This is a genomic window from Francisella sp. XLW-1 (genome assembly GCF_008711455.1).
GTDB classification, from domain to species: Bacteria; Pseudomonadota; Gammaproteobacteria; order Francisellales; family Francisellaceae; genus Francisella; species Francisella salimarina.
In genome coordinates, this window is the sequence record NZ_VXKP01000002.1 from 57,672 (window position 1) to 173,014 (window position 115,343).

The following is a 115,343-nucleotide window of genomic DNA, read 5'->3' on the forward strand; positions in this document are numbered from 1 at the left end:
GCCTTATTTTTTGAGTTTGAGAACAAGGGTGGCCATAGGCGGGATTTTTATGGCAATCTTTTGGTCAAAGCCATGCTGTGCTTCTGGAACTGATAGTATTTCATCTGAAATAACTTGGCCTGAACCTCCAAACTCAAGGCTGTCAGAATTAAAAGTCTCAATATATGATCCTGCATCAGGAACACCTATGTTGTAGTCGTAATAAGTTACAGGAGTAAAGTTACAAACAAATATTAGCTTTTCTTGGTTATCTTTACTAGCTCGGACAAAAGATAAGATACTCTGTTCAGAGTTGTTGGCATCTATCCATTGGAAGCCTTGGTGATCGTAATCACACTCCCACAATGCAGTCTCAGCTTTATAGAAGTCATTTAATTTTTTGAAGAAATGTAGTGTTTCTTTATGTGTGTGATATTCATCAACAACCTGCCACTGTAATTGCTCATATTCTCGCCATTCAACAAACTGTCCAAATTCACTTCCCATAAAAATAAGTTTCTTACCAGGGTGACCAATCATATATGACATATATAGTCGTAGGCCAGCATATTTATTCCATAAGTCTCCCCACATTTTGTTTATGAGAGATTTTTTGCCGTGAACTACCTCATCATGTGAAATAGATAAGATAAATTTCTCTGAATAGTGGTATACCATAGAGAAAGTAATTAAGTTGTGATGATATTTGCGATAGACAGGGTCTAATGAAATATAGCGTAGTGTATCGTTCATCCAACCCATGTTCCATTTAAAATCAAATCCTAAACCACCTTGTTCAACAGGTGTGGAGATATTTGGCCAAGATGATGATTCTTCAGCAATTGTGATCACTCCTTTGCAGGTATGCTTTAGGACGCCATTGAGTTCTCTTAAGAAAGCAATACCTTCCAAATTCTCATGTCCACCATGAATGTTGGGTATCCACTGTCCATCTTCTCTATCATAGTTAAGATATAAGATATTTGATACTGCATCTACACGAAGTCCGTCTATATGAAACTCATTGATCCAATACATTGCATTTGAAATCAAGAAACATTTTACTTCATTTCTACCCAGATCAAAATTATTTGTTCCCCAACCCTCGTTAACAGCTTTGGTAGGCTCTTGGTATTCATAACATGCACTACCATCAAAGCTGATTAATCCATGTTGATCTTTGCAGAAGTGTCCTGGTACCCAATCTAAAATTACACCTATATCATGTGTATGAAGTTTATCAACTAGGTGCTTCAAACCGACTAAATCGCCATGACGACTATTCACTGAGTAAAAACCTGTTGGTTGATAACCCCACGAAGCATCTAGTGGATGTTCATGTAACGGCATAAACTCTACATGTGTGTATCCCATATCTTTGATATACTCAGGCAGTATCTGGGCTATCTCTTCATAACTCATAAATTCGCCATCTTTGGTTTTCCAAGAAGCAAGATGTAGTTCATATATATTCATTGGACTATTGTAATAGTCAGCAGTAGCACGTTTTTTTAGCCATTTATCATCATGCCATTTATATTCCATCTGAGTATTTATTATGGATGCTGTATTCGGTCTTAATTCTGAGAAAAAAGCATAAGGGTCACTTTTATAAACGTAATGATTAGTATCTTTATTTGTTACAACAAGTTTATATTTTTGTCCATTTTTGGCACCAGCTATGAATACACTCCATAATCCTGAATTACTAATGAGTTTCATTTGATTTTTGCTTTGAATCTCCCAGTGACTAAAGTCACCTATGACACAAATACTTTTTGCATTTGGAGCCCAGGTTGTAAATCTAATACCATCAATACCACCTTCGCAGGCTGCATGAGCACCCATAAATTCATATGCATATATGTGCTTGCCTTCATGGAAGTAATGTATATCTTGCTCGCCAATAGTGGAATGTTTATTTTGTTTTGAATTTACGTTTTTCATAAAAGCTCCTAGTCAAAAGTATAGAATCAGTGTGTTTTTCAGCGTAGACGCTAATAAGTACTAAAAATCTCTATAATTACAATCTTAATCGTTTATATAAGCTTAGTAAACTGAATAATTAATTTAAAAAATAGTTTTACCAGCAATACAGATATTGGTTATTTTAAATTCATAGAGATAGTGATAAGATGAAATATATGGGCTTTCACCTATGCTCTATTAAGGTGACTAGGTAGTTCGCCAAATTAGTGTGTTTATTCTGTTAACATAATACTAGGGTAGAAAAATGGCAATTCAAAGAGTATTAACCAAACCTTTTGAAAATCAAAAACCAGGAACATCAGGTCTGCGTAACAAAGTCACTGCTTTTCAGCAAGCAGGATATTTAGAGAATTTTGTACAATCTATATTTAATTCTTTGAATGATATAGGAGGTAAGACTCTAGTTGTTGGTGGCGATGGTAGGTACTATAATGATGTAGCTGTACAAATTATTGTTAGAATGGCTGCAGCTAATGGGTTTGGTAAAATTATAGTTGGTCAAAATGGTATCTTTTCTACGCCAGCTGTTAGTTGTGTTATTAGAAAGTATCAAGCTTTTGGCGGTATTGTTTTATCGGCTAGTCATAATCCAGGTGGTCCAAAAGGAGACTTTGGTATCAAATATAATGTTTCTAATGGTGGTCCAGCACCTGAGAAAATTACAGATAGAATTTTTTCAGAAACTAAAAAGATTGACCAATACTTGATAAGTGATGCACCTAAAGATAGTGTTAATTTAAACAAGATAGGCACATACAAAATTGAAAATACAACCGTTGAGGTTATTAACTCAGTAACTGATTATGCTGAATTAATGCAACAAATATTTGATTTCGATAAAATTCGTGAACTATTTGCAAATGGTTTTAAGGTGCGTTTTGACTCTATGAGTGCAGTATCTGGTCCTTATGCAAAGTATATTTTTGAAACTCTTTTGCAAGCTCCAGCTGGTACAGTTGTCAATGCTGAACCACTTGAGGATTTTGGAGGTTTTCATCCGGATCCAAATCCTGTAAATGCTGAAGACTTAGTTAAGCATATGCGTAGTGGTAAGTATGATTTCGGTGCAGCTTCAGATGGTGATGCTGATAGAAATATGATTGTAGGCAAACAAATAGATGTATCACCTTCAGATAGTCTAGCAATTATGGCTGCAAATGCGCATCTTATACCAGCGTATTCAAAAGGAATTAAAGGTGTTGCTAGATCAATGCCTACATCAACTGCAGTTGACAGGGTGGCAGAGTCATTAGGTCTCCCTTGTTTTGAGACTCCAACAGGATGGAAATTCTTTGGGAATTTATTAGATGCTCAGAAAATTACACTATGTGGTGAAGAGAGTTATGGAACAGGTTCAGATCACATTCGTGAGAAAGATGGAGTTTGGGCAGTATTGTTCTGGTTGAATTTAGTTGCTGCAACAGGCAAACATGTTGATCAGTTGGTTGAGGAACATTGGCAAAAATTTGGTCGTAACTTCTATTCAAGACATGATTATGAAGCTATAGAAACTGTGATTGCTAACTCTATCATGAGTTCTTTAAGAGATAAATTATCTAGTCTTACAGGGACTCAATTAAATGGTGAGAAAGTGGCTAAAGCAGATGATTTTAGCTATACGGATCCTATAGATGGTTCAGTTTCTAACCATCAGGGAATAAGAATTATTTTTGAAGATGGTTCTCGAATTGTGTTTAGGTTATCAGGTACAGGAACACAGGGGGCTACTTTACGTGTATATTTAGAAAAGTATGAATCTAACTCTTCAAAATTTGATACACCAACACAACAGGCTTTAGCTACTTTGATAAATGTTGCTGGAGATTTAACCAATATTAAATCTTTAACAGGCATGGTTAAGCCAACAGTAGTTACTTGATTTAATTGCTATTATAAACACAAGGAGTTAATTGTTATGAATAATCCTAATTCATCGCATCAGTTGTATAAAAAGGCTATGGCATTAGTGCTAGCAGGCGGGCGTGGTTCTCGTTTATATAATCTAACAGACACTAGAGCGAAGCCGGCTGTTTATTTTGGTGGTAAGTTTAGAATTGTAGATTTTGCCTTATCAAACTGCTTAAATTCTGGTATCAGAAGAATAGGTGTAGTTACACAATATAAGTCACACTCTTTACTTCGTCATATCCAACGTGGTTGGGGCTTCTTACGTGGTGAGCTAAATGAGTTTATAGATTTGCTACCAGCACAGCAAAGGGTTGATGAAGAGAGTTGGTATCGCGGTACTGCTGATGCTGTGTACCAAAATATTGATATTTTACGTTCTTATGGACCTGAGTATGTCATAGTTCTAGCTGGCGATCATATATATAAGATGGACTACTCAGTAATGCTAAGAGATCATGCCCAAAGCGGTTATAAGTGTACTGTAGGGTGTGTTGAAATTGCTGAAGAAGAAGCATTTGCATTTGGTATTATGGGTATTGATGAAGATCGTAAAATTACAAGCTTCGTCGAAAAGCCTAAAGATAATGCACCAACAATTCCTGGCACATCTGACAGATGTTATGCAAGTATGGGTATATATATATTCAATTCTGATTATTTGTATGATTTACTTGAGGAAGATATTGCAAATAAAGAATCAAGCCATGACTTTGGTAAAGATATAATTCCAAGAGTGGTTAGTGAAAAACAAGCTTTAGCACACCCATTTAGTATGTCATGTGTTCCTAGAGGAGAGGGTGTTGAACCATATTGGAGAGATGTTGGTACTATAGATGCATTCTGGGAAGCTAACCTTGATTTAGCAGCTAATATGCCTGAGTTGAATATCTACGATAAAGACTGGCCTGTGTGGACAGCTCAAGAGCAGCTTCCTCCGGCTAAGTTTGTGCCAGATAGAAAGGGTAATCATGGTGTGATTACAAATACTCTTGCTTCAGGTGGTTGTATAGTGCTTGGTTCGCAAATCTCTAAATCATTGATGTTCTCGAAAGTTAGAGTCTCAGCAGGTTGTGAGATTGATCAGTGCGTGATAATGCCTGAGGTAGTAGTAGGTGAAAATTGCCGTCTGAAAAAAGTTGTGATTGATAAAGGTTGTGATATCCCAGCTGGTATGGTGATTGGAGAAAATCCTAAAGAGGATGCTAAAAACTTTTTTAGAACCGACAAGGGTGTGGTACTAGTAACTAAAAAGATGATAGATGAACTAAAAGAAAAGTAAGAGAAGTTTATGCGCGTTTTACATGTATGTAGTGAATTGTATCCAATTCTAAAAACAGGGGGTCTTGCAGATGTTACAGCTGCTTTGCCACCTGCATTAGCTAGTTTTGGGGTTGATAGTAGGGTTTTGGTTCCAGGGTTTCCGGCATTTATGAATGCTATTAAGGATAAGCAGCTTTTGATTAATATCCCTTCTCGTTTTGGTGCAGAAGAGATAAACATATTTTTAGCTAAGATTCCTAATACTAAAATCGACATATATGTAATAGATGCTCCTAGTTTATTTGCTCGTCCGGGTAATCCATACGCAGATAGTAGTAATCAAGCTTATGCAGATAATTATCTTAGATTTGCTTTATTAGGTTGGGTAGCAGCAAGAATTTCTGAAGGCTTGGATACTAAGTGGAAGCCAGAAGTTGTTCATAGTCATGATTGGCATGCTGGATTAGTACCAGCTTATATTAAAGCAAGTGAACTAGCATCTGGCAAAAAAGCTGTAAAAACGGTATTTACTGTGCATAACCTTGCTTATCAAGGTCTTTTCCCAATGAGTGTTTTTGCGGAATTAGATTTACCAGGTATATTCTTGAGTATGAATGGTTTAGAGTTCTATGGTCAAGTATCTTTTATGAAGGCAGGTCTATATTTCGCTGATAAGATCACCACTGTAAGTCCTACATATGCTAAAGAGATTCAGTCTTATGAGCAGGGATGTGGATTAGAAGGGCTACTCGCAGATCGTCATAATGATCTATATGGAGTACTTAATGGTGTGGATCCTCAAGTATGGAATCCTAAAAAAGATACTCTTATAGAGGCTAACTACTCGATTACTACAGCTAATGTTGGTAAAGCAAAATGTAAGGCAGCTCTACAAAAAATGACTGGACTTGCGAAAAAAGAGGGTGCAGTAGTTTTTGGAATTGTAACACGCTTAACTGAGCAAAAGGGCCTAAATCTTTTAATTGAAGCAATAGGTGAAATCACTAGTAGAGGTGGTCAAGTTGTTTTATTGGGAAGTGGTGATAAAGCTTTAGAAGAAGCATTTTTAGCTGCGGCTAAGAAATCTCCTAAATCAATCGCTGTACAAATCGGCTATGATGAAAACCAAGCGCATCGTATAATTGCTGGTTCTGATGTGATAATGGTACCATCACGTTTTGAGCCTTGTGGATTGACACAACTATATGGTCTGACTTATGGAACTTTGCCTCTAGTACACAAAGTTGGTGGTCTAGCAGATACTGTTACAGATTCTTCATTGGAAAATTTGGCAGATGGTATGGCTACGGGGTTTGTTTTTGATGAGTTCAGTGTGGAGTCGCTCACTTTAGCAATTCGCCGAGCATTCGCATTATATAATCGTAAAGCAGACTGGAAGAAGGTAAGAAAAACTGCAATGCAACAAAAAGTAGATTGGAATGCAGCTGCTGATAAAATACATCAAATTTATTCTCAATTAGTTTAATAGACTTTCAAAAAAGTTCAAAAAATCAATATTTTTTTACCAAAAAAAATACTTAAATGGTATTATGATTTTTAATGTAATTACTTTTTATCAATAAATTATTATCAAAGGTTTCTAAAAAAAATGGACAACAAAAATCAAGTCAAGCTTTTTTTACAAGATGCTTTAGGATGTGATATAGCTAAAGCAAGTGATCAAGATCTATATTATGCACTATTATCTTATGTTAAAGAGCAAACAGAAAAACTACCAACGCCTGATTTTAAAAAGAAAATATATTATATATCTAGTGAATTTTTGATCGGTAGAATGCTAGCAAATAATCTTATAAATTTTGGAATTTATAATGATGTTAAAGAGCTATTTGAGGCTAATGGTAAAGATATAGCTTTGATCGAAGAGTGCGAGCCAGAACCATCTCTAGGTAATGGTGGTTTAGGTAGATTAGCAGCGTGCTTTTTAGATTCAATAGCATCATTAGCTATTCCTGCAACAGGTGTTAGTTTGAACTATCATTATGGTTTGTTTAAGCAAAAATTCAAAAAGAATCTACAAAAAGAAACACCTAATCCATGGGTAGAGGATAAAGGCTGGCTTAATAAGAGAAAGGCTGCCTATAAGATTGATTTCAATGGTTTTAGTATACAATCTCAGATGTATGATATTGAGATGGTTGGTTATCAAAATAATTTTGTTAATAAACTATGCTTGTTTGATGCTGAGAGCGTTGACTCTAGCATCGTTAAAAAAGGTATATCTTTTGATAAAACAGCTATCGAAAAGAATGTTACGCTTTTCTTATATCCAGATGATAGCGATGAAGCAGGACATTTATTAAGAATTTTCCAACAGTATTTCATGGTAAGTAATGCGGTGCATTTAGTTTTTGCTGATATGGATGCTAAAGGCTACTCAATTGAGAAGCTTCATGAACATGCAACTATTCAAATTAATGATACTCATCCAACTTTAGTGATTCCTGAGCTTGTACGTCAGCTTATGACTAGAGGGCTATCTATAGATGCAGCTATTGAGATAGTTAAGAAAACAGTAGCGTATACTAACCATACTATCTTGGCTGAAGCGCTAGAGAAATGGCCTCTAAGATATCTTAAAAAAGTACTAACTCAAGAGTTAATCGATATTATTAGATATTTAGATGCTAAAGTTAAGCTAGAGCATATCGATGAGAAATTATCTATCATTGATGATCAAAGTATTGTACATATGGCTCATATGAGTATTCATTATAGTTTTAGTGTGAATGGTGTGGCAGCTCTTCATACAGAGATTCTTAAAAATGATGAATTGAAGCACTTTAACGATATTTATCCGAAGAAATTTAATAATAAAACTAATGGTATAACATTCAGAAGATGGTTATTACAATCTAACCCTGAGTTAACAAAATACTTAGAAAGTGTTATTGGTGATAGTTTTAAAACTAAAGCTACTGATTTAGAAAAACTTCTGAAGTTTGATAATGATGATACTTTAAAAGCTCTTGAAGATATCAAAATGGTTAAAAAAGCACAATTTATTAAATTTGCAAAAGAGCATTATGGTGTGGAGCTTATCAGAGATGGAATATTTGATGTACAAATCAAGCGTATCCATGAATATAAGCGTCAACAAATGAATGCTTTGTATATAATCCATAGATATTTACAGATTAAATCAGGTAAGCTTAAGCCTGCAAGAGCTGTTAACTTTATTTTCGGTGGTAAGGCAGCTCCAGCTTATATTATAGCTAAGGATATTATTCATCTAATCTTATGCTTACAAGAGCTTATCAATAATGATTCTGATGTGAATAAGTACATGAGAGTATTGTTTGTAGAGAACTATAATGTAAGTGTTGCTGAGAAGTTAATTCCAGCTGCTGATATCTCTGAGCAAATATCTCTAGCATCAAAAGAAGCTAGTGGTACAGGTAACATGAAGTTTATGCTAAATGGTGCTATCACATTAGGAACTATGGATGGTGCTAACGTTGAGATTGCTGAGCTAGTTGGACAGGATAATATCTATACTTTTGGTAAGGATAGTGACACTATCATAGATCTATACAAGACTAGTGGTTATATTTCCAAAGATTATTACAAGCAGCCTGCGATCAAGTCGATCGTAGATTTTATAGTTTCTAAAAAACTTGTTAAGCTTGGTAAGAAATCTAACTTAAAAGAGTTGTATAACGAGTTACTTAATAAAGACTGGTTTATGACTTTGATAGATCTTGTAGAGTATGCACAAGTCAAAGATCAAATGATCAAAGATTATGAAAACCGTAAAGAATGGATGTCTATGGCTTTAGTAAATATTGCAAAAGCTGGGTTCTTCAGTTCAGATAGAACAATTGCTGACTATAACAGAGATATCTGGAAGATTTAGTATAAAATGTGATTTCGCTACTTGCTTTGCAAGTTATAGCGACATACTTTTTTCATGGCAGAAAAAGTATGCAAAACTGCCTAGCACTCTGCTCTCGCTATGTTGTAAACTAATGACAGTTACAAAACTCACTTAAGTTCAGACAGTTGTAACTGTTAGAACATTAATTTACAACAGCTTGCCGCAAGGTGCATTACTATGATGTATAGAGAGTATATGAAAAAATCTGGATTATTATTAGCTATCTCAAGTTTACCAAGTCAGTTTGGTATTGGTGATTTAGGTAAAAGTGCTTATGAATTTGTTGATATTTTAAAACAAGCAAATACTAAAATTTGGCAGGTGCTGCCACTTACACCACTAGGTTTTGGCAACTCTCCATATCAGTCAAGCTCTTCTTTTGCAGGTGATGAAATCTATATTAGCTTAGAAAAACTAGCAGATTATGGTTTGCTTGAGGGATCCTCTCTTAGAAGTCTAAATGTAAGCTCTGACAAAGTTGAATATGAACTTGTTCGTAATTTCAAAGATAAGTATCTCGAAGAAGCATTTAGCAATTTTCAAAGCTCAAAAGATAAGTTTGAACAAGAATATAATAATTTTATAGCTCAAAACTCATGGGTTAAAAATTATGCTATTTTTAAAGCTTTTAGAAAGGCTAATAATAACCAAGCTTGGAATTTTTGGCCGCAAGAATATAAAAACTGGATCAAAGATAAAGCTATAGAGCTTGATCAATTTCAAAACGAGATAGATTATCAAATATTTTTGCAGTTTATTTTTTATAAGCAGTGGTTTGAACTAAGAGAATATGCTAATCAAAACAATATTGAAATTATGGGCGATTTACCTATTTATTTAGGTTTTGACTCTGCCGATGTATGGGAGCATCAAGATATATTTCTATTAGATGAAAATCAAAATCCTAGTTTCGTTGCAGGTGTTCCACCTGACTTTTTCTCAGAAACTGGTCAGTTGTGGGGCAACCCACTTTATGATTGGGATAAGCTCAAAGAAACAAATTTTGATTTTTGGATAGATCGATTAAATGGTAACTTCAAACTATTTGATATCGTTAGGATTGATCATTTTAGAGCTTTTGATACATATTGGAAGATACCAGCAGGTGAAAATACTGCTATAAATGGTGAGTGGATCGAGGCTCCTGGTTATGATTTCTTTGATACAGTTTATAAGCGTATTCCAGATGCTAATATTATTGCAGAAGATTTAGGAGATTTGCGCCCTGAAGTGCTTGAGTTGAGAGATCACTACAAGCTAAAAGGTATGAAAGTATTTCCATTTCATTTTGATCTGAAAACAGGTAGCTTTATTGAAGATGCAAATATCGTTGCTTACTCTGGAACACATGATAATAATACGCTAAAAAGTTGGTATTTTGATGAGCTAAATAGATATCAAAGAAAGCTTTTAAAGCGTTATTTTAAAGCTAATGATAGAAATATTTTTAGAAAGATTATTAAATATTTACTAAATTGTGATGCTGAATATGTAATCCTGCCAGTACAAGATATTTTAGAATTAGGTAGTGAGGCTAGACTAAATACTCCAGGTACGGTAGGCGAGCCAAATTGGCAGTGGAAATTGGTTGATTTTGATGGTTTACATTAATTTATATTGATTAAGTATCTATTGGGATGTATTTATAAATAGGGAGGTAGTAAATGGAAAGGTTATTTTCATATGGCACATTGCAAATGGAACATGTTCAGGAAGAAACATTTGGTCGTAAGCTGAATGGCCAAAAAGATGCGTTAATTGGCTATACTCTTTCTAAAGTAAAAATCAAAAATGAATCGGTAATAAAAGTTAGCGGTACAGATGTTCATCCAATTTTAAAGTTCACGGGAAATGCTTCAGATATTGTTGAAGGTACTGTTTATGAGGTCACACTATCAGAACTGAACTAAGCAGACGAGTATGAAGTTGAAGAATATATGCGTGTTGCTGGTAGCTTTAAATCAGGCAATATTGCATGGATATATGCTTGTGCAGCTACTGAATTAATTAGATAATAACGCGATGCTAACAAGTTAATTCAATCTGCGCAGTTAAGCTACTCAGATGTGGTTTGGAATTTTTTAAATGTTCTAGGCTATTTTGTGTTATGTAATTGATTGGAGTGCTATACCTATAATACATGCAAGAAAGATATTGAGAAAACTGATATAAGTATTGAATATCCTTAGAGTACATATTAGAAGGAAGGCTCTGTCAAGCAAGAGATTAATCGATTAGACCTGTATATTAAAAACTTAAGATAGTTACTTAATTATATAAAATTGATACTTTTATATAATATTTATTGATATCTAAATATGATAAAATCTTTTACAAAATTATAATTATGTAAAAGATTTTAATTAGTATGCTTACATTTCAAGAAATTATTTTAAAACTACATCATTACTGGGCATCTAAAGGTTGTGCTATTATTCAGCCACTAGATATGGAAGTCGGCGCTGGAACATTCCATCCAGCAACAACTCTAAGAGCGATAGGTCCAGAGCCATGGACAGCTGCGTATGTACAGCCATCAAGAAGACCTACAGATGGTCGCTATGGTGAGAACCCTAACCGTACGCAACATTACTACCAATACCAAGTTGTGATGAAGCCATCGCCTGATGATATCCAAGAATTATATCTTGGTTCACTTAGAGAGCTAGGTATAGATCCATTAGAGAATGATATTCGCTTTGTTGAAGATAACTGGGAATCGCCAACTCTAGGTGCTTGGGGACTTGGTTGGGAAGTATGGTCAAACGGTATGGAGATTACGCAGTTCACATATTTTCAACAAGTAGGTGGACTGGAGTGTAAGCCTGTAATGGGTGAGATTACTTATGGTCTTGAGCGATTAGCTATGTATATCCAAAATGTTGATAGTATGTATGATATCTTATGGGCTAATACGCAAAATGGTCCTTTATATTATCGTGATGTATTTATGCAAAATGAAATCGAAATGTCGACTTATAACTTTGAAGAGGCTAATGTTGAAGAGCTTTTTAAACAGTTTGATTTATTAGAAAAAGAAGGTTATAGACTAGTAGGGAAAAATCTGCCAATACCAGCTTATGAGTTTGTATTGAAAGCTTCACATACTTTTAACTTATTAGATGCGCGTCATGCAATATCTGTTACAGAAAGACAAGGCTATATTCTAAGAGTTAGAAAATTAGCTCTAGAAGTAGCTAAAGAATATTATAGCGCAAGAGAAAAATTAGGTTTTCCAGCTTTTAAGAAAGACAATTGATTAAATGCTTTCGCTAACTTACGATGTAAGTTTTAGCGACATACTTTTTGCAATAGCAGAAAAAGTATGCAAAACTGCTTAGCACATGTTCGCGCTTTAATGTAAGTCATTGGTGCCTACAAAACTCGCAAGCTCAGACAGTTGTAGTCACTGGATCAATGACTTTGACATAAGCTTGCCACAAAGTGCTTTAATGTGGTGAAAATTAAAATGAAAAGTATAAATCAAATATTAAAATTTCTAGATATTCAAACCTTATCTCAAAATAATTTTGAAATTGAATCGCTATCTTTAGATAGTCGTAAATGTGACGCAAAATCAGCATTTATAGCTCTCAAAGGTCTATCAAATGATGGTAATAAATATATTGATAGTGTTTTAGCTAAGGGTACAAAACTTATTTTGAGTGATAAACTACCCCGTCAATCTTCGATTGCCACCTCTTCAATAGCTGAAGGGGAATTACCTAATATTTTTTATGTTGAAAATTTAAAAGAGAAGCTATCGAATCTTGCTAAATGGTTTTATGATTATAAAAAACCTCAAAATATAGTTGGCATAACAGGCACAAATGGTAAAACATCTATTTCTAGTTATATTGCACAATTGCAAAAATTAATTGGTCAAAAATCATTATTACTAGGTACAAATGGCAATGGGATTTATCCAGATCTACAAGAGAGTACCCATACGACATTAGATATATTATCTTTATATCAAACTATTTTATATTATAAGAATTATCAAAATCTTGTTATGGAAGTATCTTCTCATTCATTGGATCAAAAGCGTACCGAAGGTTTAGATTTTGATATTGCAGTATTTAGTAATCTTAGTCATGATCATCTTGATTATCATAAGACTATGGATAATTATTTTGAAGCTAAAGCAAAATTGTTTCAGTTTAAAAGCCTTAAAAAAGCTGTAATAAATGTAGATGATGAATATGGTCTGAAACTTTGGGAAAATACCAATAAATCGTCATTCCGTCAGGCTCCGACCACGGAATCCATAGATACTAACTTAAAGTATAGTATTAAGATTATAACAGTCAGCCTAAAGTCAAAAAAAGCAGATATTTATATAGAATCTAATAGTATAGAGAATATGCAAACAAGCTTTGATTTATATATTTCTCAAAAGTACATGGGTACTTATCAAACATCTTTAGTTGGCGAATTTAATCTAATGAATTTAGGTTTGAGCTTAGCAGCATTAGATGATAGCTCTACTAGAGAACAACTTCTAGAAAATATTTCTAAATTAAAACCTGTAAAAGGGCGTATGGAAGTAATTGCACTAGTAAATGGTGCAAAGATTATAATTGATTATGCGCATACTCCAGATGCTTTAGAAAAAGCTCTACAAACTCTAGTAAACTACCGTCCAAATAATCTATGGTGTATCTTTGGCTGTGGTGGCAATAGAGATACTACCAAAAGACCTATAATGGCTCAGATAGCAGAAGAGTACGCTAATAAAATAGTCGTTACAGAAGATAATAACCGTTTTGAAAATATTGAAAGTATTTTTGATGATATCAAAAAAGGTTTTAGTCATCCTGAAAGGCATACTTTTATTGATAGTAGAGAAAAAGCTATCAAATATACTATTGAAAACTCGAAAGCTAACGACGTTATTCTATTAGCTGGCAAAGGACATGAGTGCTATCTTGATAAAAATGGTATTAAAGAGTATTTTGATGAGCGAGAGATTATCGCTAAGTATAATTTTTAAGAAAAGATAAAATGACAAATTTAGAAAAGAAAATAAGTTTTATCCAAGAGATAGACAAGCTAAAAGGCGTATATCGTAGAGCATTTAAAATGTGATAATAATCGTAGAGAGAATACAGCAGAACATAGTTGGCATGTAACTCTTATGGGCGTTATATTAGAAGAATATGCAAGTGAAGAGCTTGATATGCTAAAAGTGCTTAAGATGCTATTGATCCATGATATTGTTGAGATATATGCGGGTGATACTTATGCTTTTGATAATCATGCAGTACTTGAGGACCAGAGCGCCAAAGAACTAGAAGCTTTAGAGAAAATATTTTCATTGTTACCAGAAGATGAGGCTAATGATTATAAAGCTTTATGGCTTGAGTTTGAAAATAGTCAAACAGCGGAAGCTAAATACTCAAAAGCTATAGAAAGAGCAGTTCCAGTTTTACAAAATATGCAGAATAATGGTGGTAGTTGGGTAGCTTATGGCAAAGTGCCTAAAGAAAAAGTTATCAGTAGAAACTTAGGATTAAAAGACATTGCTCCGGAGTTATGGCAATATGTAAAAGGACAGATTGATTTAGCTGTAGAGAAAGGGTGGCTTGTTTAAGCAAATATTTGTAGTGACAGATCAATGATCTACCACTATGATAGTTTATTTAAAGCTATTTCCCCTTCAAACTTCGCAGTGATCGGAAGAGGAATTTGATATGAGTCTTATGGAGAAAAAATGATCAAATCACTAAAACAATTAGCAACACAAGCAGGCTTAGAATACATCGGTGAAGATGTATCAATTCAAACAGTTAGCATTAATTCTAATGAGGTAAATCAAGATGCTTTATTTGTCGCGATTGTAGCTAATCGTGATGGCCATGAGTTTATTCCAAGTGCTATTAGTAATGGTGCAAAAGCTTTGTTAGTATCAAAGAAACAAGATATAAATATTCCACAAGTAGTTTGTGGTAATACTATTAAGGGATTACGAGCATTGGCAAAAGAGTATCGTAAGTCTCTGAAAATGCCTATTATCTCCTTAACAGGTAGTTGTGGTAAAACAACGGTTAAAGAAATGATTGTAACTCTACTTGGTGGTAAAAAAGTACATTTTACACAAGGTAATTTCAACAACTATCTTGGTGTGCCTATGACAGTTTTAGAAGCTCCACAAGATGTCGATTTTGCTGTGATTGAAACTGGTACAAGCGTTGCGGGTGAGATAAAAGCTGCTGCTGAAATTATCCAGCCTAATGTTGCGATGATTACAAATGTTGGTGCTAGTCACTTAGAGAATCTTAAAACTCTAGATGGTGTAATGATAGAGAAAGGAGAGCTTCTTAAAGCTCTACCCAAAGACGGCGTTTGTATTGTGAATCTTGATGATGAAAGAATACCAGCTTATGCAGATAAATTAGACTGTAACAAAATTACTTGCTCAATGAGTAATCAAGGTGCAGATATCATCATTTTAGATTATCAGGTTACACCAGAGTTATATGATGTTAGGATTAGAATCTTTGACAAACAATATAACTATCAGTTGCCGAATATTGGTAAGCATAATTTGTCTAATAGTATGCTTGCGATAGCTAGTGTGGTTGCTGCAGGACTAGAGCCAAACGGCTTTTTACAAAATACGCAAAATATCAAAAACTATAAAGGTAGATTCTCAACCGAAAAACTAAATGATAAGTTAACTCTTGTAGACGATACATATAATGCTAGTGCTGGTGCTGTCCAAGCTGCTATAGCAGATTTAGCTGAATTTGATGGTAAAAAAGTTATAGCAATTACTTCAATGAGAGAATTAGGTGATGAGGGCGAGAATTATCATCGTAAAATGGGACAATGGCTCAATAAGGCTGGCTTAGATAATATATTTTTATTTGGCGAAAAAAATTTAATAAAGTTTACTTTAGAAGAGTATAAAGGTTCAAATGTTAAATATTATGATGATAAACAACAGTTAAATAATGATCTATTAAAAGTACTTGATGGGTATAAATCTCAAAATACTAAACTTACTGTTAAAGGAGCTAGAAGCTTTAAGATGGAAGAAGTTGTCAAATTTGTTAAGGAAAATTCATAGAGCTTGATTTGAGGTGGTTTATTTAAGCTCTATCTTTAATGATGTTAAGAACTCTTCTTAGTGGTTCTGCAGCTCCCCATAGTAGCTGATCTCCTACAGTGAAGCAATGAAATATATCATCAGCTAATAGGGATGACCTAATACGACCTATAGCAATATCAAGAGTTCCTGAAGTCGCCTGAGGTGTTAGATGCTTGAGAGTATCTTCTTTGTTGTTATCTACTACTTTAACCCACTCATTACCTTGAGATATTATTTGCTTAATTTCATCAATTGTTAATTTTTGTCTAAGTTTGATTGTCAAAGCTTGAGAGTGTGATCTTAGGCTAGGAACTCTAACACATACGCCATCAACAGGGATTGCTTTTTTAGTATCTAAAATTTTGTTTAGTTCTGTGGCTGCTTTGTACTCTTCTTTTGTTTGTCCACTTGGCATACCAACATCTATCCAAGGCAATAGATTATAAGCCAAAGTTTGTACAGTTTTTTGTTGAGGGATTTTTGAAGAATCTTTAGATAGTTCTCTTAGAGTTTTTTCTCTTGTTAGGATATCTGCATTTATATCATCAGCTTTACTCAAAAGGTCAGCTTGTTGGAGAAGTTCTTGCATTGCTGCAGCACCAGAGCCTGATATCGCTTGGTAGGTACTAGAGTTAACCCATTCAACAAGATCTTCCTTGAGTAGTCCAGCGATTGCTAGAGACATTAAACTAACAGTGCAATTACTACCAATAAAGTCTTTTTTACCACTATCAATAGCGTTGATTATTTGCCCATGATTTAACGGATCTAGTACTAGGGTACTTTCATTCTCTAGACGTAGTGTAGATGCAGCATCTATCCAAAAACCTTGCCAACCATATTCTCTTAACTTAGAGTGAATTTCTTTGGTATATTCACCACCTTGACAGCTTAGAAGTATATCCATTTTAGCTAATTCTTCGATATTGTAAGCATCTTGCAGTATGCCATATTTCTCCATAAAACCTGAAGGCTGTTGTCCTGCTTGAGATGTTGAAAAAAACGTTGGTGATATATCATCAAAATCATTCGATTCAACCATGCGAGACATCAAAACTGAGCCAACCATACCACGCCAACCAATAAAACCAACTTTAAGCATAAAACCCCTATAATTATTAGTGATAAAATTTATTGGTTAAGTATAATACAAAAGTAATCGATTTGATATTTGTTAAGAGTAAGAGTATAGAATATGATAGTACATAAGTTTGGAGGCAGTAGTTTAGCTACATCAGAGAAGATAAAAAATGTTTCGAATATAATTAGTTGTATCAATGAGGCTGTGGTAGTTTCTGCATCAGCAAAAACTACTAGTAATTTACAAAAAGCTATAGATCAAGCAATTGAGTCTCAAGATTATAGCGAAACACTTAATTCTATTTTTGAGCATCATAGTTCTATACTTCATGATTTAGTTCCCGCTGAGAATACCCTAAGAGAAACGATTCTTAAAGATTTAAGAGATATTAAGCATATTCTCAGTACTATAGTAATTACAGGGTTCTGCGCTGATAGTTTGAGATTCTTTATTTTGGGCTTTGGGGAAATATGGTCAGCTAAAATTCTTACGTTATATTTGCAATCAAGAGATAGGAATGCGTATTTTATAGATGCTTCAGAATGTTTGATTGTCAATGATAGTAATTATCCTGTTACAGTTAATTGGCAACAAAGCCTGGAGTCAATCGAGGCTATAAAATCTGAAAATCCTGCTGATGTATATGTTATCACAGGTTTTATTGCTCAAAATAAGCTTGGTAAGAGAACAATATTAGGCTTAAACTGTAGTGACTATTCAGCAGCTATTTTTGCAAAGCTATTACAAGCTGATAAGCTATATATTTGGACAGATGTGGCTGGTGTATACAGTGCTAATCCACAAGTAGTTCCAGAGGCAAAACCTCTAACTCAATTAACATATAAAGAGGCTCTTGAGCTTGCATATTTTGGTGCATCTGTTGTACATCCTTTAACTATAGCTCCAATGGCTCTAGAGAGAACACCTATTTATATAAAAAGTAGTTATTCACCAGATGAGGTTGGTACTAAGATTAGTGCTGACAAGGATGAAGACCAAGGTCTTATTAAAGGCCTAACAAGTGTCTCAGATGTGGCGATAGTGCGAGTGCAAGGTGCTGGTATGATAGGTGTTTCTGGTATATCGTTCAAAGTTTTTGGAGCACTAGAGAAAGCTGGTGTATCTGTAATGATGATATCTCAAGCGAGCTCTGAATATTCTATATGTTTTGCTATAGATAGTGTCAATGCTGATAGGGCAACTGAAACTTTAAAACATGAGTTTGCTAATGAGATAAAGAATAATCTTATTGAAGAGATTGCTGTTCATAAGCATCATGCTTTGATTACAGCAGTTGGTGAAGGTATGAAGTCTAAGACCGGATCGTTAGCAAAGTTGGTAAACTCACTTAAGTTAGCAAATATTAATATACATGCTATTGCTCAAGGATCCTCAGAGAGAAGTGTTACATTTGCAGTAAAAGCTGAAGATGAAGCTAGAGGTGTTCAAGCTATGCATCGTCACTATAATTCTGTAAGTGATGATATTGCAATTGCTGTAATTGGTGCTGGTAATATTGGTAAGGCTTTTATTAAGCAAATTAAACAAACTTATGAAAAATGGTATTCAAGAGGTATTAACTTAGTATTGGTAGGAGCTACTAATTCAAAGCAAATGCGTGTCTCTTATGAAAATTTATTATTTGAAAATATAGATAATTTGCTTAATGAGGCTACAGAAAAAGTTAGTTTAGAGAGTTTGGCTGAATTTATGTCTCATGCTTCGGCTACCAAAAAAATTGTGATTGATGCTACAGCAAGTGAAGATGTTTCGAAAAGTTATGCTAATTTTTTAAACAATGGAATCAGTGTGATTACTCCTAATAAGTATGCAAATTCAGGAAACTATGAATTCTATCAAGAGCTTAGAAAAGTCGCTAAACAGAATGGCACTAGTTTCTTATATGAAACAAATGTTTGTGCTGGCCTTCCTCTCATAGTTACATTGCAAAATATGGTTCAAAGTGGTGATCATGTTAGATCTATAAATGGTATTTTCTCAGGAACTTTAAGTTATTTGTTTACTCAGTTAAATAATGGCGTGATTTTCTCAGATGCAGTGAAGATGGCCTATGATGCTGGGTATACAGAGCCAGATCCTAGACAAGATTTATCAGGTATGGATGTCGCAAGAAAGACAGTGATCTTAGCTAGAGAAATAGGTCTGAATATAGGTCTGAATGACTTGGTTATCGAAAATTTAGTACCTGAAGAATTACGTGAATGTAGTGTAGAGGAGTTTTTTGCTAAACTTCCAGCATTTAACAATCAAATAATGCATCGGATTGCAGACAAAAAGAAAAATCTTACTGGAGTACATTATGTTGGATCTATCGTTAATGGTGTTGCAAACGTAGGTATCCAAGCTTACGATGAATCTAGTCCTTTTGCAAATGTGAAAGGTACTGATAATATCGTGATGATAAATACAGATAGATATACTCAACCTATGGTTATCCAAGGCGCTGGTGCTGGTGTTGAGGTAACAGCAGCGGGTGTATATGCCGATGTTATAACTGTGATAAGAGAAAAGTAGTCATGAAATTAGCTAATATTAAATCAGCTAAGGCATTTGCTCCAGCAACTAGTGCAAATTTTGCAGTTGGTTATGATTTGCTGGGTTTTGCTATCGATGGGGTAGGTGATACTGTCGAACTTATCAAAAGAGATGATGCCGAGTTGGTTATCAAACAAATTAGTGGAGCTACTGGCGCAGATAGACTACCTTTTGACAGTGATAAGAATGTTGCTACAGCTGTAATTAAAAAGTTTTTGGCTGATAAAGACATTGAAATGGGTTTTGATGTTTATATACAAAAAGGCATTACTCTAGGTTCTGGTATGGGTGGTTCAGCAGCTTCTTCTGTTGCTGCTCTAGTCGCAATGAATGCTTTTTTTGAAACACCGTATAACTATGATGATTTAATTGACTATGCTATCTATGGCGAGAGTTTGATATCAGGATCATTTCATGGTGACAATGCAGTGCCATGTATGTTTGGTGGGCTGGTATTATTACAAAGTTCAAAACCGTGTAAAAAAATAGATTTACCAATAGTTGATTGCAACGTGGTTATAATTTGCCCTGATCTTTCAATCGAGACAAAAAAAGCACGTGAACTTTTGGAAGAGCCTTATGATTTAACTACAATTGTTGAGCATAGTGCATGCTTAGCAGCTACGATAAGTGCTTTATATACACAAGATATTGAACTGTTGAGTCAAAGCTTAAAAGATATATTGATTGAACCAAGAAGATCTAAATTAATCACAGGATTTTATGATGTCCAGAAAGCCACTTATGATGCAGGTGCGATAGCTTGTGGGATATCAGGATCTGGGCCAACAATGTTTGCACTTGTAAAAAAACAAGATGATGCAAGTGTTGTTGCTAAAACAATGCAAGATAAGTTTAAAGAATTTAACCTTAAGTCAGATAGTTGGATAAGTACTATGAGCGGTAAAGGTGCATACATATTAGAGAAAAAATAATAAAGGTAAGACATGAATTTTATTAGTACAAGAGATAAAAATATCAAAGTTTCATTAAGTGAGGCAATGCAGTCTGGATTAGCTCCAGATGGAGGGTTATTTGTACCTGAGAGATTTCCAAAGGTTGATTGGCAGAGTTTTACCAAAGATATCAGCTATGCTGAATTTGCTGCAAATACTTTGAGAGAGTTCTTTAAAGGAGATCAGCTTGCAGCTTCTTTAGATAAGATTTGTAATAATGCTTTTACTTTTGATGTGCCAGTTAAGCGCTTGGATAAAACAACATCTGTTTTAGAGCTTTTTCATGGACCAACTTTATCTTTTAAGGATTTTGGTGCGAGATTTTTAGCAAATTGTCTAAGCTCTATCGACAGTGAGAAGCCATTTACAATTTTAGTAGCAACTTCTGGCGATACAGGTTCTGCAGTAGCTGCAGCTTTTCACGGTAAGGGTAATATTCGTGTTATAGTGATGTTCCCTAAGGGTAAAATCTCTAAAAGACAAGAAAAACAAATAACTTGCTGGGGCGATAATATCCAAGCTGTTGAAGTTGAAGGAGTTTTTGATGATTGTCAAAGTTTAGTTAAAGAAGCTTTTAAGACACCTTGGTGGACAGAAAGAACAAAACTAAATACATCTAATAGTATTAATATTGGTAGATTATTACCACAATCTACTTACTATGCTTACACATCGTGGCAGCATTATTTACAGACTGGAGAGAAAGCAAACTACATAGTTCCATCTGGTAATATTGGTAATATCACAGCAGCATTTTGGGCTAAACAAATGGGCTTCCCAATCGGTGAGATATCTATGAGTCTAAATGCAAATGATACAGTTATAGATTACTTGAATACTGGAGAATTTAACCCAAGAGCAAGTGTTGAGACACTGGCTAATGCAATGGATGTTGGTAATCCTAGTAATTTTGAAAGACTTTTATATCTGTTAGGCGGTTATGAGAATTTCAAAGCAAATGTTAAAGCTATATGTGTTTCTGATTTTGAAATCATAGAAGAAATTAAGCAAGTGTATCGTCAGTATAATGAAGTAGTCTGTCCACATACTGCAACAGGCTTTGTAGCTAAAAATCAGCTAGATGCAAATAAAGGTTATATAATTGTAGCAACAGCTCACCCTGCTAAGTTTGAAAGTGTAATTGAGCCAGTATTAGACATACAAGTCCCAGCTACTCCGGCGTTACAGAAGCTACTAGATAAAGAGCAATATAAAGTAGTAATAAATAAATCTATGGATGAGCTTTGTGAGGTTTACACAAAAGCTTTTGAATAAAAGTAACTTTTTTAATTCGGCACGGAAGTTAAATTAGTATCCATTTAATGTAGTAACTTGAATGATTTCACCATTATTTGAGATTTTTATATAGTTACCATCTTTGAACCAGTCGCCAAGTACATATCTAGTATAGTTATCCGCTATATGTATAGCCATTTTGTGCGTATGACCATGAATGATAATATCACAGTTGTTACGATATTTTTCGATACCTTTGGTCGTTACATCAACATTCGGATTTTTACGATTTTTTACATAGCTTGCTTTTCGCACATTTCTTGCTGTATATTCTCTTATGAATAAAGGTAATCTTCTAAAAATAAATCTTAGAATAGGATTATATGCAATCCATTTTCTATAAGTTTGGTAACTCTTATCGTCTGTACAAAATAGATCTCCATGCGAGAAGAGTATTTTTTGATTAGATATATCTATATAATACGGATCTTTAATAAGAGTCACGCCACTTTGTTTAGCAAATTTTCTACCAATCAAGAAATCACGATTTCCATACATGAAAAATATTTCTAAACCTTGATCTGAAGCTTCTTTTAGCCAATTTGTGATTTTATGATAAAAGTCATCTCTGTGATTATCACCGATCCAATAATCAAAAAAGTCACCAAGAATAAATAGCTGGTTTTGTGTAGATGTAATACTATCTAGAAACTTTTTAAAAAGATCGGCCATCTCAGCATGATTAGCATTCAGATGAAGATCCGAAATTAGATAAATATCTTTGTTATGAGCCATATTTTTGACGGTATTGTTTAAATTTTTCGATTATTGTTTCATCAAGATTTTCTTTGACATACTCAAAAATACTTTCAAAGTTAGTTACTGCTAGAACAGGAATATTGAAATCTTGAGATATTTTCTTAGTCGCTGAAATATCGCTATCTTTAGCTTTTTCTTGTCGATCTATCGATAGTACAACACCAGATATTTCAGCATTAATAGTTTTTAGCTTGTTGTATGATTCATAAAATGCTGTGCCAGCAGTCATCACATCATCTATGAGCAATACTTTTTTATTAGTCATATTAGCACCAACAAATACTCCACCTTCGCCATGATCTTTCGCTTCTTTACGATCAAAAGCGTAAGGCATATCTATGTTGTATTTCAGCGCTAATACAGTAGAAATAGCTGCAACTAGAGGGATTCCTTTATATGCTGGACCAAAAAGGATATCGTACTTCACATCGCTTTTGATAATCAATTGAGCGTAATAATCAGCAAGTGTGGCAAGTTGATCACCTGTGTTAAATAATCCAGCATTGAAGAAGTATGGACTAATACGTCCTGATTTAAGGGTGAATTCACCAAATTTAAGTACCTGATTCTTAAGGGCAAACTCTATAAACATAAATTATGTCCTAACATATTCAAACTTGTTATAAATTATAGATAATAACTTTGGGAATACCAAGTAATTATAGTTTAAGATAAAAGATCTATTAATATATTTAAACTTAATAAGCTGATATAATTTAACTACTTTACTAGTTAGTTTCAAAAAAAATTAATGTCAAAACATATTCATATTTTAGGTATCTGCGGTACTTTTATGGGCTCTTTAGCGGTATTAGCTAAACAAAAGGGGTATAAAGTAACAGGTTCGGACCTTAATGTATATCCACCAATGAGTACTTATCTTGAATCTCAAGGTATAGAGATACTACAAGGATTTGATTGTGATCAACTAGATACAAATCCTGATGAAATTATTATTGGTAATATTATGAAAAGAGGTATGCCAATAGTAGAAAAAATTCTCGCAGAAAAGCTAAATTATTTTTCAGGGCCACAATGGCTATATCAGAATATTCTTAAGTATAAAAAAGTTATTGCAATAGCTGGTACACATGGTAAAACTACAACTACTACAATGACTATCAAAATACTAGAGCAGGCTGGCTTAAATCCTAGTTTTTTGGTTGGAGGGGTTAGTAGTGATTTTGGAGTTTCATCGCGTTATACAGACTCAGAATATTTTGTTATCGAGGCTGATGAATATGATACGGCTTTTTTTGATAAACGCTCAAAATTGATTCATTATGATCCAAGTATTTTTGTGATTAATAATATTGAGTTTGATCATGCTGATATTTTCAAAGATATTGATGCAATATTTTGGCAATTCCATCAATTACTCAGAAAAATGCCATCAACAGCAAAGATTATTTGTAATGACAAAGATGAGAATATTCAAAAGATAATATCAATGGGATGTTGGTCAGAAGTAGTTAGAGTAAATTCTGATAATGGAATCAAAATAGCTAAACATGTAGCAGATTATTCAAGATTTGAATTATGTGATTTCAATGATAATAATGTCGAAATATCTTGGGACTTAATTGGTCAGCATAATGCTCTTAATGCTATGAGTGCCTATGCTGTAGCAAAACAACTAAACATATCCGATGAAGTGATAAAAAATGCTTTAGAAAGCTTTAGAGGAGTTAAAAGACGGTTGGAAGTATTATCTCATCAGAATGATGTTACTTTGTATGATGATTTTGCCCATCACCCAACTTCTATTAAGCTAACTTTAGAAGCTGTGCGTAATAAAGATAAAGAAGCTTATTTAATAGCTCTTATAGATCCTCGCTCAAACACAATGCGTCAAGGTGATAATAAAGATAATTTGCCGATGTCAATTATAGAAGCTGATAGAGTGTTGTTGTATAATCATAGTTTACTAAAATGGGATGCGAAAGAAGTTCTTAAAAATAGTAGTAATGTTGATTTTATAGTTAGTGTTGATGATTTTGTTAATCGTATAAGTGAATTAACTAAGTACCAAGACAGGAATATCCAGCTTGTGATGATGAGTAATGGCTCGTTTGATGGATTAAGAGAGAAGTTAGTTAAGTTTTTGGAGACTAAATGAGCTGTTTAATTTATGGTATTCATGCTGTTGATAGTTTAGTAGAAGCTAATCAAGCAAAAGAAATATTGGTATTTAAGAAGTCAAATGCTAGTCAAAAGATTGAAAGTATTATCTCTAAAGCTGAGTCAAAAGGCTTGAAAGTTACTTTTATTGATAGTTTTAAGCAACTTCCTAGACGAATCAGAAAAGATGCAAATCATCAAAATATCTTTGCCATAGAGATAAATGATTTTAAAACATATTCTGAGAATGATATTGAAAATCTAATTCCTCAGCATAAAAATGCTTTTATTTTAATATTAGATAATGTCCAAGATCCTCATAATTTTGGTGCGTGTATACGTAGTGCACATTCGGCAGGTATTGATTTTATAATTATTCCCAAAGATAATAGTGCACCAGTCAATGCAACGGTCAAAAAAGTTGCTTGCGGTGCTGCAGAGCATACAAAGATTGTAGTTGTTACTAACCTTGCTAGAGCAATCGAAAAACTCAAACAATTAGGAGTGTGGATTATTGGTTTAGCAGGCGAGGCAGATGATAGCTTATATTCGATGAACTTGGCAGATTCTGTAGCAATAGTTGCAGGTGCAGAAGGTAGTGGTATGCGTCAGCGTACAAAGGCTAGTTGTGATTTTCTTGCTAAATTACCAATGTTAGGAGAAGTTTCTAGCTTAAATGTTTCTGTTGCTACAGGTGTGGCATTATATGAAGCAGTAAGGCAAAGAAGCCTGTGATAACAGTACAAAGGAGTATTTATTTCAGGTAGATTTGTTATCTTTTAGAGCTAGTGCTGAGTAGTTAATTTATAAACTAAAGGTATTTAAATGCAATTTGCTTTTTTAAATAGTAATAAGTATGCAGCGATAAACGCTCTTAAAGCTACAATAGCTGTTGCGATTGCTTATACACTTGGTCTTCTGTTAGGAAATTTTTTTAATATAGAGCAAATGTATCTTTGGATGACAATTACAGTAGTAGTTGTGATGTCTACTCAGCCTAACTTAGGAGGAGCTCTAGATAAGGCTTTAATGAGATTTTTGGGGACAGTTGCTGGAGCGTTAGTGGCTTTAGTTATTATAGCTTTAGTCCAAAATCATATTTTACAAGTAGTGTTAATTCTACCATTTATATTTTTAGCTGTTTACTTTGCAGGAGCTTCTAAATATAGCTATGCTGGTACATTAGCAGGAATTACTCTTATAATTATTATTCTAAATAAACAGCCGGGTGTTCAAGTAGCTATCTATAGAGCTATTGAAATATCTTTGGGTATAGCGATCTCATTATTTGTAAATAGGTTTATATTTCCAATTAGAGCAGAAACAAGGCTTAAAGAAAGCTATATTAAAACAATTTCAGAGATTCATGATTTTTTTGATATTCTGTTTATTGAGCGTAATCATTCTCACAAAAAGCTTAGAGTTAGTATATTTCATGAATTTGCAAAACACCTTACTCTTATTAAAGAGCTGAAGTATGAAAAATCTGCAAAAAAAGTGCATGAGTTTGAAAAGATGAGTTTATATATTCGTAGACTATACAGATATATGATCGTTATGTATGAATACATAGAGTTTTCTTTTGATCCTCAAACAATTGCAGATCTTGATAAGGAGCCAGCTTTTATAGAATTTAAGAGTTATATTATGAAATCATTAACTGATGTGTCAGAAGATATTAAGAAACGTAAGCGCATAAGTTATAAGGAGTTATTGCGTTTTGAAAGACATATTTTACCTTTATTAAAAGATGTTAAAGTTCTGAACGATAAGGATGAGAGTTTTATATTCTATATAAAGATGTTCCTTAATGCGTTGAAAAAGCTTTCTTTAGAATATAACTATATTTTGCAAATCTCTAAACATTGATAAAATAAGCTTGTTACGGTAGTATATACGCTTAAATTTTCTTATTAAAAAATCTTTTATTTGTACTTGTTACGAGGTTATAGAAGTTATGAACTTACACTCTAAAAATATTTTAATTCCCATACTTATCACGACAATTATTATAGATATTATGGGAGCAGGACTTGTTTTTCCAATTATGCCTTCGCTATTCTTTGGCCAATCTTGTGTCACATTTGGTGATCCAGGTGGTAATTTTCAAAATTGGTATTACTCTATAGCTTTGGCTTGTTGGCCACTAGGACTGATGATTGGTTGCCCAATAATAGGTGAGCTATCTGATAAGTATGGGCGTAAGATAATATTAGTTGTGGCTTTATCAACAACTTGTGTTTCTTATCTTTTATCAGCGTATGCGATATATTCACATGATTACTTATTATTTGTAGCTAGTAGATTTGTTTGTGGCTTAGCTGGTGGAGCTTTTGAAATCGCTCAAGCTGCGGTTATTGATGTATCCACGGAGGAAGATAGATCACGAAATCTGGGTTACATAACTATGGCGGCATCTTTAGGCTTTGTTGTTGGTCCAGTAATTACTAGTTTTGTATCAGTGATGGAAGTAAGCCATACAATACCATTTGTATTTGCTGCTGTCTTAGCATTAGTAAATATCACATTTATAGTTATTATCATGAAGAGAGATCTACCAAAAAATCCAGGTTTGGTTATTCAACTGGGTACGATCTATAAAACTATATCTTTTCTACTATCAGATAAACGTGTGAGATTAGTTGGAGTTGTATATCTTCTTATTCAGTGTGCCTGGGGCTTTTATGCGCAGGGAGTAGCTCTATTCTTAAATCTAACATATGGTTATAATGTTTCTATGATAGGAGCATTTTATGCAGTGATGGGGTTAGCTACAGCATTAGCGAGTATTTTGATACAGCCAAAAATTTTTGCAAAAGTATCAAATCAAGTAGCTTTTGTGAGAGCTGCCGTTATTTGTGGTATCGGATTCATTCTGGTATCAATTATCTTTAATGAAATTGCACAATGGATGTTGACAATAGTTTTATCGGCTTCTCAACTTATATGTTATACAGCTCTTCTCTCAATGATTTCAGGGTCAGTATCTGATAAAGAGCAAGGTAAAGCTATGGGGGCAGCTGGTGCAGGTTTTGGTCTTGCATGGTTTTTAAATGATATTATGATGGGACACTTATCCTCAATATCGCCAAGCTCACCTATTACATTTGCTGGCTTTATGTATTTTATTGCTGCTATTATCTTTGTCTTTTCTATCAAAATCTTGCGTGAAAGGGTACAATAATCAGCATTAATTAAATTTGATTATTTTTCTTAAATGCAGCTAATCTCTCTTAAAAATGTAAGTTTAAACTTCGGCACTCAAATAGTCCTTGATAAGGTTAATTTAGAAGTTATAAAAGGACAAAGAATCTGTTTAATTGGACGAAATGGTACAGGCAAATCATCACTACTTAAAATTATTGAAGGTAATGTTATTCCAGATGGTGGTGAGATAATAGTTCATAATAATGCTATTGTTGCTAGTATGATACAAGAAGTTCCTAGTGATATCAGAGGAAGTGTTTCAGAAGTCATATTACAAGGTTTAGGAGAGCTCGGTGAGCATCTGATAGCATATCAGCAGACTTTAGTGTTAGATCCTGAATCTACTAAACTTGAAAATTTACATAGCTATATTGATGAAAAACATGGATGGTCATACTTAAATGATGTTGAAGTTTTGGCTTCTAAACTTAATCTTGATTCAGCTGCCTCTTTTAAAGATCTATCTGGGGGGATGAAAAGAAGAGTTATTCTAGCAAGAGCTTTGATAAAAAAACCAGACTTACTTTTATTAGATGAGCCAACAAACCATTTGGATATTGACTCAATCAGCTGGCTTGAAGAATTCTTAGCAAGCTTTACTGGTGCGATACTTTTTATTACGCATGACAGGAAGTTTCTAAATAATGTTGCTAAAAGTATTATAGAACTTGATAGGGGACATTTATATTCATTTGATGGTAACTATACGAGGTTTCTTGAAAAGAAAGAGCAGATTCTAGATGCACAAGAAAAAGCAAATAGCGAGTTTGATAAAAAGTTAGCTCAAGAAGAGGCTTGGATTCGTCAAGGTATCAAAGCAAGACGTACCAGAAATGAAGGGCGTGTTAGAGCACTAGAACAAATGCGTCGTGATAGACAGCAGCGTAGAGAAAGTATTGGAAAAGCTGATATCAAAGTTGCTCAAGCTAATAAATCTTCCAAGAAGGTTATTCAAGCAGACAATATTGGCTTTGAGTATGAAGGTGACTTTTTATTTAAAGATTTCTCCACTGAAATTCAAAAGGGTGATAAGATTGCAATTATTGGTCAAAATGGTTGTGGTAAAACAACCCTCTTAAATTTGCTGCTCGGATTGGATAAACCTACGCAAGGTACAGTAACTTTAGCTGATAATATTAAAATTGCATATTTTGATCAGTTAAGGGATCAGCTAGATGAGTCTTTGAGTATAATTGACAACGTTAAAGAAGGTTCTGATTTTATTAATATAGATGGTAAGGAAACTCACGTAATTACATATTTACAAAAGTTTTTGTTCACTCCAGAGAGATTACACTCTCCCATTACACACTTATCAGGCGGCGAAAAAAATAGATTATTGTTAGCTAAGATTTTATCAAAGCCTAGTAATGTTATTATACTTGATGAGCCAACCAATGATTTAGATATTGAAACTCTAGAAATTCTTGAAGAAATGCTTATAAGCTATCAAGGAACTGTAATTATTGTCAGTCATGATAGAGAGTTTATAAATAATGTTGCAACTAGTACTATAGTTTTTGAGAATGGTAATTTGCAAGAATATATTGGTGGCTATGATAGTTGGGTAGCACAACGAAAGCAACTTGTGCAGCCAGTCAAAGAGACAAACAAAGCTCCACAGTCAAAAAATAAATTAACTTATGAGCAAAAAAAACAGTTACGTAATTTACCAAGTCAAATAGAAAAACTAGAAGCGAATATTGCTTTGATTCAACAGGAAATGGGAGAGTTGGATTTTTATCAAAAGTCACAAACACAGCAAAATGAAATTCAGCAAAAACTTGATACTTTAAATACTGATCTTGAAGGAAAGTATCTTTTATGGGAAGAGCTTTTAGAGCTAGAGTAGCTTTTATAGTCTTAATTTACTCATATTTTGATTTCTAATTTTAACTTAATGATACTCGATATGCTATCATATATATTATAGCTAATTTTAGAACAAATACTTCATGAGGACTTATAAGCGCGATATTCATGACGCTGCAGAAGAAAAAAAAGTTTTAACATTGACCGCTTTGGCAGAGTTTGCTGAAAGGTATGGTTATTATGTGGTTCAATCATTATTAATATTTTTTCTTATTGAAAAATTTAATATCTCTCAAGAGGTTTCTGCCTCATTAGTAGGAACAACATTGGCTATGATTTATATTTCAGCTATTGTTGGTGGCTATATTGCAGAAAGTTTGTTGGGGTATTATAGGTCGGGGTTACTCGGCTCCTTTCTTATGTTAGTAGGATTCTTTCTTTTAGCATCAACAGTAAGTCAGGCTGCACTATATCTAGGATTAAGTCTGGTATGTATAAGTAGTGGCTTAATAAAATCTAATATGGCGGCATTTATTGGAAGATTTTATGATCGTTCATCTTACGATCATACCAGAAGGGATTTTGGTTTTAATGTATTTTATATGGGGATTAATCTAGGTGGTTTTTTAGGATTAGTCTTAGCGATGTCTCTTAAAGATCATTTTGGTTATGATGCAGCATTCTACAGTAGTTTAGTGGTAAGTCTTGGAATGCTTATTTTATTATCAGTAGGCTATAAAATAATAGATAAACATTTACTAGATGTCACAATTAATTTGACAGTTATTTTAAAAGTTACTGTAATTTTATTTGTATATATAACTTTGTTATTTTTTATATTTCAGTTTCCTGAGGTTGCAAACTTTTCTGTATTGGGATCCTTATTCGTTTCTCTAATTATCTTATTTATATCTGTTCGTAAGAGTAGTTTTACCAAGGTCTTTGTGGCAATGATATTCTTCGGATTGTCTATTATTTACTGGGCTTTATATTTCCAGATGTTTATAAGTTTACTACTATTTACCGAGTATACGGTTAAACAATACTTATTGAATTCTAGTCAGATATTAAGTGTGGTTTCGGTAACAATTTTGTTATTTGCGGTTGTTATGGGTAAACTCTGGATATATCTTGGTCGTAGAAACCTTATGACTAATGATATAGATAAGTTTAATATGGCATTTGTGATAATGATTTTAAGTTTTCTTATAATAGAAATTTTTATCTATGCTACTCCAGGAGTAGATAAAGTATCTCCATTTGCATTTATTATTGGCTATTTTTTCATAGGAATATCTGAGTTATGTATTTCTGCGATAGGTTTATCATTGGTGACTAAAATTGCACCTAAAGGCTTTGTTGCTTTATATATGGGGATATGGCTCATTACATTAGGCATTGGAGGTAAGTTAGGTGGGCTCTTATCTAGCTATTTCTATGTTCCAGAGAATAATGTAGTTCTTGCTAAAGCAAATATTTCAGATGCATTAGATACTTTTGTTGTAATTGCTGTATTAACTTCTTTGTTTATTGTTTTGGTTAGAAAGTATGTTAATAGGAACGCCACATAGCATGGTTTAAGAAGAAATGGTTTAAGTTTATTTAGTTTCCCAAGTATTTCTAAGAGTAACAGTTCTGTTAAATACTAAATTTTCATGACTACAATCTTTTGAGTCAGATATGAAGTAGCCAATTCTGTTAAATTGAAAGTGTTGCTCAGGTTTTATATTTTCTAGAGATTTTTCTACTTTAGCATTTTTAATAATCTTTAGAGAATCAGGGTTTAGTACATCTTCAACATTATCGAAGCTTGCAGGGTTCTCGTGATTAAATAGTCTGTCATATACTCTGACTTCAGCATCAATACAATTGTTTGCATCAACCCAGTGAACAATACCATTTGGTTTTACACCATCATCAGGTTTTTTACCGCCTAAAGTTTCAGGTAAATAAGAACATACTAGTTCTGTAACTTTACCTTCATCATTAGTTATAACTTCCTTACATTCAATTACATAAGCATTTAGAAGTCGTACCCTACCGTTTGGACTAAGTTTTTTCATACCTTTTTCTAGTTCAAAAACAAAGTCTTCTCTTTCGATATAAATATCAGAAGATATAGTTATATCTCGACGACCAAACTCAGGGTCTTGTGGATGGTTTGGTACATTTAACTCATGAAGAGGCATGCCTTGAATACTCACTTTTATAGGATCTAAAACTGCATTTTTTCTTAGAGCATTTTTGTTAAGGTCATTTCTAATAGATTCTTCTAAAACAGATATATCTATTATTGAATCTTGCTTAGATATCCCTATCATGTCACAAAAATTACGGATAGATTCTGGAGTATAACCTCTGCGTCTAAAACCTTTGATTGTTGGCATACGTGGATCATCCCAATCATTGACAAGATTGCTATCCACAAGATATTTTAGTTTTCTCTTACTTGTTATAGTGTAGTTTAAGTTTAGCCTTGAAAATTCTATTTGCTGAGGCCTTTGTTGAAATTCAGTTTCTTCGATAACCCAGTCATAAAAAGGTCTTTGATCTTGAAACTCTAAAGTACACAGAGAGTGAGTAATACCTTCTATGGCATCTTCCAGTGGGTGAGCAAACGCATACATTGGATATATACACCATTTATTTCCAGTTTTTGGATGGTGTGAGAATTTTATTCTATATAGAGCAGGGTCTCTAAGATTGATATTACCAGAAGCCATATCTATCTTAGCACGCAGTGTTTTACTTCCTTCAGCAAACTCACCTTTTTTCATTGCTTCAAAAAGCTTGAGATTCTCATCTACACTACGTTCTCTATATGGACTATTTTTACCAGCTTCTTTTAGTGTGCCTCGATATTCACGTACTTCTTCTGCTGATAGGTCGCAGATATATGCTTTACCTTTTTTTATGAGTAGCACAGCTAATTCATACATTCTATCGAAGTATTCTGAAGCGAAACGAGGCTCATTTTGCCATCTAAAACCCAACCATTCGACATCTTCTCTTATCGCATTGATATATTCGATATCTTCTTTATCAGGATTAGTATCATCAAATCTTAGGTTACATTTACCTTCAAACTCCTCAGCTACACCGAAGTTCAAGCATATAGATTTTGCATGTCCAATATGTAGATAACCATTTGGCTCAGGAGGAAAGCGTGTTAGAACACTAGAGACTCTCTTTGTTCCAATATCTTTTTTGATTATATTTTTGATAAAATTAGTTTTATTTGCTTTAGTTTCATTATTCATTTTGTCAAAGAAATTATCTACTTAGTAAATTTAAGTAATAGTTTACTTTATTACAAAAACAATAACATATTTTTTTGAAAAAAAAGTATATACTGGATATAATTTGCAGTTAAAATCTAAATGCTTCGCAACATAGGAACTTTCATTATGGATCCTTCAACCATAGACGATAATAAATACTTATATACAATCAAGGAAGTACACAGAAATTTATCACTAGATGAACTAGCTCAACATGCCAAAGAGAATAGTGGTTTTGTTGGCTGCGAAGGCAAAACTCTAGTCGTTGACAGTGGAGATGTTAAGGGCAGACTTCCTGATGATAAGTATATCGTTGAGACCAAGTATGCTAAAAAGAATATATGGTGGAACGAGAATGGATCTGATAATAAAAGATTAAAAAGAAAAAGCTGGAAGTTAATAAAACAGAAGTTTCACGAGGATGTTTCAACGAAAGACATTTTTGTTGTAGAAGGTTATTACAACCATGATGAAAAAAATACAATTGCTGTTCGTTTGATAACAACTCAAGCATCTGCAGCATATTTCTTTAAGTTAATATCAATAGCTCCTAATCAGCAACAATTAGATGAGTTTGAGCCTCAATGGGTAATTATGCACTCTCCAGAGACAGAGATTAGTGATTATGTTGAGATAGGTTTAAACTCACCTAAAATTATCGCTACAAATCTGAAACAACGTGAAAGCATACTTGTTGGGACGTTGTATTTGGCAGAGATTAACAAAGTGTTGTTATCTGTTATGAGTTATTATTTGTCCTTGAATAATATTGGTGTTTTTTATTGTGCAGTTGGTGTTGATGACGAAGCTAATAGCTCTATGTTTTTTGGATTATCAGGGAGTGGTAAGACAACTTTGGCACTAGATAATAATAAAAAACTAGTAGCTAATGAAGCTATAGCATGGACTGAAATGCGAGGAATATATAGTTTAGAGTCTGGCTTAACTATCAAATCAGCAAGTTTTAAGAAAAATGATGGACGTATAAAGAAAGCTCTTCAAGGTAACTTATTAATTGAAAATCCTAATTTTGATGACAGTCAAAATATTATTTTTGGAGAGAAATCAAAGTCACAAAGTAACACATACGTAACTTTCCCGAGAGAAAATTTTGAAAATATAGTAAATACAAATAATCCAAGTAAAATAATTTTTCTTGTAAAAGATGCTAAAGGAGTTCTGCCTCGAGTAGCTAAACTAAGTAAAGGTCAGGCAATTTATTATTTCTTGTCAGGTTATACATGTACTTCTACAGGCATTGAAGCTGGAGTTACTGAACCTAAGCCCGAATTTTCTTGTTGTTATGCGCAACCATTTTTATTACTTAAGCCAACTCGTTATGCCAATATCCTACGTCAACGTTTGAAGCATAGTGATGCTAAAATATATATGATTAATGTTGGTTGGATTGATGGTGATTATAAAACAGGTAGACGAGTGCCTGTCGAAGAAACAAAAACGATTGTAAACTATCTTTTGACGGAGCCAGAAAATGTCAGTTTTAAGTTTGAACGACAAAAATATTTTAACTTTAAAGCTTTGACTTCTATTTATGATAATGATGAAATTATGCATTTAAAAAATATATGGGAAGATCAATCTTCATACAAGAAACAATATAAATCTCTAATTAAGAGTTTTATCAAAAACTATGAGCAGTTTGAAGATGATGATTTCGCTCTTAAATACAAGAAATTTGAACCAAGTATATAGATACTAATTTTCTCTCTATAAAAAACATAATATATCGATTATAATAGCGCCAATACACTGAAATTTTTTATTATATGTTAATTTATCTTTTTAATTGGTTAAGTCATTACTATAAAGGTCTAGAAGTTTTTAGCAGTTATGTATCTGTAAGAATTATAATGATTTCCATAACTTCATTGTTTATAACGCTTTTTCTCGGTAGGCCAATGATTAGATGGTTGCAGAAAATGCAAATTGGCCAAGTTGTAAGAGATGATGGACCACAAAGTCATTTTTCTAAGAGAAATACACCAACTATGGGTGGAGTTTTAATTCTTTCTTCTGTTATTATATCGGCTTTACTTTGGGGGAATTTGTCTAGCATATATCTATGGATTTTAATTTTAGTAGTTATCTTCTTTGGAGCTATTGGTTTTTTTGATGACTACTTAAAACTAGTTCTTAAGCATCCAAAGGGACTAAGGGCTAAGCACAAATTTGCTTTACAATCTGTTTTCTCAGTTATATTGGCTATAGTTTTGTTTTATCTTTTGTCTAAAAGTGGACAAATGAGTCTTTCAATACCTTTTTCTAAGAACCTATATATTCCTATGGGGATCTTTCTGTTTGTGGTATTGACCTTTTTCATTATTAATGGAAGTAGTAATGCTGTAAATTTAACTGATGGATTAGATGGTTTAGCGATAGTTCCTGTAGTTCTTGTTGCTGCAGGATTAGGTATTTATGCTTATATTGAAACAAATAGTATATTAGCTAACTATTTACTTTTCCCGTACATCGACAATAAAGGACTTGTTGAGGTGGCAGTTTTTTGTGCGGCTTTATGTGGGTCGGGCTTAGCATTTTTATGGTTTAATTCGCACCCAGCAGAGGTCTTCATGGGTGATGTAGGCTCATTGACGTTAGGCGCTGTTTTGGGTGTGATTGCTGTGATGATTCGCCAAGAATTGATATTTTTTATTATGGGTTTGTTATTCGTTATAGAAGCATTATCTGTGATGCTGCAAGTAGGCTCATACAAGCTTAGAAATGGTAAAAGAATTTTTAAAATGGCACCTATCCACCACCATTTTGAACTAATGGGCTGGCCTGAGACAAAAGTTGTAATACGTTTTTGGATATTCTCTTTGATACTTTTCTTAATCGGTTTGATAGCTATTAAGGTTAGGTAATGTTCAATTTCTATTTTGATGATAAAAAAATATCTAAACTACTTATGGTTGGTTATGGCTCTACAGGTAGGTCTGTTTGCGATTTTTTAGCTAACTTTATTGATCTTTCAGTTGATATCTCACAGAACGATAATGATTTTATAAATTGTGATTTAGAACAATATGATTTAATAACTGTAAGTCCAGGTATTCCACTTAATAAGTCGCCGTATAGAGTTTTATCTAAATTTAAACAAAAAATAGTTAGTGATATTGATCTGTTTTATCAATCAATTAGAAACACTAAGGCAAAAATGATAGCTGTTACAGGATCGAATGGGAAAAGTACTATCGTCACAATGCTTGATTTTGTTTTAAGAGACTTAGGCTATAAAAGTATCCTTGTTGGTAATATTGGTACGCCACCCCTCAATAAGATTGGTGAGAGATTTGATTACTGTGTGGTTGAGGTTTCGAGTTTTCAAATAGATTTGTTTAATAGTGTAGAGTTTGATTTAGGGTGTGTGATTAATGTATCACCTGATCACTTAGATAGATATAATAACTATGAAGAATATAAACAGTCGAAGCTAAATTTAGCAAAATTTAGTAATGATTTTTTTGTTTATGATGTGCATAACAATGGTCTTAAGTATGCCGGTGAATATCAGATAGTAAGAGGCTCTATCTATAAAAATGCGACTAAGTTGTTAGATATAGATGAGACAAATCTTTTCGGAGAACATAATTTGGAGAATATTATAGTTGTTCTCAATATTTTTGATAGATTTGGTATAGATGCATTTAAGGTAGTAAATTCAGTTAAAAAGTTTAAGGGGCTTAAGCATCGTTGCGAAGTTGTCAAAAAAACAAACGGTATTACTTATATTAACGACTCAAAAGGTACAAATGTTGGAGCTACTATAGCTGCACTAAATAGTATTACTAATTCTAAGAATATTATATTGTTATTAGGCGGTGTTGCTAAAGGTGGTGATTTTAACCTAATGAAAAAATCTTTAGACAAGTATGTTAAATACATTTGTGTATATGGTCAAGATAAGAAGTATATTGAGAGTTATATTAAAGACCTATATCAGTATCAGATTTGTAATGATATGAAAGATGCATTTGACTCAGCTAATCAAAAAGCTCAGGATGGTGATACTATTCTTCTATCACCAGCGTGTGCAAGCTTTGATGAGTTTAGTGGATATGCGGAGCGTGGTGATGTATTCGAAAGATTAGTTGCTAAGCTAAAATAAAAAAATGGGAAAATGTAGTGCTATATAGATTAAAGCTTTTATTAAGTGGTCAAAATACAAAAAAAGAGCGTGTTAGAGCAAAGCTAGAAATAGATATTTCAATAGTTTTTGTAATGTTAGGATTGCTAATTTTTGGTTGGGTAATGGTTACATCTGCTTCTATGGTTGTTGCGTTAGATGATTACAATAATCCATATTTTTATTCTATTAGACAAGGATTTTTTGCAGTTATTGCAATATTTCTTTTCTTATTGGCACTGTTGGTACCTACTAAGAATTATGAGAAAAACTATAATGCTTTTTTCTTTATAATGCTTATAGTATTGGTAGCTGTTTTGGTTCCAGGTGTAGGTAAAAGTGTAAATGGGGCTAGACGTTGGATACCTCTTATTATTATCAATATCCAAGTTGCTGAGTTAGCTAAGCTTTTAGCAATTATTTTTTTCTCTGGGTATATAGCTGAAAATTTACCTAAAATGACTAATTTTAAAGAAGGTATTCTTACGCCTATTACATTACTAGGATGTATTGCAGTTTTGCTGCTTATGCAGCCTGATTTTGGATCAACTGTAGTTATTTCAATATGTGTTATGGGAATGTTGTTTGTGTCTGGTAATAAGGTGCGTTGGTATGGTCTACTTATAGGAGCGATGCTTATCATGGCGACTATGCTTGTGATTATATCGCCATATCGAATGCATAGGATTACAGGATTTCTTCATCCGTGGGAAAACGCGAATGGTTCAGGTTATCAGCTTGTGCAGGCTCTTATAGGCTTTGGTCGAGGCGGTTGGTTTGGTGACGGATTAGGTAATGGAGTTCAAAAGCAATTTTTCTTACCTGAAGCACATACGGATTTTATAACATCTGTGATAGCTGAAGAGATAGGTGTTATAGGGTTGATGATTTTACTCATGGTATATTTATTTATAGTATTTAGGGCTATGAATATTGCAAAAATGGCTTTTGAGCTAAAAAGATATTATCAAGCATTTCTATCTTATGGGATAAGTTTTTGGATTGGTTTTCAGGTTTTTGTTAATATTGGTGTTAATACCGGCTTGTTACCAACAAAGGGTCTTACTTTACCGCTTATAAGCTACGGTGGTAGTAGTTTACTTATTATGTGCTTCACACTTGGTATTCTAGTAAGGGTTGACTTTGAAAACAAACTCTTGGCGGATACTATCAATCCAAAATATATATATAAGAAAGTAAGAAAATAGTTGTAACAACTAATAATATTCTCTTTTGAAGAGAAATGTTTTAAATTTCGCTAAATTGTTCTGGCTTATCCTCTTTGTTTTCAAATAAGAATTTTTGCATTTCGTCTTTGAGAAATTCCTTAGCTTTTGAATCCATTAAGTTTAAACGATATTCGTTGATCAAAATTGTTTGATGAGCTAACCAAGCCTGCCATGCTTTATTTGAAATCTCAGCATGTATTTTTTTACCAAGTTCACCAGGTAGTGGTTGAAATGGGATGGCATCTAGTTCTTCATTATATTTTTTGCATAAAATTTTTGTCATTATTCACTCCTTTGAATATTTAAATACATCTTTTAGGTTTTGGAAGTCCTGCTAGTTTTGCAGCTTGTACAGCAGGCGATACAGGAAATAGTATCTGTAAGTACAAACTATTGCCTATTTTTTCTCCATATTTTTCTTTTAGGGCCTTTACAAGTTCTCTTATAGCCGGAGACTTCTTATTTTGTTGATAAAAGTCGCGTAAGAAGTTGATGACTAGCATATGCTCATCTGTTAATGATATGTTTTCATCATTAGCCATTTTAGCGCAAAAATTGACATCCCAACTGTCAAAGTCTAATAAAAAGCCTTGCTTGTCTATGTTGTAGTTATCCACAAATATGGTAAAATTTCATACTAAGTTTTTATTATCTGACAATTATAGCAAACAAGAGTAATTGTTTTAATCCATAAAAAGGCATATTTGATGAAAGTTACATTATATACTACAAAATATTGTCCATATTCTTTGAGAGCAAGAATAGCTCTAGCAGAAAAGAAAATGGCAATGGATATTGTTGAGGCAGGAGATTTGGAACCAAAGGTTGTGAAAAAAGTTTCTCCAAATGGTATTTTTCCTGTTTTGATGGAAAAAGACTATAGTATAAATAATAGAAAAGCATTATTGATATACATAGATGAGAGATTTCCGGCTCCAAGTCTACTGCCAAGTGTTGTTAATGATCGTATTAAGATACGCCTTTCTTTAGACAAAATTGACAATGAGTGGTATCCAGTACTTGATGAAATCAGAAAAAATAAAGAAAATAAAGCTAAGTTGAAAGCAATTTTTAAAGATCTTAAAGAGAGTTTATTAGCTATGGAAAAAGCTTTTTCGGATTCTGACTATTTCATATCCTCAGGTTTTACACTTGCTGACTGTTACATAGCTGCTTTAATTATTTGTTTAGAAGCAGAGGGTTTTGTAATTGATGAAGAGTATGGGTCAATTTTTAATTATAAGAAGCGTGTTTTTGCAAGAGATTCTGTCAAAAAAGCCAATTTAAAAGGTGGGGCTGGAGAGTCTTTGCTAAAGACTCTAAGAGCTCATCGATAGGATATAATAATTATGTGGTATCAAGGTTTTATAGATTTTGTATTTTTTGCTTTGAGTACAATCTTGGTTGTAATAGCTATTACTTTTGTTGTAGGTAGCTTTTTTTCTTTACTTGCCAAGGCAAAGCAAGAGGTTGCAAAGTTAGCCAAAGGCAAGCTTGAGATAAATAAAATAGGCGATGAGTATAGATCTACTAAAGAGCAGATTTTAGGAACTATTCTTGATAAAAAAGAATATAAAAAGTTTGTTAAAGAGCAGAAGAAAATTGATAAGCAAGAAAAGCCAGAACAAAGAAAGTTTGTTATCAGTTTTAAGGGAGATGTTCACGCATCTCAGGTTGAAAATTTACGCAACGAAGTAACAGCAATTTTGGCAGTTGCGAAACCTGAAGATGAGGTTGTGGTAAGAATTGACAGCCCTGGTGGTGTTGTTAATGGCTATGGTTTTGCTGCGGCTCAGTTGGAGCGTATTAGACAAGCAGGAATAACTTTGACAGTTTGTATTGATCAAGTTGCTGCTAGTGGTGGCTATATGATGTCAGCTGTTGCTAATAAGATTATTGCTGCACCTTTTGCAATAGTGGGCTCAATTGGTGTTGTTGGGACAGTTCCTAATGTCAGAGAGTTACTTGAGAAAAATGGTATTAATGTTGAAATGCACACGTCAGGTGAGTTCAAACGTACGCTTACAACTGTTGGTGAAAATACAGAGGAAGGGCGTAAGAAATTTAAACAAGATTTGGAAAATATTCACGAACTATTTAAAAAGCATATCTTGGCATATCGTCCGAGTTTGAATATACAAGAAGTAGCTACTGGAGAGTATTGGTTTGGTAAAGATGCTTTAGGTTTAGGGCTAGTTGATGAGATTAGAACTTATGATGATTATTTGATTGAGTTATTAAACAATCATTATTCTGTTTTTGAAGTCAGTTATGTTAGGAAAAAGGATAAAGGACTAATAAAATCTAAGCTTGCTATGATTAAAAAAACTATTACAAGTTTTTTGTATGCACGTAAAATAATATAGGACGAAAGTGTTATCTTTAGATATTCATCAACAACTTCTTGATAGTTTTTTTGAACAAAAAACTAAGAAAATGTTTCATCATGCTTTTATTTTTAGAGTTAAAGATGCTGTGTTACTAGATGGTTTTGTAAGTTCCTTGTGCCAGCTATTGGTGGGTCAGAAGGTTGTAGACTATAAAGAATCTCCTTATATAAGTATAGCTGCTATAGAGAATGATGAAATTAAAGTTTCAGAAATAAAAAAGATAACCAAAAACTGTGAGTTAACTGCGCATAATAATTTATGTAAAATAATTATAATCGAAGAACTTGACTTCTTAAATGAGTCTGCAGCTAATGCTTTATTAAAAACATTAGAAGAGCCTTCAATAGACACATTCTTTTTGATGTTTACCAAAAATTATACTGATATTTTGCCTACAGTTAAAAGTAGATCTTTAGTTTATGACATTAAATTTAGCCAAAAAGATAAATATAACTATTTAAAGTATACATTTGATATGTCTCAAGAAGCAGTTGAGAAATCATTATTGATGGCTCGTGATGATGTGAATATTGTAGCTAAAATCAAGCTTGAACAACATTTTTGGACTCTTAGAAATAATCTAATGAAGGTTTTGGTTAAGCAAACAAACCTTAATGTGTTTTTGAAAGAGGTTAATCCACATTTTAGAGATGTTTTATATTGGTTAACGAGTGTAATAATTGATGCTTATAATTATAATCTCGATGAGCAAGCTAGTATTGCTAATTACGATAAATTGGCAGTTATAAAATACCTCTCAGCTAAGTTTACAGATGATTACATATATAAGCTTTATTATAAATCATTGGAAGCAAAAGGTTATTTTGCAAACTTCAAGAATGTTGATAAAGAATTGGTTATAGAAAATTTAATATTAGAAATTATAAAATAGGTGAAATAAAATGGATGTTAAACAACAACAAAAATTAAAAGCTCAAGCACACTCATTAAAGCCCGTTGTCCTAATGGGGGAAAAGGGGCTTACTGAGAATGTAATGTTAGAAATAGATTTGGCTCTAGCATCACATGAGTTAATTAAAGTAAAGGCAGGACGTTTACCGAAAGAAGAAAAGCAAGAAATTGCAGCGGAGATTGTTAAAGCTACAAAATCTGAGATTGTGCAAATTATAGGGAATATCCTGGTGTTATATAGACATAATCCTAATAAGGGTAAAAAGTAATAGTAGCTATTCCTAATAGGCTTCACTTAATTCAATAACTTATTTTTAGTACTATAAATATTTTAAAAAATTCTATAAAATTTAATTTATAAGTCTTTTCTGGATCTATTTGATAATGAAAAAAAAGATTAGTTTGATTTTTATAGTAATTCTGGGTCTAGCTTTGTACTCGTGTTCAACGATGTCCAGTGACGAGTTCGTTTATTTAGGTCATCCGAAGTCTTTAAGTGAATATCACATATACTATGATAAAACTCAAAATTTATATATGTTTGTTGATACTAAAGGCTGTTTCTACAAATCTGAAGAGTCTGGAACATGCTTTGCATTAGATGAAGATGAAACAAAATATTTCCTTGATAATGTGCTACCTAAGATGATAACCGCTGAGAATAAGATCTTAAAGTATAAGCAAAAGCTTTTAAAGTATATGAAGGAAACAAATAAAAAATCTATTAAAAAAGCTGTGAAGATAAACTATGAAGTTAGGCCTGTGAAGCAGATAGATATTGATAACCATAAGGAATATCATTTAGTTAATCAACAGTATAACCTTGAAGCTAATTTAGTAGTTATAGAAAATGATGATGACATCTTGGTCTTATATTCTGTTAGAATTCCAGAAGCTATGAAAAGACAAAAAACACCTAATAAACCATTCTTGCTTGATCCTGAGTATCTGAAAAAAATCATGAACAAGGATTTTATAGCACGAGCAGAAAAATATCATTTAAATAAAAAAGCAGCAAAAAAAGCTAAGCAAGAAGAATTCAATAACTTTTTAAACAATGATATAGATATATAGAAATGATAAATATTGCATTATATGAACCTGAAATTCCACCCAACACTGGCAATATAATTAGATTATGTGCAAATGTAGGTGCTAAATTACACCTGATTGAGCCATTAGGATTTAAGTTAGAAGATAAGCAACTTAGAAGAGCTGGTCTTGACTATCATGAATTTGCAGATCTTAAGATTTATAAAAATTTTGATGAGTTTTATCAGAAAAATAAAGAAAATAAGATTTGGGCGTGTACAACAAAAGCGAAGCAGTACTATCATCAAGTAGATTTTGATAGTGATGATATTTTACTTTTTGGTCCAGAAACAAGAGGTTTGCCAGCCGAAGTTTTAAGAATGCTTGAACAAACTCAGCTCAAGATTCCAATGCATGAAAACAGTCGTAGTTTGAACTTATCAAATTCTGTGGCAGTAATTTTGTATGGAGCATTGAGTAATATAGGCTTCGATAAATTAGGCCTTTTGTAGTGAAAATCTATAGCTAATAATATTAGATAAATATTAGTGTTTATTTGAGCTATTTGGTTAAAGTTTGTGAAATTTATTGATTAATAAGTTTCTTTTTAAATGGCGAAAGACCAAAAGATATAAATGAAACAATTACTATAGCAATTCCAATCATTAAGAAAAGGCTGGTATAGGTATTTAGAGATAGAGTGAGGGTTTCTGAAGATACTTGTTGCTTACTTATCGCAGTTAATTGAGCAACTAATCCACCCAAAATCGAAGCAAATGCCAAGAATACCCACCAAACTCCAATCATAAAGCCATTAACTTTAGCTGGAGCAAGTCTACTAAACATTGATAGTCCAATCGCGGATATTAGCAATTCTCCTAGTGCTTGAAGTGCATAACTACCAAATAGCCAGTATGATGAGATTACACCACTATGAGCTGTAAATTTAGAAATATAAAGTAGTATGAAAGATAGACCTATTACAAGTAACCCAGTAGAGAATTTACTATATACATTTAAGCTAAACTTCGTGTTATTAGAGTGTACATAGTACATCGCTAAGGTTGGACTTAAAACAAATATCCAGAAAGGATTAAGTGCTTGGAATGTCTCCGGAGCTATTATAAATCCTAAAATTGAATGATCTGTATTTTTGATAGTAAATAAGTTTATAGATGATGCCATCTGTATATATGATATCTTATATACTATAGCCTCACACATTAGTATCAGCGCAAGCATCATCTTATAGAAGTATCCATCCTTTTTGTATAAAAATGCTAGATATATAGATAAGTAGACAAGCAATAAAGCTCAAAATGACTATTAATTTTGCTAAGAATAGATACGCAAGTAGAGCTTTGACTATATATATCATAGCAATTATTCCTATTATTACCCAAAATAAATAACTTAATTTAAGCTTTTTGGCACCTGCGTGAGTAGAGATATGCTTCATCGTGAAACCAAAGCCTACAAAAGTAGCTATAGCAAAAATTAAAGCTATAGAGATAACTACAAAACTCGCAGAGTAACCATAATGTTTTGCAATCGTTGGAATTGCTAAGCTACCAAGTAGTGAGCCTAAATTTATAGCCATATAAAAAAGAGTGAAAGCATTGCTGATTTGTCCGGAGTCACTTTTTTCATAACATTTTGATAGCAGGCTTGTAGGGTTTGACTTAAATAAACCTGTACCAACACATATAAAAGAAAGCCCCCATAGTGTTGACTCCTTATCCCCAATCGTTAGAAGTACATAACCACTTAACAAGACAATAAGTCCCAGAACAATGGTTCTTTTCGCCCCGAGAATTGCATCCCCAATATAGCCGCCTAATACTATAAAAGCATATACTAGTGCTGCAAATGCAGCATAGGTCGCAATAGCCGAACTTTCACTTAATTGAATGCTACCACGTTGTAAATAAACAACTAAAATGGCAACTAAAGCCTGATAGCCAAATCGCTCCCATATCTCTAACATAAAGATAGTATAAAAAGCCTTAGGCTGTTCAAAGATTTTTAACATAAGTTGGTTTCCAATTATTTCTAATTAATTTGATAGTAGAGATTGAGGTTAGGGTTAATGAGCATGAAGTGATATTTATCTCTACATTCTTTCAGGAATAGAGATTCCCAACAAATCTGCTGCTGTAGTCATGGCTTTTATTGTTGCCATACATAATGCTATTCTTGATTTTTTTAATTGCTCATCTTCAATATTCATTATAGGGCAGTTTACGTAAAACTTATTAAAGCTATTGGCTAGAGAATATGCATATTCACAAATATGATGAGGTTGGGAGTTTTCATAAGCACGAGATATTGCAATAGGGAATTGTATTAATTGTAGTTGCAGTTTTTCTTCATGTTCATTAGCTGCTTTTGCTATTCTATATTCTTTAGCTAAAGTATTAATGTTGTAGCTCTCGCCGAAGATCTTTCTCAAAATAGCTTTTGCTCTAACGGTTGTATATAGTAAGTATGGACCTGTTTTGCCTTCATATTGGGCGAATTTTTCTAAATCAAAAATATAGTCATTAGAGTAGTTGTTAACCAAATCACCAAACTTAATGGTTGCCATAGCTACTTGATTAATAATATTTTCATCCTTCTCCTCAGGCATTCTTTTGCGAGCATACTCTTTTGCTTGAGATATTAGATCTGAAAGGTGCATTACGCCACCTTCACGTGTTTTAAATGGACGACCATCCTTACCATTTACTGTACCAAATGCAACGTGTTTAAGTTTACATTCTTCATTAACGACTTTTGTTCTCTTAGCAACACTAAATACTTGCTTAAAGTGAAGGGACTGTCTTTTATCTACCACATAAATTATTTCATCGGGATTTAAATCTTTAGCACGCTGCCACAGTGTTGCAAGGTCTGTTGTGCCGTACATCACACCACCATCTTTTTTGATAACTATAAGAGGAGGAACTCCTTCCTTATTGGTGTCAATGACCCATGCACCTTCATCTTCATATATGAAATTATTCGTTTTAAAATAGTCAATCATTTCATCTACGAACTTGTTCGCATCACTTTCACCAAGCCATAAGTCAAAATGGACATCTAAACTATCAAAATCTTTTTTAATAGCTTCTATAGATATTTTCACGAAATGCTGCCATAGAGCTACGTAGCCTTTACGGCCTTGTTGAAGTTCAAAAGTTGCTTGTCTTGCTTTATCCATTTCAGTTATATCTGATTTGCATCTTCTTGATGCTCTAGGATATATTTCCGCAAGTTCATGAACTGTTACAGGAGAGCTTTTTGGATACTCACCGCTATAGTTCTCATCAAAATATACAAGCTCTGGGGATTCTAATTTTATTTCTTCTATTAGCATGCCCATCTGTGTGCCCCAGTCACCAAGGTGAACATCTGATATTACATTATCATTATAGAATCTGTGTATTCTTTGTAGCGCGTCCCCTAAAAGTGCTGATCTAATATGTCCAACGTGCATTGGCTTGGCTACGTTTGGACCTCCAAAGTCTAAAACTACTTTTTTTGATTGGGCATTAGTTTGTACGCCAAATTTAGGTGAGTTGAGAAATTTGTCAGTTGTACTAGCCAGAAATTTATCTGATAATGATATGTTTATAAATCCAGGCTTAGCTACTTCAAGTTTAGAGAAAATATCTTCTCTATCAATTTGCTCTATTATTTCTTGGGCTATTATTAGAGGAGCTTTCTTAGCAAATTTAGCTAGTGGCATAGCGCCATTGCATTGAAAGTGGCCCACGCCTTCACGAGTGGATGTTACAACTTTAGCAAAAGTTTGAGAGTACCCTAGCTTTTCAAATGCTTGAGCGAATATGTCTGATAAATAGTTTTCTATATTCATTGAAATAGTCCAGTTCTTTGTTTTAGAAGTTACCGTCTTTAAAATTAAAAATGGAAAAATTAAGTAAATGTAGATATAATATCACGGTTATTTTTAAAAACTCAATAAAAATTAAGGCTTTTAAAGGTCAAATATGCTAAAGGGGATTCACAGGTATTTACTAGTATGTTTAGGTACTGTAGCGTTTACAGTGCAAGCGCATGCTGCGCGAATTATTAGTAAAAATCCTATCAAAGAAGATTGGAAGTGTGAAATTGTAGATGGTCAATGGAGCTGCAAAAGAGCAGAAAAGCCGAAGAACGTTTTTGATAAAGAAATTAGTGTAGCAGAAAAAGAGAAAGCTTTAGCTGATGATTTAGCGTGGGTTAAAAAACCAGAAACTTTTGTAGGAGGTTATTATAGTAATGACCCTCAGTTTACTCAAGCACTATGTGCTTCAAAGAAGACTGATCTTAGTTATGAAAATTCAGAATTTGACAATGATGGTACATTAATTGCTTCTGGTAATGTTCAAGTTCTTCAGTGTGATCAAGAATTATATGGGAATAATGCCATAGTAAATCTGACGAGTGATAATAGTGCAATTAGGTCAATGGTCATGACAGGTGATGTTATTGCTAAGCAACCATCTACTGGGATCGTAATTAGGACTAAAGAGCTAGACTCTGATATGACTAATGGTACTTATAGTACTGGTGAAGCTTACTTTAGAATGGCACGTGAGACACCTGATACTAGAATATATAATAAAGAGAACTTTACTGGTTATTTGCGCGGTTATGCGAAAACTCTTAAGAAAGAGGAAGATGGTAATATAATGCTTTCAGATGGTTATATTACTTCTGGTGGGCCATATGATAATGCTTGGAAAATAACTGGTAGTGATATTGATATTGATACTAATACTGAGATGGCGTATGTTAAAAACGGCTTTTTCAAAATAGATGATGTGCCGGTGATGTATATACCATATTTCTCACATCCGATAAATGATAAACGTAAATCTGGATTCTTATTTCCAGGGTTTGTTCAAAATGAAAACTCTGGTATTGGGATTTCAGTACCTTATTATTTTAATCTTGCACCAAACTATGATTTCCTTCTTAATAACGTTATTTGGTCAGGAAGAGGTATTATGGAGAATGGTACTTTCCGTTACATGACTAAATACTTTGAAGGACAGTTTGAGGGATCGCTAGTTCCTTGGGACTTCAAAGAAGGAAGAATGAGGGGAGCTTTTGATCTAACTACTTCAGGTAAGTACTCCTTGGGCGATGCAGGGGCTCTATCTACAAATCTAATATATGAGTATGTGAGTGATGAGAATTATTACGATGACTTCTCGTCGGGAAATGTTGATTTAGTGACAAAAACATTACTAACTAGGCAGTTCAATCTTAATTATGGCTATAAGCAATATATAACATCTGGTATTACAGTTTTAGATTATGGGGTTGTTAACCCGGCTATTGATCTTGCAAATATACCTTATGCTAAACTTCCAGAGGTGAAGTTTAACGTAACTTCTGATGGTTACACTCCTGATTATGTAACTCTTAGTGCTGATACTCTTAATACATATTACTATAAATCACCTTGGGCAATAAATCCTGCTAAAGGTCCCGAGAAAGGGACTAATGTGAGTGGTTTTAGATCTTATGAAGCTCCAAAGATCAAGGGTAACTTTAACAATGGTTGGGGGTATTTTAATCCATCCTTAGAACTGCCTATTCGTTATTACCAGCTTGATAGAAAATCATCTGATACAATTAAGTTTGATAATAGTACGGTCACAAGTGTCTTACCTATCTTCAATATAGATGCAGCTGCTTATTTTGACAGGGATTATACAACTGAAAGTGGTTCTTATACGCAGACAATTAAGCCGAGGTTATTTTATACATATATCCCTTATCAAGATCAAACTGATATTCCAATATTTGATACAAGTATGCAGAATCAACAATATATGCAGATGTTCCAAGTAAATAGGTTTACAGGCTACGATAGAATCAATAATGCTAATCAGTTAACTTATGCATTAGAAACTTATACAACGAGCCAAGATGATGGAAGTACTTTAGCTTCTGCTAAAATTGGCCAGATGGCATATTTTGAGGATAGAAAAGTTAATTTGTGCCAAGGTGATGCTAAATGTCCATATCCAGGTATGGAAGATCAATTTGGAAAAGATATGTTCTCACCTGTAATGTCATCGTTTGAGTTTCAAGTAATGAAGAATATTTACTTGTCAGCACAAATTAACTATAGGTTACAAACATCGAAGTTTGACTATCAGGTCTACCAATTATCATATAAAGATGAGAATGAAAATATTTTCAATATCTCTTATAACAGTATTGAAAACAACTGGAATTCTATCACACAAGAGCAAATTAATAATGGAATAACGCCACAGCCTCAGGAGACAATAACGTTATCAACAATATTAAATATTACAGATCATTGGGGTGTTACAGCGTTGTGGAACTATAATTTTAAACAGAAGAAGATATCGAATGTATTTGCAGGCTTTCAATACAATGCTAAATCTTGGGCTCTTAGAGCCATGTGGCAAGCAACAGCTTACACTAATGAGAATCCTAACAATCCTAATGCTTTGGCGGACCTTACGAGCACTTATATGCTGGAGTTTGAGCTTAAAGGTCTTGGTGGAATTGGTCAAGCGAATGATTTATCTTCACGCTTGCAACAGATAAACGGTTATAAAATTGGCGAATGGGGAGAAGGCATATAATGAAGAGGTTATTGGCTTCAATTATTATAATGCTGTTAATTATTTCCACAGGGGTATCTGATATTTCGTCTAGTTTGTTTCAGAATTCATTTAATTCTAGTATAAGTGCACCAGCAGATTCACCAGAAATGTCTGAAGATAAAAGACATTTGGTTAATAAGACAGTAGCGATAGTTAATAGTAAGCCTATTACTTCTTTTGAACTGGATCGAGAGGTGGCAAAGCTTGAAGCTATGAACCCAAATGCAAATTTTAATTCTGATTCATTACAAATTAGAAGAGAAGCTTTGCAAGAATTAATAGCTCAAAGCGTTTTGTTACAATTGGCTGAGCGAAATAATATTGTGGTTTCTAATCAGCAGCTTGACTCCGCAATAAAAGATATAGCTGCAAAAAATGGCGTTTCTGTTGACTCTCTTAAATTAAATATTGAAGCATCAGGCATGTCTTTTGATAGCTATAAGAAAAGAATCAGAGAGCAGCTTATGGTGAGCCAATTACAACAACAAGCCATTTCACAACAAGTATATGTTTCTCCGGAGGAAATCCAAAAATATATTAAAAAGCATCAAGAGCAATTCGATAAAGAAATGGCTCCTGTTAAGCTTTATACTTTAAAAAATCTGATTGTGGCTCTACCAGATTCAAAAAAAGCACGTCAAAAGAAAATAGATTTATTTAAGAAATTAGCAATTGCTGTTAATAAAGGCTATATTGACTTTTCTGAAGTTGTTAAGCAATTTTCTCAAGCCCCTAATGCTACTTATGGTGGTATTGTTAGCCAACAGGTAAAATTTGATTCAATACCTAGTATGTATAAAGAGTATGTAAAAGATTTGAAAGAACATCAAGTATCTGAGCCTTTTATAATAAACCATACTCTACAAATGATATATGTAGACAATATTGATGATAAAGCTCCGATGCTCAGTAAAAAAGTTGCTAAGTATTATGTTTATGCTATTGAAATAAAGCTAGATGGTGGCATGACAGAAGAGGGAGCTAAAAGCTCCTTAGATCGAGCTAGGCTTGCTATAGAGAGTGGTCAAAGTTTTACAAAGGTTGCTTTAAAGTATAATCAAGATTATGATCATGCGAATGGTAGGTTTAGATGGGTTTCAAGGTTAGATAGTCCACCTGCTATACCACCAGCAGCGTTTTCAAAATTAGAATCAATGAAAAAAGGAGAGGTTTCTGAACCTTTTCAGGCAGATTCTAAGACTTGGATGATTATCAAATATACTAAAGTAAAAGAACATGATGCGGCAGAGGAGCTTAAAGAACAGAAAGCACTGGAAGCAATATTCTCTGAGAAAGCCCAAGAAGTATATAAGACATGGTTAACCTCTATGAAGGATGATGCTTATATTGAAATATTAGAAAGTGATTTAAAGACACCAGAACTTTATTAAAATGCAATATAAAACAAAAGCTAAAAAATCATTAGGTCAAAATTTTCTGCAAGATGAAAATATAATAAGAAAGATAGTTCAATTAGCGAATATTAAAAAAAATGATATGGTGCTTGAAATAGGCCCTGGTTTAGGAGCATTGACTCGCTATATACTCACATACTCTAACCATGTAAGTGTAGTTGAGTTTGATGCTAGTGTCATTGATACTTTGTTACAAAACTGTCAAAAATATGGCGAGCCAAAAATTTTTAATGAAGACTTTTTGAAATTTAACTTAGATACCCTTAGAGTCGAACATCAGCAAAAAATAAAACTTCTTGGTAATTTGCCCTATAATATCTCATCACCAATATTGTTCAAAGTGATTGAGCAAAGCGACAAGATTATCGATGCTCATTTTATGCTTCAGAAAGAAGTTGTCGAGAGAATTATATCTCAACCAAATTCCAAGTCTTATGGGAGGCTATCAGTGGTTTTACAGTATCATTTTGATTGCAATATGATAATGAAAATTCCTCCTGAAGTGTTTTATCCTAAGCCTAAAGTTGATTCGGCTATTTTACGTCTTAAACCAAAAACTAATAAACTGATTATTAATGATTATCACTTTTTTGAAAGTATTGTTAAACAAAGCTTTGCGCAACGCAGAAAAACTCTGCATAATAATCTTAAAGGTATATTAAAAGAACTTAATGTAGATCCTAGTACTTTGCCCGTAAATACAAAGTTAAGAGCGGAAAATTTAAGTGTGGAGGATTTTGTTAGTTTAGCAAACTTTTTGAAATAAGGTGTAAGATAAATGGCTACATATGTTATTGGTGACGTACAAGGCTGTTACGATGAGTTGCAATTGTTGTTGCAAGATATAAAGTTTAATAAAAATAAAGATAAACTTATTTTTGCAGGAGATATTTTAAATAAAGGACCTAAGTCTCTTGATACAGTTGATTTCATAATGTCTTTAGGAGAGTCAGCGCAAGTTGTATTAGGTAATCATGAGATATTATTTCTGGCTATTAGCTATAACTACTTGCCGTCAAGTAGTAAAAATACTTTCGATGATATTATTAAAGCTAATAACTTAAAAGAAATTCAAGAGTGGTTATGTAATCAAAGCCTTCTAATCAAAGTAAACGATACTTTTGTTGTTCATGCGGGAATTCCACATATTTGGTCGCCTAAAAAAGCTCTTAAAAGAGCCAATGAAGTAGAGTTTGTATTAAGAAACATAACGACTAGAAGGCTTTTATTAGCTAATCTGTTTAATAATGAAATGGAAAAGTGGAATAAAGAGTTAGAGGGTATAGATAGATGGTTGTGTATACTTAATTACTTTACTAGAATGAGAACAATAGATAAAAATGGAAGATTAAATCTTAAGTTCAGCTCAACAATTGATCAAATCCCACAAAGTTTTAAACCATGGTTTAAGATCAAACATAAGAAATTTGAAAATAAGTATAAGATAGTTTTTGGTCATTGGGCAGCTATCAGAGGAGAAACAAAAGATAAAGGTGCTATAGCTTTGGATACAGGTTGTGTTTTTGGTGGTCGACTAAGTTGTTATTGTATAGAAACGCATAAGCACTATAGTGTTAAAGCTTTGAAAAGCTATAAGGATGTTTAATATGGATATTTTACTCATTAACGGTCCAAACCTTAATCTATTAGGTAAGAGACAACCTCATATTTATGGTAATAAGACTATTGATGATATTAATAATGAGTTACTTAAAATAGCACAAAATAATAATGTAACTATTGATTTTTTCCAGAGTAATCATGAGGGAGAGATCGTTGATAAAATTCAACAATCAGCGTCTAAAATAATAATTATAAACGCAGCTGCATATACTCATACAAGCATTGCAATACGCGATGCTTTTTTGGCTATAGATAAGCCTTTTATTGAAATACATTTGTCGAATATATATAATAGAGAAGAGTTTAGGACTAAGTCGCTTCTATCAGATATTGCTCATGGATGCATATTTGGGTTTGGGCCAAACGGATATACATTAGCGCTAATAGAAGCAATTAACTATATTAATATGAAAGGAGAGTAGAAACATGGATTTATTAAAAGCGATAGATAGAGTAGCAGAGATTCTTAACTCGAGTGATATCAAAGAAATTAGAGTTAAAGATGGTGGCTCAAGCATCTTTATGACAAAAAATAATACTACTGCTACGGTTGTATCATCAGCTCCTGCTGTAAGTAGTGTTGCTTCAGCAGCACCAGTAGCAGCTAGTGCTCCAACTACTGCAACTTCAGCTCCTAAGCAAGTAGAAGCAGAAGAAATTAACGGTGAAGAAGTTAAATCTCCAATGGTTGGTACTTTTTATAGTGCGTCTTCTCCTGATGCGGCACCTTATGTTAAAGAAGGTCAAGAAGTTAAAAAAGGCGATGTTCTTTGTATAATTGAAGCAATGAAAATTATGAACAAGATTGAAGCTGAGAAAGCTGGTAAAATTGTTAAAATTATCGCTAAAGATGGTGATCCTGTACAATTCGATCAACCTTTATTTATTATTGAATAATAAACAATCAGTAATTTAAGTAAAGACTTCATAAATCTAGTATAAACTTTTAAAGGTAATACAAAATGATTAAAAAAGTATTAATTGCCAATAGAGGTGAGATAGCTCTTAGAATATTAAGAGCATGTAGAGAGTTGGGGGTTAAAACAGTAGCTGTTTATTCAACTGCTGATGCTAATCTGATGCATGTTAAGTTGGCTGATGAAGCAGTTTGTATAGGTCCAGCTGCACCTAACCTTAGCTATCTTAATATTCAAGCAATCATCACAGCTGCAGAAATAACTAATGCCGATGCTATTCATCCAGGATATGGTTTCTTATCAGAAAATGCAAAGTTTGCAAAAGCTGTTGAAGAGAGTGGTTTTATCTTTATAGGGCCACGTGCAGAAAGTATCGAAGTGATGGGTGACAAAGTTGAAGCTATTAAGTGGATGAAAAAAGCTGGTGTTCCTTGTGTTCCTGGATCTGGTGGCCCACTTGGTAGTGATGAAAAGAAAAATTTAGAGATTGCTGAGCAAATTGGTTATCCAGTTATTATCAAAGCAGCTGGCGGCGGCGGTGGCCGTGGTATGAGTATTGTTAGAAAGAAAGAAGATTTAATTAGTTCTATCTCTCTAACAAAAAGTGAGGCTAGAATTGCTTTTAATAATGATATGGTATACATGGAGAAGTTCTTAGAAAACCCTCGTCATATTGAAATTCAGGTATTTGGTGATGGTAGAGGAGAAGCTGTGTATCTATTTGAGAGGGACTGCTCTACTCAAAGAAGACATCAAAAAGTCATAGAAGAAGCTCCTGCAATTGGTTTGACTGATGAGCAAAGAAAGCGTATTGGTGAACAATGTGTTAATGCTTGTAAAATACTTAAATATCGTGGAGCGGGTACTTTTGAGTTCTTATATGAGAATGGAGAGTTCTATTTCATTGAAATGAATACAAGGATTCAGGTAGAGCATCCAGTTACAGAATCAATTACTTCTACAGATCTTATTAAAGAGCAAATTAAAGTTGCAGGTGGAAGTAACTTAAGCTGGAAGCAAGAAGATATCGCTATAGTTGGACATGCTATTGAATGTAGGATTAATGCTGAAGATCCTGAGAAAATGATTCCTTCTCCAGGTACTATAGATATGTATCATGCTCCTGCTGGTCCAAGAGTTCGTGTTGACTCACATATATACTCTGGCTATACAGTGCCACCAAATTATGATTCGATGATTGCAAAAGTAATTGTTCGTGGACATGATAGAGAGACTGCACTACAAAAAATGCGTGCTGCACTTGAGGAAATGGTAATTAATGGTATCAAAACCAATATACCTCTACATCAAGAAATCCTTAATCATGACGAATTTATTAAGGGTGGAACTAATATTCATTTCTTGGAAAAAATGTTAGAAAAGAAAAAACAACCTAAGTAAATCTATTCTTTCACCTATATCTTCATTTAAATTTTAAATTTTTTCTTATATACTTTTATCAATATTTAAAATAATATCATATTTGTAAATTATGCATAGTTTTCAAACTTTTCTAAAGTCTACAAGAGAAGCAAAAGAGCTTCAAAGAGAGACAATTGCAGATGCTATAAACTTATCAGTACAAACAATTGAGATAATAGAAGAAGCTGATAATGATTCATTATTACAAAATTCTAGTAGTGTACTTAAAAATCAAGTGAGAAGATACTGTGAATATTTAGAAATTTCTGAAAAGAAGATAGTATCGATACTTAATAAAATAGATGTGTTGCACTATAAAAAGTCACGTTATGGTAAGTTAAAACTGTTTGATTATATAAATAGATTTGCAATTCTTATACTAGCTGTAGTAATAATAGTTTTAGTGATTAAACACTTAAAAGAAGATGTATATGTATCAGTATCAGAAGAGAGTCCTAAATCAGCTATAATCTATACACCAATCAATTATGATTTAAATGAACCTGATCAACAACAGCAGACCGTAGAGCATAAGCCTGTCGCTGATATATCTGCTACTCAAAATGTCTCAAGTAGTAATAATGGAGTGGATAGTGGCTCTTCAGAAGTAACAAAGGCTGGGAATGATTCTCCTGATGCTACTATTAATCAAAGAACTATGAAGGCACATCCACCTGCAACTGCTAATATGAATAATATTGTTATTGATGACAGTATTGATGATACTACTAAATAATATTCAACTATAGTTTCTTTATAATGAATGTTTTAAATAATGTATTACTTAGAGTGGAGAACTACTCAGTTTCTTATATTCTATTCATAGATTTTATTTTATGCTTCGTACTTAGTGTAATTATTTCAGTTCTTGGTAGTATCTTAGTAATTAGGTATAAAAATACAATTAGATTTACATTTGTTAAATCATTTAAGTTAACTTTATATCTAATAATATGGGCTTATTTTATTAAGACTTGTGTCGATTTACCCGTAATAGTCCATCTGCCAAATTATAAAGAAGTTATAATTCTGTATTCTGACAAAATTTTTGATTTTTGCGTCTACTTGGCAATTATTATTAGTTTATTCAAATTCTTGTATAATAGTAAAAGTATAGCTATTGAAAAGAAAAAAGCACAAAATAAAGATGCGTATAGTGATTTTAGAGATATTAATGCCATATATAAAGCTTTTGAATTAGGAGCAGTGGCTATCTCTGTTATATTGGTTTTAGCGGCATTTAATGTTCCTTTAACAGCTTTGGGAGCCTTTAGTGGAGTTGCTTTTGCCGGACTGACTTTTTCTCAAAGTACTTTGATAACGAATTTTTTTGGTGGTTTATTTGTTGTATTTAATCGTAAGTATTCTGAGGGGGATGTGATTTCATCTGATATTAATTCATCGATAAAGTTTAGTGGAACTATTAAAAAAATTGGCACTCTTACAACACAGGTTGATAATTATGAAACAGCGCCAATGCATATTCCAAATTCAGTGTTTTTGAATACTTGTATAACAACAACTTCGCGTCGTACTCACAGACGTATAGTACAATTTATAACTATTGATTATAGATATATCGATAAAATACCAGTTGTTAAAGAAAAAATTCTTGCGGTGCTTAAATCTCATCCTAATATTGATCAGAATAAAACAGTATCAGTATCATTAGCTTCGAGTGGAAGTAATATCTCTGGTAAATTAGAAGGGAGTTTTGGAGCTAATGGCGTGAATTTGCAGGTCTATGCAATGGTGAGTAAAGTATTTTTTGTTGACTTCATAACAGTTCAGGATGAGATATTTTTGAGTATTGCAAAAGAGCTGAATAATTTAAATGTTGAATTTGCAATTAATCCAATTACTTTGAATAAGTCGCAGTACCAACCTTAAGTATTAATTAGCAATCGTTTTAGTTTAAAATAGTCAAATTTTGTATCTTATCAATATTTTCTAAACTCATAATGAGTCTATCAAAACCTAATGCTACTCCTGAGCATTCTGGTATATTTTCTATACAGTTTAGAAGTTTGTGATCTATATCTAAAGTGATTTTATCTTGTTGCTTTCTTATCTTTAAATCATTATTAAATCGTTTCAGTTGTTCATCTTTATCAATAAGTTCATAGTATCCATTTGCTAGCTCAATACCATTATTGAATACTTCAAACCTAGCAGCTACTAATTGATTGTTTGGATTATATACTTTTCTAGCTAGTGCGGATTGATGAATTGTATAATCATAAATAAAATAAATAGTATCTTTTTGGTTAAGGTTTCTTTCAATTTTATAACTAAAAAGTATATCTAAACAATCTGCAATGGTTGGATTTGATAGTCCTTGAATATCTCCAACTGTTTCTTTGACCATATCCTGTAAATGCTCTAGAGAAATATCGTGGGGATTAATATTATAATATTTTTCAAATGCTTCATGATAACTTAAATATACAAAGTTTAAACTTGGTTTAAGCTCTAAGAATAAATTTTGCATTTCTTGCATTAGCTGTAGATAATCTATACCTGTTCGATACCATTCTATCATTGTAAATTCATGCTTATGGAGTTGTCCACAAGGCTCATCACGAAATGCTTTACAAATTTGGTATATACTACCACTACCTGCAGCCAATAGTCTTTTCATCGCATACTCTGGAGAACTTTGGAGGTATCTTTTACCAGAAACTGTCTCAATACTAAAAACATCTATAAAAGGGTCCGTTACACCAAACTCATATGCTAAGGGTGTATCCACTTCGAGTACTTCTAGGTTTTTGAAATAAGTACGAATTTTTTCTAAATATTTCGCACGTTTTTTAATATTCTCTAGGCTCATTGTATAACTCTTATTTTGCTAATATTTACTAGATCAAATTCATGAAGATTGTTATTGCCATCTAAAATTTTTAGCATTAGATTATCAGTAATACCTTTGGCAATACCTTGGAAATTCTTATTTGAATAGTTAAATGTGATCTTTTTGTTTAGCGTGTAATCATACTTTGAAAAAGTTTCTAGAGTATCTAAGTAAGATTTCTCAAAATTATTAATAACATATCTTACTAAATCGACTATAACTTTGGATGAGTCTATCTCATGATTATTAATTATGGATAGTGATGTCCACTGCCTATCAATATCTTCGTTAATATCTGTCATATTTATGTTTATACCGATACCAATAACAATATCAAAACTATCTTTTTTAATATTTTTAGTTTCAATAAGTATTCCTGCTAATTTATGATCTTCAAAATATATATCATTTGGTAATTTTATTTTTAGTTTTTCTTGTTGATCAACTGGAATATATTTCTTGATAGTTTCTAAAACTCCCAGTGCTATTTTAAGACTTATAAAAGAGTCTTTTACGATGCTAAAGTTACAGCGAAATGCCAATGTTGAGTAAATGTTATCACTGTTATCAGAGATCCATTTATCACCACGACGTCCACGTCCTTTTGTTTGTTGATCTGCATAGCAAAAATGATATTTATGTGATAAATCTCTTTCTAGTAAATAGTCATTAGTTGAGCCTATTGTAGAGAAATGTTCAACACATATATCATCAATAACTGTATTGAGAGCTGTCTTAATATATTTATGATTTTTCATTTTTTGATAAGTTTAATATTGAGAGATAAGTTTGTCTGTCCGAGAAACTCTTCTTTTTGGAGCTCATAACAGGCTCTTATAGTATCGCCAATAGCTATATGTTTAGTTATTTTATTGTCTGAAGCATTAAACCATATTGCTTTGATTGAAGGAATGTTTTTATAGCGTAAAACTAGTTGAGCATGGTTTTTATCTTTACCAACTAAACGTAGATTTTCTATAGTGAAGCTATTGTAAAATAGAGGTTTTTCAAATTCTCTACCAAATGGTTCAAGAGATTCTATCTTTTCTAGAGTTTGTAGTCTGAAATCATTTTCGTCAAGCTCAAAATCATACTCTAAAATAGGCTCTAAAGATATATTATTGTTTTTAAAGAGATTGATAATTTCACTTTCAAATAAATCATAAAAAGTATCGAAATCAGATTTATTAATTGTTAAGCCAGCAGCTCCTTTATGACCACCATACTTTATCATCAAAGTAGGTGATTTAAGTGCTATAGTATCAAGGATGGTTTTGATATTAATATTATCTATACTTCTAGCAGAACCTGATATTAAGTTGGGATCATTTTGTGTTTCAGAAAAAATAATGACAGGTTTGCCAAACATTTCTTTGACTCTACTTGCGGTTATACCATGAATTCCAGAATGGCCATCATCAAGTAATATACACAGAGAGAAATTGTCGTCGTTCAGTTGATGTGCTTTGATTATTGCTTCATGAGTAAGCTTTTTTTGAATTTCTTTACGTTGGTTATTTTGCTTGGTTAGGTTTTCGTATGTTTCTTCAATTTTGCGTTCATCATTTTCAAGTAAGAAGCTAACAGATCCTAATGCATCAGAAACTCTTCCATCACTATTTAGCAAGGGGGCTATACTAAAGCTAATATACTCACTTGATAGCTTCTCTTTATCTAAGAAGTTCCAACATAGACGATCGTTATTCTTTAGTTGCTCTATACCTAGTTTTGTAACAATGCGGTTATTGTGACTATTTGCCATGCTAACACAGTCTGCAACTGTACCAATTGCAACAAAGTCAAGTAAATTACTTAATCCGTAAGACTTAGATAATGATTTACCATTTTGCAGATATTTTCTACGAAGAGCTGCCATAAAAAGCCAAGCAACCATACAGCCAGCTACAGCTTTGTCTGGATAGTTACAATCATGCTGAGTTGGATTAAGTATCGCTATAGCACTTTGCGGAGGGCCTTCTGGTGGAATACCATGGTGATCTGTTACAATGGTGTCTATTCCATTTTGTTTAAGAACTGCAATCCTAGGTTCATCTGTTGAACCATTATCAGCCGTTATAATAAGATTTGGTCTAATACTATCTGTTAATATTCTATTCATCAAAGACTCAGACAGACCATATCCTTCCTGCATCCTGTGACCTATATATGAACGAATCTTTTCTTGAGGGTAATTAAATATCTTTGTCAGTGCTTCATATAAAATTGCATGAGATGTTTGCCCATCACAGTCGTGGTCGGTTTCTAATCCAATGATTTCATTATTTTGTATTGCTTGAAAAAGTCTATCTACGGCTTTATCGATATCTTTGAAGAGAAAGGGGGACGATAGATCTTTGATTGATCCTTTCAATATAAGATCAATATTCTCAAAATTATTTACTCTAGAAGAGATTATTTTTGATAAGAATGTATCGTAACCTTTTGATATCAAAGTATCTAAAACTTTTTGGTTAATTTGTTTTTGTTTTATTAGCATAAATTTATATTAGAAAGATTTTTTTTACCACTGAGGTGGTTTCGACACATATTTACACCTGATATAAATAGTAATCCTAGAGGTATTGCAAAGAATATACCCCATAAACCCCAAATACCTCCAAATATAAGAATAGATGATACAACTCCAACTGGATGTATATCTAAAACTTCTGAAAATAGAAGGGGAACCAGTAAATTGCCATCTAAGGCTTGAATAATAAAAAATACTATCAGCATTGATACAAATGTACCATTTAGTCCAAACTGAAGGATACCAACCATAACAACAGGGATTGTGATAATGATCATTCCAATATATGGAATAATAACAGATAGGCCAACACCTACTGCTAATAGTAATGCATAGTTCAAGTTAAAATACGCAAAACCAATATATGTTACAATCGAAACAATAATTAGCTCAATAGCTTTGCCCCTAACATAGTCAGCAAGCTTAGGTTTTAAATCATTCCATACAAAATATAGGGCTCCATCTTGCTCCGGTAAGAATGATTTGAACCAGTTAATCATTTTTTCTTTGTCTTTTAGGAAGTAAAAAACCATAAGTGGTACTAAGAAAAGATATATTAATATAGAGAAAATAACAGGTAATGTTGTAGCTGTGTTCTCTAATATAAATGAGCCAATACTGGAGCTGATTTTCTTCCAATCAATGCTGTCAAACCAACTTACAATAGAGTTAATTCTTTCATCTGTAAGAATTGTAGGGTATTTGAGAGAGAGCTGCTCTAGACTTTCTTTCAAACTTGATAGGGTGTGAGACGCTTGTTTAATAAAATCAATCAACTGATTAACGATAATCGGTAGCAATACAAATATCAATGACAAAAGTAAAATTAGGAATAGTACATATACAAAATATACTAGAATGATTCTCTTAATTTTTGTAATTTTATGTAGAATATTTACAAGAGTGTCAAGTAAGTAAGCAATAACTAGAGCAGCCAATATTGGTGCTATATAGTCACCCAAGAAAGTTAAAACTAGATAGAAAAATAACATTAAACCAAAAAACACTATTGGTTCATTGTTTTGATATCTGTTACCATACCAGTTTTTTATAGTTCGTAAGAGCATTGTTAATTAAGCTATTATTAAATTGATAATATTGTATCAGTTTTGAAAAAAATTGAATATATAAAGGTATTAATGGAAAGAATTTAAAATATTATTTCTTAATAGTTATAACAGCTGGGATAATTAATGTTATTACAATTCCACTAATAAGCATCATATCAAAACTAAAAACGGACATTGCCATGCTATCTATAGGTATGAATCCAACTATAATTGCAACAACACATCCAATACACCCTAAAAGAGCCATTAGTATAGTACCTAGAGAGCCTTTACATATTTCATACTGACCTTCTTGAAGAGGAGAGCTGAGTTTAAGCTTCACAGCTGTAATAAACATGAGTATATATGCAATAACAGCTAGCTGAGCAGTTAAGTCACTTAGGTACCAATATGCTTCATTTACTGATGGCATAAATATATACGAGAAGCAAAATACTGTGAAAATGAGTGCTTGAGTAATTAGCATAGTATCAGGAGCATCATTTTTGTTGGTTCTACCAAACATCTGAGGTAGGATATTGTCATTACTGACAACCATAAATGCTCTAGATAATCCCATAATCCAAGCTGAGGTTGTAGTAAATGCACCAAATATTAATGTAATAGCAATAATATATGTCATCCAAGGCATATTGATTTGGTTAAAGAAGTAGTGAAATGAAACCATCAATCCTGTAACAATATCAACATCGCCAATCTGTAGCTGACTACTAACTAAAATCACTGCAATATTTGACAAAATCAAAGAACCTAATATTACAGAACCTGAAATTAGTAGGGCTCTAGGAAAGTTCTTTTTGGCATTTTTGACATTAGCAGCGTGGATTGCACTCATTTCTAGACCGAATAAACTAAACATCACCGTGATAAATAAAGCCCAGCTACTTATGTTATTACCTGATGGGATAAAATCAGTAACACTAGGTAATACTATTTCAGAGCTGTGAGAAAATGACCAAATAATAGCTATTAGTATAATAATAAACATAGGTAGGAGTGTACCTATAATAGCACCAAGAGTACTAACTGTGCTTGAAGTTTTGATACCAAATAAGTTGATAGCTGTAGCACTCCAAAACATCACCAAACTCATAGAGATCATATACCAAGGGTTAGCTACTAGTTCGTTGGCATTTTGACCTATAGTTGGAGCTATTACATAAGCGATAATACCAGCGAAAAAGCCACAAATAGATGGAAACCAAACTAAGTTATAAACCCACTGTATCCATATCACTAGGAAGCCCAATCTTTTACCAAAAGCTTTTTTGACCCAGATATAAATACCACCAGTTTCTTGAGAGGATCCTGTAGACATTTCAGCAGTAAGTAGGGCGCATGGAACTAAAAAGAAAATACCTGCTAGTATATAAAAAGTAATAACTATCCAGCCAGCTTGAGCGGTAATTGATATGTTTCTTAAGCTATCAACAGCAATAATATTTATCATTATTAGTCTGATTAGACCAAACTTTTTACTACTAACAATTTGTTCCATTATTCTACTTTTCTATTTCTTCGATACCACGGTTTAGTATATACTTAAAGGAATTTTATAACAACTAGAGCGTGTGTTAGTTTTATGAAACAAAAAGTTTTTGTTTTAGGCCTGCTAGTTAGCCTATTTAATGTGGCTTATTCTGAAGAAAATTCGTATGTTTGTGATAATAAAATTCTTAAAAATCCAATTATATCAACAGAGTCAAGAACTCAGTTGAATTTTACAAACTGGGCTGACTATATATCTCCTGATATAGTACCTTGCTTTTCTGATTTATCTAATACCAGAGTTAAGTACATATATACATCTGACGATAATATGACTAGGGCAAAAATAATGACAGGCTCTTCAGGTTTTGATTTGATTGAGCAAGGTGCTCTATATCTAAATAGTGAAATAGCATCAAAAGCACTTATTAAACTTGATAAGTCAAAATTACCAAACTTAGATTATCGTAATAAAGTAATTTATGATAAGGTTTCTCAAATTAATGATCCAGGGAATAATTATGCTGTAGTTTATAGCTATGGTACTACTGGGTTAGCTTATAACAAACAAGAAATAGAACAAAGATTAGGTAAGGGTATTGTTCCTAATAGTTGGAAATATGTATTTGATAAAAAGTATCTCAAACAAATAGCACCATGTGGAGTCTCGTTACTTGATGAACCTGAGCAGATTTTTGGTAATTATTTCTACTATCATGGTATTGATCCTAATACTAATAGTAAAGCTGAATATGAGAAGGCAGCTTTGGATATTATCAAGAACATACGACCATATATTAAGTATTTTGATAGTAACAAATATCAAAATGATTTTACAGCAGGTAACTTATGTTTAGTGATGGGATACTCTGGCGATGTAGTTAGATCTGTCGAAAGAGCGAAAACTATTAATCCTGATGTGACTTTAGCTTATGTGATACCTAAAGAAGGTACTAATATTTGGTTTGATATGCTTATGATTCCAAAAGGAGCCAAGGATCTTGATAAAGCTTATGCTCTTATGAATTATATTATAGATCCGTATGTAGCGGCTCAAAATAGTAATTATTTATATCAGCCTAATGCAGTTACGCAAAATGAAAAATATTTAGATGATATATTTAGTGACACTAATATCAGGCCTACTGATGAGATGATCAAAAAGATGTATGTTCTTAACATTCATGATGCAGAAATGCAGAGCTTTATTAGTAGAATGTGGATGAATGTTAAATATGGTATAGAATTTACACCTAAGTACTATAAGCCCAACCAAAATTAGTCTAAAGCCCTTTTGGATTGAGTACTTCTAAAAGAGGTGATTGGTTAGCATGTATTCTTAGTTTTTGATCTCTGCTAATATTCGATGATAATTCTTAAACCTGACGGGGTTGATATGACCTTGTTTAACTTGTTCGACTATTTCACAACCCTTAGAACCCTCTTCATGTGAGCAATTTCTGAATTGGCACATCCCTTTATATTTTTTGAAATCTAAGAAACCATCAAAAAGCTCTTCTTTTGTAATATGCCAAAGTCCAAATTCTCTAATGCCAGGAGAGTCAATTATGCTAGTAGTATCATCTATCTCGTACAAGGTAGAGCATGTAGTTGTATGACGCCCTTTTTTGGTGGAATCCGATACAGCAGTTGTTGCAGTGATTTTAGCACCTAGTATTGTATTTAATGTTTCAGATTTGCCAACACCTGATTGACCTAAGAATATTGATGTTTTGTCTTTAAGTTCTTCAAGCAATTTGTCAATCCCTATATTGTTTTGTGCAGAGGTATAGAATACTTTATAGCCGATTTCTTGGTAAACATTTGCTAAGTCTTGAATATATTTCTTATCTTTCTTTTTTTGATCATCGATTTTATTGATAACAATTATAGGTTCAATATTACTATTATGTAATGCTGCTAGATATCTATCAATATAATGCTCAACTGGTGCCGGAGAGTGTGCAATAATTATTACAGCACTATCAATATTTGCAGCGATATTCTTATTTTTGCGCTGATATTGGTTGGGGCGAGCGATTAAATTCTTTCGATCTAATAATTTAGCAATTACATAAGTGGAATTTGTATATTCAAGTTCTACATTATCGCCAACAGTAAGTTCGCCCTTTAAGTGGCTTCGTAATAGTGCCGAAACTTTCTCGCCACTTGTAAGTTTGACAGAAATATTGCCACCAAAGTTTGTTATGATTTTTCCTTGCAAAGATATATTATGAATTATCTTTTTATTAAAGTTAATTATAAGCATTATTTATGAAAATGCGAATAATGTCTTGTATATATTTGAATAAAAATATTATCTTTGCTAGTATCGAGAGATTAAGAAAGAAAATTCATATTTAATCTTAAAGAAGAATTAAAGGAGAAGTAATGAAGAAAACTAAATTTTTGGCATTGATGGCTTTGGCAACATTTGGTGCGACGAGTTTTTCTTATGCAGATGATGCAGGTGGAGTTAATCTATCACCAGAAGGATACTGGGTACAATTTGATGAAGATCCAGATGCTGGTCGTGGTATGCCTCAGGGTATAGTACATACATACTTTGCAAAGAATAATGATTATGGTAAAAAAGGTACTCTACAGATGGAGATTGTTGTACCTCTAATGTATGTAGACTCATCTGGCAAGCCAACTAAACCTAGAGCAACTTGTAATAACTGCTCAAATGGTTCATATAACGGATTTGACTATAAAGGTAAAAACACCCCATTACAGGGAATAGTATTCGCAGGTAATATGCAGCCACAAGCGGGTACAGGTGTTGCTGGTCAAAGTAGTGATGTATATAAAGATGGTGGTGTAATAAATCCAAATGATGGTAAAGTTTACGCATCTGAAGCACAAGTTCAAGATGCAGGTAGAACGATGTATGCAAAAGCTGCTTATGTTGTTTGGGGTAAAGAACTAGGTAGCAAAGCTGCTCATTGGCAGAGAATTACAAAAGCTGATTACGAAAAAGTTAAAGCAGATTGTGGTGTAACCGCTGATGGACAATATGTAAATAAAGATGAGAAGGTTACTGCTACTTGTACTAACTATCCTGTTGAGCAATTTGGTGTTAAAAGTCCTGTCTAATTAGTTTGTATAATTACAAATTTTCTTTATACTCTCTTCTAAAATAATTTTTCAAATTTAAATATATAGTGTTACGAAAAATTATATTTATAGTTTTAGTGATTTTTTTCACAAGTTGTTATGCTAATAATAAAAGGCTTTCACCAGAAGGATACTGGGTGCAATTTGATGAAAATCCAGATGCTGGTCGTGGCATGCCTGAAGGGATTATTCATACTTACTTTGCTAAGAATGATGATTACGGTGAAAAAGGAACTCTACAAGCAGAGATTGTTGTTCCTTTAATGTCTGTTAACTCTGTAGGTAAACCCGCTCAACCGAAAGCTACTTGTAATAACTGTTCAAATGGTTCTTATAATGGCTTCCACTACAAAGGGCAAAATGCACCTTTACAGGGTTTTGTATTTGCAGCTAATATGAAAGAGCAAAAAGGTACAAGCCAGCTACCTGTTAAAGGTTCTATGTATAGCAGAGGAGGTGTTATAAATCCTAGTGATGGAAATGTATATGTTTCAGAAGTTCAAGTTCAAGATGCTGGCAGAACAATGTATGCAAAAGCTGCTTATGTTGTCTGGGGCAAAGAATTGGGTAGCAAAGCTGCTCATTGGCAGAGAATCACAAAAGTCGATTACGAAAAGGTTAAGGCAGATTGTGGTGTAACCGCTGATGGACAATATGTAAATAAAGATGAGAAAGTTACTGCTACTTGTACTAACTATCCTGTTGAGCAATTTGGTGTTAAAAGTCCTGTCTAATTAGTTTGTATAATTGCAAATTTTCTTTATACTTTATCTTAAAAGTCATAATAAATTTCTAGAATGATTAAAAAAATTACGTTTCTAATTTTTGGTCTTTCCATTGTTATGTCAGGCTATGCTAGATTTGATAAAACAAATGCAAATGGCTACTGGTTACAAAAGGATGAAGCAACTAACACAAATGTGGGAGTGATTCATGCTTATACTAATGACCATGGTAGTTTGAATGCTAGAATGTTTGTGCCGTTAGCAAATGTAGATGGTGGCAAGGTTCATCCACCTATGATTTATTGTAAAAATTGTGGCAAGGGAGATGCTTATGGGCATAAATATGATTACTCTAGTGGGAGTGATACATATCAAGGGTTAGAGTTTGTATGGGATATTAAAAAATCAGGTTCTGCCGATAAACCACATGGTAAAGGACCAGTTTATACGGAAGGTTCGGTACTAAATCCACATGATGGTAAGTATTATCACGTCAAAGCTCAAACCATAGAGGATGGAGACAAAGTATATGTTAGAGCTTTTTGGGGTTATTTAGGTAAAGATGAGTATTGGCAAAGGATACCTAAGTCACAAGCAAATAAGATAAAATGGGAATGCGGTTTGACCAAAGAAAATATCTACCCATATCAAGATAAGTCTGGAAATATAGTTGATCAGAAACTATGGAAGGAGTGTTCAACAAGAGATTTCGTAAAAGATCCTTTGTAATAGCTATTACTTATGCATTTTCAGCAGAATTATCGTCAAATCAAGGTCTTATCTGAAAGCTTAGCTAATCAAATAGCAGCTGGAGAAGTTATAGAAAGACCCTCGTCTGTAGTCAAAGAACTTATTGAGAACTCTATAGATGCTGGAGCAACCGCTATCACCATAGAAGTTCAAGAGGGTGGTAAGTCATTAATCAGAATTAGAGACAATGGTAAAGGGATTACTCGTGATGATTTGCGACTAGCACTAGTACCTCATGCAACAAGTAAAGTCTATACTCTCGAAGAATTAGAATCTGTGGCTAGTATGGGGTTTCGTGGTGAGGCTTTAGCGAGTATTGCATCTGTATCTAAGCTAAAGATTATATCTAAACATTATAATCAAGATGATGCTTGGCAAATTAATAATCAAACTAAAGAAATCATACCGGCTGCTCATGTAACAGGAACAACTATTGAGGTTAGTGAACTCTTTTATAATACTCCAGCACGACGCAAATTTTTGAAAAAAGATAATACTGAGTTTTTACATATTTCTGATTTACTTAAGAGATATATGCTTTGCTATTTTGGTATAGCCTTTAGACTTATTCATAATGGTAAAGAGGTCAAAGATCTACTTTCAGCAGAAGATGCGCAACTTAAATATAATCGTGTCTTAGATTTGTATAGTCGTGACTTTATTGAGAATGCTATTTATATAGATAAGGAAGTTGGTGATGCTCATCTGTGGGGGTGGGTAGCTAGTCCTAGGTTTAATAGAGCTAGAGCAGATATGCAGAGTTTTTATATAAATGGGCGTATTATCAAAGATAAGATTGTAACTCATGCGATCAAAAATGCTTATAAAGATGTAATGTATGGTAATAGATATCCAGCATTTTTACTTTATCTTGATATGGATTATAAAGAGGTGGATGTAAATGTTCACCCAGCTAAAAGTGAAGTGCGTTTTAGAAATCAAAAGTTCATCTATGACTTTCTATTTGGTACAGTCAATAAAGCTATAACTACAAGTGCAGATATCGAAATTGAGACTTCCAGCTCTAGTGAAAGCAATATATATCAAGAATATAAAGGTACTAATAATCCTCTTAATATTGGTAATATGAGTTTGGATATTAGTGTAGGGGATGAGCAAGAAGAGACTGACTCAAGTGCCAATCTACTTGATAAATATTTAAATAATCAAACTACTCAAGAAAATGAAATTCATATATCACAAAAAACAAAGTCTAGTGGATTAGGGCAGGCTATTTGTCAGATACATGGTATCTATATTCTCTCGCAGGTTGAAGATGGTGTAGTACTTGTTGATATGCATGCAGCACATGAGAGAATACTCTATGAAGAAATGAAAAAAACTTGGCATGCTGATACTGCTAAGTTTAAGCAAAATCTATTAATGCCCTTAACATGCAGATTATCAAGTAATATAGTCGCAACGATTGATGAGAATCTAGAAGTTTTTGAAAAGCTTGGCTTTCAAATATCAGTAGTAGCAGATGATGCAGTATTAGTTCGTTCAACGCCAATATATGTCAAAGATAAAGATGTACAAAATCTAATATCAAATGTAGCTACAGAGCTTACATCTTCTGGTAAGACAAAGAGTGTCGAGTTTTATCTAAACCATATTTTGGCTACAGTATCTTGTCATGCTGCTGTACGAGCAAATGATAAGCTTAGTATTCAGGAGATGAATCATCTACTAAGACAGATGGAAACTGTTGAAAATTCCGGTCAATGTAATCATGGTCGACCAACTTGGGTTAAGTTAAGCTTCGCTCAGTTAGATAATTTCTTTTTGAGGGGACGTTAACCTTAAATATGCAAACTATAACTTGTTTGTTATTGTATTGACGGAACATTGTTCTGTCTTTTCTATTTGGCTGAAGTTATAATCATGCATTTTATGGTATACTCATTTTTATTGAAATTATGAAGTTTATAAAATGAAATATTTGTTTTTATCTGGCAGTTTTCATAGCAAAAGTAGAAGTCTGGCTATATTAAAAAACCTTGAGAGCTATTTTGATGGTTGTGAAATCATGACTCCCGATCTAACAAAGCTTCCTTTCTATTCAGAGGATTATTCTGAGAATAAACCTGATTTGGTTATGGAATTAATTAGTCAAGTTGAAGGCTCTAAGGGTATAGTTATTTGTTCACCTGAATATAATCATAGTATTCCAGCTGTATTGAAAAACGCAGTAGATTGGATATCAAGGCCCGCGTATAATTCTGTTTTGAAAAATAAACCAGTCACAATAATTACTCAAGCTCAAAGCCCTGTTGGTGGTGCTCGGGCTCAGGCACAATTAAAATTAGTCTTAGATGCAACTCTTGCTAAAATCCATACTTGTCATGAAATGATGATTACACATGTTGATAGTATATTTAGTGAAGATATGCAAATAAAAGATGAAAATGTATTAAGACGACTTAAGAGGCATATAAAAGATTTTAATGAATTTTCTAATAGAAGTAAGATTGGGTAAAATTATTTGTCTAAATTATCCAAATACTTCTCAGCATCAAGAGCAGCCATGCATCCTGTACCAGCAGAAGTTACTGCTTGTTTGTAAACATGATCAGCTACATCACCAGCAGCAAACACGCCTTTGATATTTGTTTGCGTAGCATCGCCAGCTAGACCAGATTTTACCTTGATATAACCATTTTCCATTTCAAGCTGATCTTTGAAGATACCTGTGTTTGGAGTATGACCGATAGCAATAAATACCCCCATAACATCAATTTTAGATTCTTTGTTAGTTTTGACATTTTTAAGGCGTAGAGCATTAACTCCCATATCATCACCAAGAACTTCCTCTAATGTAGTATCCCAGATAATGTTTACATTACCATTTTCTGCTTTTTCCATTAGTTTATCGATAAGGATTTTCTCAGATCTAAGAGAATCTCTACGATGAATTAGTGTTACAGATTTAGCAATGTTTGATAAGAAAAGAGCCTCTTCAACAGCTGTGTTACCACCACCAACAACTGCGACATCTTTGTTTTTGTAAAAGAAGCCATCACAAGTAGCACAAGCAGATACGCCTTTGCCCATGAACTTTTCTTCTGATTCTAAACCTAAGTATCTAGCAGTAGCACCAGTAGCTATAATTAGAGCATCACAAGTATACTCTTCAATCTCTCCAACTAATTTGAAAGGTCTAGTTTGTAGATCTACAGAGTTAATTGTGTCATATGTGATTTGTGTATCGAATCTCTCAGCTTGTTTCTGTAGTTTTTCCATAAGCTCAGGGCCCATGATACCATCAGCTTCACCTGGCCAGTTATCTACATCTGTAGTAGTTGTAAGTTGTCCACCGGGTTGCATACCTGTGATTATTACAGGGTTTAAGTTTGCACGAGCCGCATAGATCGCTGCAGTATATCCAGCAGGACCAGATCCTAGGATTATTAATTTATGATGATTTGCCATTTTTAAAAAGTTCTTCAAAATACGATTATGGCGAAATTATAGCATAGTGCTTGTTCAAGTGAAATTTTGAAATAACCTTCTTAAGAGGTTTATTTTGAAACTACTAATTGCTGATGTGGATTTATTTCTTTGACAATGTTTTTAATCTCAGCGAAATTATCAATATATGCAAAGCTATCTAGAGCTTCTAGATCTACACCATTATGATAACCGTAACTTACCATTATAGTTTTTACATTTGCCTCTCTAGCACACAAAAAATCATTCATAGAGTCGCCAACCATCAAACTCTCTTCGGCTTTAGCATTTAGCTTATCCATAGCAAACAGTAAGGGTTCAGCGTATGGTTTGTAGCTCGTTGTAGTATCTCCACCAATAATTACTTCAAAATAGTCAATTAAATCTAAATGGGTTAGGGATTGTATAGCATCCTCTTCATGTTTGTTTGTTACAACAGCCATTTTTATACCTTGTTGCTTTAAGAAATCTAAAGTTTCAATGACATTGGGATATACTTTACTATTAGCACTATTTAGAGTTTTGTATGTTTGACTGACAATTTTAATACCTGTATCAGCGATAGATTCAATATGATCATTATCATTGAAATCTAATGCTAGAATTTTTCTAACAGTAGTAGGGTAACCTTTACCAATTATATTTGCTAAGACATCTTCAGATACCGGCTCAAGTCCAAAATGTTTACGCATGGCATTTGTTGCAACTGTTAGATCACCAACTGTATTTACAAGAGTGCCGTCTAAGTCAAAGAATATATTTTTTATCATGTTTTTTCTTACTTATTAATTTGTGATTTTATCTTGTTCATCTCATCAGTCTGACTAATTTTAATTTCTAAGGCGGAAGCTGGGAATGCTATAGAGCCAGTATCTCGTAAAATTTTTTTAGAAGCGGAGCAGTGGATATTTGTTACTTTTGTAGTTTCGAATATTTCTTTTATATTATTTGAGTTAATTCCACCACCAGGCATTATTTGAATTTGGCTACCAAACTTTTCTTGTAGAGTTCTTATAATTTCTAAACCTTTAATTACATTTGGCTTAGCTCCAGATGTTAAAATTCTATCAAAACCTAGTTCAATAACTTCTTGCGTAGCTGTGTATATATCTGTTGTTAAATCAATTGCTCTATGAAAGGTTAGTTCTTTGCCAGCTTGTTTCGTAAATTCAATAAAAGGTTTTAGAAATTCTTTATCAACCTTATTTTCTTTAGTCAAAGCACCAATGACAATGCCATCAACATCTAGCTCTAGCATCAGCTTACAATCTGTAAGCATAATTTGCTGGTCTATCTTATCGTAATAAAAATCACCAGCACGATGGCGAACCATAGTCTGTAATGAACCTATGAAATTCTCTTTGGCAAATTTGACTAAACTAGGCGAGGGTGTAAGTCCTTCTACTCCAAGAGCGGAGCATAGTTCTAATCTATCAACGCCAGCTTTTTGGGCATTGAGTATTGATTGATAGTTATCTATACAGATTTCTAGAGTTGTCATAAGAATTGTAGGAGGTGTCTTGTTTAGTGTAATTATAGCTTAAAAATTTTAAAAATATTTTATAAAAGTTTATATTGGTTTCGTTGCTTACTGTGTAAGCCATAACGACATACTTTTTGCATGGCAAAAAAAGTATGCAAAACTGCCTAGCACTACGCTATCGTAGCTTAAAATAAATAGAAAATAAAAAACTCTCCAATTTGAAAATTGACTCAAACAGTTTTATTTTCTTATCATTTATTTTACGAACTACTATTCGCTAATGTGCTACTCTCGATTAATCACAGTTTATTGTCTTTAATTTATTTTAAAATTGGTATAATCGCCTGTAGCAAAACTAATTTTATGAGATTTTTATGAGTCAACTATTTATCGTTTATCTTGGCGGGAGCGCACCCAAAGCAAATATCGAGTTACATGATGTACAGTTTGTAATTGGTAATACTATCGAAGATACCTATGAGCAACTTAGACAAAATTGGTTTGGCACGGTCAAAGGATTGCATTTGGATAGTTATAAAGCTCTCAAAGGTGCAGATGGTTATCAAATATCTATCCAAGATAGACCTCAAAACTTTGATAAGAAATTATATTTTGTCAATCTTGGTGGTTATGATGAATCTAAGCTAAATGAGCTACATGAGTTTGCTTTATTTGTTGCTGCAGATAAAACAGAAGTAAAAGAAAAAGCAAAGCAAAGTCTACTAAAAAATTCTCTACATCAGCACAAAGATAATCTTATGGAAGTCGATAATTGTTTAGAGATTGGCTCTATTGGAGCTAAGTATATTCATTTAACTCCGAGTGATGAGGAATATGACTTAAAACCTGATTGGTTTGGATATAGGGTGATTGGATGATTAGAGTTTCAGAAAATATTTGTCTTGAAAAGTTATTAATTAGTGATTCTAGAAAAATCTTGGAATTATTCAATGAGAATAGGGAAGCACTTTATTATTTACATTGGGTTTATGATGTTAGATGTATTGAGTCTGCAAGAGAATATATATCTAATAGGATACAGAAAACATCATTAAATACTGAATGTTTTAAGATTGTATTAAATGGTCAAATTGTTGGAGTATTTAATATAAAATATATTTGTCATCAGAGATCTGAAGCTGAAATTGGTTACTGGTTAGCTAAATCAGCCCAAGGTTTTGGAGTCGTATCTAAAACAATAACTTCAATAAAAAAATATTTAAAGAATAAGAATATTAAAACAATAAAAATTACATGCCTTAATAAGAATAAGCCAGGCATAGCTGTAATATCAAGAGCAGGTGGTATAATGACAGGTTCTATAAAAAATTATAGAGTTATTGATGGTATGAATTTTGATTTGAATTTATATGAAGTGAAGTTATAAATTAAGATATTAAACAATTTTTCGCTACTTACTATGTAAGTTATAGCGACATACTTTTTTCATGGCAGAAAAAGTATGCAAAACTGCCTAGCACTACGCTATCGTAGCTTAAAATAAATGGAAAATAAAAAACTCACTTTGTTCAAACAGTTTTATTTTCTAGACATTTATTTTATGAGCTACTAACCGCCAATGTGCTTTTATGATTATGAAAAAATCACAAAATCAACTCAGCCTGTTTTTTAACAGGTTCATTCATACCATCAGTCCAAACCCAGTAATAAACTGGTTCACTACCTTTAAAACTAGCCACATAGTGATTGTCTTGACTATCAATAGCATGAATTGTTAGCTCATCTAAATATCCAGTTTTAAGATGGCGTAAGTCTTTAGTTGCTTCTAATACAGCATCTTTTACAGACATCCCCATTTTCATATATAAAACTACAGATCTAGCAGTACCACAGCGAATAGCCATCTCACCAGTATGTGTACATGCACAAGCCCCATACCTAGAATCAGCATACGAGCCGGCACCTATGATAGGACTATCTCCTAATCTTCCAGGGTAGCGCCAACCCCAGCCAGAAGTGCTTGTAGCAGATGAGATAGTGTTATTATAGTCTTTTGATAGATAGACCGTAGTGTCAAATATCTTCTCAGGATCAACAGCAAATTTACTTAGTTCTATCAGTGGAATATTTGGAAACTTAGCTTTTTGCTCAGCAGTTAAGTGTTTATCTAAATGTTTTAACCAAACTTTTTTAATTTCTGGTAATAGGTTATCGATTTTAGTCGCATTAATTTCATTAGCAAATCGATTTGCTCCTTCAGCAACTAATATCTCATGATGTAATCTTTGCATAACTTCATAAGCAACCTCGACAGCATTAGCATAACCTTTTAGAGCACCGATAGAGCCTGTACGCAGATCATCACCATCCATTACAGAAGCATCTAGAGTTACATTGCCCAAAATATCAGGCCAAGAGCCTCTACCTACAGTTTTGATAGTAGTATCATTCTCTACGAGTTTAATACCTTCAATTATAGATCTGAGACCATTTTCTTTATTTTTAAGTCTTTTGAAAGCTTCAGGTACGCCACCATGACCTTCATCATTTGCAATTAGAATCATCTTTATACCCTAAGTTTAGTAAGTTTTTTTAATATTGGGGTTAATGCAAATAATATAACAGCCATAATAATTGCTGCAATAAAAAGTTTAAAATATCCTGATGCAAAACTATTTGCAGGAGTGTTTTTATCTACAGCAATATGTGAACTAATTACACCACCAAAGAAAGGGGTAATTATAACTAATAAAGTCAGTTGTGTTGCCATAACAGTAGTAACAGGCATATTAAAACCTAAGATATTAAGCTCAATATTATGCTTGATAAATAGAGGGATACTAATAGAAGTTTGATTACTAAGTGACCAGTAGAAAAGCATAAATATTGATAGTATTAAAAGAATAGCAATATTAGTCTTTTGATTACTTCCAAGAGATTTCCAAAGAGATATTAGATAAATCAACAGAACAATTCCAGATAATGAAATAATTATCATAGATTGAGTAGGGTGAGCTATTAAATAAGCAAAAATACATGCTGAAAAAATCACAAATAATATAATTGCTTGCCAAACATTTAATCCCAATAAAAGTTTTCTTTGCATAACTTCATAGTTCGGCGCATCACAGCTTTTAGGGAAATGCTTTTTACCTGATTCAAAAAATATTAACCCGAGAGCCATTCCAAAAGCGGCTAAACTAAAACCATAATGCCAACCAATTTTTTCACCGACAAAACCAACTATAAAAGTTGCTAATACAGAACCAAAGTTTATACCTGTGTAAAAGTATGCAAAGCCACTATTTCGTAGAGACTCTCTATCATCATAGAGCCTACCAACCATTGTAGAGACATTTGACTTGAAAAAACCTGTGCCAGCAGAAATACAACCTAACCCTAAAAATAATGCAGTATCACTAGATCCAGATAGTGCCATAATTATATGACCAGTCATAATTGAGACACCACCAATCAGCACACAACGCCTGTAGCCAATAATTCTATCTGCTAAAATCCCACCAACAGCGGTAGTGATATATAGATATGTTACATAGCTACCAAAAACTAGAGCAGCATTAGCATCTGTGAAATCTAATCGCTGAGTCATGTATAGAATTAAAATAGCTGATAATCCGTAAAAGCTGAAGCGTTCCCACATTTCAGCAAAGAATAAGAATTTGAGTCCTTGAGGATGTCTAAGATGTTCCATTTTTGATTTTATTAAAATATAGGGTAAATTCATTTTAACTAAACACTAAATATAAATCATTAATAAGCTATTGCTAAATGCACTTTTAATAGCTTAAAAGCCTTAGTAGCTATTGATATCTAATATATATTGAATATAATTTCCGCTCTTATATAAATTAATAACCCAAGGTAAATAAGTATGTCGTTCAAAGGTTCATGTCTTTGTAATTCTGTTAAATTTGAAATTGATGGTAGTTTTGAAAATTTCTTTTTGTGTCATTGTGAGCATTGTCGTAAAGATACAGGTTCGGCTCATGCAGCTAATTTGTTTTCATCAAATGCAAAATTAAATTGGCAATCTGGTCAAGAATTAGTCAAAAAATATAAACTACCTGCATCACATCATACAAAAAGTTTTTGTAGTGAATGTGGTTCAGCATTACCTTTTGAGCAATCAGAATTTAATTTAGTAGTAGTGCCTGCTGGTAGTCTAGATGATAAAGTAGATATTAAGCCGACAGCTAATATATTTATGGCTAGTAAAGCTAATTGGGATGAAAATTTAGCATCAGCTCATAGTTTTGATGCTTTTCCAATGCCTTAAAGAATATTATTACTTACTATTTTTCATAAGTTTTTCTATACCAACGAATGTAACATTAAATATTACAGGTCCAAGAAATATTCCGATAAAACCAAAAGCTTGGATTCCTCCTAGTATACCTATCAATGAGGCAGCAAAACTAAGTTGTACTTGTTTATTAATAATTTTGGGTTGCATAATATTGTCTGTGAAAATATTTAGAGCAAAACCAACTACTAGTATAATAATAGCTTTAGTAGCACCATATACTACAAATACACTAGCTCCGATGAGTATATAAACAACACCAACCATAAATGGGATCATAGATGCTATAGCTACAGTAAATGCAAGTAAAATTGGTGTTGGCATACCTATTAGTAAAAATACTATAGCCATAACAGTACCAACAAGTGATGCGGTTAGAAAAATTGCTAAACTTACTCTACGAGTTGTAATAATTGCTGTAGATATGAAACTATCGCTATCATCAAAGTCCTTAAGTACTACTTTTTTTGCAAATTTTTCTAAAGTAGAGCTACTAACTAGGAATTGATATACCAGCAAAAGTGTAATTAAAAAATCTGTTATAAAGCTTATAGATGTTGAGCCTACGTATCTAACTTTAGGTAATATTTGACCTAAATTGGAGATTATGGTGTCACTATCATCATTAATGGCTTTTATTAGTTTATCAAAATGTTCTTGAAGGATACTTCCTGTGTAAGGAATTTTGCCTATAGAATCACCAAGCGTAGCAAAAGTTTGTGAAAGTGTTTCTGGATGCTGTAAGTATGAAACAATCTCTGAGATAGCATAATACAGAACAATTAATATAGGAATAAATACACACAGAAGAATTCCCATAACTAATAGGAAACTACTTCTATGTTTACCAATATGTTGCTCTAAGTACTCTTGAAGGGGAGCAAGTATTATTGCCAAAAGTCCTGCAAAAAGAATAGAGTAAACAAAAGGGTATAAAACCCACATTACTAAAGCACCAATAATGCAAATGATAGATAGTTTTTTAATAGTTTGTAGTGACATTTTGTTTATAGTTGTAGTAATAATTAGAATAAAGAATAGCAATATATTTAAGTTTTATAAATTGCTCTATAAACTTAATTCATAAAATTTATAACTATTTAAGTTGATTCTAAAGTGTAACAAGCTTGATTTATGAACGTTTAGAAGCATTTCAAGAGGTTTTACCATTGCTCAATATTTCCTTGAGCATCTAAAAATTTTCCAGAATCTTTATGATGGAGATTTTCAATAAGATTAGTCATCGCTTGGATGCTATCACTAATTTCCACAGTAGCATTATCTCCACCCATCTTAGTCTTAACCCAACCAGGTCGAAGACTTATAGTAATTATCTCTGGGCACTCAGCAGCAAATGTTTTTGTTAACATATTTAGAGCTGCTTTTGATATGCGGTATGAATAACCAAAACCAGCTTTTGTTTGCTCTATAGAGCCAGCTTGACTAGCCATATTGATAACTATTGGATTAGCAGATTTTAGCAGATTCTCTTTGAAATTATGAATAAGATAAAAAGCTCCTAAACAGTTCGTTTGAAAAGCATTATTTATCCAGTTTGGATTAGTTTCAGAAATACTAAATTTTTGATGGTTCTCAGGGTAAATACCGGCATTGTTTATTAATATATCAATAACAATACTTTTATACTTTTGAAATAATTGCTCTTGGTCTCTAGGACTACTAACATCAAGTTTTTCTATAATAAGTTTTTGATATTTCTTAGAAAGTTCTTTTAGGTCATTTGCTTTAGCTGGATCACGGCAAGTTGCGATTACATTACAGTTTTTTGTTAAATAGTGTTCAACGAAACCTAGCCCAATTCCTCTATTTGCGCCCGTAATTAAAATATTTTTTTGCATTATTTTAGTACTTATATATTTGGTTTTATATTATATGACAATTAGTTTTGGCATCACTAATTAAGCTCTTTGCGGTACTTTTAGGTAGTTCAACAGCTCCTACTCCTGCGCCTAAAATAGCTCCTAAAATAACAGCCACACCTATTTGGAATGGTTGTATGAATGAGTTTTTACTTAAGCCACCACTATCAAACATCATTGGAGACATCATGGCTCCGCCAACCATTCCTCCTAATAAACCTACAGGTACCATTAGAATAGTTCCTACTCCTATACCTATTGCTGAGATAGGTGTCATAAGGATAGTAGATAGTGTGCCACATTCTTTGTTTTGTTTATAACTTTCACTTTTTAATGTTCCTGGTGCTACAGAATTTATATTTTTATTTTCTGATAAACAATATCCCATGCTGGTAGTTAGGAGTAATGTTGTAAGACTAAAAAATAAGATTACTTTTTTAAACATAATTTCATTAGTAAGTTAATAACTTATATTAAGTTATATTATCACTTTAAATTAGATTTTTGAAAATTATGAAATTGAAATATAAATAAAGAAAAAATATTTAGAAAATAAAAATTACCAACCAGTAACTTCTTTAAGTTTAGAACCTAACTCTGCAGGTGATCTAGTATAAGCAATACCAGCAGCTTCAAATGCAGCGAATTTTTCATCAGCAGTACCTTTACCACCAGAGATGATAGCACCAGCATGACCCATACGCTTACCTGGAGGAGCTGTAACACCAGCAATATATCCAATAACTGGCTTAGTAACATTGTGTTTAATGTATTCAGCAGCTTCTTCTTCAGCTGTACCACCAATTTCACCGATTAGGATTATAGCTTCTGTTTGAGGATCATTCTCTAAAAGTTTAAGAGCTTCGATTTGGTTCATACCTGGGATTGGATCTCCACCTATACCAATACAAGTAGATTGACCAAAGCCTAACTTAGTAGTTTGAGCAACTGCTTCATAAGTTAGAGTACCAGAACGAGAAATGATACCAACTTTACCAGGTTGGTGGATATGACCAGGCATAATACCAATTTTACATTCACCTGGAGTGATCACACCAGGACAGTTAGGACCAACTACTTGTACATCTTTACCTTTTAAGTATTCTTTAACTACTAGCATATCTAGAGTTGGTACACCTTCTGTAATGATTACAACTAGTTTAACACCAGAATCGATAGCTTCGATTGCAGAATCTTTTACAAATGGAGCTGGTACATAGATTACAGATGCATCAGCACCAGTAGCTTTTACAGCTTCTTCCATAGTATTGAAAACTGGTCTGTCTAGGTGAGTTTGACCACCTTTACCAGGAGTCACACCGCCCACGATGTTTGTACCATAAGCAATAGCTTGCTCTGAGTGAAAAGTACCGTTTTTACCAGTAAAACCTTGTACTAAAACTTTTGTATTTTTATCAACTAATACGCTCATTATTTAATATCCTTTTAACTGTTTTAATTTATTAACCTAGTGATTTTACAACTTTATCAGCAGCATCAGCTAAACCATCAGCAGGTATTAGTTTTAAACCTGAATCAGATAGGATCTTAGCACCTTTTTCTGCATTGTTACCTTCTAGACGAACAACTACTGGTACAGTTACATTTACTTCTTTAACAGCTTCGATAATTGCCTCAGCGATCATATCACAACGTACGATACCACCGAAGATGTTAATTAAAACAGCTTTTACATTTTCATCATCTAGGATTAGTTTGAAAGCTTCGATTACTCTTTCTTTAGTTGCTCCACCACCAACATCTAGGAAGTTAGCAGGCTTACCACCGTATAATTGGATAATATCCATTGTAGCCATTGCTAGACCAGCACCGTTTACCATACAGCCGATGTTACCTTCAAGAGCTACATAGTTTAGTTCATGTTCAGAAGCTTTAAGTTCTTTAGCATTTTCTTGAGATTTGTCTCTAAGAGCTAATAATTTAGGGTGTCTGTAAAGAGCGTTTGAATCAAGGTTGATTTTACCATCAACACAAACGATTTCGCCGTTTTCTCTAACTGCAAGAGGGTTGATTTCAAATAATGCAAAATCACACTCAACAAATGCTTTGTAAGCACCTAGCATAGTTTTAACGAAATCATTAATTTGCTTACCTTCAAGACCAAGTTTGAAAGCTACTTCACGAGCTTGGAATGGTTGAAGACCAACTAATGGATCTACTTCCACTTTAAGGATTTTCTCTGGAGTGTTGTGAGCTACTTCTTCAATATCTACACCACCTTCAGTTGAAGCCATGAATGTTACTTTACGGCTAGATCTATCAACTACCGCACCAAGGTATAACTCACGAGTAACCGGGTATACATCTTCAAATACACCTACAGAATTAACTGGCTGACCTTCAGCATCAGTTTGGAAAGTAACAAGATTTGTGCCGATTAGGCTCTCTGCTACTTCACGAGCTTCTTGAGATGATTTAACAACTTTTACACCACCAGCTTTACCACGACCACCAGCATGTACCTGAGCTTTAACCACAGCAAATTTACCACCAAGTTGGTCAAATGCCTGAGCAGCTTCATTTGGGTTATGAGCTACGATACCTTTTTGAACTTTTAGACCATAGCTTTCTAAAAGATCTTTAGCTTGATATTCATGTAAGTTCATTGATTTTCTTCCTTATTTGATCGTTTGACGAAAATTTTTGTTAAATAACATCTCAAATAATAACTCATTTACGCTATTTTTTCTAATAAAAAACATAATTTAAACTTATAAGAATAGGATATATGAAAACTCTTTAGGTAGTGTATGTTATGGAGTGCTGAATATCATTGATTTTATTAGTGATAAGTATTGCGTTCATGGTGTTGTTACATTTTACTTAAAGTAAATAATAATTTACTAAAACTCTCGAATGCTGAAAGATTAGTCCTAAAAAAGTCGTTAAAAAAATGCAATTATAGTAATATTATTTGGTAAATTTAAAAATAAAATAAGGTGATTGGGGATGTTTGATTACATATTTAATAAAATTAAATCGACTATTTTTTCTAAACTCACGCCTGCACAATTGTTAATTACATCAGTATTAGCGTTTGTGTTTGGTTTTATTCCAGGAGTCTCATACTCACCATTACTCTTTGTAGCAGTAATAACATTGGTGATAATTCTTAGAATAAATATTGGTGTGTTTGTATTTATTGCGATTATTGCAAAAGCACTTTCATTTTTGCTTGAGATTGTTAGTTTCTCATTCGGACAATTCTTGCTAGATGGTTTTACACAACCTATTTTCAAGGCTATAGTTAATACGCCAGTCTTAGCTTATGCTGGATTTGATTATTATCTCGTCGCAGGAGGGTTTGTTCTAGCAATAATCTTAGGTGTTATATTTGGCCTTATTATCGCAAAGATATACAAAAAGATAATTGTAAAAATGTCATCTATTCAGTCAGGTACAGAACTATATAACAAAATCACTAAGAATTTTTTTGTTAAGATAGCTAGTTGGATCTTCTTGGGTAAGAATATTGCAAAAGTTGACTGGGTTGAAATGCAGAATCGTAAGTTTAGACAGCCGTTTAGATTAACAGGAATTGTTCTTGTAGCTTTAATTATTGCGGCTTTGATATATTCTCCTAAGCTTTTAGAAACATCAATGGTATCAAATATCATTAAGCAACAGTTGACTAAAGCAAATGGAGCAACAGTTGACTATCAATCTTTAAGTTTAGATTTTACAAATGCAAGCCTTGATATTAAAGGCTTAGGCGTAGCAGATCCAAAAAATCTTGATAAGGATAGATTCTATGCTGAGAATGTGAATGCGAGTCTAAATATTTCAAATTTACTTACTAGGCAGTTAACATTAAGAAATGTTTTGGTTACTGGTGTATCTTTAGATAAACAAAGAGCTAAGAAAGCTAGTTTATATATCAATACTAAAGCAACATCTAAAGATGATGCTAGCATAAATTCAGAAGAGTTTAAAAAGAAAGCTATAGATAGTATTGGTAAGGCAAGTCAAAACTTACAACAAGTAGATCTGCAAAAGTTAGAAGCTAATACAAAACAAGCTAAAGAAGTTGCTAATGGTATTAAGCAAGCAGCAGAGTTCTTATCAAACTTTAGCTCTAGTAGTGAGGATGATACAACTGGTGCTAAACAGGTAGGATCAGTTACACCGAAGCAACAAGCTAAAGTATATGGTTACGCGAATGTAAAAAATGAAATGCTTCGTGATAAGTATCCTAGTTTTGTAATTCAAAATATTGATATAAAAGGTTATCAAAATGCCGGTACTACATACGATGCTAATATAACTAATATATCAACAAACCCTGTGTTATTAGGTCAGCCAACAGCAATTAATGTTAAATCTGTGAATAATAGTGATGTTGATGTTAGCGTAGTTGTTTCAAATAAGCTAAATGTTGATAATACTGTCAAGTTCAATTTGCAAAATGTAGCTGGAAATGCAATTAAAGGTTTGAATATTCAAGGGGTTAATATAAATGCTAATAGCTTAACAGTATCTGGTCAGGGAACTTGGCAGTTTAGTGGAGTAAGAAATATAATGTTCAATATTCCTTTGCAGCTAAAATTTGATATTGTGAGTGTTAGCCTTAACCAGTTTACTCAGAAAATACCTAGCTTAACATTAAATGGTGTTATCACTGGTGATTTGAATAAACTCAACTTTAGTGTTGATGCATCTTCTTTGAAGAGTCTATTGAATGTTGATACAGTCAAAAATGTTGCTGGTCAAGTTGCTAAGCAAGCAGGTTTAGATAAGAAAGCACAACAAGTTATTAATAATACTAAAATTAATGGTAAGTCTATCCAAGATTTAAATGCAAATGACATCAAAAAGATCAATAAAAAAGATGTTCAAAATATAGCTTCTCAGTTTGGGATCAAAATTAATTAAATCAAAAAATTCCACTAAGTAGCCCATATGTTTAAAAGAAGTGTTCAACTTACAAATAATTGTTCTCTAGGTTTTTGGGAGAATTGATTGAGACGTTAGCTATAGCTGTAGTATTTTTTATCAAAGGCCTTTGGCACTTAAAATATTGCTCTTAGGCTTTTCTTTATGGTACAAAATTTTTACTTTAGTGATTTTATTGCATTTTAAATATACAGACTTTCTTAACTTATCTGCATAATAGATATACTTTCCATGTTCAAAGTGTGAGCTTATAAGTGTGTATGGAGTTCCTTCAATACTGGCAGGCAATTTTATTATTTGAGCATTTGTTTTAGAGCTTGAATTAGTAACATCTATGTTTTTTTCTATAACAGGAGAATGATTATTTTCTGATATTATATCGACTGATGATGGGTGATTGTTGATTTGCATATCGATAGCATATGCATCTATATTGAGATAGCCAACACATGTTGAGCCCTTTGGAGCATTATAATAAGATAGCTCAAAATCAGCTAATTTATCAGAATTAGAAACTTCAGATATATCTTTATCCGTGGCTTTTACACTAATGTAACTATCCGACTTAATATCAAAAGAGTAGTTGCCTGGTGGGATAATTATGTCTTTATTTGATGTTTGATATGATTCGCCTAATGCAGATAACCCTCTGTCAATACTTCTGCGAGGAAAGGATATTGTCACATTATCGTAACGTTGAGTGACTTTAGCATTCCAAAAATACGGTAGATTAGTACTACTTATGGTATCTTTAATTTTTACATTTGGGTTTGTTAGGATGAGCTCTATTTTACTTTTGCTTAGATTTACCTGTTTTGGAGAGTTAAAGGATACTTCATAAGTGTTATTGGCTTGTGTTTTAAGGTTTGGGTAACTAGATGAAAAACATACTAGGATTATAAATAAAGTCTTAAAAATGTAATTCATGGCTATTGATTGTTAACCTCTACATTTGTTGAATAATATCATAAAAGCTAGAGTAATTAATACGATAATATGGATCATAAGAGTGAAGGTGTTGAAAAAGATTTATGTCTATATCAACTATCTTAATGATGACAAATTCATATTTATTTGATTTATGTTGGTAAAATAAAAATACATTATTATGCACATGCAAAAACAATCATGTTTAGTATAGGATGTATAAAGAATAACTTTTAATTATAAGTTTCACATTAGTAATAACTAATACAAATATTTACATCTACTTTAATTAAATGTATTATACCTTTAATTATAATTAATTTTAATTTAACAGGTGAGAAAGGTAATAATTTTCTTCTTTTTTTATTTAAGTATATCAACTGTAATTGCTGCAACATATAATGTAGGTCCAACAAAAGAATACAAAATATTACAAGATGTTGCCAAACTTTTACAACCTGGAGATGTTGTGTATGTTGAAGGAAATGCCGAATATCCAGGGAGTGTGAAATTTGAAAACCATGGAACTAAAGTAAAACCGATAAGAATAATAGGTGTAAAAGTAGCTGGTCAAAAACCTGTTATAAAGTCTGAAACAAAAGATGTAGTTGTTACATTTTTTGGAGATAACTATATTTTTGATAACTTTGAAATAGTAGGTAATATGCAAGAAGCATCGGATCCTAAACTTATTACAAGAAGAGGTTTGTATCAGGTTGCTGATGGTATTACAATTAGGCACTGTAGCGTCCATGATTCTGCAAATGGTATTATGGGTAGCGATCTTTTCAGTGGAAGCTTAACTATAGAATATTGTGATATATATCACAACGGTGCATTTGTAGGAGATCATAATATCTATATTGCTTCTGACAGGGTTAGACATCCAGATGCAGTTACAAAAGTCAGGTTTAATTACATTCATGATTCTTATCAAGGAGCTGGCTTAAAGAGTCGTACATCAAGAAATGAAGTGTATTACAACTGGTTTGAAAATAATTATAGTTCAGAAGCAGACTTTTTTGGTGCAGACTTGGGACCTGGCACACACCCTATTTATAATGATAAAGGTGAAATTATTGGCTACACCGATGATAACCATACTACACAAGATGAATTAAGAAAGATTGATAAATCTTATGGTGAGAACTATGTTCGAGAGGATACGGATTTTGTTGGCAATGTTGTAGTTAATGAGAATAAGGTAAAGTCTTTGACTATTGGTGGAGATGGTGGTTCTGGTGGTCCAACTAGAAATGGTACAAGTTTTGGGCGTTATCGTTTCGTAAACAATACTTTTATAAATACTGCGCCAGCAGATGGTGCGGGTCGTTCTTATGTGGGTCAGCTAAAGTTTGGTATAGGTAGCTTAGAATTTGATAATAATATTGTCTATAATAAAAATGGCATAAACATAATCTTTTACTTTAATCTTTATGATTCAAATAATGATATACATCAAACAAACTCTGATTTAAGATGGAGTGCAGATAAACAATTTATTGGTCATAATAACTGGTTTAAAATCGGCACAAAAATACCTGAAGGTATCACTGATAGTATATTAGGTGATGTTCCTGATTTTGTTAGTTTAGTAGATAAGGATTTTCATCTAAGACCTGAAAGCCATTTAAAAATATCGGGCTCGCAGTATAATTCAAATATTTTTTCAACGGCAATATATTATACTAATATCGGTGGAGTATTAAAAATGGATGTCGAGTTTATTGAGCCTTTAATGTATCCATATTATCAAGCCCCTGATCCTAGGCATTATGACGAGTCGACATTTGATCAAGTGAATATAGCTATAGGAGCATATTCTTAAAGAGTTGTTTACTCAAATACTTCTAGAGCTTTCAGGAAAGTATCTACATTAGCATCTTTTTTGGTTGCATTTTCACTTAAATAGCGACGGAAGACTTTGGCATTAGGTAAACCATTGAATAAGTTTAATGTATGCTTTGTTATATTATTAAGTTTCATATTAGGATCATTGTCTAGCTTGATTTTTATGTACTCAGCCATCTTGTAGGCTACCTCAAGTGGGGAGATATCATTAATGTGCTGGTTGTAGAATAGATTGTCAAAACTTTTAAATAACATTGGGTTATGATAGGCTTCGCGTCCAATCATTACGCTATCTACATGTTTTAAGTGTTCTTGGGTGTCTTCTATGGTTGTGATACCACCGTTGATGCCTAACTCAAGATTTGGGAAATCTTTTTTGATATTATAAACAGTACTATATTTTAGTTCAGGAATAGTTCTATTTTCTTTTGGAGATAAGCCACTAAGCCATCCTTTGCGAGCATGAATACAAAGATAATCTGCTCCAGCTTGTACTTGTTTATCAACGAAATTATATAGCTCTTCATAACTGTCATTATGATCGTAGCCAATACGACATTTTATAGAGATAGGTATATCTAGATTATCTTTCATAGCCTTGACACAATCTGCTACAAGCTCAGGTTCTGCCATTAGAGATAAGCCAAAATTACCTTTTTTCACTCTTTCACTAGGACAGCCTACATTTATATTTATTTCATTGTAGCCAAGATTTTGTGCAAGTTTACCACATGTTATGAAATCCTCTGGTACACACCCTCCAAGCTGTAATGTAACAGGATTTTCTTCAGGATTATATTCTAATAAGAAATCTTTATTACCATGTATTATGGCATTCAAGGTAATCATCTCTGTATACAGCATAGTGTGCTTTGTTATTAGACGCATCATGTAGCGATAGTGTTTATCAGTCCAATCTAGCATTGGAGCAATACATATTTTTCTATTGGAAGCTTTCATTTTTATTATTCTGATCAAAAGATTAATTACTGATAATTATAATGGATCATCGTCAAAAGTTAAGCGATGAATGATGCTATCTATTTGTGTACGGTATTTTACTGTATCTTTTGAGTATCTACTATACTGTGGGTTTGATCTATCATATAACCAGTTAGCCAAGTCCCATCCGTAAGTAGTCTGGAAACAGAGTTTACCAAATTCTGTTAGATTAAACTCTGCTTGAGTTTGTAAACACCCTGTCATGAAAACATCAGCATAAGTTTGTAGAATTGGATAGCTCTTATTTGGAAAGTCGGCATCCTTAAAGTCCTTCACGTACATCCAGTAATCACCCTTAGGTAAGCTTTTGACACCTAATGGTACTATATCTTTACGAGGTATTTTTACACGACAGTATGATGCTTCTCTCAAATCAGTCGCAGAAATATCAGAAGCACTAGCTTTGTAGTATATTGCATTCATAGCATAGCCTTTGTTAGGGACGGCTAGTAAAAATGTAGCGCGAGACTTTTCTCCTCTTGATGCCCATAGTCTTTCAAAGCCACTAACCAGTACTGGCGCAGCATAAGTCGCTTCAGGAACAGTTATTTGTCTAGAATCCTTGTTCATTAAGCTTCCATAACCAATAACGTAGTTGTTTCTTTTTGAGCTCACTTTTGGGCGACAGTTTGTGCTATTCTCTGGTGTTTGTGATAACTTACTCTGTTCAAGTATTTTAAGTTCACTTTGGTGTATTGATTCTGCTTTTTTAATACCTGATTTTTTCCCAATTAGAAAACTAGAGGCAATTACAGCAACTAACAATATTACTACTAAAAAATTTCTCTTTTTCAAGGTTTTCAAACTTGCCTTATATCTAAAGTATAAGATTATATTAGCATTTCTATATCAAATGAAAACCCCTGAAGGATTATTACAAGGTTACTGATCTAAATTAATATAAATCTTTATTTGTGTTATAATGTGATGTGATTGTGGATTTTAAATATAAATATATATTGGAGCTTGTTAATGTCTGAAAATAAAGCTTATGACTCATCGAGTATTAAAGTACTCAAGGGTTTAGATGCAGTTAGAAAAAGACCAGGGATGTATATCGGTGATACAGATGATGGTAGTGGCTTGCATCATATGGTGTTTGAGGTTGTTGATAATGCTATCGATGAGGCTTTAGCTGGCCATTGTGATGATATTAAAGTTATCATCAATAAGGATGGTTCAGTGTCTGTATCTGATAACGGGCGTGGTATACCTACAGATATTCATAAGGAAGAAGGTCGCTCAGCTGCTGAAGTTATTATGACAGTTCTTCATGCTGGTGGTAAATTTGATGATAATTCATACAAAGTATCTGGCGGTCTACATGGTGTGGGTGTGTCAGTTGTAAACGCACTGTCAGAAAAGCTCACTTTGGATATATCTCGTAATGGTTATAGGTATTACCAAGAGTATACGCATGGTGTACCAGATTATCCGCTAAAACAGTTAGAGCCAACAGATAAATCAGGTTCAATAATTACATTCAAACCAAGTAAAGATACATTCTCTTTTGTTGATTTTGATTATGATATTTTGATGAAAAGAATTCGTGAATTATCTTTCTTAAATTCAGGTGTTAAAATTGAGCTTATCGATAAAATTAATAATAGGTCTGAGGTATTTAAGTATGATGGCGGTATCGCAGCATTCGTTAAATATTTAAACAATAGTAAAAAGCCTATTCATGAAAATGTTATAGCTGTAAGTGGTATCAAAGATGATATTCAGGTTGAGCTTGCATTACAATGGAATGACTCTTACAAAGAATCAATTTTTTGTTTTACAAACAATATTCCTCAACGCGATGGTGGTACTCATTTATCGGGGCTAAAAGCGGCTGTTACTCGTACAATGAATACATATATTGAGTCAGAAGGTTTAAATAAAAAGCTAAAAGTATCTCTAACAGGGGAGGATACTCGAGAAGGTTTGGCTGCTGTTTTATCTGTGAAAGTTCCAGATCCAAAATTCTCATCTCAAACAAAAGATAAATTAGTATCATCAGATGTTAAATCAGCTGTCGAGTCACTAGTAAATGAAAAGCTTCAAGAATTCTTGCTAGAAAACCCTAAAGAGGCTAAAATCGTTTGTGAAAAAATTCTAGACTCAGCAAAGGCTCGTGAAGCAGCTCGTAAAGCTCGTGATATGACTCGTCGTAAAGGAGCTTTAGATATAGCTGGTCTTCCAGGTAAGCTTGCAGATTGCCAAGAAAAGGATCCTTCATTATCTGAGATATATCTTGTGGAGGGGGATTCTGCAGGAGGTTCAGCTAAACAGGCTCGTGATCGTAAAACGCAAGCGATTCTACCCCTGAAAGGTAAGATTCTAAATGTAGAAAAAGCTCGCTTTGACAAAATGCTTGGCTCTCAAGAAGTTGCTACTCTCATAAAAGCACTAGGGTGTGGTATAGGCGCAGAAGATTATAATCCTGATAAAACTAGGTATCATAAGATTATTTTGATGACGGATGCTGATGTTGATGGATCTCATATTAGAACTCTTCTTTTAACATTCTTTTATAGACAAATGCCGGAGCTTGTTGAAAGAGGGTATTTATATATTGCACAACCGCCTTTATATAAGGTCAAGAAAGGTAAGCAGGAAACATACCTGAAAGATGAAGATGCTTTAGCAGTATATCTAGGTAATATTGGTCTTGAAGGAGCTAATATCTTACTTGAGGATGGTAATGCTATTTCTGGTCAAATTTTAAATAACTATTATGAACTTTATCAAAAATCTGAGAAGGTAATTAAAAAGTACGCAAAGACATATCCTGAAAAACTGCTCAGAGTAATGGCTTATAGCGCTAAGTATGTAGATGAGAATGCAGATATCAAGAAATGGTGGGAGACTATTGCTGAAGCATGTAATCAAAAAGCATTATCTTATGAAAGATTTAAGCTTATAGAAACTAAAGATGTTGATGAAGATGGTCAGGAAACTATCTCTTACGGTGTGAATCACTATATAAATGGTTATGACACGGATTATATTGTTAGAAATAGTTTCTTTACTACTAAAGATTATGAAGATCTTGTTACTTATGGTGATGTATTATCAGATATTTCTTTTAAAGGTGCTTATGTAGAAAGGGGTGCTAAAAAAGAATATGTTGATGACTTTGAGTCAGCAATTGACTGGTTACTTAAAGAAGCAAGACGCGGTAATGATGTACAGCGTTACAAAGGTCTAGGTGAGATGAACCCGGGCCAGCTTTGGGAGACGACTATGGATCCTGATAATAGAGTCTTACTTCAAGTATCAATCAAAGATGCTGTTGAGGCAGATGCTTTATTTACTACTCTTATGGGTGATGAAGTTGAACCTCGTAGGAATTTTATTGAATCTAATGCGCTTAATGTTGTTAATTTGGATGTTTAGATCCTTATATCCTTATATGTTGTTTACTATTACTTTAATTGCATTTACGTTATAATTCTATTAACTATATATACATAATTTGACATTTTTAGGTGAAGTATTATAAGCACATAGATGGTTTAAGAGCTGTTGCGGTATTATCGGTAGTATTTTTTCATCTTGATATAACTTTAGTTAAGTCTGGATTTTTGGGAGTTGATATATTTTTTGTTATATCAGGCTTTCTAATTACTAGTATTATTATTAGAGATTTAGAGAATAAAAGTTTTTCATTAAAGAACTTTTATTTAAGAAGGATGCGAAGAATACTTCCAGCCTTAATTACGGTATTAATATTTTCTACGATTTTTGCATGGTTGATATTGTTACCACAAGATCTAAAGAGTTACTCTAAATCGTTAGTAAGTGCATTGGGATCATTCTCAAATTTATATTTTTTTAAGACATTAAGTTTTGGTTACTTTAGTACAGATGCGACGGTAATACCTTTATTACATACATGGTCCTTAGGAATTGAGGAACAGTTTTATATATTTTGGCCTTTATTTTTAATATTTGCTTTTAACGTATATATAGGAATAGGTTGGAAAGATAAACAAGCGTTGAGTAGTTTTGATAAGTATTTGATTATAAGTCTAATACTTATAGTTTTATCTTTATTTTGTTTTAGATATTTTAGTTATTTTGAGATATATGATTACTTTAATCATGAGAGGTTTTATTATTTTCCATTAACAAGGGCCTTTGAGCTTTTGTTTGGATGTGCACTTGCTATTTATGTTACAAAATATAAGCCAACAAGTAACAAGTTAATACTTGAGTTACTATCAATTATTTCGATATTGCTTATGTTGTATCCAATATTGTTTAAGGATGTGTCTTATCCAAGTAATTGGACAGTTATTGCATGTGTTGGAGCGGTATTGTATATATATGCTGGTTGTAATGAAAAATATAATACTTTAGTTAATAAGTTTTTATCGATTAAGCCAATTGTATTTATAGGTTTGATTTCATATTCATTATATTTATGGCATTGGCCAATTATTGCGTATTTAAATTATTTAAGTATAGAGAAGACACATCTAGTTAAATTGATCGTATTGGCTTCAAGTGTTGTATTAGCTACATTGACTTATTTATTTGTGGAGAAGCCATTTAGATATAAGTTTAAGGTATCATTTAAAAAGACACTTATAATCTTATGGATAACTCCAATAGCCATCGCATGTTGTTTTGCTTTAGGTAGTAAATATATTAATAATTTCGGCTTTAATAAAAGTGTTGGAGACTATGTCGCTGTTGGAAAAAATGGTAATGGGGTGTATGAGTATCAATATCCTGGTTGGCAAGAAAGGCTAAAAAAATTATATAACATTAATGACATTTGGGATTATGATTCTAAAGATCTTAATGAAAAAAAATTAGTTCAACAAATTGGGAATGATAAAGTATATGATGTAGTTATTTTTGGTGATTCGCATTCTAAAGTTGCTAAATCCATGATAAATAACTGGACCAAAGATCTTGGTTATAGCTCTATTTTGATTGGAGGCGATCAGGGAGCTATATATAAAATTATTGCTGACAAAAGCTATAAAGATATTGTTGAAACCATAATTCATAAAACACATCCTAAGATTTTTGTTTTAGTAGGATGGTGGAATGCTTATGGGGAGAATGGTGGTCCAAAATATGGAAATACAATTTATTTTTTAAACGATATAATGAGTATTCTTGAAAAAAATAATATTCAGCCAGTGATATTGTTAGATTGGCCATCACTTAAGGGAATGAAGCCTACTTGTGGAATGACAAGACTTCAACAATTATTGGGTATGGAGTGCTCTAGACCATTATCAGATGTTATAAGATCTCAAAGTAGTGCTGTTGAATATATAAATAGATTGAAAGAAAAATATAATAACTTGATAATTATTGACCCTAAAGAAATAATTTGTTCTCATAATAAATGTCCTAATGTGATGAATAATCATATTATATATATGGATAGTAATAAAATGATTGATAATAATGATTTAAATAATGCACATCTTAATGAATATGGCTCAAATCTAATTGGTGAGTTGTATTTGAAAAAATATGGAAATCCTTTAAAGAGTAGTTAGTCTATTTATTCTGCCAAATTGATTTATATTTCTTTAATTTAGTAATCTTAACAAAAATTAATTTATCTACAGCAATTTAAAAAATTATAATCTTTCATGAATTTTGAAGAATGACAAACTTAATGGAGTCTATAAATGTCAGATATTAATTTGAAGATTGGTTTAGCTGAAATGTTAAAAGGCGGTGTTATCATGGATGTTGTCAATGCCGAGCAGGCAGAGATAGCTCAACAGGCAGGTGCAGTGGCTGTAATGGCTTTAGAAAGAGTGCCGGCAGATATCCGTAAAGATGGTGGTATCGCTAGAATGTCAGATCCAAAGTTGATTAAAGAAATTATGTCAGTAACTTCTATACCTGTGATGGCAAAAGCTCGTATAGGGCATTTTGTTGAGGCGCAGATTCTTGAATCTTTGGGTGTTGATTTTATTGATGAAAGTGAGGTTTTAAGTCCTGCAGATGATCTTAATCATATAGACAAAGATAGTTTTAAAGTTCCTTTTGTATGTGGCTGTACAAATTTAGGTGAAGCTCTAAGAAGGATTGGTGAGGGGGCCGCCTTAATTAGAACAAAAGGTGAAGCTGGGACTGGTAATATTGTTGAAGCTGTTAGGCAGTTAAGACAAGTTAATAAAGATATCAGTTACATTAAAGGTGCTGATCAATCAGAACTTATGGCTATAGCAAAAAACATGCAGGCTCCGTATGATTTGGTTAAGTATGTACATAAAAATGGTAAGTTACCAGTGCCAAACTTTTCTGCAGGAGGTGTGGCAACTCCAGCTGATGCAGCTCTTATGATGCAATTAGGAGCGGAGTCAGTATTTGTAGGCTCTGGGATATTTAAGTCAGCAGATCCTTTAAAGAGAGCTAAGGCTATAGTTAGTGCTGTTACATATTTTAATGATCCAAAAATATTAGCTGAAGTTTCAGAAGATCTTGGTGAGCCTATGACGGGTATTAATTGTGATTTTGAGAAGTTTTCACAAAGAGGATGGTAAAATATGTCTGTGAATGTGGGCGTACTAGCTATTCAAGGTGGGTTCCAAAAGCATGCTGAGATGCTTGAATCTTTGGGGGCAGAGGTTAAGTTAGTCAAATTTGCAAATGATTTTGATAAAATTGATAGGCTTATTATTCCCGGAGGAGAAAGTACAGCATTACTAAATCTTTTGAATAAGCATCAAATTTTTGATGAATTACAAGATTTTTGCTCACGAAAACCAGTTTTTGGAACTTGTGCAGGTAGTATAATTCTATCAAAAGGCTCTGAGTATTTAAGTCTTATAGATTTGGAGGTAGAGAGAAATGGCTATGGTCGTCAGGTTGATAGTTTTGCCACAGACTTGGGCTTTATGAGTAATTCTATCAAAGCTGTATTTATTAGAGCCCCAAAATTTACTAGACTAGGCAATAATGTTGAGGTATTGGCTAAATTTGATGATTCGCCTGTATTAGTTAGGCAAGATAATATTTTAGTGAGTAGTTTTCATCCTGAGTTGACTGAGGATTCTTCTGTGCATAAGTACTTTCTAAATATGTAGTCTTATTTTTGACATTTTTTGCAAAAGAATGTATTCCTTTGAGCTATCACTAAACTTTCAATTTTAGTGTTACAGATATGACAGTTTTGATTGGCTCTACCATAAACATTGAGTTGTTGCGTGAAGTAGCCAGGTTTACCTTCTGTATTTTTATAGTCCTTGAGTGTTGTACCACCTTCTGCAATTGCTTTATCAAGTATTTTCTTAATTGAAGTTAAAAGCTTTTCAGCCTCTTTTTTTGTGATAGTATTAGAAGCTCTTGTAGGTAGAATATTACTATCAAATAATGCTTCACTAGCATATATATTTCCTACACCAACAACTATGCTATTATCCATGATAGTTTGTTTGATCTTTCTAGTAGTTTTTTTTAGTTTAGATATCAAGTATTTGACATTGAAATCATCTGTTAAGGGTTCAACGCCATGAGTTGCTAAAACTTTATGTTGTAGTGGTGTTTCGTTTGTGTTGACTAGCCAGTATCCAAATTTACGTGGGTCATTGTAGACTAGACTTAGGTTATCAGATAATTCTAAGATAATGTGGTCATGTTTGATCTTATCATATTCAGAGGTATTTATAATTTTGACAACACCTGACATACCAAGATGAATAATTAACTGCAAGTTATCTTCCATAAAAATAATTAGGTGTTTGCCTCTTCTTTGGACATCTTTCACTACTTTACTTTTTAGTGATAGAAGTTGAACTTTATCTATGGGGTAGCGAAGCTTATCTGTATTTATCTGTATGCTTTTAATCTTTTTGTTAATAATATTTTTGGTTAAACCTCTTTTGACAGTCTCTACTTCAGGAAGTTCAGGCATAAATTTAATATTACTATAAAAATTAAGATTACTATATGATAACATAATAGGTTATCTATGAGCTTATTATTACAACTAATACTGGTATAAAAATGCGCCTAAAACAGCTTAAATCTTCTATACATAAAAAATTAAATCAATCTTACATATATGACTGCAATAAACAGATAGACTTTAGCAAAATCATAAATGGTTCTATAATTATTGCGAATGATACTTCAATAATCACGATACTAGCTTTAAAGAGTTTTCTGAAAGAAAAAACGATAACGGTTTTGGGCCACTTTGATACTAGAGTTAGATGTTTTGAAAAAGCTATAGCAAATGCTGAAATAAAATATATTGATGATATTAGTTTTTGGGATCATCAAGGTGCACTTATTGTGGACAAGAGTTTTATTTCTCAGGTTGAGCAAAATGATAATAGATTCTTGTTGTTTGTATGTGGACCTGAGATGCCATATTTTTCAGACCGTAAAAATTTAGATAGACAGGTGTTTTTTGATATCGCTAAACTTAAAAGTTTGAGAAGTCTAAATGAGGAGATGGATGATCTTTCTGTGAAAGCTTGGGAGGAGTATTTAGCTCTTTTGAAGGCTCCTGCTGAGATTTGGTTTAGGCAAATGTTAAACGCTAAAAGTAACTTGGTATTAACTGATACGACAGGTGTCACTTTAGATGGCTACAAGTTTGCGACAGGGGCAGCATTGATGTCCAAAAAACTTCAAGAAATTACTAAGCAAGAAGATAATGTTGGTGTTTGTTTACCTACAAGCGCAGGCGGTTATTTGGCGATATTAGCATTAATGATGAGTGCAAAGGCAATAGTTAATCTAAATTATACAGCTTCAGAGGAAGCATTAAGACATGCTATTAATAATGCAGGAATTAAAACAATAATTACTTCTAGAGCATTTGTTGAGAAATTAACTCACAAAGGTTTTTTTGTTGAAGAGATTTTTTCGATGTGCAAGATTGTATATTTGGAGGATATCAAAGCAAAAATAACCAAAGCTGAGTCAATAAAAACATTCTTGCAAATCAAAATGTTACCTGCGTCATGGTTAGTTAAAAAATACCTTAAGCCAACTAAGCTAGATGACTTAGCCTTTATAATATTTAGTAGTGGTAGTGAAGGGGTGCCTAAAGGTATTGCAATCAAGTATAAAAACCTTCTTGCAAATGTTTATCAAAGCACAAATGTTATCGAGTGCCAAGAGAATGATTCTGTGGCAGGGATTTTGCCTATATTTCATGCTTTTGGCCTTACGATTTCACTAGTTTCTCTGTTTCAAGGGGGGTATATAGCATGCCATCCAGATCCAACAGATGCTAAAGGAGTTGCTAATTTAATCAAAAAAAATAAAACTACAGTGTTGTGTGCGACACCAACATTTTTAAGAATTTATACCAAAAATAAAGCAGTCAAAAAAGAAGATCTTACAACACTTAGGCTAATTATTACAGGTGCTGAAAAACTCTCTAAAGAAGTACGTACTATGTTCGAAGACAAGTTTGATAAGGTTATTAATGAAGGATATGGGACTACCGAACTTTCACCAGTAGCTGCTGTTAATAGACCAACTAAGTCGCCAAATAAAATAGGTACTGTAGGTTTGACAGTTCCTGGTGGTCAATTCAAAATTATACATCCTGAGTCTCATGAAGAGCTACCTATTGGTGTAGAGGGCATGATTATATACCGCGGTGTTAATAAGATGGATTACTATCTTAATGATCCTAAAAAAACTAATGAGGTTATGATCGAGAAATATGGATATAAGTGGTACATAACAGGAGATAAGGGTAAGATTGATGGCGAAGGTTATTTAACGGTAGTTGATAGGTACTCCAGGTTTGCAAAAGTTGCTGGTGAAATGGTGAGTTTGGGACTTTTGGAGCAAAAAGTCTATGATGCTTTGAGAGAAAAGGGGTATGATTCTCATAAAATTGATTTTGAGGTTTTAGCTGTGGCTACATCAGATACTAAAAGAGGCGAGATTATTAACTTACTATATAATCTAGAAGACTTAGAACCAACTGAGTTGAAAGAGATCGTAAGACACTCTGGCATTGAAAATCTTTATAAGCCAACCAACTATTTCAAGGTTATATCAATACCTAAATTAGGCTCTGGGAAGACAGACTTTTCTAAGGCTAAAAAGCTCACTAATGAACTAGTTAAGGCATAGGTTAGATGCATTTCTCAGTTTTACTTCGAGAGTCTGTAGATGGTTTGGATATAAAGCCAAATGGTATTTATATCGATGCAACATTTGGCAGGGGCGGGCATTCAAAAGCTATATTGGATCGACTAACATCTGGAAAGCTTATTGCTTTTGATAAGGATTTGGATGCTATAAATTATGCAAAAGAAAATTTCCAGTTTGAAAGTTTCCAGATAGTTCATGCAAGTTTTGCTAGTATTTATGATTATTGTTCTCAGAATAATCTTCTAGGTGAGATTGATGGTGTCATTATGGATTTAGGAGTTTCTTCTCCTCAATTAGATAATGCTAATAGAGGGTTTAGCTTTACGCATGATGGTCCACTAGATATGCGAATGGACACATCAAAAGGCCTTACTGCTAGCCAAGCTTTAGAAGAGTTATCAGTAGATGAGTTAGCCTACATCTTTAAGGTTTATGGTGAAGAACGTTTTGCAAAAAAAATTGCTCTAAGAGTTAAAGACTATATAGCTGAGAATGGAAGCATAACTAGAACACACCAGTTAGCTGACCTTATTCGAGCAACCATTGGTAAAAGAGAGAAAAAAAATCCTGCGACAAGGTGTTTTCAAGCATTACGTATATATGTTAATAATGAGCTTAAGGATTTAGAGTTCCTTTTAGGAAATATTCTAGATGTTGTTAAAAAAGGTGGAAGAATTGCTACTATTTCTTTCCACTCATTAGAGGATCGTATAGTTAAACAAAATTTCACTTCTCTTATTAATCCAAAACAAGAGTTAAATAGGATTTCTAAGTTGCTTCCACAAGATACTAGTGGAGTAAAAATGAAGTGGATTACAAAAAAAGCTAAAGCAAATCAAGATGAGCTTAGTCAAAATGTTCGCTCTAGAAGTGCTATTTTAAGGATTGTTGAAAAGATATGATGCTAACAAACCGTCAAATACGGATAAGATTATTTGAGTCGTTAAAAAATAGTTTTTTTAAGAAAACGGTGGCTATTGCATTTGTACTTTTATTTGTGTTATTGCTTACAGCATTTGCTTTAATTGTGACACGTTTTGAGTTTAAACTTCTATTAAATGAGCGTAAAGATCTAATTGTTGAGCAGACCCAATTAGATGAGCAGTGGAGTCAAATTGTATTGGAGTACAGTTCGTTAGCAACACCTACGGCTGTAGAAAAATTTGCTGAAAAAGAAAAGATGTCTTTACCAACTAGAAAGAGTATAGGTACATTGAGTAATCAAGAGGAGAGCTCTGCAAATGAATAGCTATAGACCAAAATTAAGACACTTAGTGGTCATTCTATTGCTATTGTTAAGTTTTATAGTCCTATTTGCCAAATTGATTTATATGGAAACAATTCAGTATCCTAAACTTAAGCAAGAAGGTGATAATCGTAGTGATAGAAGTATAGATATAAAATCATATAGAGGCATAATTCTTGATAGAAATGGTAATCCTTTGGCTATAAGTACTCCGGTTGATACCATTTGGGTTGACCCTTACTATGTCAGTGCAGATAGCTCTGAATTGAAAGAAGTTATGAGTATTTTAAAACTATCTAAAGAAAAAAGAGAAAAGATAGAAAGACAAGTTAAAGTCAGAGAAGGAAGGAGTGGCTTCGTCTATATTGAGAGAAAAGTTCAGCCATATTTATCACAAAAAGTTAAGGATTTGGATATTACAGGTATTCATGTGATACGTGAATTTAAGAGATATTATCCAATGGCTGAGGTTGCGTCCCATATTGTTGGTTTTACTAATGTTGATGGTAAAGGTCAAGAAGGTCTAGAGCTAGAATTTAATAAGTTTTTGACAGGACAAGATGGATATTTCGAGTATAAGAAAGATTTACATGGTGGTGTTGCAAAAGTTGAAGATAACTTTATAATGCCTAAAAATGGTCATAATCTTCAAATAAGTATTGACTCTAGACTACAGTACATTGCATATAAGTATCTGAAAAAAGGCGTGATCAAGACGAATTCTGAAGCAGGTTCAGTTATTATTGAAAATATTCATACAGGTGAGATATTAGCTATGGCTAATTATCCTTCGTATAATCCTAATAGTATGGCAGATGCTTATCCTGATAGACGCAGAAATCGAGCTATTACTGATGTGTATGAGTTGGGTTCGGTAATGAAAGTCTTTGCAGCGGCTACTGCGCTTATTTATGGTGATAATGTGACACCAGAGCAACCTATTATCAATTCGCACCCAGGCTATTATCGTATTGGTAAAAATACTGTGAGAGATGAAAGGGATTATGGTGAAGAAGATCTAAGATATATCCTTATGAAATCTAGTAACGTTGGTATATCAAAGATGATATTGAGCCTAACTGATCCTACAATACTTGAACCATCACTTAGGAACTTCGGATTTGGTGATAAAACAGGTATACAACTACCTGGTGAGCGTGATGGATTTGTCCCAGCTAAAGATAAGTGGGGAGATTTTCAGCTAGCAACTTTATCTTTTGGGTATGGTATGAATGCAACAGATCTTCAGCTAGTTGCTGGAGTTTCAGCAATTGCCAATGATGGTAAGTATATTAAGCCAACAATTCTTAAAAGAAGAGCTGGAGAAGAAATTGACTCTAGGCCGGTAGCATCTAAAAAAGTTTCTGAAGAAATGGTTAGTATGATGCAATCTGTTGTTGAAGGGGTTGGTGGGACAGGAGCAAAAGCGCAAATTCCTTTATACCATGTTGCAGGTAAAACAGGTACGGCTAGGATGCTGTCAGGAGGGACGTATGGTGCGAAATATTTGGCAAGCTTCGTTGGTGTCGTGCCAGCTAGTGATCCACAGTTGGCTATTGTTGTTACAATAAAAGATCCTAAAGGTGATAAGTACGGAGGAGGTTCTGTAGCCGCTCCAGTTTTTGCTGATGTGGCACTTAATAGTTTGCAAATATTGGGCATTAGGCCTGATAAGATTGGTAACTAAATCTTTTGTCTTTTTTGCTTTAATGGTATATAATCTTTAACCGGTAAACTGTTCCTTTGTGCGGTTTGTCGTACACATTAACTAATAGAAAACAAATGGAGAAATGTTATGTTAACAACTCAAGATAAGCAAAATATTATTAAAGAAAATCAGCAGTCTGAAGGCGATACTGGTTCACCTGAAGTGCAAGTTGCTCTTTTAACTGCTAGAATTAACGACTTGCAAGGACACTTTGCAACTCACAAAAAAGATAATCACTCAAGAAGAGGTCTTTTAAGGTTAGTAAGTCAACGTCGTAAATTATTAGACTATTTACATGGTAAAGATGTAGAAAGATACCGTGCTCTAATCAAGAAATTAAACTTACGTAGATAATAATTTCATCCTAATCGTTCTTACGTCATTAAATCAAATAATTATATAAGGTTAAACTGTGAAAATATTTAGAGAAGTCTTTGAACTAGGTAACAAAGAAATAGTTCTAGAAACAGGTGGTATGGCTCGTCAAGCAGATGGGTCTGTGACTGTAAGTTGTGGTAATAATGTTGTATTGGTAACTACAGTAGTTAAAAAATCAGTATCAGCAGGTGCTGATTTCTTTCCATTGTCGGTACACTATTTAGAGAAAACATACGCAGCAGGTAAGATACCTGGAGGCTTCTTAAGAAGAGAGGGAAGACCTTCTGAAGAACAGATTCTTATTTCTAGATTAATAGACAGATCTATAAGACCATCATTTCCTGATGGATTTTTTAATGAGATTCAAATTGTAGCTACAGTTTTATCTTATGATGGGACATTTTCACCAGATATGTTGGCACTAATAGGAGCATCTGCTTCTTTAGCAATATCAGGAGCGCCTTATGATGATATTATTGCTGGTGTAAGAGTTGGTTATACTAATGGTAAGTATATTCTTAATCCTAATAAAGCAGATTTAAAAGAGTCTGATCTTGATTTAGTAGTTTCTGGTACTGATGATGCAATACTAATGGTGGAGTCAGAAGCTAATAGTTTGCCAGAATCTGTGATGCTCGGTGGTATCCTATATGCACACAAACATCTTAGAACTATTATTAGCTCTATTAATAAACTTGTTAAAGTAGCTTCAAAGCCACGTATAGAATATACAATTTATGAGATAAATAAGTTGTTAAAATCTCAGATTAAGTCACATTTCTTTGGTGAAATCAAAAACGCATATACAATAGCATCTAAGCAAGAGAGAAATATTAAGCTTAATGAAGTAAGAAAAAATGTTTTAGAACATATATTCTCGAGTGATGTTGATGGTAATGAATATACTGAAAAAGAAATTTTAGAAGCTTTCCATGATATTGAAAAGGATCTTGTTAGATCAAATATTTTAGATGGTAAGCCAAGAATTGATGGAAGATGTACGGAAACAATACGACCTATCAATGTAAAAGTTGGTGTATTGCCAGGCGTGCATGGTTCAGCTCTATTTACTAGAGGTGAGACACAGGCTTTAGTGGTTACAACTCTCGGTAGCGATAGAGATGCCCAGCTTGTAGAATCTTTAGATGGTATGGAAAAATCACGATACATGCTTCATTATAACTTTCCTCCATACTCTGTAGGGGAGTGTGGTATGGTGGGTATGGCTCCGAAGCGTCGCGAAGTTGGTCATGCAAATCTAGCTAAACGCGCAACACAAGCGGTTTTTCCTAATGAAACCGCTTATCCATACGTCGTAAGAATAGTATCGGAAATATTGGAGTCAAATGGCTCTAGTTCCATGGCAACTGTTTGTGGCTCATCTTTATCTATGATGGACGCAGGTGTACCAATAGCTGAGCCAGTTGCAGGTATTGCTATGGGTCTTATCAAAGATGGCGCAAAATATGCAGTTTTATCAGACATATTAGGTGATGAAGATCATTTGGGAGATATGGATTTCAAAGTTGCTGGTACTAGATATGGTGTTACAGCACTTCAGATGGATATCAAAATCAAAGGCATCTCTAGAGAGATTCTTGAGCAAGCACTTGAGCAAGCTAGAACAGGTAGGTTGCATATCTTAGGGATTATGAATGAAGTAATAAGAGAGCACAAAGAATCTGTTTCTGATGTTGCTCCACAAATTCATGTCATGAATATAAACCCAGCTAAGATAAAAGATGTTGTTGGTCGAGGTGGATCTGTTGTAAAAGGTATCGTAGAAAAAACTGGAGCTCAAATTGATACTAGTGACTCTGGTGAGGTTAAAATATTTGCTAAAGATAAAAAATCATTAGATTTGGCTAAATCTATAGTTGAAGAAATTGTTGCTGAAGTTGAAGAAGGGCAAATTTACAAGGGTAAGATTGTTAAGCTTTTAGACTCTGGCGCATTTGTTAATCTTCTTGGTAGTCAAGATGGATATTTACCATTCTCAGAAATTGAACAAGCTGGTATGAAAACTAATTCATTAGTCGAGGGTCAGGGCTTAGAAGTCTTGGTTCAAAATATAGACAGAGGTGGTAGAGTTAAACTTTCTCTTGTAGCGAGGTAATTTTATGAGTGAAGTAGTTCAAAGTGTTGATCCAATCAACTTTACAGAATCGGCATCTTTAAAGGTTAAAGAGCTAATTGAAGAAGAGGGAGATAACTCTCTTAGTCTTAGAGTTTATATAACTGGTGGTGGATGTTCAGGATTTCAATATGCTTTCGCATTTGATAATGAGATAAAAGAAGATGATATGATTGTTACGAAAAATGGTGTTCGCCTTCTTGTTGATTCTATGAGCTTTCAGTATTTAGTTGGGGCTGATGTTGACTATAAAGATGATGTTGAAGGAGCTTATTTTGTGATAAGAAATCCAAATGCGAAAACAACATGTGGTTGTGGTTCATCTTTTTCTGTATAATATTTAATCGTAATCAAACTTATTTAAAGTAGAAATGTTTTATGAAAATTGCTAATTTTGAAGTGGGAAATGGTAAGCCATTTTTCTTGATGTCTGGGCCGTGTGTGATTGAATCAGAACAAATGGCTATGGATACAGCTGGGTATCTAGCTGAGATCACTAATGATTTAGGCATTAATTTTGTATATAAGTCATCTTTTGATAAGGCGAATCGTTCTTCTATTAACAGTTTTAGAGGTCTTGGTGTTGATAAGGGTCTTGAGATTTTATCTAAAGTTAAAAAAACCTATAATGTACCAGTTGTTACAGATGTCCACGAAGATACTCCTTTTGCTGAAGTAGCAGAAGTTGTTGATGTGATGCAGACGCCAGCTTTTTTGTGTCGTCAGACAAATTTTATACTAGATGTATGTAAGCAAGGCAAACCTGTAAATATCAAGAAAGGTCAATTTCTAGCTCCTTGGGACATGCAACATGTTGTTACTAAGGCAAAATCTACCGGTAATGAGCAGATCATGGTTTGTGAAAGAGGTGTAAGCTTTGGCTACAATAATTTGGTTTCAGACATGCGCTCTCTTGAGATAATGAAAGATACAGGTTGCCCCGTAGTGTTTGATGCTACTCATTCAGTGCAATTACCAGGTGGACAAGGTAGCTCATCAGGTGGTCAACGAGAATTTGTACCTGTTCTATCAAAGGCTGCTATGGCAGTCGGTATTGATGGTCTTTTTATGGAGACTCATCCAAAGCCAGAAGAAGCATTAAGTGATGGTCCAAATTCATTCCCGATGTATAAAATAAAAGAGTTTTTAAGCTTATTAAAAGAACTGGATCATTTAGTTAAAAGTCAACCAAAAATAGAATTATAAGGTAAAAAATAATGGCTGGTAAAGGCGATGTTTTTATAATCGGTATTGTTGGTGGATCTGGCTCCGGTAAAACTTTATTTTCAAATGAAATTATAAAAAAATTAAAATCAAAACATCTAAACCAAATAGCAGTAATTTCTGAAGACAGATATTATAAAAACTGGGGAGAGATGGTTGGCTTTGAAGAAGCTAATAAAATTAATTATGATCATCCAGATGCTTTTGATCACAAACTCTTAAGGAAAGATTTAGCTGATTTGGTTGAGGGTAAAGATATCCATATTCCTTACTATGACTATACAACTCACTCAAGAGTCAAAGAAAAGTCAGAAGAGATCGCTGGTGGTGTAAGTGTCATTATACTTGAAGGCATTATGCTATTTAATGATCGTAAGCTACTAAAAATGATGGATTTCAAAGTATATATGGATACACCATCTGATCTGTGTTTCATTAGAAGGCTTATGCGTGACCAAAATGAAAGAGGCCGAAGTGTTGAAAGTGTTATAAGTCAGTATTTAGAAACAGTTAGACCTATGCATATAAAATTTATTGAGCCATCAAAGAGAAAAGCTGATATTATAGTTCCTGATGGAGCTCAAAATAAAACTGTGATTGATATAATATATAACAAAGTAAAACAATTATTGAAGAAAAATGGAGTAAAAAATGGCTAGAGTAACGGTTGAAGATTGCTTAGATAAGGTAGAAACAAGGTTTGATTTAGTAGTTTTAGCTTCGATGAGAGCGAATAATATACTTAAAAAAGGTTATTCAGAGTCTGTAGATAATGAAAAAAGAGAAAAGGCTACTGTGGTAGCATTGAGAGAAATAGCAGAATCTGAAATATCTCCAGAACAAATCTTAAGAAATGAAATAGAAGGCTAATAAAATCTATATAAAAAGCTTGACTTGTTTTTATAAGGCTGTATAATTGTCAGATATCGGGTGCTTAGCTCAGCTGGGAGAGCATCGCCCTTACAAGGCGAGGGTCGGGGGTTCGAACCCCTCAGCACCCACCACGATTTAAAAAAGCGACATTAGTCGCTTTTTTTATGTCTAATGTTTTTTCATATACACTATCTTTAAGATTATTATGTTTTTGTGTGCTAAAATTTACATAGATAATGTAGATAGGAGTTAATGTGAAAAAAATATTATTTAGTTCGTTGTTTTTATCTTTGAGTATTTGTTCATTGTCTTATGCAGATGATTCGGGTACTACAGTGTGCCCAGCTGATTTGAAATATCAAACTATTAATATGAGAGACATGACCTTTGAATATTCACAATATGAAGATCATATATGTGCTGTTTTGAGTGTTGATATGAGTAAAAATAGTGACTGGCAAGAAGGCGGTAGTGGATGGTTTGCTGCTGGGTTTGGTGCAGAGAGCATGAAGGGTTCTAATATGTTTATATTCGTACCAGAAAAACTGCAACAGGGTGTTAAATATGATGTATATGCAAATATTGGTGGAGTATATGGTCCAACTAAACCTTTGGATACAAAACCAGAGGCCGGCCAGATTAAATTATTATCATCATCATTAGGAAAGGTTAACTTTGCTATTTACCCTCAGAAAATATCTGGATTATCAAATAGTGGTAAGGTTGATATGATTTTCTCTCACTCGGCAGCAGGTGTATATAAGTTTGCTCCAGGTCATGTCGCTGCATATGATGGAAAAGCTATGGATTTGAAGTAATTCCTTGAGTTGTATTTGTGAGTGTAATTAAATACAATTGTCGTAATATGATTTGATGAAATTTTTTATGGGAAGATCTAGAAGATATAAGAAACCTCAAGAGGGTATTTTTGAAGGTGAAATTATAGCTCTAAGCCATGATGGTAGAGGAATAGCAAAGATTAATGGTAAAACAACTTTTATTCCATTTACACTGCCCGGTGAAGTAGTTAAGTTTGAATATACATTCACAAAAGCAAAATTCGATGAAGCAAAGGTAGTTGAGTATATTAAAAAATCATCTAATAGAGTTAACCCTCCATGTGAACATTTTGAAATGTGCGGTGGGTGTAGTTTGCAACATATGTCTACAGATGCTCAGATTGAGCACAAGCAGCAAACTTTGCTAAATCAGCTAAAATATATTGGTCAGGGTGTAGAGCCTCAGAATGTTTTAGAACCATTATGTACAGCTAAAACCGAAGGATATCGTAATAAAGCACGATTAGGTGTTAGATATGTCAATAAAAAGGGCAAAATTTTAGTAGGCTTTAGAGAACGTAATGGCAGATTTTTGGCTGATATAGATAAATGTATAGTCTTAAATCCTCTTGTGGGTGAGAAATTAACGAAAATTGCCTCTTTTATAGAGACACTTTCTATATATCAGCATATAGCTCAATTAGAGATTGCAATTGATGATGCTAGACCAGCGCTTATCGTGCGCCACCTTGAACCATTCGTGAATGAAGATCTCGAAAAGCTAAAAGCTTTTGGTTTGGAAAATGGCTACTGGATATATCTGCAATCAAAAGGTCCTGATACTATCTTTAGGCTATATCCACAAGAAGATGTTGAGCCCAAGAAGTTAAGCTATCAACCAGTTACTGGGATAAATATCGGTTTTGAGCCTAATGATTTTACTCAAGTTAATAATGATATTAATAGAAAGATGATTAAAAGAGCTATTGATCTTTTAGAAATATCAGAAAATGATTCTATTATTGATTTGTTTTGTGGTTTAGGAAACTTTACGTTGCCAATTTCTCAGTATGCAAAAACAGTAATTGGCGTAGAAGGTGAGCAGACAATGGTTAGTAGAGCTAAAGAAACAGCTATTAGTAATAGTATTAATAATGTTAAATTTTATGCGGCTAATCTTTTTGAAAGTTTCGAAGATAAAGAGTGGTTTAATAATTTTGAATATAACAAAATGCTTTTAGATCCACCGAGAGCTGGGGCTCAAGAAGTTTGTAGTAATATTGAAAAATTTGATGTTGAGCGTATTGTTTATGTGTCATGTGATACGGCTACTTTAGCCAGAGATGCTGGAATTTTAGTAAATGACAAAGGTTATAAGCTAGTTAGTGCTGGAGTCATGGATATGTTTCCTCATACTATGCATGTTGAGTCAATAGCTGTTTTTGAGAAGGTATAATTATGTACATAGGTTTAGATATTGGCGGTAGTAATATTTCAGCAGGAGTTTTTGATGAACATAAAAATCTACTTAAGACAGCCAAGGTAAAATCAAAAGGCAAAAGTGATTCTGATACGATTTTGGGTCAAATTTTTAAAGTTATTAACAAATTAATTGATGATTCAACAAGAGATAAAATAAAAGCTATAGGTATTGGTATAGCAGGTTTTGTTGATTCGAAAAATGGTATTTTAAACTTTAGTGCAAATATTAATCTCAACGGTATAAATATAGCTAAAAGAGTTAGTCAAAAATTTGATAATGTACCTGTTTTTGTCGAAAATGATGTAAATGTAGGTGTCATCGGAGAGTGGAAATATGGAGTTGGTAAGGGACATGAAAATATCGTTGGTATATTTGCAGGCACAGGGATTGGTGGTGGCCTAGTTATAAATAATCAGTTTCTATATGGTGTTACCGGCGGTGCAGGAGCTGTTGGCCATGTTACTATTAATACTGAAGGCACTTATTGTCAAAGTTGTGGTTCACAGGGTTGCGTAGAGACATATGCAGGTAAGGTAGGTATGGAAAATAGGATTCTAAATCTACATAAAAAGGGTATTAAAAGCTTGCTTATAGACTTGGTTCTAGAAAATAATGGTAAACTGAAAGGATCTCACCTAAAAAAAGCATTAGCTGTCAAAGATCCTGTAGCAGAAGATATAGTTAACTTAGCAATGACGAATTTAGGTATTGCAGTAGCTAATTATATAAATCTTTTGAATCCATCACTTGTATTGTTTGGTGGTGGCGTTATGGAAGCAATTGGGAGTGAGTATTTAGATGCTATCTATTACTCATGCTCAAAATATGCTTTTAAGACAATGTTGGATGCTTGTGAATTAAAAATCGCAACTTTGGGTGATAACTCAGGTGTTTATGGAGCTATGGATATAGCAGTTAATAGATTGGAAGGAAATTGGTAATGTTAATAGGTGTAGATATTGGCGGTTCAAATATGGCTGCTGGACTGTTCGATGAAAGTAAAAAAGTAGTAGCTACGGCAAAAGTTAAATCAAAAGCAAAAGAAGAAACAAGTATTGTCATAGGTCAATTATTTAAAGTTATCGATAAGTTAATCGCAGAAATTCCTTCAGACAAGAAGCTTGATGGTATAGGTATTGGTGTAGCAGGGCTTATAGATAAAAGAACATCTGTTGTTCGTAGAAGTGTTAACATAAACCTTAATGGTGTTAATCTGAAAGAAGTTGTTGAAGATAGGTACAAGATTAAGTCTGAAGTAGATAACGATGTTAATGTTGGTATTTTAGGGGAAGCAAAATATGGAGCAGGTGTTGGTTGTGATGATATAGTTGGAGCTTTTGTTGGTACTGGTATCGGTGGTGGACTAGTTCTAAATGGTAAACTCTATGGTGGTAATAGCGGTTTAGCTGCTGAGTTAGGTCACACAATCATAAAACAAGGTGGAGCATACTGTCCAGGATGTGGATCTCAAGGTTGCTTAGAGGCATATGCTGGTAAAGTAGGTATAGAGAAAAAGATTGAAAACTTAGCAAAAAAGAAGATCAAAAGTACTCTTATTGAATTAGTAACTGAAAATGGTGGAAAGCTTAAGAGTAGTCATATCAAAAAGGCAATCGAAGCAAATGATGAAATTGCAAATGATATTCTTAGCGAAGCAATGGAGTATTTGGGTGCTGGTTTGGGTAGTGCTATTAATATGATAAATCCTTCGATGGTAGTATTAGGTGGAGGAGTTATGGAAGCTATTGGTGAACAATATTTGCCACAAATTAAACGAGCTGCTATGAGAAATTCATTTGCTGACATTTATGCAGAATGTGAATTTAAATTAGCTAAACTTGGTGACCAAGCTGGAATTTATGGAGCTATGGAGTTAGTTGCTAACTAGTCTAATTAGGTTTATTTATTATGACTCGTATAATTAATGAGTTTTTTTCTCAGTTATCTATTTATTTTAGTGGTTTTAGACGTGTTAATCTGTCACAAATTTTTCATGATTGGAATGTTTTTGAGATAGCTTGGCTTGTGGCTTCTGTAAGTATTCTAGCTGTCATAAGTATTTTGACTACAGATGATTATTTAGTGCTTACTGTTATAGCTACAGTCACTGGTATGTTAAATTTATTGTTAGTTGCTAAAGGTAAGATACTTAATTATTTTTTTGCGTTTGTAAATAATCTTACTTATGCTTACATTTGTTATACTCAGGGTATTTATGGACAGTTTTTACTTTTTGCATTTTTCTTTTTTCCAGTGCAATTTTATGGTTTATATACTTGGACTAAGCCGCAGAATGTAACAGAGAATAATGATATTATCACAAAAACGCTATCTAACAAATATAGGATTTATCTTATTAGTGGAATTGTGATTGCTGCATTTTTGTATGGTTTTTTCATTCTAAAAGGATATTTTGACCAACAGATAGGCCTAGTTGCTGACTCTCTAACTGGTGTGGTATCAGTTGTAGCAATTATTTTGATGGTTAAAGCATATATTGAGCAGTGGGTATTATGGATAGTTATTAATACTCTCTCAACAGTTATATGGGTGCAACAGTATTTTTCTGGTTCAGGGGATGGCGTTGCATTTTTGGCAATGTGGTTGATATATTTATTTAATGCAATATATGGTTATATAAACTGGCTAAAGCTTAAAAAAGACATATAGAATTTCTTATAAAAACTTTCCTATAATTAGCTTAACTTACTTAGTCCATTTCTATATAATCTGCTGTATTGATTATATATCTTACGGAGGGTAGAGCAATGACTGTTAGACAAACTCTATTTCTTATTCTTACTCCTATAGTTGCAATGTGTGTACTATCATTTGGCAATGGTTTCTTCACAACTTACTCATCAATAGAGCTAAATAGCCTTGGTCGTTCTAATTTAATGATAGGTATAATATCAGCAGCCTATTTTTTTGGAATGACAGCAGGATCATATTTCTCTCAATTTACGATAGTTAGAGTCGGATATATTCGTGCTTTTGTTTTATTTGCGTCTCTTATGGCAATTAGTACATTGATTGTAGGTGTTAATAAAAGCGTACCTGTTTGGGTGTTTTTTAGATTTGTATGTGGGTATTCTCTTGCAGCATTATTTATCGTTATAGAGAGTTGGTGTATTTTATCTGCAGAGAAAAAAAATCGAGGTTTAGTATTTTCGATATATCTATTTGTATATTATGGGACTCAAGCATTATCACAGTTAATGATAAATGTTCATTTTAGCAGTGGACTATTGGCTTATTGCTTTATATCGTCGCTTTGTAGTATTGCAATTGTTTTGATGGCATTCACAAAAACAGTCGCTCCGGTACCACATTCTGAGGAGGTTTGTTCACCAATAAAAATTATCAAGAAAGTACCTCTTGCTATGGCTGCCAGTGTTATAGGTGGATCCCTTTTGGGTTCTATCTATACTTTATTACCAATATTTATGGTTAGGGTAAATATTGATCATGATATGGTTTCTGTGTTAATGATGACAACTATTCTTGGAGGAATGTTACTACAAGTTCCTATGGGTAAAATCTCAGATCTTATCGATAGACGAAAAGTAATATTATTAGCAGGTGCCGGTATATTTATAGCATCTTCTCTTATAGCTCTATTCCACACATCTTACTTAATATTTGCAATAGTGATATTTGTATTTGGAGGTTGTGCTTTTGTGATATATCCATTGTCAATATCACATGCTAGTGACTTTTTGGAGGAGAATGAGGTGTTAGGAGCAATAGGGGTTTTAACAATTGCTTATGGTATAGGATCCGTTGCTAGTCCTATTATAATATCTAGTGCTATTCTGTGTGTGTATTCAATATATAGAATTTTTGTAAGAAAGTCAGCAGTAGATACTTCTTCATTCACCATAGTTACGCCAGAGAGTCTTAACTTTAGTGAGGCTCAGGAGATAGTTTCAGAGAAATAATCTAAGTATATTAAATTGCAAAGCATACATTGCTAGCTTATAATTGATAGGATTTTTTTAAATTCATAATAAGACTTAATTTATCTAAAGGAGATTATAGTTATGTCATCACAAATCAAGCAAGTTTTTGCTAGACAAATATTAGATTCGCGTGGTAATCCTACTGTTGAGGTGGATGTGATTTTAGAAAGTGGTGCTTTTGGTCGTGCTGCTGTTCCTTCAGGAGCTTCTACAGGTATTAGAGAAGCATTGGAATTAAGAGATGGTAATAAATCTCTTTTCTTGGGTAAAAGTGTCTACAAGGCAGTTGAGAATGTTAATACAAAAATTGCTCAAGCTGTTAAAGGTTTGGATGCGTTAGATCAGAGATTAATTGACAAGACTATGATAGAGCTTGATGGTTCAGAGAATAAGGGTAATCTCGGAGCTAATGCTATCCTAGGTGTTTCATTGGCAACTGCTAGAGCTGCAGCATCTCAGTTGAGAAAACCTTTCTACCGTTACTTAATGGATGTTAAAGAGTATTTAATGCCAGTTCCGATGATGAATGTTATTAATGGCGGGTCACACGCTGATAATAATGTTGATATGCAAGAATTTATGATTGTTCCTGCTGGTTTTGAGACATTCTCTGAAGCGTTAAGATGTGGTACAGAGGTTTTTCATACACTTAAGAAGGTGCTAATAGCAGACGGTTACAGTGTCGCTGGTGTTGGTGATGAAGGTGGTTATGCTCCAGATTTGCCATCTAATGAAGCAGCTATCGAAGCGATTTTGAAAGCTGTTAAGGAAGCTGGATATGAGCCAGGCAAACATGTATTTATAGCTTTAGATCCAGCAAGTAGTGAGTATTACAAAGATGGTAAATATGAGCTAGCATCTGAAGGGAAGTCTCTAAACTCTGAAGAAATGGTTGAATACTATGCTAAATGGGTAGAAAAATATCCTATCGTATCTATCGAAGATGGTATGGCAGAAGAAGATTGGGCTGGTTGGAAACTAATGACTGAGAAGCTTGGTAATAAAGTACAGTTAGTTGGAGATGATTTATTTGTTACTAATCCAAGTATCCTAGCTAAAGGTATCGAACAAGGTGTCGCTAATTCAATTTTGATTAAGCTAAATCAAATAGGTACTTTAACTGAGACTTTCGAAGCGATGGCAATGGCTGGTCAAGCGGGTTATACATGTGTAGTATCTCATCGCTCTGGTGAGACATCTGATACTATCATTGCGGACTTGGCAGTAGCAACATGTTCAGGACAAATTAAAACAGGTTCTTTATCTAGGTCTGATCGTATAGCTAAATACAATCAATTAATCAGAATTGAAGAAGAGCTAGGTGAAAATGCTATCTATCCAGGTGTTAAGGCATTTGTCTTTAGTTCAGAAGAAGCTGATCATGAAGTTCAAGAGATTGTTGTAGAAGAAAGTGAAACTGAAAAAGTTGTGGTTCAAGTAGAAGAATAATAGTTTCATGAGTATAAAATCTAATTCTTTTTTTTATATTTTTATTTCAATAGTTTTATTATTAATTGCCTTATTACAATATCAACTTTGGTTTAGTAATACAGGCTTATTAAAGTATGAGATTTTAAAAAAATCAATTGCTACACAGACAAAAGAAATCAAGCATAAATCTCAGACCAATGCTCAACTGTATTCAGAAGTAGTTTCGCTGCGTAAAAATAGTGAAGTGCTTGAGAGTTTGGCTCGTGAAAATATGGGGTTGATAAAGCAGGGAGAGATTTTTTATAGTGTCAAATAAGTATGTAATAATTCCAGCTGCTGGTATAGGCTCAAGGATGGAGTTGGATATTCCTAAGCAATATTACAAACTCATTAATGGTAAAACTATACTTGATAATACTTTAGAAAAATTTGTGGAAGATTCTTTCTTTGACAAAGTTATTGTGGCGATTAGTGATAGCGATAATCTTTGGAATACTTCTGAGTATTTTGATCATCCAAAAGTTCAATACTGTGTAGGTGGTGCTACAAGGTTCCATAGTGTTTATAGTGCGCTTAAATTTATCGGTGATCGTAAAAGTGATGATTGGATATTTGTACATGATGCGGCTAGACCTTGTGTGAATATAGAAGATGTCATAGCGCTTTATAATCAAACTCAAGACTCTCATACTCAAGCTGGTATCTTGGCTATTAGAGCATTTGAGACGGTTAAAAAGGTAGCTATAAAGATGATTATAGCTAAGACTATTGATCGACAAGATATTTGGCTTGCACAGACTCCACAACTATCAAGACTTTGTCAGTTAGAAAAAGCATTTGATTTTTGTTATACAAATAATCTCATAGATAAAATAACAGACGAAGCATCGGCTTTGGAGCTGTATGGTATAAACCCAATAGTCGTTGAAGGCTCTAGAAAGAATATTAAAATCACAACCCAAGATGATTTAGAGTTTACTAACTGGCAGATTAGCTAGTTATCTATTTTAGTAGTAAACCTATTACATATCCAAATATTATTACTAATCCCATTATAAATAAAATAGAATCAAGTACTACACGTCTGTAGTTTTTGTATTGTATGTTTTTGTAGATTATTATCACGGGCAATACGTACAATAAGAAAGCTACGGTAGGAGCGACTAATATTCCTATAATGTTAAGTATCTTGAAATTACAGATTGTACATATCCATAAAATCATAAATATTAAACCGACACAAATTCTATTTATGACTGCTTCTGTGATATTGATCTTATAGATATTTCTAAAAAAGTATTTGAATAAATATTTTAATGCTTCTTTAGAGCCAATATAGCAACCGATAAATGAGCTTATAATAGCTGTAAAAACTATCATAGGAGCTAGAATGTTTAGTAATGTCCCTGGATGTTGTTCTTGTATTAGAGTTACTATTGAGAGGTTATTCATATTCGCTCTATCAAGGTCATGTATTGTGGTGCTGAGTAAGCAAGATGTTACGAATAATAGTACAAATATAAAAAGAATCAATGCATTAATCTGAAGGATTTTATATACTTTGTACTTCTCTTGCAAACGTTCTACTTTTACATAATCACGATAGAATATTACTAGACTAGAAATAACCGGTGAATGATTCATTGATAATATCAAAATTGGCAAGACCATTAATACACCAGTAATATAACCAATAGTGTCAAAATGACTATCAGTTATAAACTCAAAGTTCCAATATGGAATTATATATAGTGACAGTGTAATTACTAATATTATTAGAAATATTACTATTAGTTGCATAAATTTAAGGATTAAATTGATCCCTAAAGAAACAATAACTAATAGTCCAGCAAGAATACTAAAGCTAAACCATATATTAGTCGAAAGATTGGTGTTAACAATATGATAGTTTAATAAGAAGTTACTTAGTTCATTATTTAAACCAATTGAGTACATCGGTATATTTAAAAATATAGCAAAAAAATACAGGACTACACAAATTAGCCCAAATAATTTACCAAGATTATGTGTGAAAACATCCGTAATGCCGCCATTATCTGTATATAACACTATATTCGCCATATTCTTATGTGAGTAATATGTTAATGGTAGTGCAAAAATAAGAACTGTTACTAAAGCCCATAGCCCACTATGCCCAGCTTGAACAGGAAGATATAATAATCCAGCTCCGATAGCAGTACCAAATAGTGTAAAAATCCACTGTATATCAACTTTAGTTGTATTTGTGTGATTTGAATTTTCCATTTAGCTACTCCAATCCAGTATTACTTTGCCACATTGACCACTTTTCATTATTTCAAATCCTTTTTGATAATCATTGATATGAAGTCTATGTGTGATGATTGGTTCCATATCCATACCTGCTTGAAGCATACTAGTCATTAGATACCATGTTTCAAACATCTCTCTGCCATAAATACCTTTAAGAGTAAGACCTTTGAACAAAATAGTTCCCCAGTCAACAGAGATATCTCCAGCTGATATGCCTAAAAGTGACAGCTTGCCACCATGATTCATAACATCAAGCATCATAGATATTGCTGAGTTAATCCCAGACATTTCTAAACCTACATCAAACCCTTCTGTCATGCCAATTTCTGACATGACTTTACGCATTTGTGCTATCAATTGTTGTTGATTTTGAAACTCTGATACATTTACTGCAACAGTAGCTCCGAAGTCTCTAGCCATCTGTAGACGATATTCATTAATATCCGTGATAACTATTCTGCGAGCACCACAGAATCTTGCTATCT

The 115,343-nt window shown here is 33.2% G+C and carries 104 protein-coding genes and 1 tRNA gene (1 of these 105 only partly in view); 73 read left to right on the top strand and 32 right to left on the bottom strand.

Going from position 1 to position 115,343, the window contains the following annotated elements; all coding sequences use genetic code 11:
- Window positions 1–3 precede the first annotated feature (3 nt).
- Entirely contained in the window at window positions 4–1,926 is a 1,923-nt protein-coding gene (gene glgB, locus F3D59_RS02850) for a 1,4-alpha-glucan branching protein GlgB (protein WP_150463722.1), read from the bottom strand.
- 286 nt (window positions 1,927–2,212) lie between these two features.
- On the opposite strand from glgB, the gene F3D59_RS02855 reads away from it, so the two are divergent.
- From F3D59_RS02855 to F3D59_RS02905, 10 genes are all read left to right on the top strand, one after another.
- Entirely contained in the window at window positions 2,213–3,847 is a 1,635-nt protein-coding gene (locus F3D59_RS02855; RefSeq protein ID WP_150463723.1) for an alpha-D-glucose phosphate-specific phosphoglucomutase, read from the top strand.
- A 36-nt stretch (window positions 3,848–3,883) separates the two neighbouring features.
- Window positions 3,884–5,155 (top strand): glucose-1-phosphate adenylyltransferase, encoded by a 1,272-nt coding sequence (gene glgC, locus F3D59_RS02860; RefSeq protein ID WP_150463724.1) that lies wholly within the window; start codon window positions 3,884–3,886, stop codon window positions 5,153–5,155.
- A gap of 9 nt (window positions 5,156–5,164) precedes the next feature.
- Window positions 5,165–6,622, top strand: a complete 1,458-nt coding sequence (gene glgA / locus F3D59_RS02865; RefSeq protein WP_150463725.1) for a glycogen synthase GlgA — start codon at window positions 5,165–5,167, stop codon at window positions 6,620–6,622.
- Between the two features lie 123 nt (window positions 6,623–6,745).
- Window positions 6,746–9,013, top strand: a complete 2,268-nt coding sequence (glgP, locus tag F3D59_RS02870) for a glycogen/starch/alpha-glucan family phosphorylase (protein WP_150463726.1) — start codon at window positions 6,746–6,748, stop codon at window positions 9,011–9,013.
- Between the two features lie 216 nt (window positions 9,014–9,229).
- Complete coding sequence (gene malQ, locus F3D59_RS02875) at window positions 9,230–10,645, top strand: 4-alpha-glucanotransferase (protein WP_150464001.1); 1,416 nt, start codon at window positions 9,230–9,232, stop codon at window positions 10,643–10,645.
- 86 nt (window positions 10,646–10,731) lie between these two features.
- Window positions 10,732–10,944 (top strand): hypothetical protein, encoded by a 213-nt coding sequence (locus F3D59_RS10065; RefSeq protein ID WP_224721144.1) that lies wholly within the window; start codon window positions 10,732–10,734, stop codon window positions 10,942–10,944.
- A 458-nt stretch (window positions 10,945–11,402) separates the two neighbouring features.
- Window positions 11,403–12,293: a glycine--tRNA ligase subunit alpha gene (glyQ, locus tag F3D59_RS02890; RefSeq protein ID WP_013923567.1), complete on the top strand. Its 891-nt coding sequence runs from the start codon at window positions 11,403–11,405 to the stop codon at window positions 12,291–12,293.
- Between the two features lie 210 nt (window positions 12,294–12,503).
- The gene (locus F3D59_RS02895; protein WP_150463727.1) at window positions 12,504–14,030 is read left to right on the top strand and encodes a UDP-N-acetylmuramoyl-L-alanyl-D-glutamate--2,6-diaminopimelate ligase; all 1,527 of its coding nucleotides are present in this window, start codon (window positions 12,504–12,506) and stop codon (window positions 14,028–14,030) included.
- A gap of 144 nt (window positions 14,031–14,174) precedes the next feature.
- Complete coding sequence (locus tag F3D59_RS02900) at window positions 14,175–14,630, top strand: HD domain-containing protein (RefSeq protein WP_263477954.1); 456 nt, start codon at window positions 14,175–14,177, stop codon at window positions 14,628–14,630.
- A gap of 120 nt (window positions 14,631–14,750) precedes the next feature.
- Window positions 14,751–16,109 (top strand): UDP-N-acetylmuramoyl-tripeptide--D-alanyl-D-alanine ligase, encoded by a 1,359-nt coding sequence (locus F3D59_RS02905; protein WP_150463728.1) that lies wholly within the window; start codon window positions 14,751–14,753, stop codon window positions 16,107–16,109.
- 22 nt (window positions 16,110–16,131) lie between these two features.
- Here the strand turns inward: F3D59_RS02905 and asd are convergent, their stop codons facing one another.
- Window positions 16,132–17,232: an aspartate-semialdehyde dehydrogenase gene (gene asd / locus F3D59_RS02910; protein WP_150463729.1), complete on the bottom strand. Its 1,101-nt coding sequence runs from the start codon at window positions 17,230–17,232 to the stop codon at window positions 16,132–16,134.
- A gap of 93 nt (window positions 17,233–17,325) precedes the next feature.
- Here asd and thrA point away from each other — a divergent pair, with 93 nt between their 5' ends.
- From thrA to thrC, 3 genes are read left to right on the top strand one after another with little or no spacing between them, the layout of a single operon-like run.
- Window positions 17,326–19,746 (top strand): bifunctional aspartate kinase/homoserine dehydrogenase I, encoded by a 2,421-nt coding sequence (gene thrA, locus F3D59_RS02915; RefSeq protein WP_150463730.1) that lies wholly within the window; start codon window positions 17,326–17,328, stop codon window positions 19,744–19,746.
- A gap of 2 nt (window positions 19,747–19,748) precedes the next feature.
- Window positions 19,749–20,702: a homoserine kinase gene (locus tag F3D59_RS02920; protein WP_150463731.1), complete on the top strand. Its 954-nt coding sequence runs from the start codon at window positions 19,749–19,751 to the stop codon at window positions 20,700–20,702.
- A 12-nt stretch (window positions 20,703–20,714) separates the two neighbouring features.
- On the top strand, window positions 20,715–21,998 hold the full coding sequence (gene thrC, locus F3D59_RS02925; protein WP_150463732.1) for a threonine synthase: 1,284 nt from the start codon (window positions 20,715–20,717) through the stop codon (window positions 21,996–21,998).
- 33 nt (window positions 21,999–22,031) lie between these two features.
- Here thrC and F3D59_RS02930 read toward each other — a convergent pair whose 3' ends face one another.
- Together F3D59_RS02930 and pyrE are read right to left on the bottom strand one after the other, a co-directional pair.
- Window positions 22,032–22,754 (bottom strand): UDP-2,3-diacylglucosamine diphosphatase, encoded by a 723-nt coding sequence (locus F3D59_RS02930; protein WP_150463733.1) that lies wholly within the window; start codon window positions 22,752–22,754, stop codon window positions 22,032–22,034.
- On the bottom strand, window positions 22,744–23,370 hold the full coding sequence (gene pyrE / locus F3D59_RS02935; RefSeq protein WP_150463734.1) for an orotate phosphoribosyltransferase: 627 nt from the start codon (window positions 23,368–23,370) through the stop codon (window positions 22,744–22,746). Before pyrE ends, F3D59_RS02930 begins: the two co-directional genes overlap by 11 nt.
- 159 nt (window positions 23,371–23,529) lie before the next feature.
- On the opposite strand from pyrE, the gene mpl reads away from it, so the two are divergent.
- From mpl to F3D59_RS02965, 6 genes are all read left to right on the top strand, one after another.
- A complete protein-coding gene (gene mpl, locus F3D59_RS02940; RefSeq protein WP_150463735.1) occupies window positions 23,530–24,897 on the top strand; it encodes a UDP-N-acetylmuramate:L-alanyl-gamma-D-glutamyl-meso-diaminopimelate ligase in 1,368 nt (455 codons plus the stop codon).
- Window positions 24,894–25,634: a 23S rRNA (guanosine(2251)-2'-O)-methyltransferase RlmB gene (gene rlmB / locus F3D59_RS02945; protein WP_150463736.1), complete on the top strand. Its 741-nt coding sequence runs from the start codon at window positions 24,894–24,896 to the stop codon at window positions 25,632–25,634. Before mpl ends, rlmB begins: the two co-directional genes overlap by 4 nt.
- 90 nt (window positions 25,635–25,724) lie before the next feature.
- Entirely contained in the window at window positions 25,725–26,768 is a 1,044-nt protein-coding gene (locus tag F3D59_RS02950) for an FUSC family protein (RefSeq protein WP_150463737.1), read from the top strand.
- An 88-nt stretch (window positions 26,769–26,856) separates the two neighbouring features.
- Entirely contained in the window at window positions 26,857–28,083 is a 1,227-nt protein-coding gene (locus tag F3D59_RS02955; RefSeq protein ID WP_150463738.1) for an MFS transporter, read from the top strand.
- 33 nt (window positions 28,084–28,116) lie between these two features.
- Window positions 28,117–29,958, top strand: coding sequence for an ATP-binding cassette domain-containing protein (locus tag F3D59_RS02960; protein ID WP_150463739.1), 1,842 nt, complete (start codon window positions 28,117–28,119; stop codon window positions 29,956–29,958).
- A 103-nt stretch (window positions 29,959–30,061) separates the two neighbouring features.
- Window positions 30,062–31,489 (top strand): peptide MFS transporter, encoded by a 1,428-nt coding sequence (locus F3D59_RS02965; RefSeq protein ID WP_150463740.1) that lies wholly within the window; start codon window positions 30,062–30,064, stop codon window positions 31,487–31,489.
- Between the two features lie 27 nt (window positions 31,490–31,516).
- Here F3D59_RS02965 and F3D59_RS02970 read toward each other — a convergent pair whose 3' ends face one another.
- Window positions 31,517–33,178, bottom strand: a complete 1,662-nt coding sequence (locus F3D59_RS02970) for a glutamine--tRNA ligase/YqeY domain fusion protein (protein ID WP_150463741.1) — start codon at window positions 33,176–33,178, stop codon at window positions 31,517–31,519.
- A 147-nt stretch (window positions 33,179–33,325) separates the two neighbouring features.
- Between F3D59_RS02970 and F3D59_RS02975 the strand changes: the two genes are divergently transcribed.
- The 4 genes from F3D59_RS02975 (at window position 33,326) to ftsW (ending at window position 38,554) form a co-directional block, all read left to right on the top strand.
- Complete coding sequence (locus F3D59_RS02975; RefSeq protein WP_150463742.1) at window positions 33,326–34,912, top strand: phosphoenolpyruvate carboxykinase (ATP); 1,587 nt, start codon at window positions 33,326–33,328, stop codon at window positions 34,910–34,912.
- Between the two features lie 74 nt (window positions 34,913–34,986).
- Complete coding sequence (gene mraY / locus F3D59_RS02980; protein ID WP_150463743.1) at window positions 34,987–36,084, top strand: phospho-N-acetylmuramoyl-pentapeptide-transferase; 1,098 nt, start codon at window positions 34,987–34,989, stop codon at window positions 36,082–36,084.
- Window positions 36,084–37,328: a UDP-N-acetylmuramoyl-L-alanine--D-glutamate ligase gene (gene murD / locus F3D59_RS02985; protein WP_150463744.1), complete on the top strand. Its 1,245-nt coding sequence runs from the start codon at window positions 36,084–36,086 to the stop codon at window positions 37,326–37,328. The genes mraY and murD overlap by 1 nt, the downstream gene beginning before the upstream one ends.
- Before the next feature lie 17 nt (window positions 37,329–37,345).
- Entirely contained in the window at window positions 37,346–38,554 is a 1,209-nt protein-coding gene (gene ftsW, locus F3D59_RS02990; RefSeq protein WP_013923546.1) for a putative lipid II flippase FtsW, read from the top strand.
- Window positions 38,555–38,594: 40 nt separating this feature from the next.
- Here ftsW and F3D59_RS02995 read toward each other — a convergent pair whose 3' ends face one another.
- Window positions 38,595–38,858: an oxidative damage protection protein gene (locus tag F3D59_RS02995; RefSeq protein WP_013923545.1), complete on the bottom strand. Its 264-nt coding sequence runs from the start codon at window positions 38,856–38,858 to the stop codon at window positions 38,595–38,597.
- A 19-nt stretch (window positions 38,859–38,877) separates the two neighbouring features.
- Window positions 38,878–39,192, bottom strand: a complete 315-nt coding sequence (locus tag F3D59_RS03000; protein ID WP_041263830.1) for a TusE/DsrC/DsvC family sulfur relay protein — start codon at window positions 39,190–39,192, stop codon at window positions 38,878–38,880.
- Window positions 39,193–39,282: 90 nt separating this feature from the next.
- Between F3D59_RS03000 and F3D59_RS03005 the strand changes: the two genes are divergently transcribed.
- From F3D59_RS03005 to trmL, 6 genes are all read left to right on the top strand, one after another.
- Window positions 39,283–39,912 carry a glutathione S-transferase N-terminal domain-containing protein gene (locus tag F3D59_RS03005; protein WP_150463745.1) on the top strand — a complete coding sequence of 210 codons (630 nt, stop codon included), beginning with the start codon at window positions 39,283–39,285 and terminating at the stop codon, window positions 39,910–39,912.
- 12 nt (window positions 39,913–39,924) lie between these two features.
- On the top strand, window positions 39,925–40,941 hold the full coding sequence (sohB, locus tag F3D59_RS03010) for a protease SohB (protein ID WP_150463746.1): 1,017 nt from the start codon (window positions 39,925–39,927) through the stop codon (window positions 40,939–40,941).
- 7 nt (window positions 40,942–40,948) lie between these two features.
- Window positions 40,949–41,857, top strand: a complete 909-nt coding sequence (locus tag F3D59_RS03015; protein ID WP_150463747.1) for a DNA polymerase III subunit delta' C-terminal domain-containing protein — start codon at window positions 40,949–40,951, stop codon at window positions 41,855–41,857.
- 10 nt (window positions 41,858–41,867) lie between these two features.
- Window positions 41,868–42,146, top strand: a complete 279-nt coding sequence (gene yhbY, locus F3D59_RS03020) for a ribosome assembly RNA-binding protein YhbY (protein ID WP_150463748.1) — start codon at window positions 41,868–41,870, stop codon at window positions 42,144–42,146.
- Window positions 42,147–42,261: 115 nt separating this feature from the next.
- Window positions 42,262–42,951, top strand: coding sequence for a hypothetical protein (locus F3D59_RS03025; RefSeq protein ID WP_146421044.1), 690 nt, complete (start codon window positions 42,262–42,264; stop codon window positions 42,949–42,951).
- Window positions 42,952–42,953: 2 nt separating this feature from the next.
- Window positions 42,954–43,421 carry a tRNA (uridine(34)/cytosine(34)/5-carboxymethylaminomethyluridine(34)-2'-O)-methyltransferase TrmL gene (gene trmL / locus F3D59_RS03030; protein WP_013923538.1) on the top strand — a complete coding sequence of 156 codons (468 nt, stop codon included), beginning with the start codon at window positions 42,954–42,956 and terminating at the stop codon, window positions 43,419–43,421.
- Window positions 43,422–43,494: 73 nt separating this feature from the next.
- Here trmL and F3D59_RS10070 read toward each other — a convergent pair whose 3' ends face one another.
- The 3 genes from F3D59_RS10070 to argS form a co-directional block, all read right to left on the bottom strand.
- Complete coding sequence (locus tag F3D59_RS10070) at window positions 43,495–44,154, bottom strand: hypothetical protein (protein ID WP_224721146.1); 660 nt, start codon at window positions 44,152–44,154, stop codon at window positions 43,495–43,497.
- Between the two features lies 1 nt (window position 44,155).
- Window positions 44,156–44,941 (bottom strand): oligopeptide:H+ symporter, encoded by a 786-nt coding sequence (locus F3D59_RS10075; protein WP_224721147.1) that lies wholly within the window; start codon window positions 44,939–44,941, stop codon window positions 44,156–44,158.
- An 81-nt stretch (window positions 44,942–45,022) separates the two neighbouring features.
- Window positions 45,023–46,768: an arginine--tRNA ligase gene (argS, locus tag F3D59_RS03040; protein ID WP_150463749.1), complete on the bottom strand. Its 1,746-nt coding sequence runs from the start codon at window positions 46,766–46,768 to the stop codon at window positions 45,023–45,025.
- Between the two features lie 133 nt (window positions 46,769–46,901).
- Between argS and F3D59_RS03045 the strand changes: the two genes are divergently transcribed.
- The 9 genes from F3D59_RS03045 (at window position 46,902) to F3D59_RS03085 (ending at window position 56,814) form a co-directional block, all read left to right on the top strand.
- Complete coding sequence (locus tag F3D59_RS03045) at window positions 46,902–49,526, top strand: LPS-assembly protein LptD (protein ID WP_150463750.1); 2,625 nt, start codon at window positions 46,902–46,904, stop codon at window positions 49,524–49,526.
- Window positions 49,526–50,938 carry a SurA N-terminal domain-containing protein gene (locus F3D59_RS03050; protein ID WP_150463751.1) on the top strand — a complete coding sequence of 471 codons (1,413 nt, stop codon included), beginning with the start codon at window positions 49,526–49,528 and terminating at the stop codon, window positions 50,936–50,938. Before F3D59_RS03045 ends, F3D59_RS03050 begins: the two co-directional genes overlap by 1 nt.
- Before the next feature lies 1 nt (window position 50,939).
- Entirely contained in the window at window positions 50,940–51,728 is a 789-nt protein-coding gene (rsmA, locus tag F3D59_RS03055; RefSeq protein WP_150463752.1) for a 16S rRNA (adenine(1518)-N(6)/adenine(1519)-N(6))-dimethyltransferase RsmA, read from the top strand.
- Between the two features lie 12 nt (window positions 51,729–51,740).
- Window positions 51,741–52,568: a symmetrical bis(5'-nucleosyl)-tetraphosphatase gene (locus tag F3D59_RS03060; RefSeq protein ID WP_150463753.1), complete on the top strand. Its 828-nt coding sequence runs from the start codon at window positions 51,741–51,743 to the stop codon at window positions 52,566–52,568.
- Window position 52,569: 1 nt separating this feature from the next.
- Window positions 52,570–53,007 (top strand): type II 3-dehydroquinate dehydratase, encoded by a 438-nt coding sequence (gene aroQ, locus F3D59_RS03065; protein WP_150463754.1) that lies wholly within the window; start codon window positions 52,570–52,572, stop codon window positions 53,005–53,007.
- A 4-nt stretch (window positions 53,008–53,011) separates the two neighbouring features.
- On the top strand, window positions 53,012–53,482 hold the full coding sequence (gene accB / locus F3D59_RS03070) for an acetyl-CoA carboxylase biotin carboxyl carrier protein (protein ID WP_150463755.1): 471 nt from the start codon (window positions 53,012–53,014) through the stop codon (window positions 53,480–53,482).
- Window positions 53,483–53,547: 65 nt separating this feature from the next.
- Complete coding sequence (gene accC, locus F3D59_RS03075) at window positions 53,548–54,903, top strand: acetyl-CoA carboxylase biotin carboxylase subunit (protein WP_150463756.1); 1,356 nt, start codon at window positions 53,548–53,550, stop codon at window positions 54,901–54,903.
- A gap of 91 nt (window positions 54,904–54,994) precedes the next feature.
- The gene (locus tag F3D59_RS03080; protein WP_150463757.1) at window positions 54,995–55,660 is read left to right on the top strand and encodes a helix-turn-helix domain-containing protein; all 666 of its coding nucleotides are present in this window, start codon (window positions 54,995–54,997) and stop codon (window positions 55,658–55,660) included.
- A gap of 23 nt (window positions 55,661–55,683) precedes the next feature.
- Window positions 55,684–56,814 carry a mechanosensitive ion channel family protein gene (locus tag F3D59_RS03085; RefSeq protein WP_150463758.1) on the top strand — a complete coding sequence of 377 codons (1,131 nt, stop codon included), beginning with the start codon at window positions 55,684–55,686 and terminating at the stop codon, window positions 56,812–56,814.
- A gap of 19 nt (window positions 56,815–56,833) precedes the next feature.
- Here F3D59_RS03085 and epmA read toward each other — a convergent pair whose 3' ends face one another.
- The 5 genes from epmA to F3D59_RS03110 all read right to left on the bottom strand — a co-directional run bounded on the left by epmA (window position 56,834) and on the right by F3D59_RS03110 (window position 62,876).
- On the bottom strand, window positions 56,834–57,757 hold the full coding sequence (gene epmA, locus F3D59_RS03090) for an EF-P lysine aminoacylase EpmA (protein WP_150463759.1): 924 nt from the start codon (window positions 57,755–57,757) through the stop codon (window positions 56,834–56,836).
- A complete protein-coding gene (locus F3D59_RS03095) occupies window positions 57,754–58,536 on the bottom strand; it encodes a biotin--[acetyl-CoA-carboxylase] ligase (protein ID WP_150463760.1) in 783 nt (260 codons plus the stop codon). Before F3D59_RS03095 ends, epmA begins: the two co-directional genes overlap by 4 nt.
- Window positions 58,533–60,275 carry a single-stranded-DNA-specific exonuclease RecJ gene (recJ, locus tag F3D59_RS03100; protein WP_150463761.1) on the bottom strand — a complete coding sequence of 581 codons (1,743 nt, stop codon included), beginning with the start codon at window positions 60,273–60,275 and terminating at the stop codon, window positions 58,533–58,535. Before recJ ends, F3D59_RS03095 begins: the two co-directional genes overlap by 4 nt.
- The gene (locus F3D59_RS03105; RefSeq protein WP_146421058.1) at window positions 60,269–61,375 is read right to left on the bottom strand and encodes an AI-2E family transporter; all 1,107 of its coding nucleotides are present in this window, start codon (window positions 61,373–61,375) and stop codon (window positions 60,269–60,271) included. The genes recJ and F3D59_RS03105 overlap by 7 nt, the downstream gene beginning before the upstream one ends.
- A 91-nt stretch (window positions 61,376–61,466) precedes the next feature.
- On the bottom strand, window positions 61,467–62,876 hold the full coding sequence (locus F3D59_RS03110; RefSeq protein ID WP_146421059.1) for an APC family permease: 1,410 nt from the start codon (window positions 62,874–62,876) through the stop codon (window positions 61,467–61,469).
- Window positions 62,877–62,960: 84 nt separating this feature from the next.
- Here F3D59_RS03110 and F3D59_RS03115 point away from each other — a divergent pair, with 84 nt between their 5' ends.
- On the top strand, window positions 62,961–64,148 hold the full coding sequence (locus F3D59_RS03115; protein ID WP_013923521.1) for a polyamine ABC transporter substrate-binding protein: 1,188 nt from the start codon (window positions 62,961–62,963) through the stop codon (window positions 64,146–64,148).
- 57 nt (window positions 64,149–64,205) lie between these two features.
- Here F3D59_RS03115 and rsgA read toward each other — a convergent pair whose 3' ends face one another.
- Entirely contained in the window at window positions 64,206–65,090 is an 885-nt protein-coding gene (gene rsgA, locus F3D59_RS03120; RefSeq protein WP_150464002.1) for a ribosome small subunit-dependent GTPase A, read from the bottom strand.
- A gap of 167 nt (window positions 65,091–65,257) precedes the next feature.
- Between rsgA and F3D59_RS03125 the strand changes: the two genes are divergently transcribed.
- From F3D59_RS03125 to F3D59_RS03145, 5 genes are all read left to right on the top strand, one after another.
- Complete coding sequence (locus F3D59_RS03125; protein WP_150463762.1) at window positions 65,258–65,965, top strand: DUF2147 domain-containing protein; 708 nt, start codon at window positions 65,258–65,260, stop codon at window positions 65,963–65,965.
- An 80-nt stretch (window positions 65,966–66,045) separates the two neighbouring features.
- Entirely contained in the window at window positions 66,046–66,720 is a 675-nt protein-coding gene (locus F3D59_RS03130; RefSeq protein ID WP_318010102.1) for a DUF2147 domain-containing protein, read from the top strand.
- Between the two features lie 108 nt (window positions 66,721–66,828).
- Window positions 66,829–67,440: a DUF2147 domain-containing protein gene (locus F3D59_RS03135; protein WP_318010103.1), complete on the top strand. Its 612-nt coding sequence runs from the start codon at window positions 66,829–66,831 to the stop codon at window positions 67,438–67,440.
- Window positions 67,441–67,452: 12 nt separating this feature from the next.
- On the top strand, window positions 67,453–69,261 hold the full coding sequence (gene mutL, locus F3D59_RS03140) for a DNA mismatch repair endonuclease MutL (protein ID WP_150463764.1): 1,809 nt from the start codon (window positions 67,453–67,455) through the stop codon (window positions 69,259–69,261).
- A gap of 133 nt (window positions 69,262–69,394) precedes the next feature.
- Window positions 69,395–69,940, top strand: a complete 546-nt coding sequence (locus tag F3D59_RS03145) for an NADPH-dependent FMN reductase (protein ID WP_150463765.1) — start codon at window positions 69,395–69,397, stop codon at window positions 69,938–69,940.
- Window positions 69,941–69,942: 2 nt separating this feature from the next.
- Here F3D59_RS03145 and trxB read toward each other — a convergent pair whose 3' ends face one another.
- The 3 genes from trxB to F3D59_RS03160 all read right to left on the bottom strand — a co-directional run bounded on the left by trxB (window position 69,943) and on the right by F3D59_RS03160 (window position 72,412).
- Window positions 69,943–70,893 (bottom strand): thioredoxin-disulfide reductase, encoded by a 951-nt coding sequence (gene trxB / locus F3D59_RS03150; protein WP_150463766.1) that lies wholly within the window; start codon window positions 70,891–70,893, stop codon window positions 69,943–69,945.
- An 89-nt stretch (window positions 70,894–70,982) separates the two neighbouring features.
- Window positions 70,983–71,681: an HAD-IA family hydrolase gene (locus tag F3D59_RS03155; RefSeq protein ID WP_146421066.1), complete on the bottom strand. Its 699-nt coding sequence runs from the start codon at window positions 71,679–71,681 to the stop codon at window positions 70,983–70,985.
- An 8-nt stretch (window positions 71,682–71,689) separates the two neighbouring features.
- Window positions 71,690–72,412, bottom strand: a complete 723-nt coding sequence (locus tag F3D59_RS03160) for a copper homeostasis protein CutC (RefSeq protein ID WP_150463767.1) — start codon at window positions 72,410–72,412, stop codon at window positions 71,690–71,692.
- Window positions 72,413–72,768: 356 nt separating this feature from the next.
- Here F3D59_RS03160 and F3D59_RS03165 point away from each other — a divergent pair, with 356 nt between their 5' ends.
- A complete protein-coding gene (locus F3D59_RS03165) occupies window positions 72,769–73,272 on the top strand; it encodes a DUF1543 domain-containing protein (RefSeq protein ID WP_150463768.1) in 504 nt (167 codons plus the stop codon).
- Window positions 73,269–73,781, top strand: coding sequence for a GNAT family N-acetyltransferase (locus F3D59_RS03170; RefSeq protein ID WP_150463769.1), 513 nt, complete (start codon window positions 73,269–73,271; stop codon window positions 73,779–73,781). The genes F3D59_RS03165 and F3D59_RS03170 overlap by 4 nt, the downstream gene beginning before the upstream one ends.
- Before the next feature lie 217 nt (window positions 73,782–73,998).
- Here the strand turns inward: F3D59_RS03170 and F3D59_RS03175 are convergent, their stop codons facing one another.
- The gene (locus tag F3D59_RS03175; protein WP_150463770.1) at window positions 73,999–74,919 is read right to left on the bottom strand and encodes a N(4)-(beta-N-acetylglucosaminyl)-L-asparaginase; all 921 of its coding nucleotides are present in this window, start codon (window positions 74,917–74,919) and stop codon (window positions 73,999–74,001) included.
- A 2-nt stretch (window positions 74,920–74,921) separates the two neighbouring features.
- Window positions 74,922–76,067 (bottom strand): peptide MFS transporter, encoded by a 1,146-nt coding sequence (locus F3D59_RS03180; protein ID WP_150463771.1) that lies wholly within the window; start codon window positions 76,065–76,067, stop codon window positions 74,922–74,924.
- Between the two features lie 180 nt (window positions 76,068–76,247).
- On the opposite strand from F3D59_RS03180, the gene F3D59_RS03185 reads away from it, so the two are divergent.
- Entirely contained in the window at window positions 76,248–76,652 is a 405-nt protein-coding gene (locus F3D59_RS03185) for a GFA family protein (protein ID WP_146421074.1), read from the top strand.
- Between the two features lie 9 nt (window positions 76,653–76,661).
- Here the strand turns inward: F3D59_RS03185 and F3D59_RS03190 are convergent, their stop codons facing one another.
- From F3D59_RS03190 to sucC, 5 genes are all read right to left on the bottom strand, one after another.
- Window positions 76,662–77,681, bottom strand: a complete 1,020-nt coding sequence (locus F3D59_RS03190) for an AI-2E family transporter (RefSeq protein ID WP_150463772.1) — start codon at window positions 77,679–77,681, stop codon at window positions 76,662–76,664.
- A gap of 161 nt (window positions 77,682–77,842) precedes the next feature.
- Window positions 77,843–78,538, bottom strand: coding sequence for an SDR family oxidoreductase (locus tag F3D59_RS03195; protein WP_146421075.1), 696 nt, complete (start codon window positions 78,536–78,538; stop codon window positions 77,843–77,845).
- 25 nt (window positions 78,539–78,563) lie between these two features.
- Entirely contained in the window at window positions 78,564–79,004 is a 441-nt protein-coding gene (locus F3D59_RS10080; RefSeq protein WP_224721149.1) for a hypothetical protein, read from the bottom strand.
- A gap of 114 nt (window positions 79,005–79,118) precedes the next feature.
- Window positions 79,119–79,991 carry a succinate--CoA ligase subunit alpha gene (gene sucD, locus F3D59_RS03205; RefSeq protein WP_013923500.1) on the bottom strand — a complete coding sequence of 291 codons (873 nt, stop codon included), beginning with the start codon at window positions 79,989–79,991 and terminating at the stop codon, window positions 79,119–79,121.
- Between the two features lie 31 nt (window positions 79,992–80,022).
- Window positions 80,023–81,186, bottom strand: coding sequence for an ADP-forming succinate--CoA ligase subunit beta (sucC, locus tag F3D59_RS03210; RefSeq protein WP_013923499.1), 1,164 nt, complete (start codon window positions 81,184–81,186; stop codon window positions 80,023–80,025).
- A 343-nt stretch (window positions 81,187–81,529) separates the two neighbouring features.
- On the opposite strand from sucC, the gene F3D59_RS03215 reads away from it, so the two are divergent.
- Window positions 81,530–83,452 carry a TIGR03546 family protein gene (locus F3D59_RS03215; RefSeq protein ID WP_150463773.1) on the top strand — a complete coding sequence of 641 codons (1,923 nt, stop codon included), beginning with the start codon at window positions 81,530–81,532 and terminating at the stop codon, window positions 83,450–83,452.
- Between the two features lie 120 nt (window positions 83,453–83,572).
- On the opposite strand, the gene F3D59_RS03220 is transcribed toward F3D59_RS03215, so the two are convergent.
- Entirely contained in the window at window positions 83,573–84,400 is an 828-nt protein-coding gene (locus F3D59_RS03220) for a hypothetical protein (protein ID WP_150463774.1), read from the bottom strand.
- A 334-nt stretch (window positions 84,401–84,734) separates the two neighbouring features.
- Here F3D59_RS03220 and F3D59_RS03225 point away from each other — a divergent pair, with 334 nt between their 5' ends.
- The gene (locus tag F3D59_RS03225) at window positions 84,735–86,228 is read left to right on the top strand and encodes a hypothetical protein (protein WP_150463775.1); all 1,494 of its coding nucleotides are present in this window, start codon (window positions 84,735–84,737) and stop codon (window positions 86,226–86,228) included.
- Window positions 86,229–86,236: 8 nt separating this feature from the next.
- Here F3D59_RS03225 and dusA read toward each other — a convergent pair whose 3' ends face one another.
- Window positions 86,237–87,211 carry a tRNA dihydrouridine(20/20a) synthase DusA gene (gene dusA, locus F3D59_RS03230; protein ID WP_150463776.1) on the bottom strand — a complete coding sequence of 325 codons (975 nt, stop codon included), beginning with the start codon at window positions 87,209–87,211 and terminating at the stop codon, window positions 86,237–86,239.
- A 36-nt stretch (window positions 87,212–87,247) separates the two neighbouring features.
- On the bottom strand, window positions 87,248–88,048 hold the full coding sequence (locus tag F3D59_RS03235; protein WP_150463777.1) for a gamma-glutamylcyclotransferase family protein: 801 nt from the start codon (window positions 88,046–88,048) through the stop codon (window positions 87,248–87,250).
- Window positions 88,049–88,225: 177 nt separating this feature from the next.
- On the opposite strand from F3D59_RS03235, the gene gyrB reads away from it, so the two are divergent.
- The 4 genes from gyrB (at window position 88,226) to pdxT (ending at window position 94,308) form a co-directional block, all read left to right on the top strand.
- On the top strand, window positions 88,226–90,637 hold the full coding sequence (gene gyrB / locus F3D59_RS03240) for a DNA topoisomerase (ATP-hydrolyzing) subunit B (RefSeq protein WP_150463778.1): 2,412 nt from the start codon (window positions 88,226–88,228) through the stop codon (window positions 90,635–90,637).
- A 92-nt stretch (window positions 90,638–90,729) separates the two neighbouring features.
- Window positions 90,730–92,766, top strand: a complete 2,037-nt coding sequence (locus tag F3D59_RS03245) for an acyltransferase family protein (protein ID WP_150463779.1) — start codon at window positions 90,730–90,732, stop codon at window positions 92,764–92,766.
- Between the two features lie 135 nt (window positions 92,767–92,901).
- Window positions 92,902–93,765, top strand: a complete 864-nt coding sequence (gene pdxS / locus F3D59_RS03250; protein WP_013923492.1) for a pyridoxal 5'-phosphate synthase lyase subunit PdxS — start codon at window positions 92,902–92,904, stop codon at window positions 93,763–93,765.
- A 3-nt stretch (window positions 93,766–93,768) separates the two neighbouring features.
- Window positions 93,769–94,308 (top strand): pyridoxal 5'-phosphate synthase glutaminase subunit PdxT, encoded by a 540-nt coding sequence (gene pdxT, locus F3D59_RS03255; RefSeq protein WP_150463780.1) that lies wholly within the window; start codon window positions 93,769–93,771, stop codon window positions 94,306–94,308.
- A gap of 2 nt (window positions 94,309–94,310) precedes the next feature.
- On the opposite strand, the gene mutM is transcribed toward pdxT, so the two are convergent.
- The gene (mutM, locus tag F3D59_RS03260; protein WP_191092424.1) at window positions 94,311–95,135 is read right to left on the bottom strand and encodes a bifunctional DNA-formamidopyrimidine glycosylase/DNA-(apurinic or apyrimidinic site) lyase; all 825 of its coding nucleotides are present in this window, start codon (window positions 95,133–95,135) and stop codon (window positions 94,311–94,313) included.
- Window positions 95,136–95,227: 92 nt separating this feature from the next.
- Here mutM and F3D59_RS03265 point away from each other — a divergent pair, with 92 nt between their 5' ends.
- From F3D59_RS03265 to ispD, 20 genes are all read left to right on the top strand, one after another.
- Window positions 95,228–97,327: an AMP-binding protein gene (locus tag F3D59_RS03265; RefSeq protein ID WP_150463782.1), complete on the top strand. Its 2,100-nt coding sequence runs from the start codon at window positions 95,228–95,230 to the stop codon at window positions 97,325–97,327.
- Window positions 97,328–97,332: 5 nt separating this feature from the next.
- On the top strand, window positions 97,333–98,250 hold the full coding sequence (gene rsmH / locus F3D59_RS03270; protein ID WP_150463783.1) for a 16S rRNA (cytosine(1402)-N(4))-methyltransferase RsmH: 918 nt from the start codon (window positions 97,333–97,335) through the stop codon (window positions 98,248–98,250).
- Window positions 98,247–98,597: a cell division protein FtsL gene (gene ftsL, locus F3D59_RS03275; RefSeq protein WP_041263817.1), complete on the top strand. Its 351-nt coding sequence runs from the start codon at window positions 98,247–98,249 to the stop codon at window positions 98,595–98,597. The genes rsmH and ftsL overlap by 4 nt, the downstream gene beginning before the upstream one ends.
- Entirely contained in the window at window positions 98,590–100,281 is a 1,692-nt protein-coding gene (locus F3D59_RS03280) for a peptidoglycan D,D-transpeptidase FtsI family protein (protein WP_150463784.1), read from the top strand. Before ftsL ends, F3D59_RS03280 begins: the two co-directional genes overlap by 8 nt.
- A 108-nt stretch (window positions 100,282–100,389) precedes the next feature.
- Entirely contained in the window at window positions 100,390–100,656 is a 267-nt protein-coding gene (gene rpsO, locus F3D59_RS03285; protein WP_004288130.1) for a 30S ribosomal protein S15, read from the top strand.
- A 58-nt stretch (window positions 100,657–100,714) separates the two neighbouring features.
- The gene (pnp, locus tag F3D59_RS03290) at window positions 100,715–102,796 is read left to right on the top strand and encodes a polyribonucleotide nucleotidyltransferase (protein ID WP_150463785.1); all 2,082 of its coding nucleotides are present in this window, start codon (window positions 100,715–100,717) and stop codon (window positions 102,794–102,796) included.
- A gap of 4 nt (window positions 102,797–102,800) precedes the next feature.
- Window positions 102,801–103,151: an iron-sulfur cluster insertion protein ErpA gene (gene erpA / locus F3D59_RS03295; RefSeq protein WP_150463786.1), complete on the top strand. Its 351-nt coding sequence runs from the start codon at window positions 102,801–102,803 to the stop codon at window positions 103,149–103,151.
- A 41-nt stretch (window positions 103,152–103,192) separates the two neighbouring features.
- Window positions 103,193–104,020, top strand: coding sequence for a 3-deoxy-8-phosphooctulonate synthase (gene kdsA, locus F3D59_RS03300; protein WP_013923483.1), 828 nt, complete (start codon window positions 103,193–103,195; stop codon window positions 104,018–104,020).
- An 11-nt stretch (window positions 104,021–104,031) separates the two neighbouring features.
- Window positions 104,032–104,697, top strand: a complete 666-nt coding sequence (gene udk / locus F3D59_RS03305; protein ID WP_013923482.1) for a uridine kinase — start codon at window positions 104,032–104,034, stop codon at window positions 104,695–104,697.
- Window positions 104,690–104,908: a DNA-directed RNA polymerase subunit omega gene (gene rpoZ, locus F3D59_RS03310; protein WP_013923481.1), complete on the top strand. Its 219-nt coding sequence runs from the start codon at window positions 104,690–104,692 to the stop codon at window positions 104,906–104,908. Before udk ends, rpoZ begins: the two co-directional genes overlap by 8 nt.
- Window positions 104,909–104,966: 58 nt before the next feature.
- Window positions 104,967–105,042: transfer RNA gene (locus F3D59_RS03315), tRNA-Val, on the top strand.
- 123 nt (window positions 105,043–105,165) lie between these two features.
- Window positions 105,166–105,729, top strand: coding sequence for a hypothetical protein (locus F3D59_RS03320; protein WP_150463787.1), 564 nt, complete (start codon window positions 105,166–105,168; stop codon window positions 105,727–105,729).
- A gap of 67 nt (window positions 105,730–105,796) precedes the next feature.
- A complete protein-coding gene (gene rlmD / locus F3D59_RS03325) occupies window positions 105,797–107,146 on the top strand; it encodes a 23S rRNA (uracil(1939)-C(5))-methyltransferase RlmD (protein ID WP_150463788.1) in 1,350 nt (449 codons plus the stop codon).
- A gap of 2 nt (window positions 107,147–107,148) precedes the next feature.
- Window positions 107,149–108,114 (top strand): ROK family protein, encoded by a 966-nt coding sequence (locus tag F3D59_RS03330; RefSeq protein ID WP_150463789.1) that lies wholly within the window; start codon window positions 107,149–107,151, stop codon window positions 108,112–108,114.
- Complete coding sequence (locus F3D59_RS03335) at window positions 108,114–109,061, top strand: ROK family protein (RefSeq protein WP_146421092.1); 948 nt, start codon at window positions 108,114–108,116, stop codon at window positions 109,059–109,061. The genes F3D59_RS03330 and F3D59_RS03335 overlap by 1 nt, the downstream gene beginning before the upstream one ends.
- Before the next feature lie 20 nt (window positions 109,062–109,081).
- Window positions 109,082–109,843 (top strand): nicotinamide riboside transporter PnuC, encoded by a 762-nt coding sequence (gene pnuC, locus F3D59_RS03340; RefSeq protein WP_150463790.1) that lies wholly within the window; start codon window positions 109,082–109,084, stop codon window positions 109,841–109,843.
- Window positions 109,844–109,941: 98 nt separating this feature from the next.
- Window positions 109,942–111,114, top strand: a complete 1,173-nt coding sequence (locus F3D59_RS03345; RefSeq protein WP_150463791.1) for an MFS transporter — start codon at window positions 109,942–109,944, stop codon at window positions 111,112–111,114.
- A 102-nt stretch (window positions 111,115–111,216) separates the two neighbouring features.
- Window positions 111,217–112,584: a phosphopyruvate hydratase gene (eno, locus tag F3D59_RS03350; protein WP_013923474.1), complete on the top strand. Its 1,368-nt coding sequence runs from the start codon at window positions 111,217–111,219 to the stop codon at window positions 112,582–112,584.
- A gap of 7 nt (window positions 112,585–112,591) precedes the next feature.
- Window positions 112,592–112,882: an FtsB family cell division protein gene (locus F3D59_RS03355; RefSeq protein ID WP_013923473.1), complete on the top strand. Its 291-nt coding sequence runs from the start codon at window positions 112,592–112,594 to the stop codon at window positions 112,880–112,882.
- Window positions 112,872–113,564, top strand: a complete 693-nt coding sequence (gene ispD, locus F3D59_RS03360) for a 2-C-methyl-D-erythritol 4-phosphate cytidylyltransferase (RefSeq protein ID WP_150463792.1) — start codon at window positions 112,872–112,874, stop codon at window positions 113,562–113,564. Before F3D59_RS03355 ends, ispD begins: the two co-directional genes overlap by 11 nt.
- A 4-nt stretch (window positions 113,565–113,568) precedes the next feature.
- On the opposite strand, the gene F3D59_RS03365 is transcribed toward ispD, so the two are convergent.
- Together F3D59_RS03365 and tdh are read right to left on the bottom strand one after the other, a co-directional pair.
- Window positions 113,569–114,831 carry an amino acid permease gene (locus tag F3D59_RS03365; protein WP_150463793.1) on the bottom strand — a complete coding sequence of 421 codons (1,263 nt, stop codon included), beginning with the start codon at window positions 114,829–114,831 and terminating at the stop codon, window positions 113,569–113,571.
- Window positions 114,832–115,343 carry the 3' portion of an L-threonine 3-dehydrogenase gene (gene tdh / locus F3D59_RS03370; protein WP_150463794.1) on the bottom strand. It continues 544 nt past the right edge of the window, so the window shows 512 of its 1,056 coding nt (coding positions 545–1,056); the start codon falls outside the window, past its right edge — the gene reads right to left on this strand; the stop codon is at window positions 114,832–114,834.

What these genes read in the sequence shown, in the direction of transcription:
- glgB (WP_150463722.1), bottom strand. Translation starts at nt 1,926, where the DNA reads ATGAAAAACGTAAATTCAAAACAAAATAAACATTCCACTATTGGCGAG.
- F3D59_RS02855 (WP_150463723.1), top strand. Translation starts at nt 2,213, where the DNA reads ATGGCAATTCAAAGAGTATTAACCAAACCTTTTGAAAATCAAAAACCA.
- glgC (WP_150463724.1), top strand. Translation starts at nt 3,884, where the DNA reads ATGAATAATCCTAATTCATCGCATCAGTTGTATAAAAAGGCTATGGCA.
- glgA (WP_150463725.1), top strand. Translation starts at nt 5,165, where the DNA reads ATGCGCGTTTTACATGTATGTAGTGAATTGTATCCAATTCTAAAAACA.
- glgP (WP_150463726.1), top strand. Translation starts at nt 6,746, where the DNA reads ATGGACAACAAAAATCAAGTCAAGCTTTTTTTACAAGATGCTTTAGGA.
- malQ (WP_150464001.1), top strand. Translation starts at nt 9,230, where the DNA reads ATGAAAAAATCTGGATTATTATTAGCTATCTCAAGTTTACCAAGTCAG.
- F3D59_RS10065 (WP_224721144.1), top strand. Translation starts at nt 10,732, where the DNA reads ATGGAACATGTTCAGGAAGAAACATTTGGTCGTAAGCTGAATGGCCAA.
- glyQ (WP_013923567.1), top strand. Translation starts at nt 11,403, where the DNA reads ATGCTTACATTTCAAGAAATTATTTTAAAACTACATCATTACTGGGCA.
- F3D59_RS02895 (WP_150463727.1), top strand. Translation starts at nt 12,504, where the DNA reads ATGAAAAGTATAAATCAAATATTAAAATTTCTAGATATTCAAACCTTA.
- F3D59_RS02900 (WP_263477954.1), top strand. Translation starts at nt 14,175, where the DNA reads ATGGGCGTTATATTAGAAGAATATGCAAGTGAAGAGCTTGATATGCTA.
- F3D59_RS02905 (WP_150463728.1), top strand. Translation starts at nt 14,751, where the DNA reads ATGATCAAATCACTAAAACAATTAGCAACACAAGCAGGCTTAGAATAC.
- asd (WP_150463729.1), bottom strand. Translation starts at nt 17,232, where the DNA reads ATGCTTAAAGTTGGTTTTATTGGTTGGCGTGGTATGGTTGGCTCAGTT.
- thrA (WP_150463730.1), top strand. Translation starts at nt 17,326, where the DNA reads ATGATAGTACATAAGTTTGGAGGCAGTAGTTTAGCTACATCAGAGAAG.
- F3D59_RS02920 (WP_150463731.1), top strand. Translation starts at nt 19,749, where the DNA reads ATGAAATTAGCTAATATTAAATCAGCTAAGGCATTTGCTCCAGCAACT.
- thrC (WP_150463732.1), top strand. Translation starts at nt 20,715, where the DNA reads ATGAATTTTATTAGTACAAGAGATAAAAATATCAAAGTTTCATTAAGT.
- F3D59_RS02930 (WP_150463733.1), bottom strand. Translation starts at nt 22,754, where the DNA reads ATGGCTCATAACAAAGATATTTATCTAATTTCGGATCTTCATCTGAAT.
- pyrE (WP_150463734.1), bottom strand. Translation starts at nt 23,370, where the DNA reads ATGTTTATAGAGTTTGCCCTTAAGAATCAGGTACTTAAATTTGGTGAA.
- mpl (WP_150463735.1), top strand. Translation starts at nt 23,530, where the DNA reads ATGTCAAAACATATTCATATTTTAGGTATCTGCGGTACTTTTATGGGC.
- rlmB (WP_150463736.1), top strand. Translation starts at nt 24,894, where the DNA reads ATGAGCTGTTTAATTTATGGTATTCATGCTGTTGATAGTTTAGTAGAA.
- F3D59_RS02950 (WP_150463737.1), top strand. Translation starts at nt 25,725, where the DNA reads ATGCAATTTGCTTTTTTAAATAGTAATAAGTATGCAGCGATAAACGCT.
- F3D59_RS02955 (WP_150463738.1), top strand. Translation starts at nt 26,857, where the DNA reads ATGAACTTACACTCTAAAAATATTTTAATTCCCATACTTATCACGACA.
- F3D59_RS02960 (WP_150463739.1), top strand. Translation starts at nt 28,117, where the DNA reads ATGCAGCTAATCTCTCTTAAAAATGTAAGTTTAAACTTCGGCACTCAA.
- F3D59_RS02965 (WP_150463740.1), top strand. Translation starts at nt 30,062, where the DNA reads ATGAGGACTTATAAGCGCGATATTCATGACGCTGCAGAAGAAAAAAAA.
- F3D59_RS02970 (WP_150463741.1), bottom strand. Translation starts at nt 33,178, where the DNA reads ATGAATAATGAAACTAAAGCAAATAAAACTAATTTTATCAAAAATATA.
- F3D59_RS02975 (WP_150463742.1), top strand. Translation starts at nt 33,326, where the DNA reads ATGGATCCTTCAACCATAGACGATAATAAATACTTATATACAATCAAG.
- mraY (WP_150463743.1), top strand. Translation starts at nt 34,987, where the DNA reads ATGTTAATTTATCTTTTTAATTGGTTAAGTCATTACTATAAAGGTCTA.
- murD (WP_150463744.1), top strand. Translation starts at nt 36,084, where the DNA reads ATGTTCAATTTCTATTTTGATGATAAAAAAATATCTAAACTACTTATG.
- F3D59_RS02995 (WP_013923545.1), bottom strand. Translation starts at nt 38,858, where the DNA reads ATGACAAAAATTTTATGCAAAAAATATAATGAAGAACTAGATGCCATC.
- F3D59_RS03005 (WP_150463745.1), top strand. Translation starts at nt 39,283, where the DNA reads ATGAAAGTTACATTATATACTACAAAATATTGTCCATATTCTTTGAGA.
- sohB (WP_150463746.1), top strand. Translation starts at nt 39,925, where the DNA reads ATGTGGTATCAAGGTTTTATAGATTTTGTATTTTTTGCTTTGAGTACA.
- yhbY (WP_150463748.1), top strand. Translation starts at nt 41,868, where the DNA reads ATGGATGTTAAACAACAACAAAAATTAAAAGCTCAAGCACACTCATTA.
- F3D59_RS03025 (WP_146421044.1), top strand. Translation starts at nt 42,262, where the DNA reads ATGAAAAAAAAGATTAGTTTGATTTTTATAGTAATTCTGGGTCTAGCT.
- trmL (WP_013923538.1), top strand. Translation starts at nt 42,954, where the DNA reads ATGATAAATATTGCATTATATGAACCTGAAATTCCACCCAACACTGGC.
- F3D59_RS10070 (WP_224721146.1), bottom strand. Translation starts at nt 44,154, where the DNA reads ATGATGCTTGCGCTGATACTAATGTGTGAGGCTATAGTATATAAGATA.
- F3D59_RS10075 (WP_224721147.1), bottom strand. Translation starts at nt 44,941, where the DNA reads ATGTTAAAAATCTTTGAACAGCCTAAGGCTTTTTATACTATCTTTATG.
- argS (WP_150463749.1), bottom strand. Translation starts at nt 46,768, where the DNA reads ATGAATATAGAAAACTATTTATCAGACATATTCGCTCAAGCATTTGAA.
- F3D59_RS03045 (WP_150463750.1), top strand. Translation starts at nt 46,902, where the DNA reads ATGCTAAAGGGGATTCACAGGTATTTACTAGTATGTTTAGGTACTGTA.
- F3D59_RS03050 (WP_150463751.1), top strand. Translation starts at nt 49,526, where the DNA reads ATGAAGAGGTTATTGGCTTCAATTATTATAATGCTGTTAATTATTTCC.
- rsmA (WP_150463752.1), top strand. Translation starts at nt 50,940, where the DNA reads ATGCAATATAAAACAAAAGCTAAAAAATCATTAGGTCAAAATTTTCTG.
- F3D59_RS03060 (WP_150463753.1), top strand. Translation starts at nt 51,741, where the DNA reads ATGGCTACATATGTTATTGGTGACGTACAAGGCTGTTACGATGAGTTG.
- aroQ (WP_150463754.1), top strand. Translation starts at nt 52,570, where the DNA reads ATGGATATTTTACTCATTAACGGTCCAAACCTTAATCTATTAGGTAAG.
- accB (WP_150463755.1), top strand. Translation starts at nt 53,012, where the DNA reads ATGGATTTATTAAAAGCGATAGATAGAGTAGCAGAGATTCTTAACTCG.
- accC (WP_150463756.1), top strand. Translation starts at nt 53,548, where the DNA reads ATGATTAAAAAAGTATTAATTGCCAATAGAGGTGAGATAGCTCTTAGA.
- F3D59_RS03080 (WP_150463757.1), top strand. Translation starts at nt 54,995, where the DNA reads ATGCATAGTTTTCAAACTTTTCTAAAGTCTACAAGAGAAGCAAAAGAG.
- F3D59_RS03085 (WP_150463758.1), top strand. Translation starts at nt 55,684, where the DNA reads ATGAATGTTTTAAATAATGTATTACTTAGAGTGGAGAACTACTCAGTT.
- epmA (WP_150463759.1), bottom strand. Translation starts at nt 57,757, where the DNA reads ATGAGCCTAGAGAATATTAAAAAACGTGCGAAATATTTAGAAAAAATT.
- F3D59_RS03095 (WP_150463760.1), bottom strand. Translation starts at nt 58,536, where the DNA reads ATGAAAAATCATAAATATATTAAGACAGCTCTCAATACAGTTATTGAT.
- recJ (WP_150463761.1), bottom strand. Translation starts at nt 60,275, where the DNA reads ATGCTAATAAAACAAAAACAAATTAACCAAAAAGTTTTAGATACTTTG.
- F3D59_RS03105 (WP_146421058.1), bottom strand. Translation starts at nt 61,375, where the DNA reads ATGCTCTTACGAACTATAAAAAACTGGTATGGTAACAGATATCAAAAC.
- F3D59_RS03110 (WP_146421059.1), bottom strand. Translation starts at nt 62,876, where the DNA reads ATGGAACAAATTGTTAGTAGTAAAAAGTTTGGTCTAATCAGACTAATA.
- F3D59_RS03115 (WP_013923521.1), top strand. Translation starts at nt 62,961, where the DNA reads ATGAAACAAAAAGTTTTTGTTTTAGGCCTGCTAGTTAGCCTATTTAAT.
- F3D59_RS03125 (WP_150463762.1), top strand. Translation starts at nt 65,258, where the DNA reads ATGAAGAAAACTAAATTTTTGGCATTGATGGCTTTGGCAACATTTGGT.
- F3D59_RS03135 (WP_318010103.1), top strand. Translation starts at nt 66,829, where the DNA reads ATGTCAGGCTATGCTAGATTTGATAAAACAAATGCAAATGGCTACTGG.
- mutL (WP_150463764.1), top strand. Translation starts at nt 67,453, where the DNA reads ATGCATTTTCAGCAGAATTATCGTCAAATCAAGGTCTTATCTGAAAGC.
- F3D59_RS03145 (WP_150463765.1), top strand. Translation starts at nt 69,395, where the DNA reads ATGAAATATTTGTTTTTATCTGGCAGTTTTCATAGCAAAAGTAGAAGT.
- trxB (WP_150463766.1), bottom strand. Translation starts at nt 70,893, where the DNA reads ATGGCAAATCATCATAAATTAATAATCCTAGGATCTGGTCCTGCTGGA.
- F3D59_RS03155 (WP_146421066.1), bottom strand. Translation starts at nt 71,681, where the DNA reads ATGATAAAAAATATATTCTTTGACTTAGACGGCACTCTTGTAAATACA.
- F3D59_RS03160 (WP_150463767.1), bottom strand. Translation starts at nt 72,412, where the DNA reads ATGACAACTCTAGAAATCTGTATAGATAACTATCAATCAATACTCAAT.
- F3D59_RS03165 (WP_150463768.1), top strand. Translation starts at nt 72,769, where the DNA reads ATGAGTCAACTATTTATCGTTTATCTTGGCGGGAGCGCACCCAAAGCA.
- F3D59_RS03170 (WP_150463769.1), top strand. Translation starts at nt 73,269, where the DNA reads ATGATTAGAGTTTCAGAAAATATTTGTCTTGAAAAGTTATTAATTAGT.
- F3D59_RS03175 (WP_150463770.1), bottom strand. Translation starts at nt 74,919, where the DNA reads ATGATTCTAATTGCAAATGATGAAGGTCATGGTGGCGTACCTGAAGCT.
- F3D59_RS03180 (WP_150463771.1), bottom strand. Translation starts at nt 76,067, where the DNA reads ATGGAACATCTTAGACATCCTCAAGGACTCAAATTCTTATTCTTTGCT.
- F3D59_RS03185 (WP_146421074.1), top strand. Translation starts at nt 76,248, where the DNA reads ATGTCGTTCAAAGGTTCATGTCTTTGTAATTCTGTTAAATTTGAAATT.
- F3D59_RS03190 (WP_150463772.1), bottom strand. Translation starts at nt 77,681, where the DNA reads ATGTCACTACAAACTATTAAAAAACTATCTATCATTTGCATTATTGGT.
- F3D59_RS03195 (WP_146421075.1), bottom strand. Translation starts at nt 78,538, where the DNA reads ATGCAAAAAAATATTTTAATTACGGGCGCAAATAGAGGAATTGGGCTA.
- F3D59_RS10080 (WP_224721149.1), bottom strand. Translation starts at nt 79,004, where the DNA reads ATGTTTAAAAAAGTAATCTTATTTTTTAGTCTTACAACATTACTCCTA.
- sucD (WP_013923500.1), bottom strand. Translation starts at nt 79,991, where the DNA reads ATGAGCGTATTAGTTGATAAAAATACAAAAGTTTTAGTACAAGGTTTT.
- sucC (WP_013923499.1), bottom strand. Translation starts at nt 81,186, where the DNA reads ATGAACTTACATGAATATCAAGCTAAAGATCTTTTAGAAAGCTATGGT.
- F3D59_RS03215 (WP_150463773.1), top strand. Translation starts at nt 81,530, where the DNA reads ATGTTTGATTACATATTTAATAAAATTAAATCGACTATTTTTTCTAAA.
- F3D59_RS03220 (WP_150463774.1), bottom strand. Translation starts at nt 84,400, where the DNA reads ATGAATTACATTTTTAAGACTTTATTTATAATCCTAGTATGTTTTTCA.
- dusA (WP_150463776.1), bottom strand. Translation starts at nt 87,211, where the DNA reads ATGAAAGCTTCCAATAGAAAAATATGTATTGCTCCAATGCTAGATTGG.
- gyrB (WP_150463778.1), top strand. Translation starts at nt 88,226, where the DNA reads ATGTCTGAAAATAAAGCTTATGACTCATCGAGTATTAAAGTACTCAAG.
- pdxS (WP_013923492.1), top strand. Translation starts at nt 92,902, where the DNA reads ATGTCAGATATTAATTTGAAGATTGGTTTAGCTGAAATGTTAAAAGGC.
- pdxT (WP_150463780.1), top strand. Translation starts at nt 93,769, where the DNA reads ATGTCTGTGAATGTGGGCGTACTAGCTATTCAAGGTGGGTTCCAAAAG.
- mutM (WP_191092424.1), bottom strand. Translation starts at nt 95,135, where the DNA reads ATGCCTGAACTTCCTGAAGTAGAGACTGTCAAAAGAGGTTTAACCAAA.
- F3D59_RS03265 (WP_150463782.1), top strand. Translation starts at nt 95,228, where the DNA reads ATGCGCCTAAAACAGCTTAAATCTTCTATACATAAAAAATTAAATCAA.
- rsmH (WP_150463783.1), top strand. Translation starts at nt 97,333, where the DNA reads ATGCATTTCTCAGTTTTACTTCGAGAGTCTGTAGATGGTTTGGATATA.
- ftsL (WP_041263817.1), top strand. Translation starts at nt 98,247, where the DNA reads ATGATGCTAACAAACCGTCAAATACGGATAAGATTATTTGAGTCGTTA.
- F3D59_RS03280 (WP_150463784.1), top strand. Translation starts at nt 98,590, where the DNA reads ATGAATAGCTATAGACCAAAATTAAGACACTTAGTGGTCATTCTATTG.
- rpsO (WP_004288130.1), top strand. Translation starts at nt 100,390, where the DNA reads ATGTTAACAACTCAAGATAAGCAAAATATTATTAAAGAAAATCAGCAG.
- erpA (WP_150463786.1), top strand. Translation starts at nt 102,801, where the DNA reads ATGAGTGAAGTAGTTCAAAGTGTTGATCCAATCAACTTTACAGAATCG.
- kdsA (WP_013923483.1), top strand. Translation starts at nt 103,193, where the DNA reads ATGAAAATTGCTAATTTTGAAGTGGGAAATGGTAAGCCATTTTTCTTG.
- udk (WP_013923482.1), top strand. Translation starts at nt 104,032, where the DNA reads ATGGCTGGTAAAGGCGATGTTTTTATAATCGGTATTGTTGGTGGATCT.
- rpoZ (WP_013923481.1), top strand. Translation starts at nt 104,690, where the DNA reads ATGGCTAGAGTAACGGTTGAAGATTGCTTAGATAAGGTAGAAACAAGG.
- rlmD (WP_150463788.1), top strand. Translation starts at nt 105,797, where the DNA reads ATGGGAAGATCTAGAAGATATAAGAAACCTCAAGAGGGTATTTTTGAA.
- F3D59_RS03330 (WP_150463789.1), top strand. Translation starts at nt 107,149, where the DNA reads ATGTACATAGGTTTAGATATTGGCGGTAGTAATATTTCAGCAGGAGTT.
- F3D59_RS03335 (WP_146421092.1), top strand. Translation starts at nt 108,114, where the DNA reads ATGTTAATAGGTGTAGATATTGGCGGTTCAAATATGGCTGCTGGACTG.
- pnuC (WP_150463790.1), top strand. Translation starts at nt 109,082, where the DNA reads ATGACTCGTATAATTAATGAGTTTTTTTCTCAGTTATCTATTTATTTT.
- F3D59_RS03345 (WP_150463791.1), top strand. Translation starts at nt 109,942, where the DNA reads ATGACTGTTAGACAAACTCTATTTCTTATTCTTACTCCTATAGTTGCA.
- eno (WP_013923474.1), top strand. Translation starts at nt 111,217, where the DNA reads ATGTCATCACAAATCAAGCAAGTTTTTGCTAGACAAATATTAGATTCG.
- F3D59_RS03355 (WP_013923473.1), top strand. Translation starts at nt 112,592, where the DNA reads ATGAGTATAAAATCTAATTCTTTTTTTTATATTTTTATTTCAATAGTT.
- F3D59_RS03365 (WP_150463793.1), bottom strand. Translation starts at nt 114,831, where the DNA reads ATGGAAAATTCAAATCACACAAATACAACTAAAGTTGATATACAGTGG.